Below are 115343 nucleotides of genomic sequence, written 5' to 3'. Positions count from 1 at the left end.
TGATACTGAGGTATACTCCAACACCGGCGGACAGTCCTCCAAGGCTACACCTACCGGAGCAGTTGCTCAGTTCGCTGCAGGCGGTAAGGAGACCAAGAAGAAGGACCTTGCTTCCATCGCTATGTCCTACGGCTACGTATATGTAGCGCAGATCGCTATGGGCGCTGATTACAACCAGGCGGTTAAGGCAATCAGCGAGGCTGAGGCTTATGACGGACCTTCTCTGATCATTGCTTACGCTCCGTGTATCAACCACGGTATCCGCAAGGGTATGGGCAAGGTAATGACCGAGGAAGAGCTTGCGGTTAAGTCCGGATACTGGCATCTGTTCCGTTACAACCCGGCACTGCTTGGAACAGATAAGCCTGCATTTACTCTGGATTCCAAGGCTCCGCAGGCAGATATCTATCAGGACTTCCTGGATGGTGAGGTACGTTACAATTCTCTGAAGCGTGCGAACCCGGCGAAGGCTGAGAGACTGCAGAGCAAACAGAAAGAGGAGTCTGCTGAGAGATATACATACCTCAACAAGCTCATCAAGCTGTACGGACCGGCAGAGCAGTAAAATTTTGATAAAATAAATGCAGGACCCGGCTATGCCGCGGCCCTGCTCCCGGATCCCAGATCCGGTCGGATATATAGAGTTCAAACGTGTAATACGCCCGGCGCAGAGAAATCTGCCCCGGGTTTCTTTTTTTGTATAATTTCCAGATGCTCCGCATATCATTAGTTGAAGCGGAAAAAGACCACATCCGCTCACACTCATTGGGTTTCATGCTCCTTTCTGCAGGATCCTTCACCAATTATATAATTGAGCAGGGAAAAGGTCTCGATCACAGTATCTTTTTCTTAATCGGTCAGGACAGACAAAGCGAAGAATTTACGGGTCAAACCTTTAACAATTTCGGTTCGTTGCGCGTGGATTTACAATATGATATAGTATATTACAGCGTCAAAAGCGATGACTCACGTCGCAGAGTGCATAAGTACGCGCTTTGCATGCGTGGTTTGCGGTGACAAAAATCCCGGTCCCGAGGGGGACGTTACTATATTTATTCATCATTCAGGCACAGGAAAGCTGTGCGGTAAGGAACTGACATGGCAATAATTGATAAGAGTTTTATGTTGAAAAAAATCGAGAAGAATGAGAGCATCTATGTCCTGTATTCGGCACTTACGCATTGCCCTTTTGTGGAGTGTGATCCGGAGACATTCGATGATCAGATCTATATTTTTACCACGAAGGAAATGACGCAGACCTTTGCGCATCCATACACCCTGGACAAATATCTGCTGCAGGCAGTGAAGGTTGAACGGGGGATGATTCTTCCGTTCCTGAGGACACTTTATCTGTACGGCATCAATGCCGTGATGTATCAGGAGGAGGGCGCGCCGATCCGGATTCAGCTCACGGATCTGGTGGAGAAACCGGATATTGATGCGCTGCGGAATGATAAGATTCCGAGGGCGAATCCGGAACTTCAGCTGACGGCACTGTATTTCATGCAGGAGCTTACCAGACCGGTTGAACGTAATCAGGAGGAGAAGAAGCATCTGCACGACCTTGAAGAGGAGATGGCGCACAATCTGTTTCGTTCCCGGTTTATCATCTCGTTTGATGTCAGCGAGATTGAGGGAAAATGGGACCCGAAGGACAAGAACCAGAAGGTGAAGGTTCCGCTTGTCAAAACGAAGGCGGGGAAGACCTTCCAGCCGGTTTACACGGATTTCGGCGAGGTGCAGAAGTTCAATCAGAGAAACAAGGGCGTGAAGCTTGAACTGACACCGATCACCTATGACCGGATTCATAATTTCCTGGTAAAGGAATCCGAGGGATTTGTCTTTAACCCGGCCGGTTTTAACCTTGTACTCACTGCGGACCAGCTGAGACAGATGGCGGAGCGCTATGGGGAAAACAACGACCGGTGACAGACGCATGGTCACGGAGATCGGACAAGGCGTTTGTTTTCAGCCGGTCACGGAGATCGGACAGCAGGAGGCGTTTGTTTGCATCCGGTCACGGAGAGTGGGCAGCGGGAGATTTGCTTCCATCCGGTTCCGGAGGAAAAATTATAGAAATGAGAAGTCAGGAGAGTGAAGCTGCGTATGACAGATAAGTATGAATTAATCAGTGAAGAATATATCAAAGACGTGCACGCTGAGGGAAAGCTTCTCCGTCACCGGAAGAGCGGCGCCAGGATTGCGCTCCTTTCCAACGATGATGAGAATAAGGTGTTCAACATCGCCTTCCGGACTCCGCCGAAAAATTCGACGGGAGTCGCGCACATTATTGAACATACCGTATTATGCGGATCCAGAAAGTTTCCTCTGAAGGATCCTTTTGTAGAACTGGTAAAGGGATCTCTGAATACATTCCTGAATGCCCTCACGTATCCGGACAAGACGATGTTTCCGGTAGCCAGCTGTAATGACACGGATTTTCAAAATCTGATGGATGTATATCTGGATGCTGTGTTCTTTCCGAATATTTATAAGAACGAGAAGATTTTCCGTCAGGAGGGCTGGCATTATCAGCTCGAGAACAGAGAGGATCCTCTGACCTACAACGGCGTCGTTTACAACGAGATGAAGGGCGTCTTTTCATCGGCGGATGAGGTGCTTGACCGTGCCGTCTTCAATGCTCTGTTTCCGGATACTCCCTATGGCGTGGAATCCGGCGGAGATCCGGAGGTAATTCCGGATCTGACGTATGAGGAGTTTCTGGATTTCCACAGAAAGTATTATCACCCTTCCAACTGCTATATTTATCTTTATGGAAACATGGACATGGAGGAGAAGCTGGAGTGGCTGGACCGGGAGTATCTGAGCCTTTTTGATCGTATACCAGTTGAGTCGGAGATTCCGATGCAGAAACCGTTCTCTGAGGTAAAGGATGTCACGATGAGTTACCCGATTCTGGACAGTGAGCCTGAGAGGGACAATACGTATCTGTCTGTCAACACGGTGGTCGGGGATTATTCGGATGTTACGCTTAATATTGCTTTCTCGGTTCTGGAGTATGTACTTCTGGACGCACCGGGAGCTCCGGTCAAGCAGGCACTGCTGGACGCGGGAATCGGAAGAGATGTGGAAGGTGCCTACAACGACGGAATTCTTCAGCCGTTCTTTTCCGTGATTGCGAAGAACGCAAATGCGGAGGATAAGGACAGATTTCTGTCTGTCGTGCATGACACGCTGGAGAAGCTGGCGGAGGAGGGGCTGGACACACTCGCTATTGCCTCGGGAATCAATTATTTCGAGTTCCGTTTCCGGGAGGCAGATTATGCGCAGTTCCCGAAGGGCCTGATCTACGGTATGGATCTTTTTGACAGCTGGCTCTATGACGAGGGGAAGCCTTTTGAATACCTGAAAGAGCTGGATGCTTTTGAAGAACTCAAGAAACGAAATGGCACGGGCTATTTTGAGAATCTGATTCGCAGGTATCTCCTGTCAAACAATCATGCCGCGGTTGTGACGCTGAAGCCGGAGAAAGGTCTGGCTGCCCGCAGAGAGAAGGCTGCGGCGGAGAAGCTCGCAGCATATAAGGCATCGCTCTCAGATGAGGAGCTGGATGCGATGGTTGCCGGGACGAAGGCGTTAAAGGAATATCAGGAATCAGAGGATTCCGAGGAGGCTTTGAATTCGCTTCCGATGCTTTCCAGAAAGGATATCGACCGGAAGACACCGCTTCATCCGGACACGGAACAAATTCGTGTCAACGACACCACATATCTGAGACATCATTATTTTACAAACGGAATCGCTTATCTGACGCTGCTGTTTGATACCGCGAAGATTCCGGATGAACTGGTTCCTTATCTCGGAATTTTGAAGAATATGCTCGGAGTCGTGGATACGGAGCACTATACCTACGGCAGGCTGTTCCATGAAATCAACGCAAGGACCGGTGGAATCAACTTCGGTCTGCAGGTTCTTCCGACGGAGAAGGGGCTGGATGATTCCAAGGGCTATCGCATGTTCGGGGTAAAGGCAAAATATCTCTACCGTGAGAAAGATTTTGTCTTCGAGATGATTCAGGAGATCCTGAAGACGTCGAAATTTAATGACAAAAAGAGACTTCATGAGATTCTTGCAAGTACAAGAGCAGGAATGGAGCAGGCAATCCCTGCCGCGGGTCATACTTCCGCGGCGAAGCGGGCACTGTCCTATCAGTCTCTTCTTTCCGCATGGACAGAGAAAACAACGGGAATTGACCAGCTCCGTCTGGTAAAGGATCTGGATGAGCATTTTGAAGAGAAAGCGGATAACCTGATCGAAAACCTTCAGAAGCTCATGAAGATCGTATTCCGTCCTGAGAATCTGACGGTCAGCGTGACAGCTGAGGAAGAGGGATTTGACGGTATAGAAGAGGAAATTCTGTCGCTTGAGGAGAATCTCTGCACAGATCCCTTCGAGGAGGGAAGCTTTGACTGGAAGCCGGAGCAGAAGAATGAAGGATTCAAGACCTCCGGACAGGTGCAGTTCGTTGCCCAGGCAGGCAATTACCGGAAAGACGGATATGAATATACCGGAGCCTTCCGGATTCTTCGAATGATTCTGAATTACGATTATCTGTGGATGAATCTGAGGGTACTCGGCGGAGCTTACGGCTGCATGAGCAGCTTCAAACGTTCCGGCGACAGTTATCTGGTATCGTACAGGGACCCTCATCTGAAGAACACACTGGACGTATATGCCGGTCTGCCGGAGTATCTCAGAAAGTTTGACGCGGATGAAAAGGCTATGACGAAATACATCATCGGTACAATCAGTGAGATGGATACACCGATGACAGCTTCTTCCAGGGGAAGCTTCGCGCTGAACTGCTGGTTCGCGGGTCTGACAGAGAAGGATTTTCAGCAGGAAAGAGATGAGGTTCTGGACGCGGAAGCGGAGAATATCCGGGCACTCGCGGATCCGGTCGCATCGGTTCTTGCCGCGCGCAATATCTGTGTGATCGGAAGTGAAAGCTCCGTGGATAAACACGCAGACCTCTTCAGGAAGATTGAAAGCCTTACCTGAGACAGGACGGGGAGAAAAGGTATGGAAGCAGGAATGGGGACTGGAACCGGGGAGATCAAATCGGGATTTGTCGCATTAATTGGAAGACCGAATGTGGGAAAATCTACGCTGATGAATCATCTGATCGGACAGAAGATTGCGATTACTTCACGAAAGCCGCAGACAACCCGGAACCGGATTCAGACAATCTACAACAGCAAGCGCGGGCAGATTGTATTTCTCGACACGCCGGGAATTCACAAGGCGAAGAACAAGCTGGGGGAATACATGGTTTACGCGGCGGAGAGTTCCCTGAAGGACGTGGACGCTGTGATGTGGCTCATTGAACCCGGCGATTACATCGGCGCTGCGGAACAGCACATAGCAAAGATGCTTGACCGCTCCGGTCTTCCGATTATCCTTGTTATCAACAAGATTGACAAGGTCAAAAAGGATATCGTACAGAGCACGATGGAAGCATACCGGAATATTACCCGGTTCGAGGACATTGTCTGTGTGTCTGCGCTTCACAGCAGAAATCTGGAGGCGCTGATCGACAGCCTGTTCCGGGTACTCCCTTACGGGCCGCGTTTCTTTTCGGAGGAAACCATTACGGATCAGCCGATGCGGCAGATCGCCTCGGAGATGATCCGCGAGAAGGCACTCCGGTCTCTGGGAGAGGAGATACCGCACGGGATCGCTGTGGTCATCGACAAGATGCGGGAGCGTCCGGATGGTTCGATTACAGATATTGAGGCAACGATCATCTGCGAGAGAGAATCCCACAAGGGTATCATTATTGGAAAAAACGGCGCCATGCTGAAAAAGATTGGAACCGAGGCACGGAAAGAAATCGAGACGATGCTCGGCGGCAAGGTTAATCTGAAGCTCTGGGTCAAGGTGCGGAAGGACTGGAGAGAAAGCGATATTCTCGTCAAAAATTACGGCTACGACAAGAAGGAACTCAGAGAGTAGGCTGCGACGCCCATTGAAATTTTAGCCTCTCGTTAGATGTGAACAGATTTAGTATTCTGAGCTGAGAGATATGAACGAACAGATCAATGTGTCGGGAATGGTTTTGTCGGCGATGCCGATCGGTGAAAACGATAAAAGGCTTGTGATTTTGACGAGAGAGCTTGGCAGAATCAGCTGTTTTGCGAGAGGCGCCCGCCGGCCGGGAAGCACGCTCATGGCACTGTCCAATCCCTTTGCCTTCGGAAGCTTCACGCTGATCGAAGGAAGAAATTCCTACAGCCTGATTTCCGCTTCGATCCGGGAATACTTCACCGAGCTGGCCTTTGAACAGCCGGGAGTCTATTACGGGTATTACTTCTTGGATTTTGCGGATTACTACGGCCGGGAGGGCATCGACGGTACTGACATGCTGAATCTTCTGTATCTGACCATGAAGGCGATCCTGAATCCGCACCTGGACAACCGGCTGGTAAGACGGATCTTTGAGATCCGGATCATGACGATAAATGGTGAATATGCGCCGGATCCTGCTCTGATGAGTCCGTCCGCGCTGTATGTAGTCCGCTATGTCATGAGCGCTCCTCTGACAAAGCTGTATACCTTTGAGGTGAAGCCGGAGGTGCTGAAGGAACTGGAAAATGCGCTGAACCGCCAGACAGACCGGATTCTCGACCGTCCGCTGAGGAGCAGGAGAGTATTGAATGAAATGATCCGGACCTGACCGGTCCCGGCATATTGAAGCCGGAGCAGGGATATTCGGGGGCGGTGATTGCGAGGCGGAACCTTGGGGCTCAGTACTGCAAAGCCGGAGCAGGGAATACGGCACAGGGGTCGAAGTGGTAAACGGGAGTATGTTCCCACCTCACAAAAGAAGAATAGCTGAAAGAACCTGTGAAAGATTTCGGGATACCCGGGACTTTTCACAGGTTTTTTTACGCGAGCGTCGCGATAGCGAGATAAAACTCGCGCAGCGTGTTTTATCTCGTTACGCGGCATTGTTTTCTGAAGGGCTTTTTCCGCAATATGTCTGTGAACTTCACAGGAACCAGATGTATGATTGCGAGGGATTCGTACCGATTTGTTGTGATTATGTTGCAAAAGAAGACCCTTTTTTTGTCAAACCTGGTTCTACTCAAAACGTTTCGCTTTTGCTATAATGAGGGACAGCAAGACACAGGGGTGCCGGATGTAAGGAAAATCTCGAGATAAATAAGATAAACATCGGGTAATTTTATCACGCGCGTGTAAGGAGGGTTTTTTATGACGTATTATGGGGCATTGGACTTCGGAGCATCCAGCGGACGCATGATGCTCGGATGGATCGAGGACGGAAAGTTTCAGCTGCAGGAGGTTCACCGTTTTGAGAATGGCATGGTAAAGAAGGATGGGGAACTCTGCTGGGAATTTGACCGGATTTTCCGTGAAGTCAAGATTGCACTGAAGAAGTGTAAAGAGATCGGAAAGATGCCAAGCTACGTGGGTGTGGATACCTGGGGCGTTGATTTTGTCCTTTTGGACAAGGATGACAACGTTGTGGGCAACACGGTCGGATACCGCGACCACCGGACAGACGGCATGGATGACGAGGTATATAAGATCATCTCGCTTGAGGATCTGTATGCCCGCACCGGTATTCAGAAGGCGATTTTCAATACGATTTATCAGCTCATGGCGGTGAAGACGAAGCATCCGGAGTACCTGGATAAGGCGGAGACGCTCCTGTATGTGCCCGACTATTTCCATTTCCTTCTTACCGGACAGAAGGTGAATGAGTACACGGAGGCTACCACGGGACAGCTGATCAACGCGGCTTCCTGTGAGTACGACTGGGAGCTGATTGACAGGCTCGGATATCCGCGCCGGATCTTCCAGAAACTTGTGATGCCCGGCACAAAGCTGGGACATATCCGTCCGGAGCTCGCGGAGGAGATCGGTTACGACTTCGAGGTCGTTGTGCCCTGTACGCATGACACGGGTTCTGCGGTTCTCTCAGTGCCGGCAAATGACGATGATTTTGTGTACATCAGCTCCGGAACCTGGTCGCTTATGGGCGTGGAGCGCAAAACCGCCGATACCTCGGCAAAGAGCTGTGCACTGAACTTTACAAACGAGGGCGGCTATGATCACAGATTCCGTTATCTGAAGAACATCATGGGTCTGTGGATGATCAATTCGGCTCGGCATGAGGTGAATGACAAATACAGTTTCCCGCAGATTGTAGAGATGGCGGAGGCGGAGAAGGACTTTCCGTCGCGGGTGGACGCGAATGACGAGAGATTCCTTTCCCCGGACAGCATGATCGGCGAGATCAAGAAAGCCTGTGAGGAGAGCGGACAGAAGGTACCGGAGAATTTCGGACAGCTCGCGACGCTGATCTATACATCTCTCGCGGAGTGCTACGCGAAGACGGAGAGGGAGCTGGAGGAAGCGAACGGCCGAAGCTACTCGAGAATTCATATTGTCGGAGGAGGCTGCAATGTTGACTATCTGAACCGTCTGACCGCAAAGGCAACCGGCAAAGAGGTACATGCAGGTCCGAATGAAGGAACCGCTATCGGCAATATCACGGCGCAGATGCTCGCGACCGGAGTTTTCCATTCGGTAGAGGAAGCACGCGAGAACATCCACGAGTCCTTCGGCATCAAGGTATACAGCCCGGAGGGAGAACTGATTTCCGGCTGAATTTCAGCGGTATGCCGCAGTACCGGTTCTGAATTGCGCCACAGCCGCCGGCCGCATAGCACATCACCGGGAAATGACCGGTGATAATAAATGACACATGGTAATTAATGATTCACGATGATCGAAGACTCACGGCAAGAATCGATCCGTGAAAATAGAATATTTGTAATGACGAATGAATGGGAGGAACAGAGATGACAACCGTAAAGGAACGCTACGAGATTGCGAAGGAACAGTATGCGGCGCTTGGAATTGACACAGACGCTGCCATTGAGAAGCTGAAGGATATTCCGGTTTCCCTGCATTGCTGGCAGGGAGATGATGTCCACGGCTTCGATTCAGACGGTCAGCTGACCGGAGGAATCCAGACGACCGGCAACTATCCGGGAATCGCCAGAACACCGGAGGAGCTGATGGCTGATATTGAAGAGGTGATCAGGCTTGTTCCCGGTAAGGTAAAGCTGAATCTTCACGCCAGCTACGCAATTTTTGAAAAGGGTCAGAAGGTGGACCGCGACAAGATCGAGCCGAAGCATTTCCAGAAATGGGTGGACTTCGCAAAGAAGCATCATATGGGAATTGACTTCAATCCGACCTTCTTCTCTCATCCGTGTGCCGGCGCGGACGGAATGAACCTGTCCAGCGCGGATGAGGATGTCCGCAAGTTCTGGATTGAGCACGGAAAAGCATGCATTCGGATCGCAAACTATTTCGCGGAGCAGACCGGTGAGGTGTGTGTGATGAATATCTGGACCGGAGACGGACTGAAGGATGTTCCCGCAGACCGGATGGGCCCGAGAATGCGGTACAAGGATTCCGTTGACCAGATCCTTTCTGAGCCGTACGATTTCAACAAGGTAAAGCCGTGCCTGGAGTCCAAGGTGTTCGGAATCGGAGTTGAGTCATTCACTTCCGGATCCTCTGAGTTTGCGCTGACCTATGCCGCATTCAATAAGGACAAGCTGATTCCGCTGATGGATAACGGCCATTATCATCCGACGGAGGTTGTATCCGATAAGATTCCGGCGCTTCTCACCTTCTTCCCGGAGATTGCTCTGCATATCACCCGCCCGGTTCGCTGGGATTCGGATCACGTCGTTCTCTTTGATGATGAGCCGAAGGAGATGGCGAAGGAGATCGTACGCAATGACGCGCTGGATCGTGTGCATATGGCACTCGACTATTTTGATGCTTCGATCAACCGTGTATCCGCATGGGCAGTCGGCTTCCGTACCTGGCAGAAGTGCCTGCTGAATGCGCTGTGCCTGCCGAATGAGCATCTGAAGGAACTTCAGAACGCGGGCAACTTCACACAGCTGATGATCGACCAGGAGGCGGACAAGATGCTTCCGTTCGGCGATATCTGGGCATACTACAACGAGGTATGCGGCGCCCCGCAGGAGGGTAAGGAGTACTCCGCCGAGGTCGCAAGATACTGGGATGAGGTTCAGAGCAAACGCGGCTGAAAAGCAGGCGAAGCAAGGAAATGCATGTCTATGCACGGCACTGTTGTTCGGACATGACAAAAGATGTAAAATTGAGCGAGAAATCCGGCCATAGAGCCGGATAAATGATAAAATCATGAAAAGGACTTCCAATCATTGTGAGTGGAGGTCCTTTTTTTAGCGGATGAAACCCGGCAGAACGGATTATTTATCGAGTGTATGGGATAAGGATTCTTCTGATTCATCAGAAATTTACGGTTGAAATTATTATACATGATCTGCTATTTCTTCCCATGCAATTGCAGGAGTGAAAAAGAAAAACACAGGACGAAGAGCAAGGTGGACGATTATAAATTCCAGCTCGTTTAAACTATGAGAAATTTGTTGACGCGTTAATAGGCGGCTTTTTTGAAACTATTTCTGCTCTCTTTTCATCTAATATATGAATGGACATTCAGGAAGACCGAAAGGAAAGAGGAACGTTCAACGCCGGAAAAGAGGCCCTTGGAAACGGCGATATGATTTCGGGAAGACATATATTCTAAAGGAGCTTTCATTTGGAACAACTGGTTAGAAGAGCAATAAATGGAGATACAGATGCGTTTCTTGAACTGATGGATCAGAATACGCAGATCATGTATAAGACAGCCTGGTCGGTTCTGCGGAATAATGAGGATGCATCGGATGCGGTCGCGGAGACCATTCTGACGTGCTTCGAAAAAATATACACGCTGAAGAATCCGGCGGTTTTTCGTACCTGGATGATTCGAATCCTCCTGAATCATTGTTACGCGATTATCCGGGATCAGGCCCACTACGACAGAAGTGGAGAAATTCCCGAGAAAACAGAAATGCAGAACTGGGAGGAAAATGAAGGGGATTCGTTTAGGGAACTGATACAGGGAGTCGATGAGAAATATGGGATGATTCTTACACTTTATTATGCGGATGAACTGACGATTCGTGAAATTGCGGAAGTACTCAGGCTGAACGAGAATACCGTGAAGACGCGGCTTGTAAGAGGTAGAGCGGCGGGGCTGTGCATGCAGTCCCGCTGTTTTCGGATGCGTGAGTGGTTTTGCCAGTGCATTTATCCGGCCTTTCCGGTCTTGACAGGATGCTGTTTTTCCTTCAAAATGAGCATCGTTCGCTTGCAAAATCATTATGAGGAGCCCGGGAGCCGAAGAGCCCGGGACTTCTGATATCGAGAGAAGAATACGTTCTAGAGATTGAGGTGCTGACTCGAAATTGAGGTGCTTAATCGTTATCCTTAAGAGAAGGAAGATAGGAATTTCATATGAGATTATTACTGATCAGACATGGTGACCCGGATTATGTACATGATACGCTGACGGAAAAGGGAGACCGGGAGGCGGAACTTCTGGCCGATCTTCTTGCCGGAGAAGAGATTGATGATATTTATATGTCCCCCATGGGCAGGGCACAGAAAACTGCCTCATATACTCTGGAAAAGCTTGGGGAAAATGGAAAAACAATGGAATGGCTGCATGAATTTGAGTGCAGGATGGATATCAACCATTCGGATGTACTCAGGAAAGCATATCCGGACGCGCGAAAACTGGAAGACGGGACTCTTGCGCGTGGAATTCCGTGGGACATGCTTCCTTCGTCGCTGATGCAGGATCCGGCTTATCTGGATCCCGAAAAATGGAGGGAGACTCTTGTGGCGCAGAACAGCAATATGACGGAGGTCTACGACTGGGTGACCGGGGAGCTGGATCGTCTGCTTGAAGGATACGGATACCGGAGAGAAAACGGCTGCTACCATGTGAGCAAAGAATCGAGAAAGACCGTGGCGCTATTCTGCCACTTCGGGGTCAGCTGCGTACTGCTGTCACATCTGTGGAACTGTTCGCCGTTCATTCCCTGGCACTTCCTTTGCATGCAGCCTTCATCTGTGACGGAGCTCGTGACGGAGGAAAGAGAATCCTGTACGGCGATCTTCCGCGCGCTGAGGATCGGAGATATCTCACACCTGAAGGCGGGTCACGAGGAGCCCTCTTTCATGGGACGCTTTTGTGAGGTTTATTCGGACATGTCGCAGAGACATTGAAGATGCCGGCGGCACGGAAACTGCAGCGGGTCACAATGCTTTTAAAGGGTGAATGGCAAACGGACTGTTAATTCCTTACCCGTCAGTCATGAATAATCATGAATGTGTGAACCGCAAATGCGAAAAGTTTCAATCAGACAGATGCGAAACGTTTCATTCGGACAGATGCGAAACGTTTCATTCGGGTCTTGACAATCGGAACGATCTGTCATATGATAATTGACGTGTATAAATTCTATATCAGCTTTTCAGGTGAGACCTCAGAAGGGGTCTGAGAGGGAACCAGGTGAAAGGCCTGGACGATCCGGTCACTGTATACGGGGAGCGAGATGCAAATGCCATTGTATGTCCGCACATATGAGAAGGCGCATGAAACGTTGATCCGTGAGTCAGGAAACCTGCCTGAGAGGTTATAGGTTAAAGCTTCCGAGCAAAGCTTTCATTTTATGAAGATATGGAATGTCTGAACGAGTAATCACTCCGCCAGAGACCTTGAGCAGGATTTATGCATGGTTTTACGGCAGGGTGAGATTCTTCAGAGCACGCCAATGTTTTATCGTACCATTTCCTCCGCAACAGATGGCTGACGATTTTCCGCAGAACAGAAGCTGTTCTGGAGTTCCCGCCCCTCTTGTGACAGACAAGACAGAGATGAGATAACAGATTCCGGCCGAGACCTCGTTTCGGAGCTTTTGCCTCCTGCAGCAGAGAAAACTGAGGATACCGGGTTGAGATGACAATACGCCTTTGCAAGGGCGTTTTTTTTGTGCGTTTATGGGCGGTCAGGATCCGCTTGACAAAAGAAAACTTCCTTATTATGATTAACGTTAAATATGAAAAGACTGTGACGAAGAGGAGTACGCACAACGGCACCGACAGAGAGGACTTCAGCTGCTGAGAGAGGTCCGGGTTTTCCCTGTGCGGAAGGTAGCTTCTGAGTCGGAATCCTGAGGACGCGGAAAAGCATTCCGTCATGTCGCCAGGGATTCCCGCCTGATCCCCGTTAACGGATAGAATGAGGCATATATGATTCTGCTTTCGCGGATACATATGTGAAGCAAGGTGGTACCGCGATATGATCGCCCTTTGCACGATGTGTGCAGGGGGCTTTTATTTTTTCGCTTTTCCAAAAGGCAGAGGAGGATTTTTTTCATGAGTAAGGAACTTGCCAAAACCTACGATCCGAAGGGCATTGAGGACCGTATTTACCAGAACTGGATGGACAAGGGATATTTTCACGCAAAGGTGAACCCGGACAAAAAGCCGTTTACCATTGTTATGCCGCCGCCAAATGTAACCGGTCAGCTGCACATGGGACATGCACTGGACAATACGATGCAGGACATCCTGATCCGGTACAAGAGAATGCAGGGATATGAGGCACTCTGGCAGCCGGGTACCGACCACGCGGCCATTGCGACCGAGGTAAAGGTCACAAATATGCTGAAGGATAAGGGCATTGACAAGCGCGAGATCGGCCGCGAGGAATTCCTGAAATACTGCTGGCAGTGGAAGGATAACTATGGAAGTCGGATCATGAAACAGCTGCGTAAGCTCGGATCCTCCGCTGACTGGGAGAGAGAACGCTTTACGATGGATGAGGGCTGCTCAAAAGCGGTTGAGGAGGTTTTCTGTCGCCTTTATGAGAAGGGCTGGATCTATAAGGGAAGCCGTATCATTAACTGGTGTCCGAAGTGTCAGACCTCTCTGTCAGACGCAGAAGTAGAACATGTGGATCAGGACGGATTCTTCTGGCACATCAATTATCCGATCGTGGGTGAAGAGGGAAGATTTGTCGAGATCGCGACGACACGTCCGGAGACGCTTCTGGGCGATACCGCGGTTGCCGTAAATCCGGATGATGAGAGATATAAGGATCTGGTCGGCAAGATGCTGAAGCTGCCGCTGACCGACCGCGAGATACCGGTCATTGCGGATGAATACGTGGATAAGGAATTCGGAACCGGCTGTGTAAAGATCACTCCCGCTCATGATCCGAATGACTTCGAGGTAGGAAAACGTCACAATCTCGAGGAAATCAACATTCTGAATGATGATGCAACCATGAATGAGAAGTGCGGAAAATATGCGGGTATGGACCGTTATGTGGCGAGAAAGGCAATTGTAAAGGATCTGGAGGACCTGGGACTTCTGGTCAAGGTCGTTCCGCACACGCATTCTGTAGGTACTCATGACAGGTGCCATACAACTGTCGAGCCGATGGTCAAGCCACAGTGGTTTGTCCGGATGAAGGAGATGGGACAGGCTGCGCTGGATGCGCTGAACAGCGGCGATCTGCAGTTCGTTCCGGAGAGCTATGGCAAGACCTATACACACTGGCTGGAGAACATCAAGGACTGGTGTATCTCCCGGCAGCTGTGGTGGGGACACAGAATTCCGGCCTATTACTGCGAGGACTGCGGAGAAATGGTTGTACAGCGCGGCGGAGCGCCTGCAAAATGCCCGAAGTGCGGAGGAACGCATTTCCGTCAGGAGGAGGATACGCTGGATACCTGGTTCTCGTCCGCGCTCTGGCCGTTCTCTACGCTTGGCTGGCCGGACAAGACGCCGGAGCTGGAGTACTTCTATCCGACAGATGTGCTGGTGACCGGGTATGACATCATCTTCTTCTGGGTTATCCGGATGGTGTTTTCCGCAATTGAGCAGACCGGGAAGGTTCCCTTCCACCATGTGCTGATTCACGGTCTTGTCCGTGATTCTCAGGGAAGAAAAATGAGCAAGTCCCTTGGAAACGGCATTGATCCCATCGAGGTGATTGACAAGTACGGCGCGGACGCGCTGCGTCTGACGCTCATGACCGGAAATGCTCCGGGTAATGACATGCGTTTCTACTGGGAGAAGGTTGAGGCGAGCCGGAACTTCGCAAACAAGGTATGGAATGCTTCGAGATTTATTATGATGAATCTCGGCGATACGGAGGTTCCGAAGGAAATGGATCCTGCAAGGCTGGATTACGCTTCCCGGTGGATTCTCTCGAAGGCGAATACCCTCGCGAAGGATGTCACGGAGAACATGGACAAGTATGAGCTTGGAATTGCGGTTCAGAAGGTCTATGATTTTATCTGGGAGGAGTTCTGCGACTGGTACATTGAGATGTCCAAGCCGGTGCTCTACAGTGAGAACGAAGACGAGAAGCTTCCGGTTCTCTGGACGCTGAAGACTGTTCTTTCGGAGGCGCTTAAGCTTCTGCATCCGTTCATGCCGTTCATTACAGAGGAGATCTACTGTACATTGAATCCGGATGAGGAATCGGTGATGATCTCTCCGTGGCCGGTCTATAGGGAAGAATACCATTTTGAAGAAGAATCAGCTGTCGAGCTAATGAAGGAAGCAGTGCGCAGAATTCGTGACGTGCGCAGCTCTCATAACGTGCCGCCGAGCAAGAAGGCAAATGTCTTCATTGTTTCCGGTGAGGAGGATGTGCTGAAGAAGTTCAGAGAGGCAGAGTCGTTCTTCGGAACACTTGCTCATGCGGAGAGCGTTTCTCTTCAGAAGACGAAGGAGAATATCGATGACGATGCCTTTTCAGCAATCATACCGGGCGCGGTGATTTACATCCCGTTTGCGGATCTGATCGATATCGACAAGGAGAGAGAGCGTCTGACGAAGGAAAGAGAACGTCTGACGAAGGAAATTGCCCGCTCGAACGGAATGCTTGGAAACGAAAAATTCCTTCAGAAGGCTCCTGAGAAGAAGGTGCAGGAGGAGCGGGATAAGCTTGAAAATTACAGACAGATGATGGCTCAGGTGGAAGAGCGTCTGGCTCAGCTGGAGAAGAACTGAGAGCAGACGCAGCTGGAGAAAAAGAAAGATGAAGAGAATCGTGTTCGGACAGAAGGATAACTGCGACGGGAATGACACAGAATGTTTGAACGGAAGGAAGAAGAGGGCGGACCTGGAATACTGGGTCCGTCTGATGAACCGTTTCTCGGTGCCGTTCCAGGCATTGTGGTGCTGCATCCTGTATTTTATCATGGAGCTGATCTCCAGGCGTTCGTTTATTGGCGCGTGGAAATACATGACAGACAGTCCTCTTGTCTTTCTGTACAACGCGTTTCTGATCTTTACGACGATGTCGGTGGCATTTCTGTTCCGCAGGCGCGTCTGGGTGCGGGTATTTGTGTCCGGTTTCTGGTTTGTACTGAGTCTGGCGAACGGAATTATTCTGTCAAATCGTGTCACACCTTTTACGGGACAGGATTTGAAGCTCCTCGCAGACGCGAAGAAGGTCGTGACGGAGTATATTCCGCCGGTCCTGTTCGGCCTGATGATGGCCGGACTGGCGGCAGGGATTTTCTTCCTGATCCGCTATTTCTTTAAGGCACCGAAATACCAGGGAAAACGCAGCTGGTTTGTGGATGTTGTCATCGTCGGCGCAAGCATTGCCCTTTTTGCGGGTGCTACCGAGTTGGGTATCCACACAAGAATCCTTTCCAGTTATTTCGGAAACCTTGCCATGTCGTATCAGAACTATGGATTTCCATACTGCTTCTCGGTCACTGTTTTTGATACCGGAATGAGCCGGCCGAACGGATATTCCGAGAAGCTGATCAGCTATATCGAGAAGGATGAGGATGAAAAGCTTCCCGATTCTGATACGAAGGGAGCGGCGGACACCAATCTCGTTTTTCTTCAGCTGGAGTCTTTTTTTGATCCGGAGACTGTGACAGGTCTGAAGATTTCTGAGGACCCGATCCCATATTTCCATAAGCTGCAGAAGAAATACTCTTCCGGTATGCTGAAGGTGCCGGTCGTTGGTGCCGGAACTGTAAACACAGAATTTGAGGCGATCACCGGCATGAGCCTGTCTTATTTTGGGGCCGGTGAGTATCCCTACAAGACGGTTTTGAAAAAGGAAACCGTAGAGAGCATTCCCTTCGATCTCAAGAGAGTCGGATACAGTACGCATGCCATTCATAATAATGAGGCGACCTTCTACGGGAGAAACACGGTTTATCCGAATCTCGGCTTTGACACCTTCACCTCCGAAGAATACATGCCGGATATCACCGACGTGACGGAAACCGGATGGGTCAAGGACCATATTCTGACGGCGGAAATCATGAAGGCGCTGAAGTCGACGGAAGGAGCGGACTATGTATACACCGTATCCGTGCAGGGACACGGGGATTATCCGACAGAGCCCGTGATCAGTGATCCGGAAATCACTGTGACCGGAGCGGAGAAGAAAGAGCAGAACGATTATTCGTGGGAATATTACTGTGAGCAGATTCATGAGATGGATCAGTTCGTCCATGAGCTTACGGATGCGCTTCAGAATTTTGATGAGCCGGTTGTTCTGGTGATGTACGGAGATCATCTGCCGACGATGGGACTGAAGGAAAGTGATGTGAAGGGATGGAATCTATACCGTACACCCTATATCATCTGGGATAACATGGGGCTGAAGAAGAAAGACAAGAATCTGGCCGCCTATCAGATCGGAGCCGAGGTTCTGAAGAGGCTCGGGCTGTACGACGGGACGCTGGTCAGATACCATGAGTCGGAGCGGGGAGACCGGTTCTACCAGAGCAATCTGGAGGTTATGCAGTATGATATGCTATATGGCGAGCAGTACGTCTATAACGGAACGAGTCCGTTCGCGCCGACCGACATGAAGATGGGCACCGAGCCGATTCAAGTGGAGCGGATCGTGAAATCTGGAACCGATGAGGAACCGCTTTATTACGTTTATGGGCAGAACTTTACGGCGGCCAGCAGACTGGCGGTGAATGGTGAGATGGTGAAGGATACGGTCTGTGTCAGCAACAGTCTGCTTCTTGCGCAGGGACTTGAGCTGAAGGGCACGGATGAGATCAGTGTGGTTCAGAAGAGTGATACCTCGAACGAGATTCTGTCGGAAACGGATGAAAAACCGCTCGCATTATACCTTGAAAAGGGAGAGGCAACCAAAAATTGACATACAATGAAACAGTAGATTATATTGAAAGCATCCCGAAATTTACCACCAAGACGTCTCTTGATCACACACGACGCATTCTGGACAGGCTCGGACACCCGGAAGAGGTAATGAAGATTATACACGTGGCCGGGACAAACGGTAAGGGCAGTGTGTGCGCCTACCTGAATTCAATGCTGATGGAGGGCGGGTACAAGGTCGGACTTTTTACGTCTCCGCATCTGATCCGGATCAATGAGAGATACCAGATCAACGGAGAAACGGTGAGTGATGATCTGTTTACAGAGGCTTTTGACAAAGTGATGGCAGCGGTGAAGCTGACCATGGCGGAGGGGGATACTCATCCGACCTACTTTGAGACCTTATTCCTGATGGGCCTTATAATTTTCCGGGAAAAACAGGTAGATTATACGATCCTTGAGGTCGGAATGGGAGGCAGGCTGGATGCGACAAATGTGATCCGGCATCCCCTCGCATCCATCATTACATCGATCAGCCTGGACCACACGGAGTATCTCGGGGATACAATCCCGGAGATCGCTTTTGAGAAGGCGGGGATTATCAAGGAGGGCGCACCGGTAATCTTTGACGGACATGATGGGGAAGCCTCCGAAGTGATCCGGAAGCGAGCAGAGGAACTTGGAGCGCCCTGCTATGAGCTGACACCTGCCATGTACCATGTGGTGCGTACGACGAAGGAAGGGGTCACTTTTGACTTTACGCCGGATGGCACTGCTGCCGTCCGTCTCCGGATTCCGCAGATTGCGGAGTATCAGATGATGAATGCTTCTCTCGCATTTTTCACGATGAAACTTCTGGAGAAGATACATGGGATACCGGAGGTAAAACTGGCGGCAGGCCTTTCGCGGATGAAATGGCCCTGCAGGATGGAGACGGTGCTTCCGGATGTCATCATCGACGGCGCACACAATGCGGACGGAATTGCCGAATTTGTCAGAACGGTGGAACATTTTCATAAGGATCAGGAGATTACACTGCTGTTTTCCTGTGTCCGGGACAAGAGATACCAGGACATGATCCGGGAACTGGTGGAGAGAATTCACCCTGACCGCGTCATTACGACCCGGATCTCCGGCAGCCGTGAAGTTTCCGAGGATGAGCTCGCAGAGCTGTTTCGGGATGACGGAGCGGTGGCGGTCTTCTCGGAACCTTCACCAGAGAGGGCTTTTGATCTGGCCCTTGCCCTGAAGGAGGATGGCATGCTGTTCTGCGTCGGTTCGCTGTATCTGGCGGGAGAACTGAAGGCTTATCTGAACGCCGCGAAGCGAAACTGAGGGTTTATCTGAACGCCGCGAAGCGAAACTGAGGGTTTATCTGAACACCCCGAGGCGAAAATGAGGGTTTGTCTGAACGAAACGGAAGGTTTATCTGAACGCCTCGAAGTGCAATGGAAGGTTTATCTGAATAGGACGAAGCAAAACAGGAGAAAACGCCGGAGTTCACACACGAAAGGAGCAGGTTCTGTATGCTGGATTATGACGAGGAACTGAAAAAGTTTAAGCCGAGTCTTGATGTGGAGAATGTTGAGAATGCGATAAAAAATCAGGATCTGACAGACATTGTCGATCTTCTCAGAGAACTGGAACTCAACCAGAAGAATTCTTCAAAGACAGAAAAGGAGTCATGAATGGTTTTCGGCCAAGATATAGCGGAGCAGCTGTCGAGAAGCTATTACAACCAGGGACTTGATATGGCCCAGATCCGTGACCTTTCCGGCGCGGTTGATAAGCTTCGTATCAGCCTGCAGTTTAATAAGAATAATATCCAGGCAAGAAATCTTCTCGGACTGGTATATTATGAGACAGGGGAGGCGGTTTCCGCCCTGAGTGAATGGGTCATCAGCGCCAATCTCCGACCTGCAGGAAACGATGCTGCTTACTTTATTCAGAATCTGCGGTCGGATCCGAAGCACCTGGAACAGCTGAATCAGACAATTCGTCAGTACAATGAGGCGCTGAGATCCTGCCGGGAGGGAAATGATGATATCGCGGCGGTTGAGCTTCGAAAAATTGTCAGCCGCAATCCGAAGCTCGTCAGCGCTTATCTCCTTCTGGCACTGATTGAGATCAAGGATGGAAAGTATTCTCACGCGCGAAGGATGCTGAAGCGGGTGCTTCGCATTGACAGGGTCAATCCGTCCGCGCTTCGTTACCTCAGGGAGATTGATGAGGCAACGGGCACAACGACGACAATGGACATTCGGACCCGCGACAGAAGAAGAGGCAGAAAGAAGAATGAGAATCCGGACGAGGATCTGCAGCAGAACGCCGCGGTCAGGCAGGCTGCATTTCGTGAGAGGCCGGCGTATCTGACACTGGTAAATGTACTGTTTGGTGTTCTGATTGGCATCGCGGGAGCGGCTTTTGTGGTCGGTCCGGCTGTCCGGAAGAGCCTCAGCGAGTCGACGAACTCCAGGATCACGGAATATACAACGACGATCGCCGCACAGCAGAGCAAAATCAATGATCTTCAGCAGCAGGTTGATGATTCAACCAGCTCGGTGAGTTCAGCGAAGGATCAGGTCGCCGATCTTCAGTCGACGGAGCAGTCCTATGACAATCTGCTTCAGGCTTATGTGGATTATCAGAACGGGGATTACGAGTCTGCCGGAGACGCTTTCGCAAAGGTGGACAATTCACTGCTTTCAACAGAGGCGAGTGAGATCTATGACTCAATTAAGTCTGATCTTCAGAGCCAGGCATACAGCTCCTATGTGACGCAGGGGCAGACTGCTTTTTATCAGGAAAACTGGAAAGATGCGGTTTCGTATTTTGAGAAGGCACTGGCACTGACCGATTCCTCGGATGCTGCCGATAACTACGAGGTAATGAATCTCCTTGCACAGGCCTACGCGAAAAACGGGGACACGGACAAGGCAATCGCTGAATATCAGGCGATCATCGACGCGAATCCGGACACGCGGAGGGCGGAATACGCGGAGTATGCCATTACCGAGCTTGGCGGAACCTATACAACATCCGGGTCCGGCACTGGAGAGGGCGGAGCGGATGCGAATACAGCAGGCACAGCAGAGGATACTGCCGGCACCGCCGGGGCGGCAGATACGGCAGGGACGCAGAACAACGGATACGCCGACTCGGATGGTGACGGTATACCGGATGATGAGGGAACAGCCGGAACCGGTACCGGAGCAGGCGGCGGAACAGCCGGAACCGGTACTGGAACAGGCGGTGAAACAGCCGGAACAGGTACAGGAGCAGATGTGGGAACAGCAGGAGCAGCCAACGGGCTCAATCAGTCAGCCGGCTGGGGAGGCTGAAGGGAGAATACGAACACACATGAATAATAAAGCGATAGTTGAAATCCAGAGGATTGTCGGCGCAGATAACGCATTCCGCGAGGAACCGATGTCACGGCATACGACCTTCCGGATCGGCGGCCCGGCGGATTTGATGGTCTGTCCGACGTCGGGCGAGGCGGTGGCAGAAACCGTCAGATTCTGCCGGGGTCAGGAGATTCCATGGTTTATCATCGGCAACGGAAGCAATCTTCTGGTCAGTGATGAGGGATACCGGGGAGTGATCATCCGGATTGATCAGAATCTGCAGCACGTTCACACAGAGGGAAGCATAATCCACGCGGAAGCGGGAATCCTTTTGTCCAGACTTGCGGCAGAGGCGAGAGATCACTCGCTTTCCGGGCTGGAATTTGCATCCGGCATACCGGGAACGCTCGGGGGAGCCTGCACGATGAATGCGGGGGCCTACGGGGGAGAGATGAAGAATGTTCTGAAATCTGTGACCGTTCTTGATGAGAATCTGGAGGTTCGCGTTGTAACGGTCGGGGATCTGGATCTCGGTTACCGTCACAGCAGGATCATGGACCGGAGATGGATCGTTCTGGAGGCGGAGGTCTCGCTCGCAAAGGGCGACAGAGACAGAATCATCGCAAGGATGAACGATCTTCGGGATGCGCGCGTTACGAAACAGCCGCTGGAGTATCCGAGTGCCGGCAGCACCTTCAAAAGGCCGGAGGGATATTATGCCGGAAAACTGATCATGGACGCGGGATTGTGCGGTTTCCGTGTAGGAGGCGCACAGGTTTCGGAGAAGCACTGCGGTTTTGTGATCAATCGTGATCATGCGACGGCAGAGGATGTGAGAGAATTGATTGGTCAGGTTCAGAAGCGCGTCTGGGATAAATTTCAGGTGCACCTGGAGCCGGAGGTTCGTTTCCTGGGATTCCGGGGCTGAGAACAGGGTGATTTTTTCTCAGGCTCGTTTCAGTTAAGAGCAAAATTCCGTTTTTTGTGGAAAATGAGCTTTTGGTCAGAGGGAAAACCGTACTTTCATGGATAATGAGTCCTGGGTTAGTGTATCAGATCTGGACAATGGCAGATCAGAAAGGATGCAGGCAGATGGATGAACTGGAACTTGTTTTTGTAACCGGCATGTCAGGAGCGGGGAAGTCCACCGCTCTGAAAATGCTCGAGGATATGGGATATTTCTGTGTTGATAATCTTCCCGTCTTTCTGATCGGAAAAATGATCGAGCTTACCGTTGACGGAGAAGAGGGCAGGATTCATAAGGTAGCGATGGGAGTCGATATCCGAAGCGGAAGCCTGACGGAGGTTCGCGATGTGCTGCGCGGGCTCCGGGAGAAGGGAATTCGCTACAAGATTCTGTTCCTGGATGCAGATGACAGTACATTGATCAAGCGCTATAAGGAGACGAGGCGAAGCCATCCTCTCGCGAAGGGAGGCAGGGTCGAGACCGGGATCGCCAGGGAAAGGGAGCAGCTGGAAGAACTGAAAAAGGCGGCAGATTATATTCTGGACACGAGTCAGCTTCTCACGAGAGAGCTGAGATCAGAACTGGAGAAGATTTTTGTTGAGGATGAAGATTTCAAGAGTCTCATGGTTACGATCCTGTCCTTTGGATTCAAGTACGGAATCCCGGCCGATTCAGATCTCGTCTTTGATGTAAGGTTTTTGCCGAATCCATACTATGTTCCGGAGTTGAAGCATCTGACCGGAAAGGATCGCGAGGTTCATGATTTTGTCATGAAATACGATGTGTCCAGACAGTTCATCGCAAAGCTGGTGGACATGGTACAGTTTCTTATCCCGAATTACATCGAGGAGGGGAAGACGCAGCTTGTAATCGCCGTGGGATGCACCGGCGGCAAGCATCGTTCGGTTACCCTTGCCGAGGAATTGTATCACCGCCTGGGCCACTCCGGTGAGTACGGGCTTCGAATTGAGCACCGCGACATCGATAAGGATGCCGCGAGAAGGAAATCATGAGATTATGTCGTTTTCCGGAGAGGTAAAAAAAGAGCTTATCGGACAGGCGGGTCCGGCAAGACATTGTCAGATTGCCGAGCTTGCGGCGATTCTGATTTTCTGCGCGACGGTCAGGACGACACAGGAGGATGATTATCAGATTGTTTTCCGCACGGAGCACATGGATGTCGCAGATAAATATCTGTCGCTGCTGAAGAAAATCTTCCGCATCCGTCCGGAGCTTGTCAGAGTGGAAGATAAGAGGAGAAAAAAGACGGATCTGTACCAGATCATCGTGGAAGACAGGGAGACCGCCATTCGTATTCTGCAGGCGGTGCGTTTTCTGGATGAGAGGGGACGCATCTCCGACAGTGTGCCGATCAGCAGGCAGATCATTCTTCAGAGAACGTGCTGCAAGCGGGCATTTATCCGGGGAGCCTTTCTGGCCGGTGGCTCGATCAGCGATCCGAACACCTCTTATCACCTGGAAATCGTATGTACCACGGAGGAGCAGGCCGAGGGAGTGCGGGATATCCTGGAGATGCTGGAGGTTGACGCAAGGGTTGTTCAGCGGAAAAAATACAGGGTTGTCTATGTAAAGGACAGCCAGCAGATTTCTGATTTGCTCGGCATGATGGGCGCGAGCGCTTCTCTGCTTGAGTTTGAGAATATCCGGATTGTGCGCGGAGTGCGGGGAAATGTGAACCGTCAGGTCAACTGTGAGACAGCAAATATCCACAAGACGGCCACGGCATCGGCAAAGCAGATAGCGGATATCCGGCTGATCGAGGAGCGGATCGGTCTGTCCAATTTACCGGAAGCACTTGACGAAATGGCTAACATTAGGTTACAATATCCGACAGCGACTTTATCTGAGCTTGGAAAGCATCTCAGCTCTCCGGTGGGTAAGTCAGGGGTCAACCACAGATTAAGGAAGATCAGTATCATTGCTGAGGACCTGAGGGAGAAACAAGGAGGCAATTTTCAGGATGATTAAAGATAATGTTACAATTCAGATTTCCAACGGACTTGAGACCAGGCCGATCGCTATGCTGGTTCAGGTGGCAAGTCAGTATGAGAGCAGCATTTATCTTGAGAGCGGTACAAAGAAGGTAAATGCGAAAAGCATCATGGGAATGATGACATTGGGACTGGATAACGGTGAGAATGTGATTGTAACCGCTGACGGCGCAGATGAGCAGGAAGCAATTCAGAACATCCGCAGCTATCTCACACAGGACAAGTGAAACGGATTTATTTACACGGGCGGGGCGGCCGCCTCTGAAAATGTGAAGATATGTAGACAGCAAAAGAGCTTCTGATCTGAACTCAGATCAGAAGCTCTTTTGCCGTCCCTTTATCTCATTGTCAAAGCTGTGAAAGCCTGTACAGCGCATTTGACGAAATCAGGGAAGTGCCGTGCTCCCGCAGAAAAGCTTCGCCGGCTTCATCCACTGTGCTGCATGTGCCGTATTCACTCAGAATGTTGCAGGTCCGGTAAAAATCCACCGGAGACATCCCGGACTGATGCAGGATCAGCTCGTAATTGTTCTGCTCCGCCTCGGTCTTGTAGAGCGAATTTGATCCTCTGTAGAAATTGTGAACCGCTTTGGACGCTGAAATGACGTCGTCCAGGCTCCGGAACTGGAATACCTGTATGAGCTTTTTTGGAAGCATATCATTCAGCTTTGAGCGTCTGGAGTCCGCGGTTTCTGTGGCAGGAGAAGCGTCTGTTTTGTTCCCTGCAGCATCTTTGGCTGCAACGGATTTTCCGGTGTCACCGGTGTCCTTCCTTCTCGCCTCGAACAGCCGGTCAAAGAGTTCCGCAAGGGTGGCCGCATCGCCCCCTGTCGAATCAGAGAAAAGGCCGTCACCCAGGGAGGCAGTCGGCTGGGTAAATTTTGAAAATCTGGTATCCAGTTCCTCCGGGTCTTCCACCTTTGTAATTATCAGAGTCAGACTTTCGGAAGAGGTGGGGATCGCTTCGATCATCAGAGGAGAGTTCCCGGAATCGAAACCGACTTCATAGTGTGCCTCTCTCATCATGTCCTGAAAGAGTTTGCGCGATTTGTCGGAACCGTATGCGAGCTCGCTCAGCCGGATATTTCGGCTGGAAAGATCTTCGCTCGTCAAAATACAGCGTATTTTATTATCGCTAATTTTTTCGATTTTCATCTCATCACTTCCTTTCAGCCACAGTATATACCACACTCTGAAAAATTGTAAAGTGGTTCGGATATTTCTGCTTGTGCAATATACCTGCATTATGTATAATATACATACATGAAATACATCGGCGGCGTGAGGAAAAGAGGTGATCCTTATGTACCGGTCTGTTATGTAGTTCGTCAGAGCTTATGCGGATATTTCTGGTTGTAATCTGAAATGTCTTTCTTCTATATTTCTTATTCTTCCATATTTTCTGTTCTTCCAATACTGCCTCCCGGCAGAGGTCTGTTCTTATCCGGAAGAATCCCATTTTTCATTCAATATAGGTTTTATCACGGAAGAATCCCTTTTTTTTAGCAGTTTATCACTTAAAGTTTCTTTCCTTCCAGTGATGGATTGCTGGAGCCGGAACGCGGAATCCCGGCAGATTCCGCTGATTCCGGGATCTCTGAGAGTACCGTTCCCGGTGATTTCATGCGTGGGAAGGAAAGATCTGTACTGATGGCAGTGGGGCAATGTGGTTGTTGTGCCGCAGGCGGGGTGCGCCAATGTGTATAAAGCCAGCTGCTCCGTTGCTTCGCAACTCACGCAGCTGCCACATGTATTCGCATTCTCGCGTTGCTTCGCACCGCTCCATGCTCATACATGTTAGCGTCGATCAAGCATGCAGTTTTCTGTGCATGCTTCGCATGCCCAAAACTGCCCGCTTGACGACGGCTTTATACGTATAAGCTACGGATTGCTCCGTGCTTCGCACTCTCGCAATCCTACAGGTATTCGGATTTCGCGCGTTCGCGCTTCATCCTCATACCTGTTGCCTTCGAAATCGCATCCAGTCTCTTACACACGCTTCGCGCGTGACGATCCTGTCTGCGTTTTCGAAAAGCTTATACAGTAATATTTCGACGTTTTTTGGGAGGGGGAATCAGAATGTATCATGAAGGAGTAATGATGAATTCATCGGAGTCGGAGCTCTTCCAGTGGGAGGAGAAGGGGTGGAAGCTTTATCTGGACAATCATCCCAGTAACCCGATCCTGATTGAAAATGCGAGGGCAAATGCCGTTCATGAAGGGGGATGTTACATGCCGGATTTTTATTATGATCCGGTGACTGGAGAGAAAATGCTCAATTATAATCTGATTCACAACGAATCAGGAAGAATGACAGATAACTGATACAGAATGGCGCAGATGGCAGTTCGGCAATTTGAATGGCCGTGATGCGTCAGATTATCATAAGAGCCTCACCGGCTGCGTTTCTGACGATGAGAGATACCCGACCGTATCCGCGCATCCGGAGGGGGCTCTTTTTTACGCGAACAGTGAGCCGCAGCCGAATGCGAAGTATTCGTGTGCGGCGAGCGTCGCGATAGCGAGATAAAACTCGCGCAGCGTGTTTTATCTCGTTTGACGCTTACGAAGAGCAGTTTCCTGTTTTTTTTTACCTATTTTTTGCCGAGAACGCCCCGATCCGACCTTAGTTGGTCGGGGATGAATCGGCCCTTTTTCTTTTCTTGGCATACTTACCGGACCACACATACTTTCGTTTGTGATGTTCCGTTCCCTGGTCACGGATATACGCTTCAAGCGTCTCATTGGAAACACCGCCTGTTGTTGATACGAAATAACTGGACGACCAGAAAGCATCCTTCCAGAGGTATCGTTTCACCTGTTCGGGGTATTCCGCTTTGAAAAACTTGGACAGCTGCGTTTTCAGTGTTGCTATGACTACAGCCGGTGCTTTTGCCGGTGGAACGCTGAACAGAATATGCAGGTGGTCGGGCTCTCCTTTCATTTCAATCACCTTCCCGTCATACAGCTTGAGAAGATACGCAACCCTTTCTTTTGCAGCCGCGCGCATCTCTTCCGTCATAACAGGTCTCCTGTATTTTGTAACCAGTACAACATGGTAGGTCATACTGTAAACCGAATGTGCGCCCTTTGTATATTCCATGGTCTTTGAACCTCCGAAATAAATGTAATGTTGCGCTTTATATTTTTCACACTGCATGCTATAATACTAACATAAATAAGCATTTGAATCAATCTTATGTGAGGATAAAACATGAAGGTTACGATCAACGGGCCAAGGTATTATAAAGAAGAATTAGCGTCAGGCGCATTTGATCTCTGTATCCAATCGATCTGTTGCTATAACGATTTCAAGATCCAAATGTATAATGCAATATACGCCAATCGATATCTCCCGGGATCCAAGGGAGATATCCTTGGATTGAAAAAGATAACCTACAGCGCATGGATGAAGGAGTACGGCATCAATGATTATTATTCCACTTCTCTCTATGCGGAAGTCACCGGTCTCTTATCCTCACAAAGAGAATTCCGGAAGTGGTATCTCGCAAGGATCAAAGATGATCTGGCTGCCCGGAAGAGAAAGATCATCTCCCTGACGGAAAGCCTGACAAAACTGCGGGCGATCAAACAAACGATTGTGTCATATGTTAGGACCGGGAAATTCAAACGGCCCTATAAGGGCTGTATGTTGAAAATCAGCGGGCAGACGGCTTTTCCCGGTGGAAGACACGTCTACGCTCTGGAAGAATATGAACGTCTCGTCGAACAGCGGATCCGCAATACCAATGCGCGGCTGCACAACGTACAGGCAGCTTTCCGACGCAGGGAGTGTAAGTTGGAAAAACTTGGCAAGTCCAACCCGGATCGTATTTTGTTCGGATCCATGGCATTTTATAAAACCAAGGATACCGTCGGATGCGACGACACATGGCGCAGAGAGTTCCATCGAAGAAGATATCGAACCATGCAGGCAACCGGAAGGCATACCAGCCGTTATGGGAATTATCTGGTCCATCCGGATGAAACGGGAAACCTGCACTGGGATCTTCCGAAAGGGATGGGAACGGTTGTTTTTCCAAAGTTTCACCTTGCGCGGTATGAGGCGGAATGGCGCGCGTGTTTCCAGTGCAGCAAAGACCTTCGTCAGGCCGTCAGCTATCGGATGAAACGGATGACAGATGGAAACGGCCGGGAATATTTAATCGTATCCGCCAACTTTGATCTCCCGGATCATGAAGCGTCGGCGGATCTGTCCGAGGGATGCATCTCCTGTGACCTGAATGTGGATCATCTGGCATGGGTGGAAGTGGATCCTTCCGGTAAACTGCTTCGTTATGGGAAAATCCCATTTGACCTGGAACATAAGTCATCGACGCAACGCGATCAGATCATAGGCGACGTAGTCTCCCGGGTGGCAGTATTCAACAAGGAAACCGGCAGACCGCTGGTATTTGAGAATCTGGATCTTACCACAAAACGGGCTTCCATGAAATACAGCGTAAAAAGATCCAACTTCCTCGTTTCGTCCTTTGCTTATCAAAAGTTTCGCTTTCATCTGGATTCACAGGGAAGCCGCAAAGGTTTTTCTGTCCTGTACGTAGATCCGGCCTATACGAGCTTCTGGGGAAAGCTGCTGTTCATGCGAAAGTACGGAATCTCCGTCCATACCGCCGCGGCTTACTGCATCGGACTCCGTGCTCTGGAAAGACTGGACGAGCTTATCATCCCTGATGTGTACGGACACCTTCTCGACAGCAAAAAGCAGACCGGCCCTTATTATGCTGCAGAAAAAGACGTGGCGTTGTATAAGAAGCTGTCCGGAATCCGGACACATGCTTTCTACCTGGATCTTCCGGACCTTGGCACTGTCACAAAATTAAAAGACTGGCTGCGGCAGAACGATAAAAGCTGTCCTGCCTGGTACACAGCCGCTTTGTAATCATAAACGGTATTGTTTCGAGAAAACCGGTATCTGCCGTTTTCTATCGTAGTAATCATTAACATCCCGCAAGGGATCACGCCGTATAGCGGTACCCCGACATTTGGCCTCGGCAGTTGTATGTCACTCTCTGGTGCGGGGACGGACGCTTCTATGCGGACTTCGAAAGCATGTCCCATTAGATTCGGGAGGCTTCGGTTTCTTTGTTTCGAAAAGAGCATGCATATACCTCGTAGCTGGTAAAACCGAGGGTTCTTATGGGGAAGCCGCAAGGCTGACCCATCGGAATCCCCAACTGACTTCGGTCAGTTGGGGTAGTTCAAGGAAGGTGCTCTCCTTGCCATGCCTCATTTAACATGTTAAAATAAGTCCGATTGTGACAGAGCGGATTTCGGCCGCAGCGCCTGAGCAGGCGGGCATGGATGAATGAGCAGCAGGGTCCTTTCGCCTGGCACGGAAATATATTGTAAAAAAAGACGTCCGTTTGAGGCGCAAGAGGTCTGTTATGTCGAATTCGCGAAAGAGAAGCAGGAGGGGAAAGCGTTCTGTTCTCCCTGCTGTTATTTTTGGTATCATTGTAGTATTGATTATCGGAACTGCGGCATTTATCTATAACCGGCATTCCTTTACCTATGATCAGATGGATCTGGATTCCTACTTTGGTCTTACATCCGGGAAGGAGGCGGCACTGGTTGTGGATGACGCCGTTCTGGAGACCAAGGGGCTGGTAAAGAACAATCAGGTGTATGTAGATTATGATACCGTGGAGAACTATCTGAATCCGGGATTTTTCTGGGAAAGCGGCAGCGGAAAGCTTCTGCTCACTCTTCCGGACGGCACAAAAACCTGGACGCCTGATGACGGGAGCAATGCGGTTCTGAAGGACGGAGACACCGTGTATATCTCTGCGGACTGTATCGGGGAGAATTCGGATATCGATCTTGAAGTGTATCAGGATCCGTGGAGAGTCGTTGCAAGAACCAAATGGACGAACCTTACGGCAGAGACGGTGACAAAAGATGATGTGATCCGCTTCCGCGGCGGTCCGAAGAGCGATGTTCTGACCAGCGTGAAGGAAGGCGACGTCGTTGTTCTGACTGGGAATGCGGATGAATGGTGTCAGGTGTCCACGAGTGACGGATTTATCGGATATATTCTGAAGTCGGAGCTGAAGACAGCTCCTGAGGGTACGATCAAGCATACCACGGACTCCCGCTTCATCTTTGACCATAAGTTCGCGGATCAGAAGATTAATCTCGCCTGGCAGTATTGCAGTGAGAATGATGATGGAACGGGCTCTTTCACCGAGCTGACCAAGGATGCGGAGGGATTGAATACGATTTCTCCGACGTGGTTCAGCTTTTCCGATGACAAGGGGAAGCTGACTTCCTACGCCAATGCGGAATATGTGAACATGGCGCATAACGCAGGACTTGAGGTATGGGGATGTCTGCAGGACGTGGGCGGAAGCAAGGCCGACATCGGCACCATACTGATGGACGGTGACAGCCGTTCTCTCGTGATCACTCAGCTGATTCAGGCTGCGGAGGACACGGGAATGGACGGAATCAATGTCGATATTGAAACGGTTACTGCAGAGAACACGCCGCAGTATCTGCAGTTTCTTCGGGAACTCTCCGTTGCCGCTCATGCGAAAGATCTGATTGTCTCCGTAGATAATTATGTTCCGGTATATACAGCATATCTGAATCGTGCCGAACAGGCGAAAACCGTGGATTATCTTGTTATCATGGGATACGACGAGCACACGGCGGGATCCGACGAGGCGGGGTCGGTTGCCTCGCTCTCCTTTGTAAAGCAGGGCATTGAGGATACGCTTGCGGAGGTTCCTGCCGACCAGGTGATCAACGCGATTCCGTTTTACACGAGGGGCTGGACAACGGTGTCCGGGGAGGCACCTTCGAGTGAGGCTCTTGGTATGGACGAGGCGGACGAGTGGGTGAAGTCTCTCGGTATCCAGACAAGATGGGATTCGGAAAGCGGTCAGAACACGGGAAGTGTCACCGTGGGTGATGAGACCTACAGCATCTGGCTGGAGGATGAAAAATCCATCGAAGAGAAGATGAAACTGATCCGCAAGGCGGATCTTGCTGGTGTTGCGGAATGGAGGCTCGGCTACGAGCGATCCGATGTCTGGAAAATCATCAGCAGTTATCTGAAGGACAGCGAGTGAGCAGAGCATCGCGGACGGGCAGGGAGAAAAGTCGGAATGGAATCCGAGATTTAAAATCCGGGGATGCTGTGCTATACTTTACTTACGCTTACGGTGAGCCGGGCGCTCATCGCTTTATGGCGGGCATTGCGAAGACGAGATAAAACCCGTGAAGCGCGTTTTATCTCGTTTCGATTACGGGAGTATACGATCAAAGGGGGTAACCGCTATGGCCGAAAATGAAGAATTGTTCAAGACTACCGCATTTGGAGGGTACGACAAGGACGATGTGCTGGCTGAGCTTCAGCGATTAAAGGATAATGCCTATCAGGAAAAGAGCAAAATAATCCGGGATCTCGCGGATGCGAAGAAAGCCCTTGCAGCGAAGGATAACGAGATCAGCGAGAAGGACGCAAAGATTGCGGAGCTTCAGGAGACACTGGAGGCGCGGGATCAGGAGATCCTCAAGATGGAGAAAACCATCCGCGAGAAGTATCAGTCGTATGTCGATAATTATGAGACAATCGGAAGCCTGATCTATGAGGCAAAGATCCGCGCAAAGCAGATTGACCGTGAGACTGAGGCTGAGAAGCAGAGAAGAATCTCAGAGGCGGAGACGGAAGCAAGGAAAATTCGTGACGAAGCGCAAGTAGAGGCACAGAAAACCCTTGCGGGTGTGCAGAAGGAAGTCGATGAGATCAACCGTGAGGGAAAACAGAAGTATGAGGCTGTCCAGGAAGAGCTTGCAAATGTTGTCGAGATCTTCAACCGCGTGCAGAAGCAGTTCATGAATTCCTACAAGACGATTCAGGATATTGTGAACGAAAGCCCGGAGATAGGGGAGAACTGTGACCTGCCGCTTCGCGAAGATGATTATTAAAGGATGGAAGTGAACCGATCCATGCAGACTGGAAAAGCAAAAATTGTCAGGATGACGGAAGATAACCTGGATATGGATGCCCTTCGTGAGGCGGGAAGAATTCTGAGATCAGGAGGCCTTGTCGCGTTTCCGACGGAGACGGTTTACGGACTTGGAGGAAATGCCCTGGATCCTGAGGCTTCCCGAAAGATCTATGCCGCAAAGGGGAGACCATCGGACAATCCGCTGATTGTACACATCGCTGATCTGGAGCATCTTTTTCCACTGATCCGTGAGTTCCCGGAGGGAGCGAGGAGACTGGCAGAGAGATACTGGCCGGGACCGCTGACCATGATTTTTCAGAAGACCGATCTGGTTCCCTATGAGACAACGGGAGGGCTGGATACGGTGGCAGTCCGTTTTCCGGACAATGCCATTGCAAGGGAGATGATCCGTCAGGGAGGCGGATATGTTGCCGCGCCGAGCGCAAACACCTCCGGAAGACCGAGCCCGACACTCGCCAGTCATGTGGAGGAGGATCTCGGCAGCAAGATCGATATGATCATTGACGGAGGCCAGGTGAATATCGGGCTGGAGTCTACGATTGTGGATTTCAGTGAGGGACATCCGGTCATTTTGCGTCCGGGTTTTCTGAATCAGGAGATGTTGGAGAAGGTGATCGGAGAGGTCACAGTTGATCCTGGTATTATGTCCGAGAATATTCATGTGCGGCCGAAGGCACCGGGCATGCGGTACAAGCATTATGCGCCGAAGGCAGATCTTGCGATCGTAGAGGGACAGCCGGAGGCTGTTTTTTCAAAAATCCGGGAGCTGACCGAAAAGAGACTTTCGGAGGGCTTTCGTGTCGGTATCATCTGCACAGAGGAGAGCCGGGACAGGTACACAGAAGGAGATATCCGTTGTATTGGAAGCAGGGCAGACGACAGGACGATTGCGCACCATCTATATGAGATTCTGCGGGACTTCGATGCTGACGGGGTTGACTATATCTATACAGAATCCTTTGAGACACCGAGAATGGGTCAGGCAATCATGAACCGTCTGATCAAGGCGGCCGGCCATGAAGTGATTCAGGCATGAGAGGTGCCTGACCGGGTTTTCAGAAAGAGGCAGATACAGATCAGCACATGTGTGCTGCAGAGAAGGAGGACAAAATGATAGCACTTGGATGTGACCATGGAGGTTATCGGCTGATGCAGGAGGTCAAGACTCATCTTGATGCAAAGGGAATCGCATACAAGGATTTTGGCTGCTTCAGTGAAGAATCTGTCGATTACCCGGATTATGCCCACAAGGTCGGGCACGCTGTTCAGGATGGAAGCTGCGAGAAGGGAATCCTGATCTGCGGTACCGGAATCGGCATCTCGATCACTGCAAATAAGATGAAGGGAATCCGCTGCGCACTCTGCACGAACGAGTTTATGGCGAGGGCAACGCGGGAGCATAACGATGCAAATATCCTTGCGATGGGCGGAAGAGTCACGGGACCCGGAGTTGCGTGCGGAATTGTAGACGCGTTCCTCGACACACCGTTCTCGGAGGGGGAGAGACATATCCGAAGGATCCGTAAGATTGAAGAGGAACAGTAACGAGGCGAAAATCGGATTGCCGGAAGAGAGCCCGCTGCATGTTGCAGAGGCACAACTCGTGGAAACAGTAATGCAAAGGACCGGGATGCCGGAAGGAAGCGGTAATTCGCCGGAGAATGCTGCACCTGTGTCCGGACGGAGACAGATCGTTTGTGAGGAACCTGTGTCTTGCAGTTATATGAGTGGAAAGGAAGAAAAATGGGAAAAGTAATTATTATGGATCATCCGCTGATCAAGCATAAAATCGGAATCATCCGCGAGGAAAGTACGGGAACCAAGGAATTTCGCGAGATTATCTCCGAGATTGCCATGCTGGAGTGCTATGAGTCAACACGCAGTATTCCTCTTGAGGACGTAGAGATTCAGACACCGATCACAAAAACAACCGTTCAGAGACTGGCCGGCAAGAAGCTGGCCATCGTACCGATTCTTCGTGCGGGTCTGGGAATGGTTTCCGGTATCCAGACGCTGATCCCCGCCGCAAAGGTCGGACACATCGGCATGTACAGAGATCCGGAATCCCTTCAGCCGGTGGAGTATTACTGCAAGCTCCCCTCCGACATTGAAGAACGTGAGGTTTTTGTGGTAGATCCGATGCTGGCGACCGGAGGCTCTGCCTGTGACGCGATTCGCCAGCTGAAAAAGCATGGATGCCAGAAAATTCATTTTCTCTGTATCATTGCGGCACCGCAGGGACTGGAGCGCCTGAAGAAGGAACATCCGGATGTATCCATCGTGGTAGGCGCGCTGGACGATCATCTGAATGAACAAGGATACATTGTGCCCGGACTCGGCGATGCGGGAGACAGAATTTTCGGAACAAAGTAAAGCGCCGACATGTTGTGAACGGGGATACACACGGTATAAGCTGCGGATTGCCCATGCTTCGTACACTTGCGATCCTACAGGCGATCTGTCTGCGTTTTCGAAGGGCTTATACACAGAATGCTGGAGGAACGATGTCAGATAAGAGAAAAGACTATATTTCCTGGGATGAGTATTTTATGGCAGTTGCCAAGCTGGCAGGCATGCGTTCCAAGGATCCGAATTCTCAGGTGGGATGCTGTATCGTGAGCCAGGACAACAAGATTCTTTCCATCGGCTATAATGGATTTCCAAGAGGCTGCTCCGATGATGCCTTTCCGTGGGCCAGAAGCAACGAGGATCCGCTGAAGACAAAGTATGTCTACGTGACGCACAGCGAGCTGAACGCGATCCTGAATTACCGGGGCGGAAGTCTCGAAGGGGCAAAGCTGTATGTCTCGCTTTTCCCGTGTAATGAATGTGCGAAGGCAATTATCCAGGCGGGAATCCGGAAGGTTATCTATGATGACGACAAGTATGACAAAACACCTTCCGTCATTGCATCGAAAATGATGTTTCAGGCAGCTGGAGTAGAGTTTGAAAAATATAACTCCTCGGGCAGGATACTCACAATCCGTGTCTGAGAAAAAACAGAATGTCAACACATACAGGTCAGGGTTCAATATTCAGGATAAGGACAAGTGCATCGGCTTTAAAAACCAGACAGGAGGAGACAGGAAATGGTCCGTAAAGAGAACGTTACTTATGTAGATGGCCTTGCAGGAGGAAGAGGAAGAGCAAAGGTTTCCCATATTGTGTCCAGGGAGGAACTTATGGGGCATGGAAGGATGTACGCAAAGGTTACACTTCCGCCAGGCGCAAGCGTAGGCTGGCATCAGCATGTACATGACACGGAGCCTTACTATATTCTGAAGGGCCACGGTGATTTTATTGATAATGACCACAGGATTTATCATGTGTCAGCCGGAGACGTCTGCGTGATTGAGGTCGGACAGTATCACAGCATGGAGAACAATTCGGACGATGATCTGGAGTTCATGGCATTGATCTACAATGAAGCCGGGTATCTGAACGACTGACAGGAACAGATACGTGGTCAGTGCGGCGAAGGACATCTGACACGTGACATATGGCGAGGGACACATGCCATACTACATACTAAGCAGTGACAAGTCCCTGACATTTTAGCCATACTAAGCAGTGACAAGTCCCTGATGTTTATTAATAGAAGCATTACAAAGGATAAAGCTGCGCTCTTGCGCGGTATTATATGCCGACAGGCAGCAGGCTGGAGCAGACAGGGAACTGTGACGGCCTGTTTTTTTTACGCGAACAGTGAGCCGCAGCCGAATGCGAAGTGTTGGATTTTCTGATAGGTCATTCCTTTCGGAGGATTGTTCAAATATTTTTTGCGATGAATTGCCATAAGAATTAACCCGAAAATAATTTGCCATTAGCGCCGCGCTCAATTCACCGCGCAACAGCAAAAGGAGCATTCACCGCATTCAACGCGTGACAGCAAAAGTAGTTGACAAAAAAATAATGCAGTGCTATCTTATGAAACATAGGCGTTAGCACTCTGCAATTCAGAGTGCTGACAAACCGGCAAGGGGAACGATCCTGCCGGAGATCAATCCTCAGAAGGAAGAAAGGAGCCAAGGAGTGGGAGAAGATTTGGATGAACGAAAAAAGACGATTCTAAAGGCTATTATCCAGACATACCTGGAGACGGGAGAGCCTGTCGGATCACGGACAATTTCCAAATACACAGACCTGAATCTAAGCTCCGCGACCATCCGAAATGAGATGTCGGATCTGGAGGAAATGGGGTATATTATTCAGCCGCATACTTCGTCCGGACGGATTCCCTCCGATAAGGGATATCGGCTTTATGTAAACGAGCTGATACAGAAAACAAATCAGGATGCCGAAGCACAGACGCTGATGATTCAGAAAACGGATCGTATGGAAAAGGTACTGAAGCAGGTCGTGGATGTGCTGGCACAGAACACCAATTATGCGACAATGATTGCGGGACCGTCGTATCATCAGAACTCATTGAAGTTCATTCAGTTGTCCCGGATCAATGAGAAACAGCTTCTTGCGGTAGTGGTTGCACAGGGGAATCTGGTCAAAAACCAGATGATTGACCTCAAGGAATCTATTGATGAAGACGATATTCTGAAACTGAATCTGCTTCTGAACAACGAGCTGAACGGAAAGACAATCGGCGAGATCAATCTGGACATGATCACTCGGATGAAGCAGCAGGCAGGCATTCATAGCGAAGTCATCAGCAGTGTGATCGATGCAGTGGCAGAGACCATACAGCCGGGAGAGGAGGACATGCCGATCTATCTGAGCGGTGCGACAAATATTTTCGACTATCCGGAACTTGCGGATTCGAAAAAAGCCAAGGAGCTGATGACCGCGTTCGGAGATAAGAAGGAACTGGCTGAGATGATCCGCGAGACGGCTCCGGGCGAGGAAGCCTCGAACGGGATCACCGCCTATATCGGGAACGAATCCCCGATTCAGGGCATGAAGGACTGCTCCGTTGTCACCGCAAACTACAATCTTGGAAACGGGATGAAGGGAACGGTCGCTATTGTAGGCCCTCGGAGAATGGATTATAAGAAAGTAGTAGAAAATCTGAAGCAGCTGAAATCACAGATGAATGCTCTCTTCGGAAACGGAGACGCCAAGCTCGAGACCTCGTCCGATCATGACATTATCGATGACAGCACAGAGTCCTAGCAGACCGGGATCCGGGAGTACACGAAGAAGTGATTAATCCATGCGGAGATTCACATTAGATTTAGAAGCAATAAAACAGAAAGGCGGGACAGACATGGCAGACGTGAATAACAGCAGGCGGGGCGCCGACGGGGCAGACCCGGAAGCAGAGAGAAAAAAAGCCATGAAGAAGGATAATCATATGAACGAAGAAAATGCAAAAGATACAGAGAAACGTACAGCAGAAGCAGATACGATGAAGGAAGAGAAGACAGAAAAGGAAGACGGAGTTCGTAACGGAAAAGCCGCGGATCAGACCAAAGAGAAGGCAAGGCAGAATGAAGCCGGGAAATCTGATCCCAAAGAGAAGCAGGATGAGGCGAAAAGCGCCGGCTCTGTGGAAAATGGTGATAATGCGAAAGGATCCGGTTCCGGGAAAAAGATAAAAAAGGACAAGAAGGATGAGAAGATTGAAGAACTCACCGACAGACTGCAGCGTCAGATGGCTGAGTTCGACAATTTCCGCAAGCGCACGGAGAGAGAAAAATCCGAGATGTTCGATATGGGCGCGAGAGATGTTATCGAGAAGATCCTTCCGGTTGTCGATAATTTTGAAAGAGGACTTGCCGGAGCGGATGAGTCGGATTCGTTCGTTCAGGGGATGAACAAGATTTACAAGCAGATGACGAAGATCCTGACAGATATGGGCGTTGAGACCATCGAGGCGGAGGGCGCCGAGTTTGATCCGAATCTTCATAATGCGGTGATGCATGAGGACAACCCGGATGTCGGTGAAAACATCATCACACAGGAGCTTCAGAAGGGATATAAGTACAAGGATGTTGTGGTTCGTCACAGTATGGTGAAGGTGGCCAACTGACATTACAGAAAAACAGATCCGATCAGGAGGAAAATAGAATGGGAAAAATTATCGGTATTGACCTTGGTACTACAAACAGCTGTGTAGCCGTTATGGAAGGTGGAAAACCCACCGTTATCGCGAATGCGGAAGGAAGCCGTACGACCCCGTCCGTTGTCGCGTTCACAAAGACAGGAGAGCGTCTGGTAGGTGAGCCGGCAAAGCGTCAGGCAGTTACAAACGCGGATCACACAATTTCATCGATCAAGCGTCACATGGGCTCCGATTACAGAGTTACCATTGACGGCAAGAGCTATACTCCGCAGGAGATCTCCGCAATGATTCTGCAGAAGCTGAAGAGTGACGCGGAAGGCTATCTGGGAGAAAAGGTCACAGAGGCTGTCATCACCTGCCCGGCATATTTCAATGACGCACAGCGTCAGGCAACAAAGGACGCCGGCAAGATTGCCGGACTTGATGTAAAGCGTATCATCAACGAGCCGACAGCGGCAGCGCTGGCTTACGGCCTGGACAATGAGAAAGAGCAGAAGGTTATGGTATACGATCTCGGCGGCGGCACCTTCGATGTGTCCATCATCGAGATCGGCGACGGCGTCATCGAGGTACTGGCTACCGCCGGCAATAACCATCTGGGCGGCGACGACTTTGATAAGAGAGTTGCCGATTATATCGTAAGTGAATTCAAGAAGCAGGAAGGCATCGACCTCTCCGGCGACAGGATGGCGATGCAGAGAATCCGTGAGGCGGCAGAGAAGGCAAAGATCGAGCTTTCCAGCGCGACCACCACGAACATCAACCTTCCGTTCATCACCGCTACGGCGGACGGCGCAAAGCATCTGGATCTCAACCTGACAAAGGCAAAATTCGACGAGCTGACCGCAGATCTTGTGGAAGCGACCGCGGAGCCGGTAAGAACCGCTCTGAACGACGCGGGACTTACCGCATCTGACCTTGCGAAGGTTCTTCTGGTCGGCGGTTCCACACGTATCCCGGCGGTACAGGACAAGGTAAGACAGCTGACCGGACATGAGCCGAGCAAGAACCTGAACCCGGATGAGTGCGTGGCAATCGGCGCATCGATTCAGGGAGGCAAGCTGGCCGGAGATGCTGGAGCCGGAGACGTGCTTCTGCTCGATGTCACACCGCTGACCCTTTCCATTGAGACCATGGGAGGAATCGCGACACCGCTGATTCCGAGAAACACGACAATTCCGACGAAGAAGAGCCAGATCTTCTCCACGGCAGCGGACAATCAGACCGCAGTGGATATCAACGTTGTACAGGGTGAGCGTAAGTTCGCCAGAGACAACAAGTCTCTCGGACAGTTCCGTCTGGACGGAATTCCGCCGGCAATGCGCGGCGTTCCGCAGATCGAGGTAACCTTCGATATCGACGCGAATGGCATTGTAAATGTATCCGCCAAGGATCTTGGAACTGGCAAGGAGCAGCACATCACGATCACTTCCGGATCGAGCATGAGCGACGCGGAGATCGACAAGGCAGTCAAAGAGGCAGCGCAGTACGAGGCTGAGGACAAGAAGAGAAAGGAAGCCGTAGATACGAAGAATGAAGCGGATTCGACGGTATTCCAGGTAGAGAAGGCTCTGAAGGAAGTCGGCGACAAGGTGCCGGCGGATCAGAAGAGCGGCGTTGAGGCAGACCTGAACGCACTGAAGGACCTGCTCGCGAAGGCTCCGGCAGACGGAAGTCTGACCGACGCGCAGGTAACGGACATCAAGGCGGCGAAGGAGAAACTGATGAATTCTTCACAGGCTCTGTTCACGAAGATGTACGAGAACATGCAGCAGAATCAGGGCGGCCCGAATCCGGGCGCAGGCCCGCAGGGCGGCGCTCAGGGCGGAAGCAGCGCAGGCAATAACGGCGGCGACGATGTCGTAGACGCTGACTACAAGGAAGTCTGATTCAGATTACAGGAGACAGCGATGTTCCGGTCACGGGTTTCGATCCGTTCGGCCGGAACTCGTTCTCTGATTTTTAGAAACAGAAGCAGATTGTGAGGAAAATCAATGGCTGAAAAGAGAGACTATTACGAGGTCCTGGGGGTCGACAGGAATGCGGATGAGGAGACCATCAAGCGGGCGTATCGTAAGCTTGCAAAAAAATATCATCCGGACATGAATCCCGGAGATAAGGATGCGGCCGAGAAATTTGCGGAAGCCAGTGAAGCGTATTCCGTTCTGAGTGATCCGGACAAGAGAAGACAGTATGATCAGTTCGGCCATGCTGCCTTTGAGAATGGCGGCGCCGGTGGCGCCGGCGGTTTCGGAGGCTTTGACTTCAATGACATTTTCGGATCCGGTGGATTCGGCGACATTTTCGGCGATATTTTCGGCGGCGGCGGAAGAAGCAGCGCGAACAATGGCCCCAGAAGAGGCGCATCTCTGAGAGCCATTGTGCACATTTCATTCGAGGAGGCTGTATTCGGCTGCAAGAAGGAAATTGAGCTGACGCTGAAGGATACCTGCAAGACGTGCGGCGGTTCAGGGGCAAGACCCGGAACTTCACCGGAGACCTGTCCCCATTGTCACGGAACCGGTCAGATCAGGCAGACCCAGCAGAGCATGTTCGGTATGATTCAGAATATCCAGACCTGTCCGCATTGCGGAGGAACCGGAAAGATCATCCGTGATAAATGTCCCGACTGTCATGGAAGTGGGTTTACTTCCTCCAGAAAGAAAATTCAGGTCGATATTCCGGCCGGAATTGATGACGGACAGAGCATCCGCATCCGCGACAAGGGAGAACCAGGCGTAAACGGAGGCCCGAGAGGGGATCTGCTTGTGCAGGTAGCGGTTGCTTCACATCCGATTTTTCAGCGTGACGGTGTGGATATCTATTCATCAGCACCGGTCAGCTTTGCGCAGGCTGCACTTGGTGGGGATATCCGGCTGAATACGGTGGACGGCGATGTGGTGTATACGGTGAAGCCGGGAACTCAGACGGGGACGAGAATCCGGCTGAGAGGAAAGGGTGTTCCATCGATCCACAACAAAAATGTGCGGGGCGATCAATATGTGACATTGATTGTGCAGACCCCCACAAATCTTTCAAAAGAGGCAAAGGAGCTTCTGAGAGAATTTGATGCCGAAAGCGGTAATTCTCTGGGAAGCGAAGAAGAGCCGAAGAAGAAAAAGGTAAGATTCGGGCGGAAAAAAGAGTAACGCCCATACGATAATCGTGCCACAAACGGTAATAGTGAAGAGCGGATTTCCGGTGTATACAGCCGGATGATCAGGAGGCTGTCGCATTGGTCTGAGCAGGGCCGGTACGGCAGCCTCCTTGCAGTCCGGGAGGAGGTATTTCTCTGTTCATTCTCATTTCAAAACCGCTCTTTCAGGAAAATCGCTCTTTCAGGAAATATTCCTTTTCAAGAAGTGAAAATACGGTTATACTTCAAGAGACGAAAAAGACCGTGCGGTATCTATACCCCGACATCGGGTCCATACAAACCGCATTGCCGGTGAGAAAGTATTTTTCTTTGGCGGCTTCTTTTTGTTTGCCATGGATCCGTACACGGTGTATGTCCTGAGAGGAAACGGTTGATCTATCGGGAATTGTTTTTATACTGCGCATCCGGGCAATCCGGTAAGCATGTCGATGAATGAGAGGATTTACAGAGATGAAATGGAAGAAATACCGTTTAAAGACAATCGAAGACGCGGAGGATATAGTCATTGCAACGCTCTATGACTGTGGCATTGAAGGCGCTGAGATTGAAGACAAGAAGCCGCTTACCAGAGAAGAAAAGGAGCAGATGTTTGTGGATATTCTGCCTGATCTGCCCGACGATGACGGCATCGCGTATCTGAATTTTTATCTGGACCCGGAAGAGACGGACACAGAGGCTGTCCTTCAAAAAGCAAGGAAAGCTTTGGATGAACTTCGTTCTTATACCGATATCGGGGAAGGAACGATCGAGGAATCGGAGACGGAAGATAAGGACTGGATTAACAACTGGAAGCAGTATTTCAAACAGTTTTATGTGGACGATATCCTGATCATTCCATCCTGGGAGCAGGTGAAGGAAGAGGACAGGGACAAGATGATCCTTCACATCGATCCCGGCACCGCGTTTGGAACCGGAATGCATGAGACAACGCAGCTGTGTATTCGTCAGCTCCGGAAATACGTGAAGCCGGGGATGGAGATGCTGGATGTGGGAACGGGAAGTGGAATTCTCGGAATTGTCGCAGTCAAGTTTGGCGCAGGACATGTGCTTGGAACCGACCTGGATCCCTGCGCAGTGCCTGCGGTCGAGGATAACCGGAAGGCAAACGATATACCGGACGGCGCCTTTGACATGATCATCGGCAACATGATCGATGACCAGGAAACACAGGACAGAGCGGGATATGAGAAGTATGATATCGTTACGGCGAATATTCTGGCGGATATCCTGGTTCCGATGACTCCGGCGGTTGTGCCGGCGATGAAGAAGGGCGGCATTTACATCACCTCGGGAATTCTTGAGGATCAGGCCTACAAGGTTCTGGATGCCTGCAGGGCGGCGGGGCTTGAAATTGTGGAGCAGACGCAGCAGGGTGAGTGGGTATCGATTACCGCGAGAAAGCCGGATTAAGGCAGGGACGGAGATATGTACAGATTTTTTGCGGACCGGTCACAGATTGAAGACGGTCTGGTCAATATTACGGGAGAGGATGTACAGCATATTCGTAATGTGCTGCGGATGCGTCCGGGTGAAACGGTTCTGATCTCCTGCCAGGATGAGTGGGAGTATACCTGCGAGGTGGTTTCTCTGTCGGAGAAAGAAGTGGTCTGCAGGATCCTGGACGCGCAGCTGCCCGGAAAAGAACTCCCGTCGAGGATTTTCCTGTTTCAATGTCTTCCCAAAGGTGATAAAATGGAGACCGTTGTTCAGAAGGCGGTCGAACTGGGAGCATATTCGGTGATTCCGGTCTCGTCCAGGCGGTGTATCATGAAGCTGGATGGGAAGAGGGCAACGCAGAAGGTGGCCCGGTGGAACAAGATTGCGGAAAGTGCTGCCAAGCAGTCAAAACGTCTCATCATCCCCGAGGTTCATGATATCATGACGTTCGGGGAGGCTCTGGAATTTTCCCGAAGCCTTGATGTCCGGCTGATGCCCTATGAAATGGAGGGCGGAATGGAGAAGACGCGGTCGGTTCTGTCCGGCATACGGCCGGGACAGTCGGTGGGCGTCCTGATTGGCCCGGAAGGCGGGTTCGATGAGCGGGAAGCTGAGGATGCGAGAAAGAACGGGTTTACGACCATTACGCTCGGCAAGAGAATTCTCAGAACGGAGACTGCAGGAATGACCATGCTGTCGATCCTGATGTATCTTCTGGAAAGAGACTGACGGGGGCTTATACAGTTTGCGGCACGATGTAACGTATGGTGGTTTACTGAGATAAACGAACAATTATTTGTCTAAGCCGCGGTATAAAGTGACAATGATTATATAGAAAGAACGGTAACATGGAAGCATATCTTGACAATTCGGCAACAACCCGCTGTTATGAGGAGGTTGCGGATATCGTGAGAAAAACGATGCTGGAGGATTACGGCAATCCTTCCTCCATGCATCAGAAAGGCGTTGATGCGGAAAAATATATCCGAAAAAGCGCGGAAATTCTGTCCGGAATTCTGAAGGTAAAGCCGGGCGAGATCTATTTTACATCCGGCGGCACGGAGTCGGATAACTGGGCGCTGTTCGGGACGGCACTCGCGAACAGGCGCAGAGGCAGACGGATTATCACTACAGCGATTGAGCATTCGGCGATTGCGGCTCCGGCAGCGGCACTGGAGGCTATGGGCTATGAGATTGTCAAGCTTCCGGTTGGCAGAGACGGCGTTCTGGATCTTCATGATCTGGAGGAGGCGATGACGGAGGATACGATACTGGTGTCCGTCATGATGGTGAATAATGAGATCGGGTCCGTGGAGCCCGTGGCGGAAATCGGCGAAATGCTGCGCAGCCGGTATCCGGGTACTTTTTTCCATGTAGACGCGATACAGTCCTTCGGAAAGTATCCGATCTTTCCAAAGCGAATGAAGATAGATATGCTTTCCGTCAGCGGACACAAAATCCATGGGCCCAAGGGATCCGGATTTCTGTTCATAGATCAGCGGGTGAAGATAAATCCTCTGATCTATGGAGGCGGGCAGCAGAATGGAATGCGTTCCGGAACGGACAATGTTCCGGGAATCGCGGGACTGGGTACCGCCGCGGAGAAAATCTGTGCATCGCTCAGGGAAAACGCGGAGCATATGTACAGTCTGAAGGAACATCTGGCAGAGGGTGTTGCGGATCTCGGAAAGATCCATATCAACGGGCCGTCAGATCTCCGGCAGGGTGCTCCGCATATTCTGAATATTTCATTCGAGGGAATACGCAGTGAGGTGCTTCTGCATACCCTGGAATCCAGAGGTATCAGCGTTTCTGCGGGGAGTGCATGCTCCAGTCACAGGCGGGGAGGAAGCGCAACCATGGAGGCAATTCATGCACCGAGAGAAATCATGGAGTCTTCGGTGCGGTTCAGCTTCTGTGAACTGACGACGATGGAGGAGATTGATTACACCATTGGGGTACTGCATGAAGTGGTGCCGCAGCTCCGGAGATTCACCAGAAAATAAGATGTGGAGACGAGGATTCGTCATAAATTGACCGGTGGGGATGCGAATCAGAAGATTCACTGTGAGATGATACGCGATGCGTGTTTAGGGAGAGCGGGCAGCAGCGCGTGTGCAGGAAGGCAAAAAGGAAAGAAAATTTATGTATCAGGCATTTTTGATCAAATACGCGGAGATCGGTATTAAGGGAAAGAACAGGCATCTCTTTGAGGACGCGCTTGTGCACCATATTGTCAGAGCGCTGAAGAGAGTAGACGGAACCTTTGATGTCACCAGAGAAATGGGAAGAATCTACGTCCGTGCTGATGGTGGCTTCGACTATGAGGGCGCGATAGAAGCACTGAAGACGGTGTTCGGGATCGCGGGTATCAGCCCGGTTCTGATCATCGAGAATATGGATTACGACAACGTCAAGGCACAGGTTGCGGAGTTTGTGAGAACCGTCTATCCGGAGGGAACACCGAGAACATTCAAGGTAGTTGCCAGAAGGCCGAACAAGAAATATCCTCATGATTCCATGGAACTCAATGCAGATCTGGGTGAGGCGGTGCTTCTCGGCTGCCCGTGGATGAAGGTTGATGTACACAATCCGGATGTAGTGCTTTCCGTAGAAGTGCGTCAGAGTATTTATGTCTACTCCGAGACAATACCCGGGCCGGGAGGAATGCCCGTAGGTTCGAACGGAAGCGCGGAGCTTCTGTTATCGGGAGGAATTGATTCTCCGGTTGCGGGATATATGATCGCAAAGCGCGGAGTAAAGATCGATGCGGTGTATTTCCATGCGCCGCCGTACACCAGTGAGCGGGCAAAGCAGAAGGTCGTTGATCTGGCAAAGCTTGTGGCGAGATATGCCGGACAGATCCGGCTTCACATTGTGAATTTCACGGATATCCAGATGGCAATCTATGAAAAATGTCCGCACGAGGAGCTCACGATTATCATGAGAAGATACATGATGCGGATCGCGGAAATTTTTGCCGGACAGGACGGTGCGCTGGGACTGATCACGGGAGAGAGTATTGGTCAGGTTGCCAGTCAGACGGCGCAGAGTCTTCTGTGTACCAATGCCGTGTGTACGCTTCCCGTTTACCGTCCGCTGATTGGCTTTGACAAGCAGGAGATCGTGGATCGGGCACAGCAGATCGGGACCTTTGATACTTCGATCCTTCCCTACGAGGATTGCTGCACAATCTTTGTCGCAAAGCATCCCGTGACCCATCCGATTCTGAAGGTCATCGAGCGCTCGGAACATAAGCTGGATGATGTAATCGAACCGCTCATGAAAGAAGCGGTTGAGACGACGGAGACGATTGTGGTGAATGGAGAGGAATAAGGAGCGGTGCTTCGCACCGCTTCATGCTCATACCTGTTGCCTTCGAAATCGCATACAGTCTCTTACGCGCGCTTCGCGTGCGACGTTCCTGTCTGCGTTTTCGAAGAGCTGTTCAAACTATGATACTGTATAAGTCCCCGCGTCACTTCGCTGCTTCGCAGCTTCCGTGACGCTAACAGGCATTCGCATTCTCGCGGTGCTTCGCACCGCTCCATGCTCATACCTGTTGTCGTCGCTAATGTTCTTGCCCACTGGTGAGCAAGCTCCCCGTGGGCCAAGAACATATTGTATCACAAAGTGTATAAGCTACGGATTGCTCCGTGCTTCGCACTCTCGCAATCCTACAGGTATTCGCACTTCTGTGCCGCTTGCGCGTCACTTCGTGCTCATACCTGTTGCCTTCGAAATCGCATACAGTCTCTTACGCGCGCTTCGCGTGCGACGATCCTGTCTGCGTTTTCGAAGAGCTTATACACGAAAAAAGATGCAGGGGAGCGCGATTGCGCTTCCTGCATCTTCCGATGTTCCCGTCATTTCCGATATATGCCGGATGAAGTGGGCAGAGGATTACTGCTCGATCAGATACGGTTTGAGAACCTCCATGACAGACTCAAGCTCGGAGCCTTCCGTGTGGATGTTCAGATCAATCGGTTTGGAAAGATCAAGGCTGAAGATACCCATGATGGACTTCGCGTCGATGACGTATCTGCCGGACACAAGATCAAAGTCAAAGTCAAACTTTGAAATGGCGTTTACAAAGTTCTTTACTTTATCGATTGAATTTAATGAAATCTGTACCGTTTGCATTTAATATCCTCCCTTATTATATCGAAATTGCAGTAGTTTTCTTAAGCATTTGCTTAAATAATCTTAATGGTAAACAGGAGAAAAGTCAAGGTGTCAAGAGGAAAAAAGGCGGCTCTTCATAATCTGGGGTGCAAGGTAAATGCCTACGAGCTGGAGGCGATGCAGCAGATGCTGGAGAAGGCCGGATATGATATCGTGCCCTTTGAACCCGGCGCGGATGTATATGTGATCAATACATGTACCGTGACCAATATTGCGGACCGGAAATCGAGGCAGATGCTGCATAAGGCGAAGAAAATGAATCCGGAAGCAATCGTGGTGGCCGTGGGATGTTACGCACAGGTCAGAGGGGAGGAACTTGAGAAGGATCCTGCCATTGATCTCGTCATTGGAAGCAACCGCAAAGAAGATTTGATTCGTGAACTGGAGCAGTTCAGAAGCAGCGGCGAAAAGCAGCTGGATACCAGCGACTGGTCCGTGGACAGGATGTATGAGAACCTTCAGATCGACCGCACGGAGGAGCATACCAGAGCCTTTATCAAAGTGCAGGACGGCTGCAATCAGTTTTGCAGCTACTGCATCATCCCCTATGCCAGAGGCCGTGTGCGGAGCCGCAAGATTCCGGATGTGCGGGAAGAGGTTGTGAGGCTTGCGGCTTCCGGGGTGCGGGAGATCGTGGTCACGGGAATTCATCTGTGCTCCTATGGAAGGGATATGGGAGAAGGAGAGGATCTGGTTGCGCTTCTGCGTGCTATTCACGATGTCAGCGGAATTGAAAGAATCCGTCTGGGATCCCTTGAACCCGGTTCGATGAGCGAGAATGTAATCCGAAGCCTGAGCGGGCTGCGCAAGGTTTGTCCGCATTTCCACCTTTCCCTTCAGAGTGGATGCGCCAGGACGCTTCGGGACATGAACCGTCATTACACCCCGGAACAGTTCATGGAAGTAGTCCGGCTTCTGAGAAAGTATTACGAGCATCCCGCGATTACGACGGATATTATTACCGGTTTCCCCGGGGAGACAGAGGAGGATTTTGAGGAATCCCGCAGATTTGTGTCAGAGGTACATTTTTTTGAGACACATATTTTCCCATACTCCCGCCGAGAGGGCACCAGGGCGGCCGCAATGAAGGAACAGAACACGGAGGCGGTCAAAAAGCAGAGAGGGGCCGTGCTTCGGGAGACAGACATCCGGCGCAGAAAGGAATTTCTGAATTATTATATTGGAATGCCCGTGGAGGTTCTGTTTGAAGAGCAGGTCGAGCTGGATGGCAGGAAATACTGGACAGGTCATGGAAGAGAGTATCAGAAGATACTGCTCGCCGATACCAGAGATCTCACGAATCAGATGATGGTGGTTACACCGCAGGCGCTTGTGTCAGAGGAGTACCTGCTTGCGGTGTGAGCAGGATCTGCTGCGAACTTTTACGGCGGACTTTCCGGAATCAGGAAAGATGTGCTGCCGGGTTGCCAATCCGGGACATCTGGTTTATAATGAATCATTACGAGTGTTCGGACGCGTGCGGGAGGTGTGAAGCTTATACAGCTTGTGACGCCGGATGCAGTTGGGCGGTTCTTTGCAGAAATAAGTAAGGATGTGAATAAGAATGACAGATTTAGGCAACACACAATTTTTCAGAGTAAATACAGAGAATGAGATTTCCGTGAAAAAGGTTCTGGATCTTGTATATCACGCAATGGAGGAGAAGGGATACAACCCCGTGAATCAGATCGTCGGCTATATCATGTCAGGCGATCCGACCTACATCACCAGTCATAATGGTGCCAGAAGCATGATTATGAAAGTAGAGCGCGATGAGCTGGTCGAGGAACTTCTTAAGGAGTACATCCGGAATGAGTCCTGGAAAGAGACCAGATAATGCGGATCCTGGGACTGGATTACGGGTCTGTAACGGTAGGCGTGGCAGTCAGTGACCCGCTCGGTCTGACAGCTCAGGCAGTGGAGACGATTGTCCGTCACAGAGAGAGCAAGCTTCGGCAGACGCTCGCCAGGATCGGAGAAATCTGCAGAGAATATCAGGTGGAGAAGATTGTGGTCGGACTTCCGCTGAATATGAATGACGAACCCGGAGAGCGTGCTGAGAAGGCAACGAAATTTGGTGAGCTTGTGCACCGGAAAACCGGACTTCCGGTGATCATGTGGGACGAAAGGCTTACGACCGTGGCGGCGGATGAGATCCTTGACGAGATGAACGTCCGGGGCAGGCACAACCGTAAGGCGGTGATCGATCAGATCGCTGCCGGCATCATTCTGCAGGAATGGCTCGACAACTGCGGCGGAGAGGAAACAACGGAAACAGATAGAGGATAAGCATCGGATTTCTATGGAAAAAATTTTATTTGAAACGGAAGACGGAGAAAAGCAGGAGTTTTTCGTCGAGGAAGAAACGCGGGTAGGCGGCGTGGATTATCTTCTCGTGACCGATTCTGACGGCGAGGAGGCAAACGCCTATATTATGAAGGATCTCTCGGAAGACGGCGAGGCGGAAGCACGGTATGTGATGGTCGAAGATGATGTGGAGTACGAGGCGGTGGCACGCATTTTCGAGCAGATGATGGACGACGTGTCTTTTGAGTGAATAAAAAATGAACGGAGGTATAATTTGAAAGGAAAAGAAAATACGAGTAAGCTGAAGATCATTCCGCTGGGCGGTCTGGAAGAAATCGGCATGAACATCACTGCATTCGAGTACGAGGACAGCATTGTGGTGGTGGACTGCGGTCTGGCCTTCCCCGATGACGATATGCTCGGAATTGATCTGGTTATTCCGGATATTACTTATTTAAAGCAGAATATCCGCAAGGTGAAGGGGTTTGTGATCACCCACGGTCATGAGGATCACATCGGTGCACTTCCATATGTGCTGCGTGAGATTAACGTTCCGATTTACGCGACCAAGCTCACGATCGGTCTGATCAGCCACAAGCTTGAAGAGCACAACATGCTCAAGAGTACGAAGATGAAGACGATCCGTTTCGGACAGTCGATCAATCTCGGACATTTCCGGATTGAATTCATCAAGACGAATCACAGTATTCAGGACGCGGCGGCGCTTGCGATCTATTCCCCCGCCGGGACGATCGTGCATACCGGCGATTTCAAGGTGGATTATACACCGGTCTTTGGTGATGCGATTGATCTGCAGCGTTTTGCCGAGATCGGAAAGAAGGGCGTTCTTGCGCTGATGTGCGACAGCACAAACGCGGAGCGGCCCGGTTATACGATGTCGGAGCGCACGGTCGGCAGAACCTTTGATCAGATTTTTTCCGAACATCGGAATCAGCGTCTGATCATTGCCACATTCGCCTCAAATGTTGACCGTGTGCAGCAGATCATCAATTCCGCCTGCAAATTCGGCCGCAAGGTCGTTGTAGAAGGCAGAAGCATGGTGAATATCATCTCCATCGCACAGGAACTCGGATATCTGAATGTGCCGCAGAATACGCTCATCGATATCAATCAGATGAGAAATTATCCGGACAGTCAGATGGTGCTTGTCACCACCGGAAGCCAGGGAGAGTCTATGGCAGCCCTGTCGAGAATGGCGGCGGACATCCACAAGAAGGTGACAATTAAGCCCGGCGATCTGATTGTATTCTCCTCTCATCCGATTCCCGGAAATGAGAAGGCGGTCTCCAATGTCATCAATGAGCTGTATGAAAAAGGCGCGGAGGTTATTTTCCAGGATGTTCATGTATCGGGACATGCCTGCCAGGAGGACATCAAGCTGATTTACTCCCTGGTTAAGCCGAAGTACGCAATTCCGGTCCACGGCGAGTACCGCCATTTGATAGCGCAGAAGAATCTGGCACTTCAGCTGGGCATTCCGAAGGAAAATATCTTCGTCATGAAAACCGGAGATGTGCTTGAGCTGGATCAGAAGTCAGCCAGGGTGACCGGTAAGGTTGAGACGGGCGAGATTATGGTTGACGGACTCGGAGTCGGTGATGTCGGAAATATTGTCCTTCGGGACAGACAGCATCTGTCCGAGGATGGTATTCTGATTGTCGTTCTCACCCTTGAGAAATACGGCAGACAGCTTCTTGCCGGTCCGGACATTGTGTCCAGAGGCTTTGTCTATGTAAGGGAGTCTGAGGATCTGATGGATGAAGCAAGACTGATCGTTGAGGACGCTCTGAACGACTGCCTGGAACATCACATCACCGACTGGGGAAAGCTGAAGTCGGCAATCAAGGATTCACTGGGAAGTTTTGTATGGAAGCGTACGCAGCGCAATCCGATGATACTGCCGATCATTATGGAGGCATAAGATGGACAGCGTGAAGGAGAAGGCGGAGGAGCTCATTCAGGCTCTGGAACAGAGTGAGGACTTTATCAGGTACCGGAATCTTGAGAACCAGCTGAAGGAGATGCCTGAGCTCAGGCAGAAAATCAACGAGTACAGGCGTAAGGTCTACGAGATGCAGACCTCAGGCAGAGATCTCTATGACGAGACGGATTATGTGCTTAACGAGTATTCGCCGCTCCTGCGCAATGAGATTGCAGCGGATTATCTGGATGCTGAGAGCGCTGTCTGCAGAATGGTTCAGCGTGTCATAAACGCGATTAACCGGGAAGTCCATGTAGAAGTCCCCATGTGAACCGGACGGCGATTCAGGAAGGTAAGGAGTTTTTAATGGCAGCAGGGAAAAGGGAAGAGAAGGATGACAGCCTGGGATATCGTCTTGCACTGGGTGGAATAAAGGGTGTTGTCAGGATTCTTGTCATCATCGCGTTGATCATGATTCTGGTCTATCTGGGGAAACAGGCTTATTCGCTCGGCTATGAAATCTTTGATGAGAAGGCTGTGGATTCCGGAGACGGCCGGGCGGTTACCGTAACGATTACAGATGATATGTCGGTGCGGCAGATCGGCAAGCTTCTGATTTCCAACGGGCTTCTGAATGAGAGCGCAAACGCATTTGTGGTTCAGGAATTGATTTCCGGTTATCACGGGGAGATCCTGCCCGGAACATACACTCTTCGAACGTCCATGACTGCGGATGATATGTTCCCGGTCCTTGCGCAGGAGGAGGACTCTGACACTCCGGATAATGTTTCGGCTGACAGCGTGGAATCCACATCAGCGCAATAACGGTGTATATCTGTGTCATAGGCGGTCCATGATGGGCGCCGGGGACAGAAGGTGCATCGGCGCATAACGCGGCAGTCCGGCATAGAGACACCGGAGCTGAGCATTGCTGTCATGATGGTATGACAGCTGCCGGATGATACATACAGGCAGACTGAAGACTGTTTCGCGCCGGACGGGCGTGCGGTTTATCGGTATAAGACAGGGCTGCTGCACGAAAGACGCTCGGAAACAGCGAAAAGTTCGTGCGGCGGCCCTTTTGTGGGAGGTGACAGAATGATTGTAGATGAACGGATGATAACCTTCATCAATTCTCTGGATCATGGGCTTACCCCTTTTCTGGAAGAACTCCGGGAGACGGCGGCAGAGGATAATGTTCCGATTATCCGCCGGGAGATGCAGAGCTTCCTGAAAGTATTTCTCCGGATTCAGCGGCCTCAGAGGATCCTTGAGGTCGGCACTGCGATCGGTTTCTCTACGATCCTGATGGCCGCCTGCGGGCCGGAATCCAGCAGGATCACAACGATTGAGAACTATGAGAAGAGGATCCCTGTCGCGCGCGAGAATTTTCGAAAATCGGGATATGAGGACCGGATTACTCTTCTGGAGGGAGATGCGGCAGATGTCCTTAAGACGCTTGCGGGGCCGTATGATTTCATTTTCATGGATGCGGCTAAGGGACAGTATATTCATTTCCTCCCGGAAGTGCTCCGGCTGATGCGTCCGGGAAGCGTTCTGATTTCGGATAACGTTCTCCAGGAGGGAGATATTATCGAGTCTCATTATATTGTGGAGAGGAGAAAGCGAACGATTTATAAGCGGATGAGAGATTATCTCCGGGCTCTGAAAGATGACAGGTGTCTGGAGACGAGTATCGTCCCGCTCGGAGATGGTATCTCCATCTCCGTCATGAAGCAGCCGGAGGAAATTTAAACTGACACGGCGGCGGATTTCGCCTGACAGGTCCGCACGGGAGATTTTTCTCTTGCGGACAGGGCCGGTGTCATAGATCAAAGACAGGAGAGATTATTTATGCTTGCAAACGGAAAGCCGGAGCTTCTGATCCCGGCGAGCTGTCTCGAGGTGCTGAAGGTAGCGGTTGCTTTTGGCGCGGATGCGGTTTATATCGGCGGAGATGTCTATGGGCTTCGGGCCAAGGCAAAAAATTTCAATCACGAGGATATGGCGGAAGGAATCCGTTACGCGCACAGCCACGGAGTTCGTGTACATGTGACGGTGAATATTCTGGCACACAACGATGATCTGGAGGGAGTCCGTCTGTATCTGCGCGAGCTCAACGAGCTTCAGCCGGATGCGCTGATTATCGCAGACCCGGGTATTTTCGATATCGCGGGAGAAGAGTGCCCCGGGATAGAGCGGCATATCAGCACACAGGCAAACAATACCAACTGGGCATCTGCCAGGTTCTGGTACCGGCAGGGGGCAAAACGAGTGGTAACTGCCCGTGAACTGTCCCTGGAGGAGATCCGCGAGATGCGCAGACAGATTCCGAAGGACATGGAGATTGAGACCTTCATTCACGGAGCAATGTGCATATCGTATTCGGGAAGATGCCTTCTGTCGAATTATTTTACGGGCAGAGACGCGAACAGAGGAGCATGTACCCATCCTTGCCGGTGGAAATATGCGGTCATGGAGGAGAGCCGGCCGGGAGAGTATCTTCCGATCGAGGAAAATGAGCGCGGCACGTACATTTTCAATTCAAAGGATCTGTGTATGATTGAACATATTCCGGATCTGATGACTGCCGGTATTGACAGCTTCAAGATCGAGGGAAGAATGAAAACAGCCCTCTATGTCGCGACAGTTGCCCGCACCTATCGCAAGGCAATCGACGACTATGCCAGGGATCCCGCGCTCTATGAGAAAAATCTCCCCTGGTATCAGGAGCAGATCGCGGACTGCACGTTCCGCAGGTTCACGACCGGCTTCTTCTACGGAAAGCCGTCCGAAGAGGACCAGATCTATGACAGCAACACCTATATCACAAACTACACGTATCTGGGTGTCGTATCCACGACGGATGAAAATGGATATGCTGTGATCGGACAGAAGAACAAATTCCGGACCGGAGACAGGATTGAGATTATGAAGCCGGACGGCCGGAATGTAGAGGTGACTGTTCGGGCAATTTATAACGAAAACGGCGAGTCCATGGACTCGGCGCCGCATCCGCAGCAGGAACTGCACGTAGACCTCGGGCAGAAAGCGGATGTCAACGATATCCTTCGCATGAAGAAAGAGGCAGAGTGATCTGCTGCATGTGAACAGCAAATGCCGTGTTCCGGCATTGCTGTTCACGGGATCAGAAAAAGCTCGGATCTTCCGACCGCGACGGATGGCAACGACATGTGTTCCGGCATTGGTGTTCACAGAATCAGGACAAAGCCTTACTGCGGAAAGCCCGTAACGGGATACAGAACATGGAACCATAAACTGCGGAGCGGACAATATTGTTCGTTCCCGAGTTAATGACATTATTGTCCGCTCCCAAGTTAATGATTTACAGCAGGCGGGTTTTGTGCTATTTATATATATATATAACAATTCTTTCTGACGGATCTTGCCCGTCGTCATCGGTTCTGTGATCGAACCCTTGTGATTGAGTCCTTTCCTATTATTTTCTCTTGTTTTATCTTTGATTCTCGGATTCTTCGATCCTTCTTTGACTATTCTTCGATTTTTATCCTGCTTCTGAAAAAAGAACACTTACATCACTTCATTCTATTCCATTTTTATTTTAATTAAACAGTGTTGCCCGGTATCTGTAATACCGTTCGTTTTGTCGCAAACGGGGGGGCGATTTTACCGGGCTTCGTATTTATCTTGCAGGTCCGATTCGTCCGGTTGCTGCATTTTTCGGCAATGCCTGCCAGATACAGGCCTGCGGAGAGGAGGAATTTGTATGTTTTGCAGCATAGTATCATCTGCAATTTCCGGTGTGGAGGCAGTTCCCGTGACAGTAGAGGCGGATGTGAGCGAGGGGATGCCTTATTTCGCGATTGTTGGCAGCGTCTCTTCCCAGGTCAGAGAGGCACAGGAACGGGTTCGGACTGCGTTCCGCAACATCGGTATAGTGCTTGCTCCGAAGAGGATAACGATCAATCTGGCGCCGGGAGACATCAGAAAAGACGGGACCAGGTTTGATCTGCCGATTGCCGCCGCGGTTCTGGAGGCATTGGGATATATTGAGAAGGGAGCGTTCCGAAAGGCGATGGTGCTCGGGGAACTTCATCTGGACGGGACAATTGAGAAAATACCAGGAGTTCTGCCCAGTGTGATCGCCGCAAAGGAAAACGGATGTGAGCTGTGTATCGTTCCGACAGAAAATGCCGCGGAGGGTAGTGCTGTAGATGGTATCCGGATTGTAGGCGTGAGAAACATTTCGGAACTGATTGCCTTCAGTCATGGAAGAGCTCCGTCATCGTTTCCGGGAAATCGTGTTCCGGAAGACGAGGAATACACGATTGATTTCAGTGATATTCACGGACAGAAGACGGTCAAGCGCGCTGCCCTGATCGCAGCGGCGGGTTTTCATAACCTGTTTCTGTCAGGGCCGCCCGGATCCGGGAAATCCATGACGGCGGAGCGGATACCTACCATTCTTCCGCCGCTGTCAGAGGAGGAAAGCCTGGAGGTTTCCAAGATCTACAGTGTGGTCGGTCTGATGCCGCGCGGGGTCTCGATGATTCGCAGAAGACCGTTTCGGGCACCGCATCACACGATTACGCCGACTGCGCTTTGCGGTGGAGGATTTTACCCGCATCCCGGCGAGGTAACACTTGCTCACCGAGGAGTCCTGTTTCTGGATGAGATTCCGGAGATGATGCCTGCCACACTGGAGATGCTGCGGCAGCCGCTTGAGAGCCGCGAGATCACGATCTCCAGGCTGGGAGGCACCTGTGTATATCCGGCGTCCTTTCTGCTCGTTGCAGCGGCGAATCCATGCCCCTGCGGGTATTTCCCGGATATGAACCGCTGCATTTGTACCCACAGAGATGTCCTGGATTATCAGAAAAAACTGAGCAAGGCGTTCATGGACCGCATCGATTTGAAATGTGATGTGCAGGCTGTCAGTTACGAGTCGCTTACGGAAAAGGGAGATTTCGAGGTTTCCTCTTCAAGTATGAGGAAAAAGGTGATGCGTGCGATCGAAATTCAGAAGGAACGTTATCGGGGAACGGGAGTGACGTTTAACAGTGAACTGACGGCGTCCTCTATCGCAAAACACTGTGAGATGACAGATGAGGCGGAATTGACAGTACGACTGGCCTTTGACAAACTGGGCCTTTCGGCAAGAGGGTATCATCATGTCATCAAGGTGGCGCGGACAATCGCGGATCTCGAGGGAACCGACCGGATCAATGATGCTCATATCAGCGAGGCAATCTGCCTGCGATGCAGTGACAGCTTTTCTTCCGCCTCAGCGTATCAGATGCCGGGCATGAGGGTGCCGTCGAAACGGCAGAGAGGAGGATGAGGATGGTATCGGGCGGTGAGAAAATGGTGAGCCAGCCGGATGACGAGAAAATGATAAGCCAGCCGGATGACGAAAAAATGACAAGGCAGCCGGATGACGAGAAAATGATGAGCCAGCCGGATCACGGGAAAATGGCGACACAGTCAAGTCGGGGGAACGTGCAAACGCAGTCAGATCAGAAGAATACGAACGCCAGATTCCGCAGGGAGCAGAACCCGGAGATTCTGGGACAGATCAGATATGTGGCGCGTGAGGATCAGGAGTATCCGGAGCAGCTGCGTAATTATCCGAGGATGCCGTCAGGCCTGTATCTTGTCGGAAATTTTCCGGATCCCGGAAAGAAGACGGTCGCGATTGTGGGGGCGAGGATGTGCAGCCCGTACGGCAGGGCAGAGGCAATCCGTTTTGGTGAAGAGCTTGCTGCGGAAGGTGTACAGATTATCAGCGGCATGGCATATGGCGTGGATTCGTGGGCGCTGCATGGCGCTCTGCAGGCGGGAGGACAAGGGTTTGCGGTACTGGGCTGCGGTGTAGATGTGTGTTATCCGAAGGAAAGCTACCATATATATAGAAGGATTATCCGTGAGGGTGGAGGCATTATGTCCGAGTTTGAGCCGGGTGATGGTCCTGCAGCCTGGCATTTCCCGATTCGCAACCGGATTATCAGTGCGCTCGCCGATGTGGTTCTTGTCGTAGAAGCAAAGCTTCGCAGTGGCTCGTTGATTACTGCGGATTATGCGCTTTCTCAGGGGAAAACCATATACGCGGTTCCGGGGAGGAACCTGGATGAGCTGAGCCGTGGCTGTAACCGCCTGATCGCCCAGGGCGCCGGCATTGCATGGGACCCGGAGGTCATACTGGAGGAACTGGGGATTGCGGGCAGCAGAAGGTCACGTGAAGAGAAGAATACAGGCAGAAATGAAGAAGAGAGAGTTGAAAAGAAAGGCAGACAGGAAAATGGAAAGAAAGAGGGGATGACAGGGGGGAAGAAAGAGGAAGAGAAGAAAGGAAAGGAAAATGGTGTCGGGCGGAGAGAAGGAGGAACGGCAGAAGAAAAAGCACCGCGCAGGCTGTCAAAGAAGTACGAGGATGCAGAGGATTTTCAAAAGGTATTCGGCAAGCTTTCCTATGATCCTCAGAGCCTGGATACGCTGCAGGAGAGAACCGGCATGGAGCTCTCGCAGCTGACAAGAGTACTGGTGCAGCTGACCTTTTCCGGATATGTGCATGAGGCTCCGGCGGGGTATTACAGCAGAAGCTGAATTTTTCAGCGGGCGACACGGAGCTGTCCGCAGCATATTTACGCGAACAGTGAGCCGCAGCCGAATGCGAAGTATTCGTGTGCGGCGAGCATCGCGATAGCGAGATAAAACTCGCGCAGCGTGTTTTATCTCGTTCAGCCTGCGGCTGGCATAGTTCGTTCGTTTTGACAGCGATTTGCAAGGCATGAAAGGCACATGAAAGATAACTCGGGCTTATAGAAAGACACCTGGAAGATAACTCGGGCTTGCACGGTCAAATTATTTGCGTTATAGTGCTAATCGTAGCGCTCATAAAGCGCCGGTAATGCTTATGGAGGTGTTTACGTGCCAAATTATCTTGTGATTGTAGAGTCACCGACGAAAGTTAAGACTGTCAAAAAATTTCTCGGGAAGAATTATAATGTCCTGGCGTCGAACGGTCATGTCAGGGATTTGCCGAAAAGCAGTCTTGGCATTGACGTGGAGCATGACTTTGAACCGAAATATATTACGATCCGGGGCAAGGGAGAACTGGTTGCCTCCCTCCGCAAGGCGGCGGATAAGGCAGATAAAGTCTACCTCGCGACAGACCCTGACCGTGAGGGAGAAGCGATCTCTTGGCATCTGTCAAAGGCCCTTCGGCTGGATCCGAAGAAGATGCGCCGGATTACCTTTAATGAAATAACGAAAACGGCGGTCAAATCCTCTTTAAAGAATGCCAGGGATATCGACATGAATCTCGTGGATGAGCAGCAGGCGAGGCGGTGCCTTGACCGTATGGTAGGATATGAGATCAGTCCGCTGCTCTGGAAGAAAATCAAGCGGGGACTGTCTGCCGGCCGTGTGCAGTCTGTCGCGCTGCGGATCATAGCAGACCGTGAGGAGGAGATCAATGCATTTATCCCGAAGGAGTATTGGACGCTGGATGCGGATTTCAAGGTCAGCGGAGAGAAGAAACCTCTGACTGCTCATTTTTATGGAGACCAGCAGGGAAAGATTGAGATATCCTCTGAGGAACAGCTTCAGGGAATTCTGGATAGTCTGAAGGATGCGGATTATCATGTCAGTGAGCTGAAGACCTCTGAGAGAAGCCGGAAGGCACCGCTGCCCTTTACGACGAGTACGCTTCAGCAGGAAGCCTCAAAGACCTTGAACATGTCCACTTACAAGACGATGCAGATTGCCCAGCAGCTGTACGAGGGAATCGATCTGAAAAAGGGCGGTACGGTGGGATTGATTTCGTATCTGCGTACCGATTCCACCCGTATCTCGACAGAAGCGGATCAGGCGGCGAGAGAATATATCCGGGAGCAGTACGGGGAACAGTTCCTGTCGGACGGAAGCACGACGGAGAACAAGAACAAGCACGCACAGGATGCGCACGAGGCAATACGACCGACGGATATCACGAGGACGCCATCGTCTGTGAAGGAGTTCCTTTCCAGGGATCAGTTCCGTCTCTATCAGCTGATCTGGCGGAGATTTGCGGCAAGCCGGATGGCTTCTGCCCGTTACGAGACGAACACGGTGAAAATAAACGGTGGAAAGTATGTATTTCACGCGTCCTCGTCAAGGATTAAATTCGCCGGATTCATGACGGTGTACACACAGGACGATGACAAAAAGCTTGAGAATGATCATCTGAGCGGAATTACGAAGGAGAGCACGCTCTCTCTGATCAATTTCGACAGGGAACAGCATTTTACGCAGCCCCCGGCTCACTATACCGAGGCTTCTCTCGTCAAGACGCTGGAGGAGCTTGGAATCGGACGGCCGAGTACCTACGCTCCCACCATCACAACAATCATTGCACGCCATTATGTGACACGTGAGAAGAAGAACCTTTACATCACAGAGCTGGGAACAGCGGTAAATGATCTGATGAAGGAGGCGTTTCCGGGCATCGTGAATGTGGATTTTACCGCCAACATGGAACAGCTCCTGGACGCAATCGGAGATGGCACGATTGAGTGGAAAACGGTTGTGCGCAACTTCTGGCCGGATCTGGATGCCGCTGTGCAGAAGGCTGATAAAGAACTGGAGAAGGTGAAGATTGAGGATGAAGTAACCGATGTCATCTGCGAGAACTGCGGACGGCACATGGTGATCAAATATGGCCCGCACGGTAAGTTCCTTGCCTGCCCTGGTTTTCCTGAATGCCGCAATACAAAACCGTATCTGGAGAAGATCGGTGTGAAGTGCCCGAAATGCGGCGGAGAGGTTCTCCTGAAGAAGACCAGAAAGGGCCGGATCTATTACGGATGCGAGCATAATCCGGACTGCGACTTCATGACATGGCAGAAGCCATCGAATATCCGCTGCCCGAAATGTGGCGGCTATATGCTCGAAAAGGGAAGCCGGCTTGTGTGCGCAGACAAGGAATGCGGATACGTCATGCCGAGGCCAAAGCAGGAGGATCCGGATACCGCGAAGGCGGCGTCGGGAAAGCCTGAGGAGGCTGTGTCTGCTGCGGCAAGCCTTTGAAATGACGGAGTCAGAATGACTGATCTGTAAGGATTGAGTGGAACTGACTGAGCCGGAAGGAAAGCAAACGAAGGATATAGCGGTGAAACACCGATTTTAGTGAATGATTAAGTGATTCTGTCCTCCTGTGACTGGATTCTGACGCGGATTGTCAGATATCTTTGCAGAGAGGACAGTTTTTTTCGCCTGTTTTCGTAATCTTTTTTATGAGAATTTTTGCCGACACAGGATGCGGAATCGAAGTTTCGATGAATAAATATATATATTTCAAGGGAATGCCTTGGTGTTTTAGTACATGTTTCGTAATTTTCCGAAAAGCATTCTTGTGAATCTATACAAAAATGGTCGAACATTTCGACAAAATATATGAGTTGTTATTGATTTCAGAAAAAAGCTGTGCTACTATTCTTCTAGTTGAATAGTAGATTCTATTTATATGTTCAATTCTTTTTTGGTTTTATCCCGACGAAACAACATCTGCTGAATGATTTGTGTCTGTATTATATATGTTGTCGATATTGGTATGGAAACTTCTCATCGTACGAAAGGAGATTGTAATGAGCGTACAGCTGCTTGACAAAACAAGAAAGATCAACAAACTGCTTCACAACAACAATTCAACGAAGGTTGTCTTCAATGACATCTGCGATGTGCTGGTGGACTGCCTCCAGTCTAATATTCTCGTCATCAGCCGGAAGGGAAAGGTCCTCGGAGTGTCAACCTGCAGCGGCGTTGATGAGATCAGCGAGCTGATCACAGATGAGGTTGGAACGCACGTGGATCCTTTATTGAATGACCGTTTTCTGAATGTCCTTTCTACGCAGGAAAATGTCAATCTGAATACCCTCGGCTTCGAGGGCGAGAAGTACGAGAACTATACCGCAATTATTAATCCGATTGAGATTGCCGGTGAGAGACTCGGAACGGTCTTCATGTACCGGTATAAACCGCAGTATGATATCGATGACATCATTGTCAGTGAGTATGGGACTACAGTCGTCGGGCTCGAGATGATGCGTTCTGTAAATGAGGAAAATGTAGAGGAGAATCGCAAGATCCAGGTGGTGAAATCTGCGTTCAGCACACTGTCCTTCTCTGAACTGGAGGCGATTATCCATATCTTTGATGAACTCGATGGCACAGAGGGAATCCTTGTCGCAAGCAAAATCGCGGACCGCGTCGGAATCACACGATCTGTTATTGTCAACGCGCTTCGTAAATTTGAGAGCGCCGGCGTCATTGAATCAAGATCAAGCGGAATGAAAGGCACCTACATCAAGGTGCTGAACGATTATATATTCGACGAACTGGCTGAGATTAAAGAAAAGAGAACGCAGGAAAACGCCAAAAAGGCCAAGGCCTGATTGATTCGTCTGCCGGAGAGACGGAAGTCTGCATACGGCGTGAAGAGGCGGGACATATTCGGGAATAGCAGCTGGAAATGGACTTTACTAGATATAATCGGACGGAACAGGAACTCTCACGAAACAGGCCTCATTACATAATGAAAGAATACACGAAAAATACCGCGGCATACAGAGCCGCGGTATTTTTCGTGCAAGAATGATTTTGGTGAGGAAACAAACCGGGTTCTGTTTCGCTGAGATCAGGAAGCAGACCGGATCCTGTTTCGCTAAGATCAGGAAGCAGACCGGATCCTGTTTCGCTGAAATCGGGAAGCAGACCGGATCGTTTTTTGTTGAAATCGGATTTGAAATAAAAAACAGTAAATTAGTGAGAAAATAGGAGAAATATGAAGAAATAACGAGCAATAACGAGATACAGTGTTATAAAACCGATTTGCGAAATAGAGCTTTTGAAACTATTATTAATATCGTTGAGTAGCACTCAAAGGTAATGAGTGCTAATAAACATAAGAATTAGTGAAAGATTGAAATCCATATAAGGAGGCTGAAGATTATGAAGTTAGTTCCACTTGGTGACAGAGTTGTACTGAAACAGGTTGAAGCAGAGGAGAAGACAAAATCCGGTATTATTCTTACATCTGCAGCGCAGGAGAAGCCGCAGGAGGCAACTGTAATTGCGGTAGGACCAGGAACCGATAAAGTAAAGATGGAAGTAAAGCCGGGCGACAAGGTTATTTTTGCTCAGTATGCAGGAACTCATTTTAAGGCTGACGGCGAGGAATATATCGTATCAAAGCAGGAAGATATTCTCGCGATTATTGAGGATTAATACGGAAACCGATTATCAGGAATACTGAAGTCTGAGACGACAGCCGGTTATCGGATGACTGACGACGGATACGAAAATCGGCTGTGAAACAGATAATTATGTGGAATTATACTTGAATCAGTGTCTGCCGGAAACGGGTAATTAAAAAATCCCGGACAGACAGATAGAGAACAGGAATATACAGGAGGAATGTACAATGGCTAAGGAAATTAAATACGGCGCAGATGCCAGAACCGCTCTTCAGGCTGGCGTAGATAAGCTTGCAAATACAGTTAAGGTGACTCTGGGACCGAAGGGACGTAATGTTGTTCTGGATAAATCCTATGGCGCACCGACCATTACAAATGATGGCGTTACGATCGCTAAGGAAATCGAGCTTGAGGATGGCTTTGAAAACATGGGCGCTCAGCTTATTCGTGAGGTTGCATCCAAGACAAATGATGTTGCCGGCGATGGCACCACAACCGCTACCGTACTTGCGCAGGCAATGGTAAATGAGGGAATGAAGAACCTGGCTGCAGGTGCTAACCCGATCGTTCTCAGAAAAGGCATGAAGAAGGCTACAGACAAGACGGTAGACCTGATCAAGGAGATGAGCGAGAAGGTTACCAGCAAAAAGCAGATTGCGAGAGTAGCCGCTGTTTCATCCGGAGATGAAGCCGTTGGCAATATGGTTGCAGATGCGATGGAGTCCGTAACAAATGATGGCGTCATCACCATCGAGGAATCCAAGACAATGCAGACAGAGCTTGACCTTGTAAAAGGTATGCAGTTTGACAGAGGATATGTTTCCGCATATCTTGCAACGGACATGGAGAAAATGGAGGCAGATCTGGACAGCCCGTATATCCTGATCACAGACAAGAAGATCGGCAACATTCAGGATATCCTTCCGCTTCTTGAGAAAATCGTTCAGTCCAGCGCAAGCCTTCTGATCATCGCTGAGGATGTTGAGGGCGAGGCGCTGTCCACATTGATTGTCAACAAGCTCCGCGGAACCTTCAAGGTATGTGCGGTGAAGGCACCGGGCTATGGCGACAGAAGAAAAGAGATGCTTCAGGATATCGCAATCCTGACCGGCGGACAGGTTATCTCCTCTGACCTCGGCATCGAGCTCAAGGATGCTACCATGGATATGCTCGGAAAGGCAAAAACTGTTCAGGTTAAGAAGGAAACCACAACCATCGTCGACGGCGCCGGCGACAAGGAAGCAATCAAGAACCGTATTGCTCAGATTAAGGCTCAGATTGCCGAGACAAAATCTGATTTCGACCGCGAGAAGCTTCAGGAGAGGCTTGCAAAGCTGGCTGGCGGCGTAGCGGTTATTCGTGTCGGTGCTGCTACTGAGACTGAGATGAAGGAAGCAAAGCTCCGCATGGAGGATGCTCTGAACGCTACAAGAGCAGCTGTGGAAGAGGGCGTTATCGCCGGAGGCGGTTCTGCTTATGTACACGCATCCAAGGAACTGGCAAAGTTTGTTGATACCCTTGAGGGCGATGAGAAGACAGGCGCAAAGATTGTCATGAAGGCACTTGAAGCACCTCTGGCAACAATTGCTGCAAACGCAGGACTTGAGGGCGCAGTGATCATCGACAAGGTAAGAGAGTCCAAGGTAGGCGTTGGATTTGATGCTTACAATGAAGAGTATGTAGATATGATCGAGGCAGGTATCCTGGATCCGGCTAAGGTTACTAGAAGCGCTCTGCAGAACGCTACATCCGTTGCATCGTCTCTGCTTACTACTGAGGCTGCTGTATCTACAATTAAAGAGCCGGCTCCGGCTGCTCCGGCAGGCGGAAATCCGGGAATGGGCATGATGTAATCCTGTCCACCGGAATCTGAATAACGGGATGATATAAATGAAAAATGCCGCCGCACGTTTCGCGTAAACGAAAGTGCGGCGGTTTTTTTACGCGAACAGTGAGCCGCAGCCGAATGCGAAGTATTCGTGTGCGGCGAGCGTCGCGATAGCGAGATAAAACTCGCGCAGCGTGTTTTATCTCGCTATGACGAGGGGGAAAATCACCCCCTCGTGTTCGATCGGGTTATTGGCTTTTTTTCGCGTTATTTCTGCGTATTCTTCAGATAGTTATTGACCATCATGGCAATTTTAAAGGTCATCGCCTCATCAAAACGACGGATATCGAGGCCGGTCGTTTTCTGGAGTTTTTCAATGCGGTACACAAGGGTGTTGCGGTGGATATAGAGCTGACGCGCAGTCTCCGAGATGTTAAGGTTATTGTCAAAGAACTGCCGGATTGTTGTCAGGGTTTCTTCATCAAGCTCTGCAAAAACATCATGATCAAAGGTTTCGCGAAGAAACAGCTCGCAGAGGGAGTGAGGAAGCTGGAAGATCAGCCGTCCGATGCCGAGATTGCCGTAGGAGATCACATGAAGATCCGGGTAGAAGATTCGTCCCACATCGATAGCAAGCTGTGCCTCCTTATAGGACTGCGACAGGTGATCGAGGAGGTTGGTGGGAAGGCCGTAGGCAACCCTTACCTGAATCATCGCCTCGGCGTTCAGCATGTCAGAAAGCGTATGTGCGGTCTTTGCGGCGTCATCCGGACCTGTGATTTCGGAAACGACTGCTATATGGGTGGCATCGACAATGGTCAGGAATTCGTTGCCGGTGGAGGCGTACATGGCCTTCAGCGTCTGGAGGGCAAGATCCGTGTCCTTCTCGCTTGTCTCAGTCAGATATACAATCCGGTTCACATCTTCGCGGATTTTCAGCTTTTTTGCCTCGGAATGAATATCAGGGGCAAGCAGATTATCAAGAAGAACATTCTGTATGAAGTGATTTCTATCCATCCGCTCATGTGAAAAAGAAAGAAGATTCTGTAATTCGCTGACCGCGATTCTGCCGGTGATTTCCGGGCTCTGCCCTCCCGCCGCAGCAAGATAGTACACGGGCATATCATCGTCATAGACCTTCAGGTAGGTGGTGCCGCCGATTGTCATGCTGTCTGCGGCTGAACGGATCAGTTCACGGACGGAAGTGTCCTCCTCTTCACCGGAAGCTGTATCTCCGGTGATTCTGCTTCCGTTTTTGCCATAAAGTGTGAGTTCGGTTCCGGTAATATCTTGAAGCTGCTGTATGGCTTTGCTTAAAATTCTACTGTTAATCATAAAGACCCCTTCTCGTGAAATGCAATCCTTTGAGATTCAATTTAAGTGATTCTATTTAAAATTTTATTGAAGATTCTATTATCCGTTCTATTCTCAGATTCGCTTGGATTTTATTATGACGATTTATCAAATCCTGTTCATTGCCTCCGGTTTCGCACAGAGCTTCAGAGACCGGAAGACTTCTGTATACTGTTTATTTTAGAATAATAACTTTTTCGAATCAAGTAGATGAACGGTATGTCAGACAGAAAAAATCCCTGCAGCTGCAAAAGAAAGCACTCCGCAGAGGTGAATCTGCGGAGTGCTCTTGTGTCAGATATTCTGATCAGTAATATGGAATCAATGAACGATGGCAAGTTCGGTCTCTTTGTCGAATACATGAAGCTTTTCCATGTCGATCGCAAATTTAACCTCAGAACCTGTTCTCGCCGGTGTCTTCGGATTTACACGAGCCGTCATAGCTGTGTTGTCATAATCGAAGTACAGGAATACTTCCGCGCCGAGAAGCTCATATACGTTGATCTTTGCGGAGAATACTTCACCCGGATTCTTTGCGATGACTTCCGGATCGTCAGACAGATGCTCAGGACGGATACCTGCAACAACGGTCTTTCCTACGTAGCCTTTCTCCTTGAGGACTTTGCCCTTCTTCTCCGGAAGAGTAAATCTCTGACCTGCGAAATTCAGCTGGATAGTTCCGGCCTTCTCCTCGACAACTGCATCAAGGAAGTTCATCTGCGGAGAACCGATGAATCCGGCAACAAAGAGATTGCAAGGCTCATCGTAGAGAACCTGAGGAGTATCAACCTGCTGAACGACGCCTTCCTTCATAACAACGATTCTGGTACCAAGGGTCATAGCCTCGGTCTGGTCATGGGTTACATAGATGATGGTTGCGCCCAGTCTGTCGTGCAGCTTTGCAATCTCGGTTCTCATCTGAACACGGAGCTTTGCATCCAGGTTGGAGAGCGGCTCATCCATCAGGAAGACACGGGGATTACGAACGATAGCACGTCCCATGGCTACACGCTGTCTCTGACCACCGGACAGAGCCTTCGGCTTACGGTCCAGCAGATGCTCCAGATCAAGGATCTTGGCTGCGTCTCTGACCTTCTTGTCGATCTCATCCTTCGGAACCTTACGAAGCTTAAGTCCGAAAGCCATGTTGTCGTAAACGGTCATATGCGGATAGAGAGCATAGTTCTGGAAAACCATGGCGATATCGCGGTCCTTCGGATCTACATCGTTCATGACCTTGTCGCCGATTTTCAATGTGCCGGAGGTGATGTCCTCAAGGCCGGCGATCATACGAAGGGTAGTGGATTTTCCGCATCCAGAAGGTCCTACAAAAATGATGAATTCCTTATCTGCGATATCAAGATTGAAATCCTTAACAGCTTCAAAGCCGTTGGGATACTTTTTTCCGATGTGCTCCAGACTCAAACTAGACATTGTCCTGTCCTCCTTAAATAAAATGAATCTCTGAATTTCTGATAATAAGGATTGCTGTTCTGCGGTGCGCGGCTGCTGTTCAGAGAAAACTCTGCGAGACGTCTGTCGCTGTCCGGAGAGACAACAAAATGTGAACGGTTTTTATTTACGATCAGTAGTATACGTGAAAGGCTTTTTTTTTGCTACGGTATTGTCAACAATTATTTGGGGCAGGTTTCGTCGTATTGGGTATTGAATTGACGGAACCTTCGTCAGAGTGACGAGAATACATGCACTTTCTTGTGCAATTTATCAATAAGGACCGATGACGCTAGAAATTATGAAGGATGGGGAAATCAGAATCCGCAGATGTCAGGGGATATGGTATAATAAAAAACATCTGTGTATCAGAAACTTGAGATACGAAATATTACGAAAACTTAACGAATTTGAAACATATTCATCCGATTTTTAGATAGTATTTCCGATATAATTATTGTTTGGGTAAACGTGAAGGGGAAGGAGAACGACGAGGTTATGAATTTACGCGGAAACGGGAGATTCCGTTCCAGACGTTTTGTGATTGCGGCAGTCATTGCCATCGGCGTTCCAGCCGCGATTATTGCGGCTGCAGTCGGCGGCGGACGCAGTAAGAAAACCGCAGAGATCAAAGAGGGAGTGGCGTTTCTGAAAGCGCAGGAAAGCAAGGACCCGAAAACGGTGGAGCAGATTCTGACCGAGCAGAAGAAGGCGAAAATGCAGGCGGAACGTGCCGAGATGCAGAAGAAGCTGGAGGATGGAACCATCGATGTGTGGAGTCTGTTCGGAGATTCTGTGATTATGGGGGATTCCAGAGCGGTCGGCTTCTACACCTTTGAGTTTCTTCCCCAGTCCCGCGTTCTGGCGGATGCCGGAAATACCATTGCCAATATTAAAGATCATGAGGATGAGCTGGTGCAGCTGAACCCGGCGAATCTGTTCCTCTGCTATGGCCTGAATGATATTTCTATCGGACTCTGGAGCACAAAGGAAGACTATGTAAAGGATTACGCTTCGATACTGGATGAGCTGCATAAGAAGCTGCCGAATACGTCCATTTTTGTCAATTCCATCATTCCGGCACAGCAGCCCGCAATTGATTCTACCCCAGCGTGGGGTAATATTCCGGAATGGAGTGACGCAGTCCACCAGATGGTAAAGGAAAAAGGATTCGGCTGGGTTGATGTCGATGGTCTGGTGAGTGAGCATCAGGATTTGTATGATCCGGATTCGATTCATGTCCAGCGGGATTTTTATCCGCTGTGGGCGACACAGATGATGCTGAGTGTCTATGATGAGCAGCAGGCGCAGGGAGACGGATCGGAGGATGTGGTATCTTCCTCGGATGACGATGCAGCGGTTTCGTCAGAGAGTATCGTCTCTGCGTCTTCAGAGAATGTAGCTTCTTCTTCGGGAAAAAGCAGCAGTACTTCTTCGTGAAGCCGGAAAAACAGCCTGGCAGAACGTAGACGGTTGTGGTGCAGGTAGTTCTGGTTCTTACAGCCCTGATCTCGGCTCAGCTGACTTTACAAAATGCATTCAGACAAGAAATTCCGATATGGGATTCATATAAGGGATTCAGTATAGAAGATAAGGGATTCAGTATAGGTATGAAGACAAAAAGTATAAGGCTGACAGCTCTGGAAATTGTCAAATGGATTCTTGTGGTATTGATCGTTGTATTTCTGGTTCACAGCTTTACGGGAAACCGGATCAGCAAGGCTGATTTTGATACGGTGTGGGATGCGGTGACAGCGGATGCGGATATGTCTAAGATGCAGGAGGGATCCAACCAGATGATCCGCCGGCTGTACGGACTTGATCCGGCCCGGTTTGACGGCATACGGCTTTATTATCCAAAGACAAACATGGGAGCGGAGGAAATTCTCCTGGTCAGGCTGAAGGATACGGGCGATCAGGAAATGGTGAGGAGTGCTATGGAGTCCAGAAAAAAGACACAGATGAACAATTTTAACGGCTACGGAACGTATCAATATGCCATGCTTGAGAAAAGCATCATTTCTATCCGGGGAAATTATGCACTGTTTGTTTCTGCGGATAAGGCGGGAGAGATCGGGCAGGAATTTGAGAACGCTCTGTAAGGGGGAGACCGTGATATGACATTCAGCACACTAAGTTTTATTTTCTTATTCCTGCCGGTTTCGCTTCTTGTATATCATCTGATACCGGCAGAGAAAAGTATCTGGCGCAAGGCAGCGCTTCTGATTTTCAGCGTTCTGTTTTATGTGTGGGGAGATGCTCCGAGCGTTTTGGTTCTCGTGATATCGGTGCTGTTCAATTATATCTCTGGACAGCAGATCCGAATGCTGTCCGCGGATGCAGGGAACGGGCTGCGGCGTAAGGTGACTGTCATTGTCGCGGTAGTTGTGGATGTCGCGGTACTGGGCATTTTCAAGTACAGCAGGCTTGCTCTTCCCGTGGGAATGTCTTTCTATACTTTTTCTGCGCTCTCGTATGTTTTCGACATTTATTACGGAAGGGTAGAGGATGACGGGAACATCCTGAATGAGATGCTTTATATCCTGTTCTTCCCTAAGCTCATCTCCGGTCCGATTATGCAGTACAAGGATTTCCGGGAACAGCTTGTGCAGAAAACGGCAAAAAACAGATATTTTACATCCGGTATGCATCTGTTTATCATCGGCCTGTTTAAGAAGGTGCTGATTGCGGACAATCTGAGCACCGCTTTTCATCAGATCAGCAGCCTGAGTCAGATGGCCGGCCTGACGGCATGGCTGGGCATGATTTTCTATTCTCTGGAGCTTTACTTTGACTTCAGCGGATATTCCGATATGGCGATCGGCCTTGCAGGGATGTTCGGCTTTCGGATAGAGAAGAACTTCAATTATCCATATCTGTCAGACGGAGTGACGGATTTCTGGAGAAGATGGCATATATCGCTTGGCGCCTGGTTTCGCGATTACGTCTATATTCCGATGGGAGGAAACCGCTGTTCCCGTGAGAAACAGTTCCGCAATCTCGCGGTTGTCTGGATTCTGACCGGACTCTGGCATGGAAATACTCTGAATTTCCTCTTCTGGGGTATTTACCACGGCTTCTTTGTCATTCTGGAAAAATTTGCGATCGGCCAGAAACGGCTTCTGATCCCGAAGTGGCTTCGAATTCTTCTGACCGATCTGATTGCCTTCGTTGGGTGGATTTTTTTCTTCACTCCGTCGATCGGAGGGGCGTTCCACTATCTCGGACAGATGTTCGGAGCGGACGGGCTCGGTTTTGCAAATGGAGCCAGTGCCTATTACCTGACGAGCAATCTGGTTCTGCTGATCATTGCGTTGATCTGCTGCGGCCCGCTTCTGACAAGGCTTCATGACACTCTGGTATACAGGGGCAGAAAGAACATGATCTATCTGTCGGCTGCGCTTCATGTGGTGCTGCTGATTTTCTGCGTGGCAAATATGGTCGGGGCCACATATTCTACATTCCTGTATTTCAGGTTCTGAAAGGTGAAGATAATGACGGATTACAGTGATAATAACAATAAGAAAGGTAACTCGTCGCCGATCTATCCGGATGATCTGCCGCTGCGTATGAAGACCAGGCCGGACAGTTCGAAACGAACTTCCGGAAGAGCGGAGGAGGAAAGAAGCAGGATGTCAGCCGGAGCGGCGGAGAGACAAGGAAACGCGGCAGGCGGCGGAAGAAGCAGGACGTCAGCCGGAGCGGCGGAGAGGCGCGGAAACGCGGCAGGCGGCAGAGGAAGCAGGGCATCAGCCGGAGCATCGGAGAGGCGCGGAAACGTGGCAGACGGCGGAAGAAGCAGGACGTCAGCCGGAGCGGCGGAGAGGCGCGGAAATGCGGCAGACGGCGGAAGAAGCAGGACGTCAGCCGGAGCGGCGGAGAGGCGCGGAAACGCGGCTGGCGGCAGGAAAAGCAGATATCGCGAGGCACTAAGGAAAGTTCCCGGTCTTGTGCCGAAGAAACCAAAATTGCGGAAAGGGAAGAAAAAAGCATATTTCTACGATCTGCTCACCCGGATTTTTCTCGGAGCCGTCGCGGTTATTTTTGTCGTGAATCTCATTGTGCCGAGCAGAGAGTTTTCACCGGACGAGAACAGAAACCTTGCCCAGCTGCCGAAAATTTCGGCGGCATCCCTCGCTAACGGCGATTTCTTCCGTGATTTCAACAGCTATGAATCGGATCAATTTGTCGGCCGGGATATATGGATGAATATCCGTTCTCTGGGTACGATGATTCTGGGAAACCGGGAATCTGAGAATGTGTATTTCGGAAAAGACGGATATCTTCTGTCGAAGCCGGTCGTGCCGGACCAGAAAACAGTTAACGCGACAGAAAATGCCATCAATGATTTTTCCGGAAGACACAGTGATCTGAACATGAACCTTCTGATGATTCCGGATGCGGCAAGCATACTCACGGACAAGCTTCCCCGGAATGCTCCGGCAGAGGATCAGATCTCAGATATCCGCGGATTTGAGAATAGCCTGGACAGCAAAATACAGAGCATTGACGCCATCGGTGTGATGCAGAAGAATAAGGATCAGAAGATCTACTACAAGACAGACCATCACTGGACCAGCCTGGGTGCTTATGAAGTCTTTCTGGGCGCCGCAAATCAGCTCGGGATTGACACACCGATCACAGATAACACGATTTACACGGTGTCGGATTCCTTCCAGGGCACTCTGGCGTCGAGAAGCGGGCGTCACATTTCGCGGGATTCAATTGAAATCTATCAGCCCGACGGAACAGATGTGGAGTATTACGTGACCTATCCTGACACGGGCGAGAAGAGCACATCCATGTTTATGAGTGACAAGCTGAAGGAAAAGGATCAGTATCAGGTGTTCTTCGGCGGAAATCATCCTGTGGTGGAGATTCGGACGACCGCCAACAATGGAAGAAATCTGCTGGTATTCAAGGACTCCTATGCGAACAGCTTCATGCAGTTTCTGTATCCGTATTTTCAGAGCATTATCATGGTGGACCCGAGATATTATTACGACGATATCGAGACTGCCATTACCTCTTACGGAATCACAGATGTGCTGTTCCTCTACAGCGCAGACACTCTGCTGGCGGACACAAATCTTGCGGACACCTTAAATGCTTCTTCTGTATCTGACAGTGGAGCGGAAAACGGGGGCAGTGGAACGGAAAGTGTGAACAGTTCCTCCGTGTCTTCATCCTCCTCTGAGACAGTCGGCAGCTCTTCCGCGGATCGTTTGCTGACCAGTACTTCTTCCAGCGAGGGAGACAATTCCGGTTCTGAAAATACCGTCAGTGCTTCTTCATCACAGAATACAGGGAGTGCTCCGGGCGCAGCCGGGTGAATCCATGCTGACATTTATTTACGCGAACAGTGAGCCGCAGGCGAATGCGAAGTATTCGTGTGCGGCGAGCGTCGCGATAGCGAGATAAAACTCGCGCAGCGTGTTTTATCTCGTTTACGTGAACAGTGAGCCGCAGGCGAATGCGAAGTATTCGTGTGCGGCGAGCGTCGCGATAGCGGGATAAAACTCGCGCAGCGTGTTTTATCTCGCTTCAAAAAATGCTATGATAATGGCATCTGAGAATTCCAAAGTGACAGGAGAAAAGGTATGAGTGATTTATTTAAGGAAAAACTGATTTCCGTACAGCCAACCATGAAGAACCGGTTCATTAAGGTTTTCTTTGTGTTGCTTACGATCCTGATGTTCGTTTCCGGAATTATGGTGCATCCTGCGTTTCTGCTTGCGGGATTTGGTATGATTCTGCTCGATATCTGGCTGATTCCCAGACAGAGCGTAGAATATGAGTACTCCTATGTAAACGGAGTGCTGGATATTGACAGGATTTTTTCCAAACAGTCGAGGAAGAAGGGCGCTTCCTATGACTTGAGTGAAGCAGAGGTTATCGCTCCGGTGGGGTCGGATCATCTCTCCGGTTTTAAAAATGTGAAGGTGGTTGATTATACATCGGGTACGCCGGAGGACGAGAAAAATGCCTGGGCGTTTGTGATCTCCTCAAAGCAGGAAAGACAGAAGGTTCTTATATCGCCGAGTGAAGACATGCTTAAGGATATGCGGATGCGGGCTCCGAGCCGTTTCTTCACAAATTGAGCGAACAGGCTGCTTGCCCGGACCGGGACAGGTCCGGCGTGGCAGCCTTTTTGGCAGCCTTTTTTATCCGCACAAGGCATTGACTTTCAGTGTGCGGTTTGCTAAACTTTTTTCAAATTATTCAGAACATGTGCAGACGGCAGACATATGATTGCGATTTTCTCATGCATATCTAAGATTTCGTTTCGTCACAGACTTCTGCTCTTTGCAGGGCTCTGATCTGTATAGCTATTTTATTCACATTAACAGTCAGATAGAAGAAAGGAAGAACGTTTATGGGACAGATTATCGGAGAGGGTATTACATTTGATGATGTGCTTTTAGTACCGCAGTATTCGACGGTTACACCGAATATGGTGGATTTGAGCACATATCTGACAAAGAAGATCAAATTGAATATCCCGATGATGAGCGCAGGTATGGATACGGTTACCGAGCATCGCATGGCGATTGCGATGGCCAGACAGGGCGGTATCGGAATCATCCATAAGAACATGACAATCGAACAGCAGGCAGACGAGGTCGATAAGGTAAAACGTTCGGAAAACGGTGTCATTACAGATCCCTTCTATCTTTCCCCGGAGGATACGCTGGCGGATGCCAACGCGCTTATGGCGAAGTACCGCATCTCGGGTGTGCCGATCACGGTCGGCAAGAAGCTTGTCGGAATTATTACAAACCGTGACCTTCTGTTTGAAACTGATTTCAGCAAGAAGATCAAGGAATCGATGACTTCAGAAAATCTGATTACGGCAAAAGAGGGTGTTACGCTTGAAGAGGCGAAGAGTCTTCTGGCCAAGGCACGGAAGGAAAAACTCCCGATCGTCGATGATGAGGGAAATCTGAAGGGCCTGATCACAATCAAGGATATCGAGAAGCAGATTAAATATCCGAATGCCGCAAAGGATGCATACGGACGTCTTCTGTGCGGAGCTGCCATCGGCATTACCGATGATGTCCTGGAGCGGGTGGATGCGCTGGTCAAGGCACATGTGGACTGCGTGGTTATCGACTCCGCACATGGCCATTCCGCGAATATCTTCAAATGTCTGCGGATGGTTAAGAGCGCATATCCGGATCTTCAGGTTATCGCGGGAAATGTTGCGACAGCGGAGGCCACACATGATCTGATCGAAGCTGGCGCGGACTGCGTCAAGGTAGGAATCGGACCTGGTTCGATCTGTACCACCCGTGTCGTGGCAGGCATCGGTGTTCCGCAGGTTACTGCGATCATGAACTGCTATGAAGAGGCAAAGAAAACCGGCACACCGATCATCGCGGACGGCGGTATCCAGTTCTCCGGAGATATTGTGAAGGCGATTGCTGCCGGTGGTAATGTCTGCATGATGGGAAGTATGTTCGCCGGATGTGACGAGGCTCCGGGCGAATTTGAGCTGTTCCAGGGAAGAAAGTACAAGGTATACCGCGGCATGGGATCCATGGGAGCGATGTCTCAGGCACACGGCAGCGCTGATCGTTATTTCCAGGCGGGCGCGAAGAAGCTCGTGCCGGAAGGCGTAGAGGGCCGTGTGGCATACAGGGGTTCTGTGGAGGATACGATTTTCCAGATGATCGGAGGCCTTCGCTCGGGTATGGGCTACTGCGGAGCGGCAGATATTCCGACACTGCAGAAAACCGGAAAGTTCATCAAGATTTCTTCCGCGGCACTCAAGGAGTCGCATCCTCATGACATTCATATCACAAAGGAGGCTCCGAACTACAGCATCGATAACTGATTCTGAAAGTGAACGGGCCAAATGCACAGCGATCTGTGTCCGTCGTTACGGGCGTGGACGTCTGTGATCATCTGGTCCGGATGGATAATGGACAGCAGAATGGCGCAGAAATGTGGTTCTGCTGTTTTTTTATACAAAGGATCAGTGTTTCAGGAAAATAGAATTCAAGGGAGGCCTATATGAAAGCAGACAGCAGGAAGATGCTCGACAGATTATGTCTGGCAATGATCGATTATGACCGGAGGGATCCAATGCGGATTCAGCATCTGATCAAGGTGCATGCTTTCTCGGCGATAATCGGGCGAGGCGAAGGTCTCGATGAGAAGACGCAGCTGATCCTCGAGGCTGCCGCTTATGTTCATGATATCGGAATTCACAGGGCAGAGATCCTGTGTGGCAAGAGCGATGGAAAACTGCAGGAGAAGTACGGACCGGCCGAAGCAAAGCCTATTCTGGAAAAGATCGGGTTTGAAAAGGATGAGATTGACAGGATCTGCTATCTGATCGGTCATCATCACACCTATAAAGACATTGACGGAATGGATTACCAGATTCTGGTCGAGGCAGATTTTCTGGTGAATCTGTACGAAGATCATTCTTCCATTACGGGAATCCAGAGCGCATACAGCAAAATATTCCGGACGGAATGTGGCAAGAAGATCTTTCGGGAGATGTATCTGGATGCGGGAGATCCGGAATACGAGAAATGGCTTCAGTCGAAGGAACAGGCGGCAGACGCGGAATAAGTAATGAAAAGACCCATATCCGGACGATATCGTCGAAGGATATGGGCTTTTTTTACGCGAGCGTCGCGATAGCGAGATAAAACTCGCGCAGCGTGTTTTATCTCGTTGTCAGAGCAGAGAATAACCGAAGCTGTTGACGAGAGCGTCGATCGGAACCTTCTTTTTGCAGAGCGGACATTCACTGGTCTTGTAGGATTCGTATTCGGGAACGTCGGACGCATGGAAGGCTGCCGCGACCTTGATTCCCTTGACCTCATCCACTGCGCTGAAGATGGCACATGCGCCGCTGACGGTTGCGCCGTAATAGCGGACACTCTCGAGAATCGTTGCCAGCGAACGGCCTGTTGTGATGGAGCCCAGGAGAAGCAGCACGTGCTTGCCGCGGAGCGCAATCTGCATGTTGTCGCGGAAAATGATCTGTCCTGATGCGATGTATTCGGGGGAGACAACATAGATGGTCTTGTGTGCGTTGATAGAGAGAATTCCGGATTTTGTAAGCTCTTCCGCGAGGTATGTGCCGATAACCTCCATGCCATCCATGCAGATGATTGTATCAACCTGCGTATCAACGGAGTAGTGCATGGCAAGAAGAGATGCGACGTTGTGCGCCTCGCTGCAGCGGGTCTTCATGGTTGTGATATCGAAGAAACAGTTGATATGGGAGTGTGAGGTCGCAAAATGACCCCGGATCACCTTCAAGGATACATTCGAATTCATAACCGCCGGTATTTTGACATAGTTTTTGTCCATATTGTGCTCCTTTCCTCTTACAGCCGCCGGATATCAGCTTTCTGTATTCTGCGAATCTTTCTCTATAAGCTGAGGATTCATATAACGATTATACCATAGATAATGCTAAAGTTGCACAAAAAATACAGAAAAAACGCAGGATTAATGTTAAATATGCCTTCCCGTCTGCGGATATTACGGAAAAAGGGACTGATATATACGGGAATCCGGATCGAGACCACGGAGGGGACAACGAGAATATTCGAAAAAGAAAAAGGGACTGCCATATGAGCGGCAGTCCCCATTGGATGAATCTGCTATTTATTTGTAGTGATTCATTTATTTTTATTCTGCTTCTTGACATCTTCCATCATGAGGGCGCGTACCTTCAGCGGCAGTCCGAAGAGATTGATAAATCCGCTTGCATCACTGTGATCATAAAGATCTCCGGTGGTGAAGGAAGCCAGGGAGGAGTTGTAGAGGCTGTACGGAGAAGTCGTTCCGTTGCGGATGATGTTGCCCTTGTAGAGCTTAAGCTTTACTTCGCCGGTTACGACATTCTGGGTAGACTCGACAAATGCGCTGATGGCTTCGCGAAGAGGAGTAAACCATTTTCCTTCGTAAACAATCTGTGCCAGCTGGCTTCCGAGTTTTTTCTTTGTCTCCATGGTTTCGCGGTCAAGCACGAGTTCCTCAAGCTGATCGTGCGCGGCCATGAGGATTGTTCCGCCCGGGGTTTCATAGACGCCGCGGGATTTCATTCCAACGACACGGTTCTCCACGATATCGATGATGCCGATTCCATTTGCGCCGCCAAGCTTGTTCAGTTCTTCGATGATCTCGGCTACTTTCATTTCCTTGCCGTTCAGCGTCTTCGGGACACCCTTTTCAAAGGTAAGGGTAAGGTCGGTGACCTTGTCCGGTGCTTTTTCGGGGGTGACACTCAGGACCAGAAGTTTATCATAGTTTGGTGCCTGTGAAGGATCTTCCAGCTCGAGACCTTCGTGACTGATATGCCACAGATTCCGGTCACGGCTGTAGCCCTTGCCCATGGAGAAAGGAAGGTCGATGCCGTGGTCCTTGCAGTACTGGATTTCATCTTCACGGGACTGCATGGTCCATACGTCGGTCATACGCCAGGGGGCGATGATCTTAATGGTGGGATCAAGGGCTTTGATGCCGAGCTCAAAACGGATCTGATCATTACCCTTTCCGGTTGCTCCATGGCAGATGGCGGTTGCGCCTTCCTTGTGCGCTACTTCAACAAGCTTTTTCGCGATCAGCGGGCGTGCCATAGAGGTACCGAGAAGATAGCTGTGCTCATAGACCGCACCTGCCTTGACACAGGGCATGATGTAATCCTCAGCAAATTCGTCGATGACATCGATGATGTAGAGCTTGGAAGCTCCGGAGCTCAGCGCTCTTTCGTTCAGATTGTCATCGGTCAGCTCTTCTTCCTGTCCGCAGTTGATGCAGCAGCAGATGATCTCATATCCGAAGTTCTCCTTCAGCCAGGGAATCAGCGCTGTGGTATCCAGACCGCCGGAATATGCAAGAACAACCTTTTCACTCATGGGAAATTTCCTCCTTTATATATATCAAATATGAAATTACCGATTTTATCGGATGCAGCCGGTATGCCGGTTGTACAGAAGCGGAAGGGCTTGTACATGGACCGGAACACGGAACATTCTCATTATACCGGGTCGCCGGGGACGGAACAAGCATTTCCGGTGAATTGAAGCGGATTTTGGGCAGCTTCGCACCGCTTCACGCTCATACCTGTTGTCTTCGAAATCGCATACAGTCTCTTACGCGCGCTTCGCGACAGGCGAACTGTTTGCGTTTCGAAGTGTGTCGTGTATAAGTCCCCGCGTCACTTCGCTGCTTCGCAGCTTTCGTGCCGCTAACAGGCATTCGCATTCTCGCGTTGCTTCGCAACGCTCCATGCTCATACCTGTTGTCGTCGCTAATGTTCTTGCTCACTGGTGAGCAAGCTCCCCGTGAGCCAAGAACATTGCGACTGGACTTATACACGAATATACATCACTTGTGTATGATATGCAAGAGCTAAATGCATTAAGTTGAAATAATATGCATAAAATTAAAATTTAATGCATAATTATGCACAATTCACTCTTTACATATCCGAAAAAGAAGTTTATTCTTAACAGAGAATCGACGAGGAGGAGGTTTTATATGAAGATCGGACATGATGGTGTGACAGCAGCTATGGGATTTAAGGCTGCGGGCGGACACACTGGCATTAAAAAGGGAAATACAAAGGATATGGCGATGATTTACAGTATTGTGCCCTGTGTTGTTGCGGGTACTTTTACGACGAATCTTGTCAAGGCGGCTCCGGTGAAATGGGATCAGCATGTGGTGCATGACAGCAAGAGCGCGCAGGCGGTTGTGATCAACAGCGGAATCGCAAATGCGGCTACGGGTGCACAGGGCTATGAGGCCTGTCGGAAAACGGCTGAGGCAGCATCAAGAGAGCTTGATATTCCTGTGGACTCGGTGCTGATCGGTTCGACCGGAGTGATCGGAGCGCAGATCCCGGTAGATGTCATTGAAAAGGGAATCCATCTTCTTGCTCCGATGCTGGACAATTCCCGGGAAGCGGCTTCTATTGCGGCACAGTCCATTATGACCACGGATACGCATCCGAAGGAGGTATCGGTGCAGATCGAACTGGGCGGAAAAACAGTGACCATCGGTGGAATGTGCAAGGGCGCAGGCATGATTCATCCAAATATGTGCACGATGCTTTCTTTTCTCACCACGGATGCGGTGATTTCCGGGACGATGCTTCAGGAAGCGCTGTCAACGGTGGTGAAGGATACTTACAATATGATTTCGGTTGATGGAGACACCTCCACGAACGACACCTGCGTGATCATGGCGAACGGTCTTGCCGGGAATCCGGATATTACCTCCCGTGGAGAGGATTATGATAAATTCGTCGAGGCGCTTTTTGCGGTGAACCGTGAACTTGCGAAGATGATTGCGGGCGACGGAGAGGGAGCAACCAGACTTTTCGAAGTAAAGGTTGTGCACGCAAAGACGAAGGATCAGGCTGTAACATTGGCGAAATCGATTGTTACATCAAACCTTACGAAGGCGGCGATCTACGGAAGAGATGCAAACTGGGGCAGAATCCTCTGCGCAATGGGATATTCGGGTGCAAAATTTGATCCGGAGAATGTGGATCTTTATTTTGAAAGCAAAGCCGGTAGGATTAAAATCGTAGAGAACAGCGTTTCGACGGGCTACAGCGAGGATGAGGCGACAAAGATTCTCTCTGAGGATGCGGTAACGTGTATTGCAGACGTCAAGATGGGAAACGAGGAGGCGACAGCCTGGGGCTGTGACCTCACCTATGATTATATTAAGATCAACGCAGATTACAGATCCTGATTTCTGCATGGCTCCGGAGGTGAAAGATGGTTAATCAGAAATACTTAGACAAGGCGGAGGTTCTCATCGAGGCACTCCCCTATATTCAGAGATTCAACCGCAAGATTATAGTGGTAAAATACGGCGGAAGCGCGATGATCGACGATGAGCTGAAGAAGAATGTCATCAAGGATGTGGTTCTGCTGAAGCTGGTCGGATTCAAACCGATTATCGTTCATGGCGGCGGAAAGGAAATTTCAAGGTGGGTCGGAAAGGTCGGCATGCAGCCGAGGTTTGTCAATGGACTGCGTGTGACAGATGAGGATACCATGGAGATCGCCGAAATGGTTCTGAACAAGGTGAATAAGGAACTGGTGAGCATGGTTGAGAGCCTTGGCGTAAAGGCTGTAGGAATCAGTGGAAAGGACGGAGGACTTCTTCAGGTTGACAAGAAGTATTCCGACGGTGAGGATATCGGCTACGTGGGCGATATTCGCAAGGTGGATCCGAAGGTCCTGAACGATCTTCTGGAAAAGGACTTTCTTCCGATCGTCTGTCCGGTTGGCGCCGACGACGAGTATCATTCCTATAATATTAATGCCGATGATGCTGCCAGCGCAATTGCGGAAGCGGTGAAGGCGGAGAAGCTGGCGTTCCTCAGTGATATTGAGGGCGTATATTATGACAAGGATGACCCGTCTACACTCATCTCTCTTCTCACGATCGATGAAGCAAAGAGCCTGATGGAGAGCGGCCATGTGGCGGGAGGAATGATCCCGAAGCTTCAGAACTGTATCAATGCCATCAATAACGGAGTAAACCGGGTGCATATTCTGGATGGAAGAATTCCGCACTGTCTGCTTCTGGAAATCTTTACAAACAAGGGTATCGGCACCGCAATTCTGAGAAATGAAGAGGAAAAATTTAATCATGAAGACTGAAGAAATCATGCAGGAAACCGATCAATATGTTCTTCACACGTACAACCGTTTTCCGGTAGTATTCGAAAGAGGTGAGGGGGTTCATCTCTATGACACGGATGGAAAAAAATATCTGGATTTTGCGGCAGGCATCGCTGTTTTCGGCCTCGGATACGGAAACCGGGAATACAATGACGCACTGAAGGATCAGATCGACCATATCATACATACCTCCAATCTGTACTACAATGTTCCGATGGCGGAAGCGGCGAGAAAAGTGGCGCAGTCCTGCGGCATGAGCAAGGTGTTTTTCACAAACTCCGGAACAGAGGCAATCGAGGGCGCGATCAAAGCCGCAAGAAAGTATGCATGGCTCAGGGACGGGAGTTCGGATCATGAAATCATTGCCATGGAGCATTCCTTCCATGGCAGAAGCCTTGGCGCACTCTCCGTCACCGGAAATACCTCCTATCAGGAACCGTTCAAGCCGCTGATCGGCGGAATCCGTTTTGCCAGATTCAATGACCTCAAGAGCGTTGAAGAGTGCATCAACGGCAAGACCTGTGCGGTTATCATGGAAACTGTGCAGGGGGAGGGAGGCATATATCCGGCCGAAAAGGAGTTCCTTGAGGGAGTCCGGAAGCTTTGCGATGAGCATGATATTTTGCTGATTCTGGATGAGATTCAATGCGGAATGGGTCGTACCGGCAATCTCTGGGCATGGCAGGAATTCGGCGTACAGCCGGATATCATGACCTGTGCCAAGGCACTTGGCTGCGGCGTTCCCGTCGGCTGCTTTGTGCTGAACGAGAAGGCGGCATCACGGTCTCTGGTACCGGGCGACCATGGCAGCACTTACGGAGGAAATCCTCTTGCGACGCGTGCGGTCAGCACGGTATTTGACCTGTTCGAGAAAAATCACATTGTCGAACATGTGAGAAAGCTGACTCCATACCTGGAGCAGCAGCTTGACGCACTTGTAGACAGATATGATTTTCTCTCGGCGCGCCGCGGCAGGGGATTTATGCAGGGGCTTGTTGTGACAGGAAGACCGGTGGGTGAAATCGTCGGAAACGCCTTGAAGAACGGGCTTGTGGTTATCTCAGCGGGATCAGATGTGATCCGCCTGGTTCCCCCGCTCATCATCGAGAGGGAAGATATTGATGAAATGATTCGGAGACTGGAAGCTTCGTTTTAAAACGCTTCTGAATCTTTCGCGAAAGTCTTCTTCTGAGTCTTTACTCTTGTAATTGTTACAAAAATTCGCTACAATATTTATGGTCGGGTATCTCTTTATCGGAAACATTCAGGAAATGACGATGATCGGAGAGATACAAATGATAAATACAATCAGAAAGCGGATCCGCAATGCTTCCGTTCTGCTTTTTATCGCGTTTACAGCCGCGGCTCTTCTATCAGGCTGTGGAGAGGATGAGGGCATCTATCGATACGGGTCTGCTGTTCTTGAATCTTCAAATGGCCGGTTAGATGGCTTATCTTCGCGGGAGGATGGTTCAGACAGATCATCCGCTACGGAAGAGAAAACATCCGGCAAAGCACTTTCTGCAGGAGAAACGGATGACGGTTCCGGCAAAGCACTTTCTGCAGGAGAAACGGATGACGGTTCCGGCAAAGCGCCTGTTGCAGGAGAAGCGGAAGATGTTTCCGGCGAGGCACGTGCGGCAGGAGTGGGGAATAGCACATCGGAAATGTGTTATGTCTATGTCTGCGGAGCCGTGAATGCGCCTGGTGTCTATGAACTTCCGACTGGAAGCCGGGTGTACGAGGCGATTGCGATGGCCGGCGGAATGACCGGAGAAGCAGACGGACGAAGCCTGAATCAGGCGGCACAGGTCGCTGACGGACAGCAGATCACCGTGTATACGAAAGAAGAGGCAGAGAAACTTCCGAAGAACGGCAGCGGTGCCGGAACGGCAGAACAGAGCGCAGGTTCGGGAGAGGATCTGTCTGCAGGCGGAACCGGGAAGGCAAAGGTCAATATCAACACGGCCGGCAGGGAAGAACTGATGACATTACATGGAATCGGTGCTGCGCGGGCAGACGCGATCCTGGCGTACCGCGAAAAACACGGGAGCTTTTCCAGAATCGAGGACATCATGAATGTCGAGGGAATCAAGGAAAAGGCTTTTGCGAAGATTCGGGACGATATTGTGGTATGAAAATGTACATTTAGAGGCAGGGGTCTGGAGATGGCAAATAAGGTTCTGGTAGTTGACGATGAAAAGCTTATCGTAAAGGGTATCCGGTTTTCGCTGGAACAGGACGGGTATGAGGTGTCCTGCGCCTACGATGGAGAGGAGGCACTCAATCTGGCGAAGGAGAATGATTATGACATCATACTTCTGGATCTGATGCTTCCGAAAATGAGCGGCCTTGAGGTCTGTCAGCAGATCCGGGAGTTTTCCAATGTTCCGATTATCATGCTCACCGCGAAGGGTGAGGATATGGACAAGATCATGGGATTGGAATACGGAGCCGATGATTACATCACGAAGCCGTTTAATATTCTTGAGGTTAAGGCCAGAATCAAGGCAATCCTCCGGAGAACGAGAAAAACGGAAAAGACCGAGGAGAAGACAAAGATCATTCAGGCAGGGGATCTGCGGCTGGACATTGACAGCCGCCGGGTCTTTATCGGAGACCGCGAGGTCAATCTGACCGCGAAGGAATTCGATGTACTGCAGCTTCTTGCTTTTAATCCGAACAAGGTTTACAGCCGTGATAATCTTCTGAATATCGTGTGGGGATATGAGTATCCGGGTGATGTCAGGACGGTGGACGTCCATATCCGGCGGCTTCGCGAGAAGATTGAGGACAATCCATCCGAACCCCGGTACGTTCACACGAAGTGGGGGGTCGGCTATTATTTTCAGGCATAAAATTCAAGGGCAGACCTGCTTTCCACGGGCAGGCGGCAGAAGTAAAGTTCCCACCGTTGGCAGAGGTTAACGGTGGGACTTTCTGTCAGAGCGCGGCTTCCGTATGGAAGATGCGGCGCGGCTTTGCTATAATAGCATTCAGCAGTTATTGGAGGAGAAACGAATGACTGGAAGGAAACGAATCTTTAACAACCGACCGCTCAGGATCATCATGGCAATTCTGATCGCTGTGATGGTTATACTTTTTATCCGTTATATGGCATCTCCCTCTGGCAGAAACAGCTCTCCGGAGAACAGAGAGGCGGTACAGAGCACATCGGCGTCGGTATCTGTCGGATCAGAGGACGCAGTGGCATCTTCTGAGAGCAGTCAGGGCATCCTTCAGGCGGTTGCTGCGGACTCTTCTGATTCCACTGCCGGAGTCGGAACAGCGGGATCCGGAGAAATGGTGCAGACATCTTCTGCTGCATCATCCGCTTCTTTGCCTTCCGTTGGTAATTCTGACAGGAATTCTTCCGGAGAGAGTGCGGAGTCATCGTCTTCTTCCTCGGACAGCGGGACGGACGATTCTGCCGTAAAGGGAGATACTGCAGTGCTATCCGACGGGAACGGCAATACGGTGACGGTTACCTACGACAGCGGAGTTGCGTGGTACGACGAGAATCAGAATGTATATTCTCCGCTGGGATCCGGGAACTGGATGGATGAATCGGGGAATATTTATACGGAGGAAGACAGCTCGAATACTTCCGGAAACACAGCGGGAGGCGGAAACGGGATTAATCTTGTGCAGAACAGAGGTTGATATATGGAGAAAGAACATAAAGCAGGGGAATGGTATCGGCTGGATAATGCGGCAAAGCTGATACCGTCGACCATGGTCGGCGCGGATACCAGGGTTTTCCGGCTCGTCTGTGAGCTGAAGGAAGAGGTGAATCCGGAGATCCTTCAGAAGGCGCTGGAAGAAACCATGAGGGAATTTCCGTATATGAACTGCTGCCTGCGGAAGGGGATCTTCTGGTATTATATGGATCAGCTTCCGGGATGTGAAAAAGTACGGGAAGAAGATATACCGGCGCTGAAGGCACTTTATATTCCCGGGAAGAAAAATTTTTTGTACCGGGTGAGCTATTTTCACAGAAGAATCAATGTCGAGATTTTTCATGTCCTTTCCGACGGAACCGGGGGATACATGTTTATTGAGTCACTTGTGACCAATTACCTGATTTTGAGGCATGGTCTTGACCGGTCTCTTTCCCGGTCAGATCAGGGATCGGTGATGGAGAAACAGCTTGACGCTTTCAGCAAGTATTATGAAAAGGGTGAACGGAAGAAGAGAAACTATCTGCGTGAGATGTTTCCGGTGAAGGCCTACCAGATCAGGGGTATTCAGGACGCAAATCTGGAAGAACATCTTCTGGAGGGAACAGTCTCTGTCAGAGAGATTCTCAGGGTTGCGCATGAGAACCATGCGACCGTCGGTATTCTGACCACTGCCCTCTGGATTGAGGCTATTCTGAAGGAGATGAAGCATTCGGAGTATAATCGTCCGATCGTGGTCAGCGTACCGGTCAATCTTCGTCAGTTTTTCCCGTCAGAGACGAGCCGGAACTTTTTCGGCGTCATCCAGGTGGTTTACTATGCGGGCGATTATGATGGTACCCTGAAGAGCATTATGGATCCGGTCAGCAGAGAATTTTCAGAACAGCTGACGGAGGAGAACGTCCGGAAGACCATGAATTCTTATTCTGCGCTGGAACATAATCTTGCGGTACGCGTGATTCCTCTGTTTATCAAAAATGTGGCACTGCAGGGAATCGCATATCGGATGAATACAGGAGTTACAACCTCAGTTTCAAACGTAGGTGTTGTGAGACTTCCCGCAGAAATGTCTCCGTATGTTGAGAAATTCTCGAGTTTTATGTCCTGCAAGACGGTATTTCTGTGCGTCAGCACATATGAGGACCAGATGGTATTCGGTGTTGTCTCCAGCTTTGAGAGACATCCGGTTGCCATGAATTTTTTCCGCAGGCTGGTACAGCTTGGGGTTCCGGTTGAAATCGCGAGTAATGACTGTGACGAGGGGGTGTGAGGAATGCAGGAATGCGGCAGATGCCACGTGAAGATCAGGGGAAACAAGCGCTGCTGTCCGCTCTGCGGAGGACCGCTTTCGGGGGAACCGGAAAATCCGGCTTTTCCGTCGCTTCCGAAGAGAAAATTCAGCCGTCTCAGTGCGGTGAAACTTGCAGCCTTCCTTTTGATTGTGTTCCTGATCTCGGACGGGGCAATGATTTATATAATGGGAGGTGTTCCGTCATGGATTCCGCTCTCGGTACTGAGTGCGGTGGTAGGCTTTATGGATATCTGCGTGACTATGTACTACAGGAACAATGCGCTGAAAACCATGCAGGTGCAGGTGATTATCGGTATTTTTCTGAGTCTTGTGATCGATGCGGTAACGGGGTGGCATAAGTGGTCGATCCACTGGGTCATGCCGGTCGCCTTCGTCGGTGTTATGGTGACTACAATACTGATCGGTATGGGGCTGAAAATGGCACTGCAGGAATTTGTACTCTATCTTCTGATGGATACGGTGCTTTCACAGCTGCAGTGGATTTTTCTGCTGAAACATATAAATTGTTTTCAGATACCTGCGGTAATCAGCAGTTCGGCCTGTATCCTGATGTTCCTCGGGATTCTGATTTTCCGCTGGAAGGATTTCACATCGGCGTCATCCAGATACTTTAACATCTGACCGGATATCAGGAGAAGACGTCAGGACCTGGAGTTTTTTATGAAAAAAAAGATAAAGCATTTTGCTTTTTACAGAAGTATCCGGTTTTATATCATGATACTTCTTTTTATCATGGGCATTGTGCCCTCCATTATCGTGGAAAGCGTTATCGTACAGAGCTATGAGAACCGCGCGGTGAGCCAGAGAACCGTGATGGTCAAAAATCAATGCGAAATACTGGTGGATCAGCTTTTTAACCGGAATTATCTGTCCGATACCAGTGATGATGTGATTAACGGGGAGTTTAATATGCTCACCGGTATCTACGGGGGACGAATCCTCGTTATCAACCGCGACAGCAGAATCGTCATGGATACCTTTAATATTGACAACGGGAAATATTCTCTGTCACAGGAGGTTACGGACTGCCTGAACGGAAAGGAAACCAGTCATTACGACAAGGCAAACAAGTACATTGAGCTGACGTTCCGAATCAAGGATCCGGACAAGAAGAGCAGAGACGCAGAGACGGCCGGAGTCCTGCTGGTCAGTGTATCAACCACGGAGATCAGCATCAGCAAGGGAATTCTGGAGGAACGGGGTACGATGATTCTCGCAATTATCACGGTCGTTATCCTGATTCTCGGCTATATTCTTTCGGGAATGCTTGTCAAGCCTCTGCAGAAAATCACCCGATCGATTGAGGGAATTACGGACGGGTATCAGGACGAGAGCATTTCCGTCAATGATTATCGCGAGACAAAACTGATCACTGACGCCTTTAACCGGATGCTGGCGAGGGTGAAGACGGTGGATGACAGCCGTGAGGAATTCGTGTCGAATGTGTCGCATGAGCTGAAGACGCCGCTTACTTCGATGAAGGTGCTGGCGGATGTTCTGAATCAGAACCCGGATGCTCCCATTGAGGAGTACCGCGATTTCATGAAGGACATCTCGGCGGAGATAGACCGGGAGAACTCCATCATCACGGATCTTCTGGCGCTTGTGAAAATGGACAAGAAATCCGCAGACCTGAATATTACGGATGTGAATATCAATGACGAGCTGGAGCAGATTATAAAACGGCTGAAACCAATCGCCGATAAGGCTCATGTGGAACTGATTCTTGACAGCTTCCGTCCGATAACAGCCCAGGTGGATGAGACCAAAATCTCTCTGGCATTTACAAACATTATCGAAAATGCCATTAAATACAATAAGCCGGAGGGCGGATGGGTGAGAGTTTCCTTGAATGCGGATCGGAAATATTGTTATACGACGATCGTGGATAACGGAATCGGAATACCGGAGGAATCCCTGAACAATATTTTCGAGCGTTTCTATCGCGTGGACAAGAGCCATTCCCGTGAGATCGGAGGAACGGGTCTGGGACTTGCGATCACAAAGAAGGTTATCGTCATGCATCGCGGAGCAATCCGTGTCAAGAGCAAGCTTGGAGAGGGAACCACTTTTTCCATACGGATTCCGCTGGTTCACATCGTTTAAAGGAGGCAATGGACGAATGAAGAAGATTCTCAGCTGCCTGATGATTCTCAGCCTTATCGCCTCTCTGGCGGGCTGCGGATCGACGGTCAGCAGTTCATCGGGCGTTCAGCCCAGCGCTTCTGCTCAGAAGACGTATCTTTATTATCTGAATCAGGACGAGGACCGGATCAACTGGGTGGAATATCACTTCAATGAACCGGATACAGAAGGACAGGTTGTTGAGATGATTGCCCTGCAGGCACAGAAGCCGGAAAATAAGGGGGATGTTCTCCTTCTGCCGGACGGAGTGAAGATTCAGAATTATAAGCTCAGTGATCAGGTACTCACGCTTGACCTGGGCGCGGGCTTTCAGGACCAGGCGCAGACGAGGAAAGTGCTTTGCATAGGCGGCCTCGTGCGGAGCTTTGCCCAGATTGACGGTGTCGACAAAATCCTGTTTACCGTGGACGGCAAAGATCTTACGGACAGCAGCGGCAATGCGGTTGGCGCTTTGACGGATGACAGTTTTGTGGATAATGCCGGAAAGAATATCAATGCCTACCAGGAGATGGAAATGACGCTGTATTTTACGGATCAGACCGGGTCGAAGCTGCTTCCGGAAACGAGGAAGGTCTATTACAGCAGTAATGAGCCGGTGGAAAAGGCTGTTGTGGAAGAGCTGATTCAGGGCCCTTCTGAGGAGGGACACTACCCGGTATTCTCCACGGACACGCAGGTGCTCAGTGTTATTTCGCAGGCGGGAATCTGCTACGTGAATTTTGATGACAGTGTTCAGAATTCGATTCTGAGTATCAGTGAGGAGATTCCCATCTATGCTATTGTGAATTCACTGGCGGAGACCTGTAATACCAAGAAGGTTCAGTTCTCGATCGACGGCGAAAGTGACACCGTCTTTCGCAACAGCATGGATCTGAGTGTGCAGTATACCAGAAACCAGGATCTGATTTCTTCGTGACGGCAGGACCGGAAGATTTTACCGATATGAAGTGACCGCCCGGGTGGCGGCCACTTCATAGAGAAACAGGACCCTGCGGTTTTGTGAGAATTGCACATTGCGTATTTTCAGGCAGAGTGTTATGGTTTATTTATGTTAACGCATCGGCTGTTCTGATTTCCTCTTCTTTTTTCATTTGCTCAGTTTCTTTTGTTTTTTCTTACAAGTTTCTTTGATTCTGTCATAGACCCGCTTCCTCTGATCTTTCTCTTAACAGTTTTATTTACGCGAACTTTTTATTTTCACACCTCTTTTATTCTCGTGGCCCTTTGTTTTCACAGTTTTTCTGACCGTTTTTCGGTTTCGTTGTTTTTCCACAGCTTCTTGCTTTCATTGTTTTTTCCACAGCTTTGATATTTCCACAACTATTGCTTTATCACGTCTGTATCATGACAAGATGATCGAATCAGGGGGATGGAGTGTTGAAATACCGGCCTGTTTGTATTGCCTGTGTTGCGCTGATTCTGGGGATTCTGTTCTGTCGGTTTGCGGGAATCCCCGTTTTCGGACGTCCGAAGATTCCAGAGAGCGCGCGAAGAGTTCTGGAGTCTGGAACGACTGCCAGCTGCGCTGGAGAGATTGTCGGTCGGAGCTGGAAGAAAAAGTCTGTTCAGTATATTGTGAAGGATTGCGAAGCTGAGTTTCTGGACGATGACAATCAGGTCTGCAGCATCCGGATTGGTTATCTGAAGGTCACGGTGCTGCCGGAAAAGGATTTTACGGACGATGATGAAGCGGCCGGTACAGGTCTTTTAACCGCAGAAGGATTGAAGCAGCGCGGAATTGCGCAGTTTCCGGTCGGGAGCAGGGCGATATTCCGGGGAAAACTCTCGGAAATCAAAGGGCCTTCGAATCCGGGAGAATTTGACAGCAGGAGATATTATGCGTGCAGAAAGATTTTCTATGAAATGCTGAACGAGAAAGCCATGGTGACAGACCCGGGCGGAGGCTTACGGGAGCATCTTGCATCGTTCCGGGAAAGAGTTAGCGCCCGGCAGGCGAAACTGATGCATCCGAAACAGGCCGGGGTTTTGTCGGCTATGCTGCTTGGAGACCGCTCAATGCTGAGCGAAGAGAGCAAAGAACGGTACAGGTACGGAGGAGTCATGCACGTTCTGGCAATTTCCGGACTGCATATCTCAGTGCTTGGGATGATATTTTATGAGCTGCTGTTCCGGGTTCTTCTTCTCTGTATGCCGTTCCATATCCGGGCAGGGCAGGCCATTGCCGCCGTCGGAGCAGCGGCGGTGACAGGAATTTACTGCGTGTTTGCGGGCTCCCCGGTCTCTGCTGTCCGTGCGATGATCATGTTCGGACTTGCCCTGGGGGCAAAAATTCTGCGAAGGTCTTATGATGTGCTGTGCGCGGTCGGGATCTCGGCCATTCTTCTACTGTTAACAAGGCCGGGATATCTTTTCGATGCCGGATTCCAGCTTTCCTATGCGGCGGTTGGAGGCGCAGCCGTTTTTTACCCAGCATTGCTTGGGCTGGTACCGAAGAATTATTGGCACAGAGGAAGCCGGATCAAGAAAATTTTTGAAAAAATTCTCGAGGCATTTCTGATGTGGGTGGCAGTCATGCTGTGCACGATCCCGGTTGCCGCTTACGCATTTTCAGAGATTCCGGTGCTGCCATTCGCAACATTGCTGATTGTTCCGGCGATGGGAGCGGTACTGATCCTCGGTATTGTCGGGAGTGCCATGGGTATGTTATGTCCTTCGGCCGGGTGGCTTCTGCTGATTCCGGTCGATCTTTCACTTCAGGTGTTTGAGAGAATTGCGTTGTTTGTGAAAACCATCCCGGGCTCGGTATGGACGGTCGGGAAACCGGATTGGTGGCAACTTATGGCCTATGGATTCTGCCTTCTTCTGGTATGGATTTGCCTCAGACACGGTATGGGAAGGCGCGCGGCGCTGGTGGTGGCTGCGGCGGTGCTGGTTCTTTCTCTGAAATGGAGTCCGGCGTTGTCAATTGCTATGCTGGATGTCGGACAGGGAGACAGTCTCGTCATCTCCCAGGGACTCGGAATGTGGAAGCCGGGCGGGGATTCGGTGTACCTCGTCGACGGAGGAAGCAGCAGTGTGAAGCAGCCGGGGAAGTACCGGATCATTCCGTATCTGAAATCTCGAGGGGTTACAAGGATCCGGGGAATTTTTGTTAGTCACGGAGACCAGGATCACCTGAACGGGATCGAGGAGCTTCTGGAAGAGATTGTCGGTCAACGGGTACGCATCCGGGTGGACGTACTTTATCTGACAGCGCAGATGCAGGAGGACGCTGCAGGGAGACGCCTTATAAAGCTGTGCAGGACGGCAGGGATCCGGGTCGCGCTTCTGAAAAAAGGAGATATACTTGAGGATAGAAAATTACGGATCCGGGTAATGCATCCGGATGCGGAGCCGGGAGCTGTGCAGGAGACCGGAGGTGCAGATGGAAGCGCTGCAGATGCGTCATCGGGGACCGCAGGCGGCGGATCAGATGGCACCGCCGGAGGAAGAAACGAGGACAGCATGGTTCTGCTTCTGTCTTTCGGAGATTTCGATGCACTCCTGACGGGAGATCTGGAAGGGGAAGGAGAGCGTATAGTTCTGGAGGAGACCGGACCCGTGGAGTATCTAAAGGTCGCGCATCACGGCTCACGCAATTCTACCTCTGCTGCGTTTCTCCGTAAGGCGTCACCTGTTGTCTGCATGATTTCCGCCCCGGAAAAGAGCCGGTACGGTCATCCTGCGGGAGAGACGCTGACAAGGATTCGCGAGGCAGGAGCGGAATATTATGTGACGAGAGATTGTGGCGCCATCTGTCTGGAAACGAAGGGAAGAGGAAGTTTCCGGATCAGAACTTTCCGGAGAAAAGGGAAGAAACTTCCGGATCAGAGCAACTCGGGGAGAGAAGGGGAAGTTCGTTGATCAGAACTTTCCGGAGAGAAGCGGATATGGTAAGATGAGACAGTGAGCAGAAAATCCCGGGAAAGGGAGGTCGCAGAAGGTTGAAGACAATTCGGGAAGATATCAAAGGCGGCAATTTCAAAAGGGTTTATCTTTTGTACGGGGAAGAAGCATATCTGAGAAACCAGTACAGGGATCTTCTGATCCGGGCGCTTGTTCCGGAGGGGGATACCATGAACTTTACCAGATACACCGGTAAGGACGTGGATGAGCAGGAGATTGTGTCGCAGGCAGAAACACTGCCTTTTTTTGCGGACCGACGGGTTATTCTCGTCGAAAACAGTGGATTTTTCCGCCGGAAGACCGAGAGACTGGATGACTACATGGATCATCTGCCGGACTACCTTGTGATGATATTTGTGGAGGACGAGGTTGACAAGAGAAATCGTCTCTACAAGCAGATTCAGAAAAAGGGGCATGTGGCGGAGTTTGCGGCGCAGACAGAGGAGACCCTTACCCGGTGGGTGCTGACACGCATGACCAGAGAGGGGAAGAAAATCACCAGGAAGGATATGAGCCACTTTCTAGATATGACAGGAACAGACATGGCAAATATCAGCAGTGAGCTTGAAAAACTGCTCTGCTATACCATGGGCAGGGAGGTCATCACAAATCAGGACATTGACGCGGTCTGCGCTCCCCAGATCACAAACCAGATTTTTGACATGATACGTGCAGTTACGGAACATCAGCAGAAAAAGGCGCTGGATTATTACTATGATCTTCTGGCACTCAAGGAAGCGCCGATGCGGATTTTGTATCTCCTGGCGAGACAGTATAATCAGCTCCTGCAGGTGAAGACACTGGCGGCAGACGGAATGCCGAACCGGGAGATTGCACCAAAAGTTGGCATGCCGCCGTTTGCAGTCAGCCGCACGCTCGGACTGTGCCGGAATTATTCAATTCTACAGCTGGAATCTATTGTAAGGGAATTTGTGCAGGTTGAGGAAGAGGTGAAGACGGGGCGGCTGGATGACAAGCTGAGTGTGGAGATGATGATTGTGAAATGGAGTCGGTGAAAACTACAGGTATGAGCGTTTGAAATTGCATACAGTCTCTTACGCGCGCTTCGCGGAAGGCGGCCTGTGTCTGCGTTTTCGAAGAGCTGCTCAATAATAATATTGTATAAGCTACGGATTGCTCCGTGCTTCGCACTCTCGCAATCCTACAGGTATTCGGATTTCGCGCGTTCGCGCTTCATCCTCATACCTGTTGCCTTCGAAATCGCATACAGTCTCTTACACACGCTTCGCGCGTGACGATCCTGTCTGCGTTTTCGAAGAGCTTATACAATAAAAAACACGAGGCGACGACTCCTCGTGTTTGCTCGTTTATTGATTTATTGAATAGAGTTTACAGCTTTGCTTAAGCGGGAAACTTTTCTGGATGCGTTGTTCTTGTGAAGAACGCCCTTTGTCTCGGCTTTGTCGATGACAGATGTTGCATTCAGCAGAGCAGCCTGTGCAGCTTCCTTGTCATTCGCAGCAACTGCAGCCTCTACCTTTTTCATAGATGTTTTTACTGCAGACTTGATGGCCTGATTTCTCTCGGCCTTTGTTTTGTTAACGAGAATTCTCTTCTTCGCGGATTTGATGTTAGCCAAACTGTACACCTCCTTTTATTTTATATTTATGGGATGTTCTTTATAGGATGACACTTTTCCACTTCCGAACATGCTTACTCATATTATTCTATTTCATATGGGTTTGTCAACTGAAATTTTCAAAAAACGTGAATCTGTAATTATCAAAAAACGTGAATCTAAAATTATCAAAAACGTGAATCTTTTGACCATCTTTAGACCATCGCCTGACGGCTGCTGACCATTTTTTGCCGTCAGCGGGCTTTTTTTCGAAGATTTTCACGTTTCCTGCACCTTGCGGCCCCAGACAAAGTCGAGTATAATCTCACTGTATATCTGTCGGAGTCTGTCTGAATGCGGGGAAAGCGAAAAGAAGAAAGACCCGGTGACGGATTCCGGAGGGAGAATCTGCAGATGTCTATATGATACATAATCTCAAAAACCGGAGGTAGTACCTTGTCATTAATAGATCAGAGCAAAATCAGAAATTTTTGCATTATCGCGCATATTGATCACGGAAAATCAACACTGGCTGACCGGATCATCGAGAAGACAGGCCTTCTCACCAGCCGCGAGATGCAGAATCAGGTTCTTGACAATATGGATCTGGAGCGGGAACGCGGAATTACCATAAAAGCACAGGCATGCCGTACGGTCTACCGGGCGAAAGACGGTGAAGAGTATATCCTGAATATGATCGATACCCCCGGCCACGTGGACTTTAATTATGAAGTTTCTAGAAGCCTTGCTGCCTGTGATGGTGCTGTTCTTGTGGTGGACGCAACACAGGGAGTGGAGGCACAGACGGTGGGAAATGTATATCTTGCCATGGAGCATGATCTGGAAATTTTCCCGGTGCTGAACAAAATCGATCTTCCGAGTGCACATCCGGAGGAGGTAAAAAGCGAGATCGAGGACGTCATTGGCCTGGACGCAGAGGATGCGCCCGAGATTTCGGCGAAGACAGGTCAGAACGTTGAGGATGTGCTGGAAGCGATCGTGCACAAGATCCCGGCTCCGGAAGGAGACGTGAAGGCGCCCTTGAAGGCACTGATCTTTGACTCCATCTATGATTCCTATAAGGGAGTGATCATCTCCGTCAGGCTTCGGGAGGGCACGGTGAAGCCGGGAGACCGGATCCGGATGATGGCGACCGGGGCGGAAGAAGAGGTGGTTGAAGTCGGTTATTTTGGCGCAGGGCAGATGATTCCGTGTGATGTTCTTGAGGCCGGTATGGTGGGCTATATCACTGCGAGCATCAAGAACATCAAGGATACCCGCGTTGGAGATACTGTGACAAATGCGGACCGTCCCTGCGCAGAGCGGCTTCCCGGTTACAAAAAGGTACAGTCCATGGTATACTGCGGTATCTACCCTGCAGATTCAGCGAAGTACCCGGAGCTTCGGGACGCATTGGAAAAACTGCAGCTCAATGATGCCTCTCTGTATTATGAGCCGGAGACCTCAGCGGCGCTGGGCTTCGGGTTCCGCTGTGGCTTTCTCGGTCTGCTCCATCTGGAGATCATTCAGGAGCGGCTGGAGAGAGAATATAATCTGGATTTGGTCACAACGGCGCCGGGAGTTGTATATAAGATTCACAAGACGAGCGGAGAAGTCGTGGAATTGACGAACCCATCCAATCTTCCGGATCCTTCAGAGATCGAATACATGGAGGAGCCGATGGTAAAGGCAGAGATCATGGTAACCACCGAGTTTGTCGGTCCGATCATGCAGCTCTGTCAGGAGCGCAGGGGCGAATACCAGGGTATGGAGTATATCGAGACGACCCGTGCGCTTCTAACCTATCATATCCCACTCAATGAGATCATCTATGATTTCTTCGATGCTCTGAAATCGAGATCCAGAGGGTATGCGTCTCTGGATTATGAGATCATTGGGTATCAGAGAAGTGAGCTGGTGAGACTTGATATTCTGGTCAATAAAGAGCCGGTAGATGCCCTGTCATTCATCGTATTTGCAGATTCCGCCTATGACCGGGGCAGAAAGATGTGCGAGAAACTGAAGCAGGAGATTCCGCGGCAGCTTTTCGACATTCCGATTCAGGCTGCTGTTGGCTCGAAGGTGATTGCGAGAGAGACGGTAAAGGCTCTCCGCAAGGATGTACTTGCAAAATGCTATGGCGGAGATATCTCCCGCAAGAAGAAGCTCCTGGAGAAACAGAAGGAAGGAAAGAAGAAGATGCGTCAGATCGGAAACGTTGAAATCCCGAAGGACGCCTTCCTCAATGTTCTGAAGCTTGATGAGAACTAAAGCCGGCATGGAATTATATATCCACATCCCATTCTGCGCGAAAAAATGTGGATACTGCGATTTCCTCAGTTTTCCCGCTGAGTGCGGAACACAAGACAGATATGTGGAGGCATTGCTGCGCGAGATCCGGAGTTTTTCCGGTATAAGGCAGAGTGTTTCTTCTATATATATCGGGGGTGGAACCCCTTCTCTTCTTCCCGCAGAGATGATTGCGGAGATCATGCAGGCGGTCAGAGAGACCTTTCATCTGGAACCAGACGCGGAAATTTCGATGGAAGCCAATCCTGGAACCGTGCAGCCGGAAAGCCTGTCCGTTTATCGAAGAGCGGGAATCAACCGGCTGAGCTTCGGGTGTCAGTCCACCGACGACGGGGAATTGAAGCGCCTCGGCAGAATCCACACGTTCCAGGCGTTTCGGGAGAGCTTCGCGTACGCGAGGGAGGCGGGATTTTCCAATCTGAATGTCGACCTGATGTCGGGACTCCCGGGGCAGACAGAGGAATCCTGGGAGAAATCACTCCGGCGGATCGCAGAAGCAGGTCCGGAGCACATATCTGCTTACAGCCTGATCATCGAGGAGGGAACACCTTTTTACGAAAAATATCACGAGGTCTCCGGGATGATTGCCGAAGGAGATACGGAGACTCATGTAAGAGAACGCGAAGAAGGACAGTATCATCTGAGTTCTGAGGAAATGCTCCCCGGTGAGGAGACAGAGAGGCGGATGTATGATCGGACAGAGGAGATCCTTGCCGGCTATGGATTCCGCCGGTATGAAATCTCCAACTATGCAAGAATCGGGAGGGAATGCCGCCACAATGTGGGATACTGGACCGGGATTCCGTATCTCGGACTTGGGCTGGGAGCGTCCTCCTATACAGGGGGACTGCGATTCCGGAACACGGATGATATCGGAACGTATCTGCAGATGTACGCCGGACCGGAGAACGACGGAAGAGGAAAGATGTTGTTTGGCGGAGAGCGTTTATCTGTGGAGAAAATAGAGAACATTCTGTCGGAAACCGGACGGGAAGAACCGGAATTTCTTGGAAAAGAAGACCTGATGGCGGAATTTATGATTCTGGGGCTCAGAATGACGTCCGGCATCAGCAAAGAGGAGTTCAGATGCCGCTTCGGAGAGGATGTAATGGAGGTATACGGCAGTACAATCCGCAAGTATGAGGATGCAGGCCTTCTGCGGGAGGAGGGAGGAAATCTGTTCCTTACCCGCCGGGGGCTTTCCCTGTCAAATACGGTCATGGCGGATTTCCTGTAGGTTCAGGGGCGTACGAAGCAACGCGAGAGTGCTCATACCTGTTTGCAGCACGGAAGATGCGAAGCAGCTTCCGTGACGCTGGAACATATGCACATTGCGGTGGTCCCGCAGGCGGACGCCAGGATATGTATAAAGCCGGGCCGGCATAAGAGTTAGGAGTTTAAAATTGACAGAAAAGAATCATTTTATCAGGATCAGAGGTGCTTCGGAGAACAATCTGAAGAATTTGAATATAGATATCCCAAGAGACAAGCTTGTAGTGCTGACCGGGCTATCCGGATCGGGAAAGAGCTCTCTGGCGTTTGACACCATTTATGCGGAGGGACAGAGACGGTACATGGAGAGTCTCTCCTCCTACGCGAGGCAGTTCCTCGGACAGATGGAGAAGCCGAAGGTGGAGAGCATCGAGGGCCTGCCGCCCGCCATTTCCATCGATCAGAAATCAACCAACCGGAATCCGCGATCCACAGTGGGAACGGTCACGGAAATCTATGATTATTTCCGACTTCTGTATGCAAGAGTCGGTATTCCGCACTGTCCGAACTGCGGACGTGAGATCAGCAGACAGACCGTGGATCAGATGGTCGGCCAGATCATGGAGCTGCCGGAGAAATCCAGAATCCAGCTGCTTGCGCCTGTGGTAAGAGGACGGAAGGGACGTCATGAGAAGGTTCTGGAGCAGGCAAGAAAATCCGGCTACGTCCGCGTGGTCATAGATGGAAACCAGTATGACCTGTCGGAGGACATCGCTCTCGACAAAAATCTGAAACATAACATTGAAATTGTGGTGGACCGCCTTATTGTCCGGCCGGGAATCGAAAAGCGGCTGACGGATTCGGTGGAAAACGTGCTGAAACTTTCCGGTGGACTTCTCGTAGTCGATACAATGGACGGGCATACCCGGAATTTCAGCGAGAGCTTCTCTTGTCCGTACTGCGGGATCAGTGTGGACGAGATCGAGCCGAGGAGCTTTTCCTTCAATAATCCATTCGGCGCCTGTCCGGAGTGCTCCGGCCTCGGCTATCGGATGGAGTTCGCGGAATCACTGATGATTCCGGATCCGTCGAGATCCATCGACGAGGGAGTTTTTGCGGTTCCGGGATGGCAGTCGAGCACACAGAAGGGAAGCTTTACGCGGTGCATGCTGGAGGCACTGGCGGAGGAATATCATTTTTCTCTGTCCACGCCGTTTAAGGATTACCCGAAAAAAATCCACGATATTCTGATTCATGGAACCAAGGGCCATTCTGTACAGGTGCATTATAAAGGGCAGCGGGGAGAAGGTGTCTACGATGTTGCCTTTGAGGGGCTGATCAAGAATGTGGAGCGCCGTTATCGGGAGACTGCTTCGGAGTCTTCGCGTCAGGAATATGAGAACTTTATGAATATATCTCCGTGTCCGGCATGTCACGGGCAGAGGCTGAAGCCGTCTTCGCTGGCAGTCACCGTTGCGGACAAGAATATCTACGAGGTGACCAACCTGTCGATTGAGAGCCTTCTGAAATTTCTGGACGATATCCGTTTAAGTGATCATCAGATGCTGATCGGAAGACAGATCCTGAAAGAAATCCGGAACCGTGTGAGCTTTCTCCACGAAGTCGGACTGGATTATCTGACGCTGGCGAGAGCCACCGGATCGCTTTCCGGCGGTGAGGCGCAGCGTATCCGGCTTGCCACCCAGATCGGATCGGGACTTGTCGGAGTGGCTTACATACTGGACGAACCGAGCATCGGCCTTCATCAGAGAGACAATGGAAAGCTTCTCGGGACTCTGATGCATCTCCGGGATCTTGGAAATTCCGTTATCGTTGTCGAGCACGATGAAGAAACGATGCGGGCGGCTGACTGTGTGGTGGATATCGGTCCGGGCGCGGGCAGCCACGGCGGCGAGCTGGTCGCCATGGGAACCGCGGAGGACATCATGAAGTGTCCGGAATCCATCACGGGGCAGTATCTGTCGGGAAAGCGTAAGATTCCGGTTCCCGATGTAAGAAGGAAGCCAAAGGAATGGCTGATTGTCAGGGGCGCCGAGGAACACAATCTCAAGAACATCGACGTAAAATTCCCGCTCGGTGTGATGACCTGTGTGACCGGTGTTTCGGGCTCCGGCAAGAGCTCTCTTGTCAACGAGATTCTCTACAAGCATCTGCAGAGGGAGCTGAACCATGCTCTTGTGATTCCGGGAAAGCACAGCGGAATTGAAGGAATGGAGCATCTGGACAAGGTGATCAATATCGATCAGTCCCCGATCGGGCGTACGCCGAGGTCGAATCCGGCGACGTACACAGGTGTATTCGACATGATCCGTGATCTGTTCGCCGCGACACCGGATGCGAAGGCACGCGGCTACAAGAAGGGACGTTTCAGCTTCAATGTCAAGGGAGGAAGATGCGAGGCCTGTTCCGGAGACGGAATTGTGAAGATTGAGATGCATTTTCTTCCGGATGTCTACGTCCCCTGCGAGGTGTGCGGCGGAAAGCGCTACAACCGGGAGACACTGGAGGTCAGATACAAGGGGAAAAATATCTTTGAGATTCTGGATATGACCGTTGAGGAGGCGCTTCCCTTTTTTGAGAAGGTTCCGTCAATCTATCGCAAGATCAGGACGCTGTATGATGTGGGCCTGTCCTACGTGAAGCTCGGGCAGCCTTCTACAGAACTGTCGGGCGGTGAAGCGCAGAGAATCAAGCTGGCGGCTGAGCTCTCCAAGAGAAGCACGGGAAGAACCTGCTATATTCTGGACGAGCCGACTACCGGTCTTCATTTTGAAGACGTGCACAAGCTGGTGGATATTCTCCAGAGATTCACAGAAGATGGCAATACGGTTATCGTCATTGAACACAACCTTGATGTCATTAAAACTGCCGACTATATCATCGATATGGGCCCGGAGGGCGGAGACAAGGGCGGAACGGTGATCGCCAGTGGTACGCCGGAGGAGGTCGCGAAGGTGCCGGAATCCTATACCGGTCAGTATCTCAGAGAATATCTGAAGTGACGAAGGTTGATACGCGTCACTTTGTGCTCATACCTGCTGCCTTCGAAATCGCAACCAGTCTCTTACACACGCTTCGCGGCAGGCGGCCTGTCTGCGTTTTCGAAGAGCTGTTCAGTTATGATATTGTATAAGCTGCGGATTGCTCCGTGCTTCGCACTCTCGCAATCCGATAAGATAGAAAGGAACATTATTATATGCCGGTTACTGACATTGGAATTGATCTAGGAACGGCGTCAATTATTGTATATGTCAAGGGGAAGGGAATCTTCTGCCAGGAGCCATCCGTTGTGGCCTATGACAGAGACGCGAACAAGATTCTGGCATTCGGGACCGAGGCGGCGCAGTGTATCGGACGAATGCCGGGCAATATTGTCGGGATACGTCCGCTGAAGGATGGCGTGATCTCGGATTTTGTCGTTACCGAACGGATGCTGCGGTATTTCATCCGAAAATCCATGGGAAACTGGAATATTCTGAAGCCGAGAATCTGTATCTGTGTGCCGAGCGGCGTTTCGGATATCGAGAGAAGAGCGGTGGAGGAAGCTTCGTACCGCGCGGGCGCAAGGGACGCTGTGATTGTCCGGGAACCGATCGTCGCCGCGATGGGCGCCGGTGTGGATATCATGCGCGCGAGCGGCAGTATGATTGTGAATATCGGAGGCGGTATCAGCGAAATCGCTGTCCTGTCTCTTGGAGGGATTGTAATTTCTCAGTCCATCCGGACGGCGGGAGAAGCATTTGACGAGGCAATCTGTCAGTATATTCATGATATCTACGGATTGATCATCGGAAGCCAGACTGCAGAGGATATCAAGATTCAGATCGGATCCGCAGATCCGGACCGGAGCCTGAGACAGGTCTCTGTGACGGGACGCGATGTGGATGCGGGATTTCCGCGGACAGTCAGCATTACCTCGGATCAGGTAAGAGAAGCCGTCTCTCCGGCGGTGCGCCGGATTATAGAGACAATCCGTGTAGTGATGGAGAAAACACCCCCGGATCTTGCGGCAGATATAGCGAAACGGGGGATTGTTCTGACCGGAGGAGGCGCGATGCTGGACGGACTGGAAGGAGAAATCGAGAAGGCAACCGGAATCCGGACCCTTCTGGCGGATAATCCGCAGCAGGCAGTCGCTGTCGGTACCGGATTGTATATTCGTGCAATGTCGGATTTTGAAAAGCAGAAGAGCTTCCGCTGAGGAAGCCGGCTGCGTTCCGGTAAGGCCGGACATTTGGAGATGAGCATGTCGGAAAAAATAGAAGGATATGTGGAGCATATCATCTATCGAAATGAGGATAATGGTTATACCGTTCTGAATCTGTCCGCGCTGGACGAGGATGTGACCTGTGTCGGCAGCTTCTCCTCGGTCAACGAGGGAGAGTATATCGAGGCGGAGGGAGAGTATAGTGTTCATCCAAGCTACGGAAAGCAATTCCGGGCAGAGAATGTCCATGTTACAATTCCGAGAGACAGTGTAGCCTTGGAGAGGTATCTGGGAAGCGGAGCCATCAAGGGCGTAGGAGCAGCGCTGGCCTCACGCATTTTGAAGCGGTTTGGTGATGACACCCTGCGGATGCTGGAGGAGGAGCCGGAGCGGCTGGCCGAGGTAAAGGGGATCAGTGACCGGAAAGCCCGGGAGATCGGAGAGCAGGTTGAGGCAAAATCACAGATGCAGAACGCTATGATTTTTCTCTCCCAGTACGGGATCTCCCTTTCTCTCGCCATCCGGATTTATAACCGTTACCAGGACAGGCTGTATACGGTGATGCGTGAGAACCCTTATCAGATGGCAGATGATATTGACGGGGTTGGATTTCGGATCGCCGATGAGATTGCTTCCAGGGCTGGAATCCGGCCGGATTCAGAATACCGGATCCGGAGCGGAATCCTGTACGCGCTCAATCAGGCTGGCGCACAGGGCCATATTTACCTTCCGAAGGAGATCCTGGTGCAGAGAGCCGGAGAACTTCTGGGAACAGATCCCGGTGACATCGACCGGTATCTGATGGACCTTGCTCTCGACAAAAAAATAAAAGCGCTGGTCTTTGAGGATGAGAATGGTGATTCTCACGCGAGGATTTACGCGGAGAGATCGTATCTGACCGAGTTGAACTGCGCAAGAATGCTTCAGGATCTGAATCTTCATATCCGTGAGGACGAAGAGGCGGTAAATGAGAGGATCCGAAGGATCGAGAAGTCCGACCGGATTGTTCTTGACGATCTTCAGCGCAAGGCAGTTGCGGCAGCGGCCACGAACGGTATTTTTGTATTGACGGGAGGGCCTGGAACCGGAAAAACAACAACGATCAATACGATGATCCGGTATTTTGAATCGGAGCATCTGAGTATCGCGCTGGCAGCACCGACCGGACGCGCGGCGAAGCGGATGACGGAGGCGACCGGTTATGAGGCGTCTACGATACACCGGCTGCTTGAGATTTCAGGCGCGGCTGATGAAGAATCGATGAATGTACGCTTTGAACGGAATGCTGAAAATCCGCTGGAGCAGGACGTGATTATCATTGATGAGATGTCGATGGTTGATATTTTTCTGATGCATTCACTTCTTTCAGCGATTGTCCCGGGAACACGGCTGATTCTGGTGGGTGACCAGAACCAGCTTCCGAGCGTCGGACCGGGCAGTGTGCTCAGGGACATCATACGGTCCGGATGCTTTCCGGTTGTTATGCTTACCAGGATTTTCCGGCAGGCGCAGGAAAGCGATATCGTGGTCAATGCACACCGGATCCATGCCGGGCTTCCCGTTCGCACGGATAATCGGAGCAGGGATTTCTTTTTCCTTGAACGGGAGGATGTGCGGGTGGTACAGAGAGTTGTGCTCGCTCTGGTGCAGGAAAAGCTCCCTAAGTATGTAAAGGCGGATTCTTCGGAGATACAAGTCCTGACACCGACACGAAAGGGAGCGCTTGGCGTCGAGAGTCTCAACCGGATTCTGCAGACTTATCTGAACCCGCCGTCTCCTGCCAAGCAGGAGAGAGAAACCTCCCGGGGAATTTTCCGGGAGGGAGACAAGGTCATGCAGATCCGGAACGATTATCAGCTGGAATGGCAGCTGAGGGGAAAATACGGAATCGTCGCGCAGCGGGGCCTCGGGGTGTTCAACGGTGATATGGGCATCATCCGGAGAATTGATGCGCCGAACGAGCTGCTTACGGTTGAATATGAAGAGGGAAAGACTGTGGATTATACCTTCCGTCAGCTGGATGAACTGGAGCTGGCATATGCTACGACGGTTCACAAAGCACAGGGAAGCGAATACCCTGCCGTAGTCATTCCTCTTCTCGGAGTTCCGCATATGCTGCAGACACGGAACCTCCTCTATACTGCTGTGACAAGGGCCAGAAAATGTGTGGTTCTGACAGGAAGCCGACAGGTGTTCCAGGCGATGATTGAAAATGCAACCGAGGAAAACCGCTACACGTCATTGGCGGAACGGATCATCGAGCTGAAACGGCAGGAGATCTGAGGTGGATTTCCGGTGGCAGGGACGGGCGGCAGGATGGTCAAGCCTGCGGCATCGGACGCTATGAATGCGTTTCACCATAAGGCATCGGAACCCAGATGTACTACGTGGAAAGCAAGGATTGCGCAGCATATGAGAATTGTTTCACCGGAAGTTTCACCGGAAGGCAGCGGAGCACAGATGTTATACGCGGCGGAAATCGGCGCGGACAGGAGGGAGAGTCTTGCGAAAAAGTCCGGACAGGATATTGGAAGATGGATTCCTGCAGAGTAAGCAGGTCATACGGCGGGACGGAATGCTGCGCGCGCGGAAAATTGCCGGATTGCTTTATCCGCGCCGCTGTCCGTTTTGCGATCGTCTGCTGTCTGCCGGAGAACCATATCTGTGCCGGAAATGCGCGGGCATTCTGAACTTTATCACAGGACCGGTCTGCATGAAGTGCGGAAGACCGCTGGAGTCTGATACCGCGGAATACTGTGATAATTGCCGGAGAAGAGAGCATCGCTTTATTCAGGGCTTTGCACCCTTTACGTATCGGGGGATGGTGCAGGATTCGATCACCCGTTTTAAGTACGGAAACCGGGCAGAATATGCCGGGTTTTATGCGACCGCGATCTGGAAACACGGCGGCATACATCTGAAAGAGTGGAAGCCGGAGCTGATTCTTCCTGTTCCGATCCATCTGGACAGGTACCGGAAACGGGGATACAATCAAGCGGAAGAGGTTGGCCGGCATCTTTCGGAGAAACTGGGAATTCCCTGTGCGACGAATGAAATATACCGGAGAAAAAACACCCGGCCGCAGAAAGGGCTTACTCCTTCGATGAGAAGAAAAAACCTTTCAGGTGCGTTTGCGGCGAGGGATGGTGTAAGCCTGCCGGAGAGGGTGCTTCTGGTTGACGACATCTATACCACAGGGGCAACGCTGGATGCGCTTGCGGAGACGGCAGCGGAAGCCGGGGCATGCAGGATATGGTTTGCCTGCGTATCCATAGCGCCGGGTCAAAGTGTATGACTGATTCAGACGGGCTGTAGGGGAAAGCAGGCGCCAGAACACACACTTTCAATGGCTCCGGAAGTATGATAAAATAAACTGATGTTTTTTTATACCGTTATGCCCCGAAAGCGGGGCGCCCAATTTTGTAGTAAAAGGACAGGAAAATGATTGACAAGAAAAGACTGTACCTGATGATCGGTCTGGCGAGATTTGAGAAGAAACACGCGGACGGGTCTTTCCGGATAAGCCGGTATTATCAGAGAGATTATACGGCTTTTGCGCTGATCCGAAATCTGCTGCTGAGCACCATTGCGTATATTCTGCTGCTCGGCGTACTGATGCTGGCCAATATGGATACCTTCTTTTCCCGGCTGAATGCCGCGGATATCCGGCCTGTTGTTGCGGTGCTGATTGTGAGCTACGTTATTTTCGTAGGTATCTATTCTGTCATTGCGTATATACTGGCGCGGATCCGTTATGTTCGGATGCAGAGCGACATGGAAGAATATGAGCGCGCACTCGCAAGGCTGGGACGCATGTACCGGCGGGGATATCACGAGGAAAGCGGCGAAGGGGAAAAGCAGGAGGAAGAGGAAGAATGAACGAGTTGCTTGAATTAAGAGAGAGACTGATCCGTTTTTATACGGATTATGACGTATATATACGTCCGCTTTTCCGGTTTGCGCTGGCGGTGATCACGTTTATTACTCTGAATGACAAGATCGGTTATATGAGTCAGTTAAACAATCTGCTCGTGATCATCATTTTGTCTGTCATCTGCGCGATCCTTCCGATTAACGGGATCGTCTTTATCGGTACCGTGCTGATTGTCGCGAACAGCTTTGGGCTGAATGTCGGAGTCGGCGCATTCGCGGTTGTTCTGTATCTGCTGATGCTGCTTCTGTACTTCCGCTTTGTTCCGAAGGATGCGCTGGCGATTATTCTTACGCCGGTGGCGGGAGCTCTGCACATGCCGATGACGGTTCCTGTTGTGCTGGGGCTTATGAGGGGTCCGGTGTCGGCAATCACGCTGATCTTCAGTGTGCTCTCCTGGTCCTTTGTAAACGGTCTTCCGGATACCGTCGAAGCGGTCGCGAATACAAAAGGTGCCAGTATGATTGACATTGTTCAGGCAATACCCGGCGCGATGATGAATTCGAAGACGATTCTCATGCTTGTGACATTCGTAGTGGTATTTTTGATTGTTACCTGTATCCGGGAGCTGGTCAGCAGCCATGCGTGGGAGATCAGCATCATTGTCAGCGCGATTATATATATCGGTCTGATGATTGCCGGTGCCAGCATTCTGAATGTGAAGATAAATCTTGTGATGACTGTGATCGAAACCGCGCTCTCAGTTGCCGTCGCATTTATCTTTGAGTTTTTCTGCTATAATGCGGACTATTCTCACACGGAGTTCCTTCAGTTTGAGGACGACAACAACTATTATTATGTAAAGGTGACTCCAAAGCGCAGACCGAGATATAATCTCGAAGAGGAAGAGGACGAAACGGAAGAGGTGGAGGCAGACGCGGATGAGAAGCGTTTTGTCACCCGGGAGAACAATATCTATGAGAAGAAATTTGAGGGAATCAATCTTCAGTCCAGACTGGAGGAATCCCTGAAGTCTCTGAATACAAACCAAAACGGCCGGGAAAATGGCCTTGACGGTTCTTCATCTGCTGCTGCCCGGCACACAGACAATGATGAGAAGATGAGAACCATAAACCTTACCATAGACAGTGAGGGCCGTCAGACACGTACAGATGCTCATAAGGACAGCAATTCGGGCATTGGGGGAGAGACGATCCGACTGGATCCGGTTTTTCCTGAGAGCGGGGATGAAGCAAAAACCGGAGATGAAGCAAATGCCCGGGATGAGGATATGGGCCAGACCAGGATCATCAGAAAGTAAACGGATGTGCCATATTGGTGTACAAGTCCAAACGCTGGTTTCTGCCACGGACTGTACAGGCTGAGGATTGCTTCTTGCGTTATACGGCTTAAGTCAGAGTAGAAGGAGAAACATATGAATGCTTTTCTGAGCAGGTTTCAGTATTACATCCTTTCATGGCTGAAGCCGCCAAAGACAATTCAGGTCATTGATATTATCCAGATTCTGCTTCTGGCTTTTCTGATCTACCGGCTGATCATCTGGATGAGGAACACCCGTGCGTACACTCTGCTGAAGGGAATTCTGTTTATCGGAGCGTTTGTCATTGTCGCGAACATTCTGCATATGGAAGTGATCGTCTGGCTTCTCGGCAATCTGAGCGTTGTCGCTTTTACGGCAATCGTCATCATCTTTCAGCCGGAGCTTCGAAAAGTGCTTGAGCAGATGGGACACAGCAACGTACTGCGCTCCTTTTTTTCCATCAGCAAAACCGGTGAGGACAATAAGCGATTCAGTAACCACACGATAAACGAGCTGGTCAGGGCCTGCTTTGAAATGGGTGATGTGAAGACAGGCGCCCTGATCGTTATCGAGAAGGAGACGCTGCTGGATGAGTATATCAGCACCGGTATTCGTCTGGACGCTATTGTATCCGGTCAGCTGTTGATTAATATTTTCGAACATAACACCCCGCTTCATGACGGCGCGGTTATTATTCAGAATGACCGGATTGCGGCAGCTACCTGCTATCTGCCGCTCTCTGACAATATGGAGCTGAGCAAAAAACTCGGTACCAGACACCGCGCCGGTGTCGGTATCAGCGAGATCACAGATTCTCTGACGATCATTGTGTCGGAGGAGACCGGGAGCGTATCCTACGCCATGAATGGACGGCTTCACACGGCGATTTCTCCGAGCCAGCTGCGAGAGGTTCTGCAGGATGTCCAGGTGCTGTACAATGATAAAATCCGCATACTGAAAGGGGGACGCAGAAACCGTGATACGAAGAATCCTAGCTAGTCTGCGTTCCAATATCGGATACAAGCTGCTGGCATTACTGATAGCGATTGTCATCTGGTACTCGGTAGTGGACATCAATGATCCTGTGGAGACAGAGTCTTACAGTGTTCACATTACGGTGGCGAATGAATCGTACATCTCAAACGGAAAACAGATCTACATGATCGAGGATCAGTACAAGACAGTTACCGTATACGTGAAGGGAAACCGGTCGGAGCTGAAGAAAATCTCCGCGGACAATATCACTGTTACAGCCGATCTGACGCAGATTGTTGATCTAGACCGCGATCCTGTCATGGTTCCATTATCGGTCACGGTTCCCGGTATATCGGCTTCAAATGTGACACTGTCCAGAACAGCAATACCGATTACGATTGAAGATGTCGCGAGCAAGGAATTCGCTGTGAGTGTGGACACAGGAAGTTCGGTTCCGGGATCCAGCTACGAGGTGGGAATCGCGACTCCGAATCCGGAGAAAATAGTGATTAACGGACCGGAATCCATCATCAATGAGATTGACAGCGTGGTCGCCAAGATCGATGTCACAGGCATGACGCAGGACGGAAACCGAAAGGCAGAGCTCGAAATTATGGACAAGAACGGCGAAGTGCTGTCGCAGGAGACAGTTCAGGATGATTTGACGTTCGATGGCGGTGTGCCGGATGTTTCGGTATATGTAGATTTGTGGAAGAAGCAATCCGGTGTCGGGATGAAGGTTGAGTACTCCGGAGAACCGGCCGAGGGATATAACGTAACGGCTGTGAGCACGACACCGGAGACAATTACCGTGGTTGGAACAGACGACGCACTGAGCCAGCTTGCGGCAAACGGGAATATTATCACGATTCCGGAGGGTTATGTGTCTGTCTCAGACGCCTCCTCGGATGTTACAGCGGAAGTTGAACTCAGTGACGTGCTTCCGGACGGTCTGCGGCTGGCATCGAGCACGGCAGGGACGGTCACGGTAACCGTTACGATCCTTTCGGATGAAACCAAGGAATTCAAGCTGGATGTGGATGATATAGCTACAAACAACCTGGATCCGGATCTGACGATCTCCTATGACCAGACCAGCATACAGGTGCGGCTGAACGGAGCGGGATCCGTGATCGATGATCTGAAGACGGCAGACATCAAGGCTTCCATCGACCTCAAGGGCAAGGACACGGGCGATTATACCGTAAATGTATCGTTTGCGCTTCCAACGGGAGTATCGCTGGATGATGCGGTTTCGATACCGGTACACCTGAAGGAAAAGGCGACAGCAAGCTCCTCGTCCGGGAGTGATAAAGGCGGAACCAATTCGTAGCTTATACCGTGTCATAACTGAACAGCTCTTCGAAAACGCAGACAGGCCGCCTGCCGCGAAGCGTGTGTAAGAGACTGTATGCGATTTCGAAGGCAACAGGTATGAGCATGAAGTGACGCGCAAGCGGCACGGAAGTGCGAATATGCGTGAGCAGTGAGTGCATGAGAAAAGCAACCCGAAAATGCCCGGCAGACATGTGCAGCAGGAAACGGAAATGGTCAGCAGAACAATGGTGATAAAAGGAAAAAACGGGCTGCATCTTAGACCCGCCGGCAGGATCAGCGAGACGGCGCTCCGTTTTCAATCCGAGATTCTTCTAGAATACAACGGGGGTCTTTCCACAGCAAATGCCAGAAGTGTACTCAGTCTGCTTGCGGCAGGTCTGCAGGATGGAGACGAGGTTGTGCTTTGCTGCAAAGGCTGCGATGAGAAAGAAGCCCTGGATGAGGTCGCGAAGGTATTTTCGGAGGAAACGGAGGCTGTTCCTCTCCGGGAGAGGTAAAGGTGCCTGCCGATGGCACGGTATGCTGCCGGGCGTTGGCATGAGAAACGGATATAAGAGGATAATGGAAGGTGACAAGAATGCCCCGGAAAGCCATATGGAAACGGCTGCCGGGGCATTCTCTGCACATGCGGCGGGTTTTATCTGTGCCGATATGGCATAAAGTGGAGGGCAGACCATGTAAATAAGCTATGCTGATGCGACACGCAGATGATTGCCTCACACATATTTCCTACATCAGTAGGGCTGTCCGGTATGTGTTCGCTGCGCAGAGGATTACCGCAGTTTAGATTGCTGTTTTCACATATTTTACACAAATAACGGGTAAAATACGTATATCAATGGGCTTTCACGCTATACTGGCGTTGAGAACGGAGGAGCTTGCTTATGAGTGATATACACAAAGACAGAAATTCCGTTTCGTCATCGGAAGAGAATACTGGAACACCGGAATCGTCACCGAGCGAAGACATCGGAGCGCCGGATGTGTCATCGGGAGAAGACAGTGGAGCATCAGGTGCGTCATCGGGAGAAGACAGTGGAGCATCAGGTGCGTCATCGGGAGAAGACAGTGGAACACCAGATTCGTCTCAAAAGGAAAAGAGCGGAAATCGGGATGCAGAAGCGAAGACGACCTACAGCTGGGTGAATCCGAAACTCCGGCAGGGTGGATCGGAGCAGACAGGAAATAATCCCTGGTCCGGCGGAAGTGATGGGAATTACTGGAGATACAGTGACCATACCGGAAACGGAGAAGGACAGGGAGAACAGCATAGAGGGGAAGAAGATGCCGATGCTCATCAGGAGGAGGGCAGGAGAGATCCCTGGTCCGGCCGGGGCAGAAATGACTATTCTGATTATTCGGCTGGCAGCAGTCGAAGGGACCGGAAAGGACGGAAAAATCTTGACCAGGATCACCGGGTGAAACGACCGCGACGCAGTGGCAGACATTGGGCAACCGTGGCAGCCATGGCAGTGGTGTTCGGCCTGATCGCGGGGCTGGTTGCCTACGGCGTTAATTATGTCGGAAACCGGATCCACCCTGTCTATTCATCGGCATCGGCAGGAGAAAACACAGATACCCCGAACCATTCCGGCAAGGATGCTTCGGATGAGACGGAAAAGGTCACGGCTTCTTCCGGGACAGCGCTTACGCCGGATATTGCGTCTACAGGCAAGGATCAGGAGATGACGGTCGCAGAGGTCGCATCGGCCGCTATGCCGTCGCTGGTGACGATTTCTACCATGTCCGTAGAAGAAATGCAGAGCTTTTTCGGAGGCACACAGAAATATCAGGTTCAGGGAGCCGGAACTGGCGTTATTATCGGAGAAAATGATTCAGAGCTTCTGATCGCTACAAATAATCATGTGATAGAAGGCGCGACGCAGGTATCCGTGGGATTTGTGGATGAGTCGGTTATTTCCGCACAGATCAAGGGATTTGACGAGGATCATGATCTTGCAGTGGTTGCGGTAAAACTCTCGGATATCTCGGATGATACAATGGGTCAGATCCGTGTGGCAACCGTCGGGGATTCTGATAAACTTGTTCTGGGTCAGCAGGTGGTGGCTATCGGAAATGCGCTCGGATACGGCCAGTCGGTGACAAGCGGATATGTCAGTGCGCTTAACCGGTCGCTTCAGCTGTCTGATGGCACAAATACATTTAATTCAGACGGTCTGATTCAGACAGATGCCGCCATCAACTCCGGAAATTCAGGAGGGGCGCTCCTGAATATGAAGGGAGAGCTGGTCGGCATCAATGAAGCAAAGCGAAGTGGTAATGGCTCACAGGCTTCTGTCGATAATGTGGGCTTTGCAATTCCCATGGCAAAGGCGGAACCGATTCTGGAGGATCTCATGAATGAGAATACCAGAACACGGCTGGATGACGATGAGAGGGGGTATCTGGGAATCACATGCGCAGATGTCACGAGCGAGTACTCACAGATCTATAACATGCCGGAGGGCGTCTGTGTTACCTCTGTGGTATCCGGAGGACCTGCGGATCAGGCGGGAATCCGGAAGGGCGATGTGATTACCAAATTTGACGGCAAGAGTGTTGCTTCATATTCCAAATTGGAAAACCGTCTGAAGTATTATTCTTCGGGTGAAGAAGTTCCGGTTGTGATACAGCGCGCGAGCGGGAGCTCCTACAAGGAACAGACGGTGAAGGTGACGCTGGGAACAAGTGATGCGATCAGCAGCATTCAGAATCCGGATTCGCAGGACCAGGGACAGGATAACAATTCTTCGGGTATGCCGGGAACAGAGCCGGGCGGAAACGGCAACAGCGGAGATATCTTTGGACAAATTTTCGGATACTGAGAGGATAATTATGATTGACGATAAGGATATTATTGACGGAGATTTTCGGGAAGTGCCGGATTCCGGGGAGAAGAATGCGGACGAAGGGGATGCGGCTGATAAGGACCAGAACGAAAAAACTCCGGACGAGGTAAATGGGGACGGAAAAAATTCATCCGTTTCTGCCGGAACATGGAAGACGCGGGAAGAGGATACGGACGATGAAGAAAAGCGTCACAGCGGGCATTACTGCATGATGTGTCATCGTCCGGAAAGCAGCACGGGGAAGCAGATCGAACTGCCCGGCGGGATGTACATCTGTACGGACTGCATGCAGAAGGGATTCGAGGCAATACAGAATCCCGGAATGAATGAGATGCTGAGCAAACTTCCGCCTAACGTCGGCATGATCGATTTGTCCGGACTTGGTTTCGGCATGCCTGCCCGCGACCATAAAAAGAAGGAAAAACAGAAGACTCCAAGAAAGAAGCTCACAATGCAGGATGTGCCGAGACCGCATATCATCAAGGCAAAACTGGACGAATATGTCATCGGTCAGGAGCATGCGAAGAAGGTGATGTCTGTTGCAGTGTATAACCACTACAAGAGAATTCTTCAGACTCCGGAGCAGATGAAAGACGGGACAGAGATCGAGAAATCAAACATGCTGATGATCGGTCCGACCGGGTCCGGAAAGACGTATCTGGTTCAGACGCTGGCAAAACTGCTGGATGTGCCCCTGGCCATTACGGATGCCACGAGTCTGACAGAGGCCGGATATATCGGAGATGATATCGAAAGCGTTGTGTCGAAGCTTCTCGCGGCGGCAGACAATGATGTGGACCGCGCTGAGCACGGCATCATTTTCATCGATGAGATCGACAAAATTGCCAAAAAGAAAAATACCAGTCAGAGAGATGTGAGCGGCGAGGCAGTTCAGCAGGGCCTTCTGAAGCTTCTTGAGGGAAGTGAGGTAGAGGTTCCGGTAGGGGCCACAAGCAAGAACGCCATGGTTCCTCTTGAGACGGTGAACACGAAGAACATTCTCTTTATCTGCGGCGGCGCCTTTCCGGACCTCGAGGATGTGATACGGGAGCGTCTGAACCGCACATCGTCCATGGGATTCCAGGCAGAACTGAAGGACCGGTACCAAGAGGACCCCGATATTCTGCAGAAGGTAACGAATGAAGATCTCCGGGCCTTCGGAATGATTCCGGAGTTCCTCGGAAGGCTTCCGATTATTTTTTCTCTCGAGAGCCTCACCGAGGATATGCTCGTTAAGATTCTTCGCGAGCCCAGAAACGCGATATTGAAGCAATATGAGAAGCTTCTTGCGCTTGACGGGGTGAAGCTTGTCTTTGACGACGGTGCGCTGCATTCCATTGCAAAAAAGGCCCTTGATAAAGATACAGGTGCCCGTGCGCTTCGGGCAATTATAGAGGATTTTATGCTGGATATCATGTATGAGATTCCAAAGGATGACAATATCAGTGAGGTTGTAGTGACAAAGGAATATGTAGAGCATACCGGCGGACCGAAGATCATCCTGAGGGGACAGGATCTGTCCGGAAGCCCGATTCCTTCCTGAATGAATATGAAGGAAAAGAGGTTTTCTCGAAGGCGGAAGTTCAATGAACAAAGCTGTTCAGCTTCAGGACTACTGTGCGGCTTGTATTTTAGCAATCGGCAGGCATTCATTGTGAAAAAATGTATTTTTCAGGATACAATTGACAAATTTTTGTCGAAATCCACAGTTTTAACGAATGTTGGTGACATTAAGGCAGGAATCATGTAAAATGATTTCCGTAGAAGATTACGCAGTTATATTTGATCACACAGATATCGGAGAAGCTGTTTATCGTTCCGCTCTGCTGAAGACGCGGAAGATGCGGGAAACACGGGAATGACTTCCAGATACCGGGTGATTCATGAGTATTTCTGTAAAAGGAGGAAGCAATTCAATGGCTAACGTAGATTTAACAAAGTACGGCATTACCGGAACAACAGAAATCGTATACAATCCATCCTATGAGAAGCTGTTTGAGGAGGAGACAAAGCCGGAACTCACCGGATATGACAGAGGTCAGGTTACAGAGCTCGGCGCGGTTAATGTTATGACCGGTATCTACACCGGACGTTCTCCTAAAGATAAATTCATCGTTATGGATGAGAACTCGAAGGACACCGTATGGTGGACATCCGACGAGTACAAGAATGACAATCATCCGGCTTCTCTTGAGGCATGGAAGGCGGTTAAGGAAATCGCGAAGAAGGAGCTCTCCAACAAGAAGCTCTATGTCGTTGATGGTTTCTGCGGCGCAAATAAGGACACCAGAATGGCTGTCCGTTTCATCATGGAAGTTGCATGGCAGGCACATTTCGTAAGAAATATGTTCATCAAGCCGAATGCCGAGGAAGAGGCAAACTTTGAGCCGGATTTCGTTGTCTACAACGCATCCAAGGCAAAAGTTGAGAATTACAAAGAGCTTGGCCTGAACTCCGAGACAGCCGTTGTCTTCAACGTAACCTCCAAGGAGCAGGTTATTATCAATACCTGGTACGGCGGAGAGATGAAGAAGGGTATGTTCTCTATGATGAACTACTTCATGCCGCTGAGGGGCATCGCATCCATGCACTGCTCCGCAAACACAGATCTGAACGGCAAGAACACAGCTGTATTCTTCGGCCTGTCCGGAACCGGCAAGACCACACTTTCCACTGATCCGAAGCGTCTGCTGATCGGTGATGATGAGCACGGCTGGGACGACAACGGAGTATTCAACTATGAGGGCGGATGCTACGCAAAGGTTATCAACCTGGACAAGGATTCTGAGCCGGATATCTATAACGCAATCAGAAGAGATGCTCTTCTTGAGAACGTAACGGTAGACAAGAACGGAAAGATTGATTTCACGGACAAGAGCGTCACAGAGAACACCCGTGTGTCCTATCCGATCGATCACATTGAGAAGATTGTAAAGCCGATCTCTCACGGCCCGGCAGCACAGAATGTCATCTTCCTTTCTGCCGATGCATTCGGAGTTCTTCCGCCGGTATCTATTCTGACACCGGAACAGACAAAATATTATTTCCTGTCCGGATTCACTGCAAAGCTTGCAGGAACCGAGCGTGGAATCACTGAGCCGACACCGACCTTCTCTGCGTGCTTCGGACAGGCATTCCTTGAGCTGCATCCGACCAAATATGCAGAGGAACTGGTCAAGAGAATGGAGCAGAGCGGAGCAAAGGCTTATCTCGTGAATACCGGATGGAACGGAACCGGAAAACGTATCTCTATCAAGGATACCCGTGGTATCATCGATGCCATCCTGAACGGGGATGTTCTGAAGGCACCGACAAAGAAGATCCCGTACTTCGATTTTGAGGTACCGACAGAGCTTCCGGGTGTTGACAGCAGCATTCTTGATCCTCGCGATACCTATGCTTCTGCATCTGATTGGGATGAGAAGGCAAAGGATCTTGCAGCAAGATTCATCAAGAACTTTGCAAAATATGAGGGCAATGAAGCGGGTAAGGCTCTGGTTTCCGCAGGTCCGCAGCTCTGATAGACAATCGGAATTTTACTGTATAGCCTAATAAGTTGTGGGGCCAAGCCCCATTAAAAAAGCGCAAAAAACCCCTATCCAATCTAAACGTGCTTTTATGGGGTAAAATATCAAATGCTATGC

Annotated in this window: 94 protein-coding genes, 1 riboswitch and 1 other annotated feature (1 of these 96 running past the window's edge); of the genes, 86 read left to right on the top strand and 8 right to left on the bottom strand. The window is 50.5% G+C overall.

The window, feature by feature from the left end:
• The 19 genes from nifJ to ACTQ3A_RS04040 form a co-directional block, all read left to right on the top strand.
• A protein-coding gene (nifJ, locus tag ACTQ3A_RS04130) for a pyruvate:ferredoxin (flavodoxin) oxidoreductase (RefSeq protein WP_441494126.1) crosses the window boundary here: on the top strand, nt 1-565 show its end. The gene continues 2981 nt to the left of window position 1, outside the view; the window shows 565 of its 3546 coding nt (coding positions 2982-3546); the start codon falls outside the window, past its left edge; its stop codon occupies nt 563-565.
• A gap of 533 nt (nt 566-1098) precedes the next feature.
• Nucleotides 1099-1929, top strand: a complete 831-nt coding sequence (locus tag ACTQ3A_RS04125) for an SseB family protein (protein WP_441494125.1) — start codon at nt 1099-1101, stop codon at nt 1927-1929.
• Nucleotides 1907-2098, top strand: coding sequence for a hypothetical protein (locus ACTQ3A_RS04120; protein ID WP_441494124.1), 192 nt, complete (start codon nt 1907-1909; stop codon nt 2096-2098). Before ACTQ3A_RS04125 ends, ACTQ3A_RS04120 begins: the two co-directional genes overlap by 23 nt.
• An 8-nt stretch (nt 2099-2106) precedes the next feature.
• Entirely contained in the window at nt 2107-5022 is a 2916-nt protein-coding gene (locus ACTQ3A_RS04115) for an insulinase family protein (protein WP_441494123.1), read from the top strand.
• Nucleotides 5023-5043: 21 nt separating this feature from the next.
• Nucleotides 5044-5976, top strand: coding sequence for a GTPase Era (gene era / locus ACTQ3A_RS04110; protein ID WP_441494122.1), 933 nt, complete (start codon nt 5044-5046; stop codon nt 5974-5976).
• Between the two features lie 70 nt (nt 5977-6046).
• Entirely contained in the window at nt 6047-6697 is a 651-nt protein-coding gene (gene recO, locus ACTQ3A_RS04105) for a DNA repair protein RecO (protein ID WP_441474991.1), read from the top strand.
• Nucleotides 6698-7236: 539 nt separating this feature from the next.
• Complete coding sequence (rhaB, locus tag ACTQ3A_RS04100) at nt 7237-8658, top strand: rhamnulokinase (protein WP_441099920.1); 1422 nt, start codon at nt 7237-7239, stop codon at nt 8656-8658.
• 194 nt (nt 8659-8852) lie between these two features.
• Entirely contained in the window at nt 8853-10124 is a 1272-nt protein-coding gene (locus ACTQ3A_RS04095; RefSeq protein ID WP_441494121.1) for an L-rhamnose isomerase, read from the top strand.
• A gap of 536 nt (nt 10125-10660) precedes the next feature.
• Nucleotides 10661-11305 (top strand): sigma-70 family RNA polymerase sigma factor, encoded by a 645-nt coding sequence (locus ACTQ3A_RS04090; RefSeq protein WP_441494120.1) that lies wholly within the window; start codon nt 10661-10663, stop codon nt 11303-11305.
• Between the two features lie 95 nt (nt 11306-11400).
• The gene (locus ACTQ3A_RS04085) at nt 11401-12177 is read left to right on the top strand and encodes a histidine phosphatase family protein (RefSeq protein ID WP_441099911.1); all 777 of its coding nucleotides are present in this window, start codon (nt 11401-11403) and stop codon (nt 12175-12177) included.
• Between the two features lie 233 nt (nt 12178-12410).
• A riboswitch (cobalamin riboswitch) is annotated at nt 12411-12597 on the top strand.
• Between the two features lie 415 nt (nt 12598-13012).
• Nucleotides 13013-13267, top strand: a binding site (T-box leader).
• 62 nt (nt 13268-13329) lie between these two features.
• Nucleotides 13330-15981, top strand: a complete 2652-nt coding sequence (locus tag ACTQ3A_RS04080; RefSeq protein WP_441494119.1) for a valine--tRNA ligase — start codon at nt 13330-13332, stop codon at nt 15979-15981.
• 28 nt (nt 15982-16009) lie between these two features.
• Nucleotides 16010-18118, top strand: coding sequence for an LTA synthase family protein (locus tag ACTQ3A_RS04075; protein ID WP_441494118.1), 2109 nt, complete (start codon nt 16010-16012; stop codon nt 18116-18118).
• Entirely contained in the window at nt 18115-19413 is a 1299-nt protein-coding gene (locus ACTQ3A_RS04070; protein WP_441494117.1) for a bifunctional folylpolyglutamate synthase/dihydrofolate synthase, read from the top strand. Before ACTQ3A_RS04075 ends, ACTQ3A_RS04070 begins: the two co-directional genes overlap by 4 nt.
• A gap of 191 nt (nt 19414-19604) precedes the next feature.
• Entirely contained in the window at nt 19605-19766 is a 162-nt protein-coding gene (locus ACTQ3A_RS04065; RefSeq protein ID WP_441099903.1) for a hypothetical protein, read from the top strand.
• Complete coding sequence (locus ACTQ3A_RS04060; protein WP_441494116.1) at nt 19767-21419, top strand: tetratricopeptide repeat protein; 1653 nt, start codon at nt 19767-19769, stop codon at nt 21417-21419.
• Between the two features lie 19 nt (nt 21420-21438).
• A complete protein-coding gene (murB, locus tag ACTQ3A_RS04055) occupies nt 21439-22353 on the top strand; it encodes a UDP-N-acetylmuramate dehydrogenase (RefSeq protein ID WP_441494115.1) in 915 nt (304 codons plus the stop codon).
• A 173-nt stretch (nt 22354-22526) separates the two neighbouring features.
• The gene (gene rapZ, locus ACTQ3A_RS04050) at nt 22527-23405 is read left to right on the top strand and encodes an RNase adapter RapZ (RefSeq protein ID WP_441099952.1); all 879 of its coding nucleotides are present in this window, start codon (nt 22527-22529) and stop codon (nt 23403-23405) included.
• Nucleotides 23406-23409: 4 nt separating this feature from the next.
• Nucleotides 23410-24381 carry a DNA-binding protein WhiA gene (whiA, locus tag ACTQ3A_RS04045; RefSeq protein ID WP_441494114.1) on the top strand — a complete coding sequence of 324 codons (972 nt, stop codon included), beginning with the start codon at nt 23410-23412 and terminating at the stop codon, nt 24379-24381.
• Nucleotides 24374-24631 (top strand): HPr family phosphocarrier protein, encoded by a 258-nt coding sequence (locus tag ACTQ3A_RS04040; protein WP_441099898.1) that lies wholly within the window; start codon nt 24374-24376, stop codon nt 24629-24631. The genes whiA and ACTQ3A_RS04040 overlap by 8 nt, the downstream gene beginning before the upstream one ends.
• A gap of 121 nt (nt 24632-24752) precedes the next feature.
• Here the strand turns inward: ACTQ3A_RS04040 and ACTQ3A_RS04035 are convergent, their stop codons facing one another.
• Complete coding sequence (locus ACTQ3A_RS04035; protein ID WP_441475003.1) at nt 24753-25559, bottom strand: adaptor protein MecA; 807 nt, start codon at nt 25557-25559, stop codon at nt 24753-24755.
• 924 nt (nt 25560-26483) lie between these two features.
• Between ACTQ3A_RS04035 and ACTQ3A_RS04030 the strand changes: the two genes are divergently transcribed.
• Both ACTQ3A_RS04030 and ACTQ3A_RS04025 read left to right on the top strand, forming a co-directional pair.
• A complete protein-coding gene (locus ACTQ3A_RS04030) occupies nt 26484-26729 on the top strand; it encodes a hypothetical protein (protein ID WP_441494113.1) in 246 nt (81 codons plus the stop codon).
• Between the two features lie 31 nt (nt 26730-26760).
• A complete protein-coding gene (locus tag ACTQ3A_RS04025; protein WP_441494112.1) occupies nt 26761-26934 on the top strand; it encodes a hypothetical protein in 174 nt (57 codons plus the stop codon).
• Between the two features lie 96 nt (nt 26935-27030).
• Here the strand turns inward: ACTQ3A_RS04025 and tnpA are convergent, their stop codons facing one another.
• Complete coding sequence (tnpA, locus tag ACTQ3A_RS04020; protein WP_441494111.1) at nt 27031-27507, bottom strand: IS200/IS605 family transposase; 477 nt, start codon at nt 27505-27507, stop codon at nt 27031-27033.
• Between the two features lie 279 nt (nt 27508-27786).
• Here tnpA and ACTQ3A_RS04015 point away from each other — a divergent pair, with 279 nt between their 5' ends.
• The 16 genes from ACTQ3A_RS04015 (at nt 27787) to thiI (ending at nt 46353) form a co-directional block, all read left to right on the top strand.
• Nucleotides 27787-29307, top strand: a complete 1521-nt coding sequence (locus tag ACTQ3A_RS04015) for a hypothetical protein (protein ID WP_441494110.1) — start codon at nt 27787-27789, stop codon at nt 29305-29307.
• 505 nt (nt 29308-29812) lie between these two features.
• Nucleotides 29813-31501, top strand: coding sequence for a glycosyl hydrolase family 18 protein (locus ACTQ3A_RS04010; protein ID WP_441494109.1), 1689 nt, complete (start codon nt 29813-29815; stop codon nt 31499-31501).
• 208 nt (nt 31502-31709) lie between these two features.
• Entirely contained in the window at nt 31710-32360 is a 651-nt protein-coding gene (locus ACTQ3A_RS04005) for a hypothetical protein (RefSeq protein WP_441099892.1), read from the top strand.
• Nucleotides 32361-32411: 51 nt separating this feature from the next.
• Nucleotides 32412-33440, top strand: coding sequence for an L-threonylcarbamoyladenylate synthase (locus ACTQ3A_RS04000; RefSeq protein ID WP_441495248.1), 1029 nt, complete (start codon nt 32412-32414; stop codon nt 33438-33440).
• A 74-nt stretch (nt 33441-33514) separates the two neighbouring features.
• Nucleotides 33515-33949, top strand: coding sequence for a ribose 5-phosphate isomerase B (gene rpiB, locus ACTQ3A_RS03995; RefSeq protein WP_441494107.1), 435 nt, complete (start codon nt 33515-33517; stop codon nt 33947-33949).
• A gap of 198 nt (nt 33950-34147) precedes the next feature.
• The gene (gene upp, locus ACTQ3A_RS03990) at nt 34148-34777 is read left to right on the top strand and encodes a uracil phosphoribosyltransferase (protein ID WP_441099887.1); all 630 of its coding nucleotides are present in this window, start codon (nt 34148-34150) and stop codon (nt 34775-34777) included.
• 131 nt (nt 34778-34908) lie between these two features.
• Nucleotides 34909-35397, top strand: a complete 489-nt coding sequence (locus ACTQ3A_RS03985) for a deoxycytidylate deaminase (protein WP_441099885.1) — start codon at nt 34909-34911, stop codon at nt 35395-35397.
• 96 nt (nt 35398-35493) lie between these two features.
• Nucleotides 35494-35853, top strand: coding sequence for a cupin domain-containing protein (locus tag ACTQ3A_RS03980; protein ID WP_441099883.1), 360 nt, complete (start codon nt 35494-35496; stop codon nt 35851-35853).
• A 583-nt stretch (nt 35854-36436) separates the two neighbouring features.
• Nucleotides 36437-37531 carry a heat-inducible transcriptional repressor HrcA gene (gene hrcA / locus ACTQ3A_RS03975; RefSeq protein ID WP_441099881.1) on the top strand — a complete coding sequence of 365 codons (1095 nt, stop codon included), beginning with the start codon at nt 36437-36439 and terminating at the stop codon, nt 37529-37531.
• 181 nt (nt 37532-37712) lie between these two features.
• A complete protein-coding gene (grpE, locus tag ACTQ3A_RS03970; RefSeq protein ID WP_441494145.1) occupies nt 37713-38390 on the top strand; it encodes a nucleotide exchange factor GrpE in 678 nt (225 codons plus the stop codon).
• A 38-nt stretch (nt 38391-38428) separates the two neighbouring features.
• The gene (dnaK, locus tag ACTQ3A_RS03965; protein WP_441494106.1) at nt 38429-40312 is read left to right on the top strand and encodes a molecular chaperone DnaK; all 1884 of its coding nucleotides are present in this window, start codon (nt 38429-38431) and stop codon (nt 40310-40312) included.
• Between the two features lie 105 nt (nt 40313-40417).
• Complete coding sequence (gene dnaJ, locus ACTQ3A_RS03960) at nt 40418-41572, top strand: molecular chaperone DnaJ (RefSeq protein WP_441494105.1); 1155 nt, start codon at nt 40418-40420, stop codon at nt 41570-41572.
• Between the two features lie 458 nt (nt 41573-42030).
• Nucleotides 42031-42990, top strand: a complete 960-nt coding sequence (gene prmA / locus ACTQ3A_RS03955; RefSeq protein WP_441494104.1) for a 50S ribosomal protein L11 methyltransferase — start codon at nt 42031-42033, stop codon at nt 42988-42990.
• A gap of 15 nt (nt 42991-43005) precedes the next feature.
• On the top strand, nt 43006-43746 hold the full coding sequence (locus ACTQ3A_RS03950; RefSeq protein ID WP_441494103.1) for a 16S rRNA (uracil(1498)-N(3))-methyltransferase: 741 nt from the start codon (nt 43006-43008) through the stop codon (nt 43744-43746).
• A gap of 119 nt (nt 43747-43865) precedes the next feature.
• The gene (locus ACTQ3A_RS03945) at nt 43866-45023 is read left to right on the top strand and encodes a cysteine desulfurase family protein (RefSeq protein WP_441494102.1); all 1158 of its coding nucleotides are present in this window, start codon (nt 43866-43868) and stop codon (nt 45021-45023) included.
• Between the two features lie 139 nt (nt 45024-45162).
• Entirely contained in the window at nt 45163-46353 is a 1191-nt protein-coding gene (thiI, locus tag ACTQ3A_RS03940; protein ID WP_441099869.1) for a tRNA uracil 4-sulfurtransferase ThiI, read from the top strand.
• A gap of 567 nt (nt 46354-46920) precedes the next feature.
• On the opposite strand, the gene ACTQ3A_RS03935 is transcribed toward thiI, so the two are convergent.
• Complete coding sequence (locus ACTQ3A_RS03935; RefSeq protein WP_441099867.1) at nt 46921-47160, bottom strand: HPr family phosphocarrier protein; 240 nt, start codon at nt 47158-47160, stop codon at nt 46921-46923.
• 66 nt (nt 47161-47226) lie between these two features.
• Here ACTQ3A_RS03935 and mtaB point away from each other — a divergent pair, with 66 nt between their 5' ends.
• The 15 genes from mtaB (at nt 47227) to groL (ending at nt 64517) form a co-directional block, all read left to right on the top strand.
• Nucleotides 47227-48564, top strand: coding sequence for a tRNA (N(6)-L-threonylcarbamoyladenosine(37)-C(2))-methylthiotransferase MtaB (gene mtaB, locus ACTQ3A_RS03930; RefSeq protein WP_441494101.1), 1338 nt, complete (start codon nt 47227-47229; stop codon nt 48562-48564).
• Between the two features lie 202 nt (nt 48565-48766).
• Nucleotides 48767-49039, top strand: a complete 273-nt coding sequence (locus ACTQ3A_RS03925) for an IreB family regulatory phosphoprotein (protein ID WP_441099863.1) — start codon at nt 48767-48769, stop codon at nt 49037-49039.
• Nucleotides 49039-49491, top strand: coding sequence for a Holliday junction resolvase RuvX (gene ruvX / locus ACTQ3A_RS03920; RefSeq protein ID WP_441494100.1), 453 nt, complete (start codon nt 49039-49041; stop codon nt 49489-49491). The genes ACTQ3A_RS03925 and ruvX overlap by 1 nt, the downstream gene beginning before the upstream one ends.
• A 13-nt stretch (nt 49492-49504) precedes the next feature.
• On the top strand, nt 49505-49759 hold the full coding sequence (locus tag ACTQ3A_RS03915) for a DUF1292 domain-containing protein (RefSeq protein ID WP_441099859.1): 255 nt from the start codon (nt 49505-49507) through the stop codon (nt 49757-49759).
• Between the two features lie 24 nt (nt 49760-49783).
• Complete coding sequence (locus tag ACTQ3A_RS03910) at nt 49784-51451, top strand: ribonuclease J (RefSeq protein WP_441099858.1); 1668 nt, start codon at nt 49784-49786, stop codon at nt 51449-51451.
• A gap of 1 nt (nt 51452) precedes the next feature.
• The gene (locus ACTQ3A_RS03905) at nt 51453-51782 is read left to right on the top strand and encodes a YlbF family regulator (RefSeq protein WP_441099856.1); all 330 of its coding nucleotides are present in this window, start codon (nt 51453-51455) and stop codon (nt 51780-51782) included.
• A gap of 35 nt (nt 51783-51817) precedes the next feature.
• Nucleotides 51818-52276: an endolytic transglycosylase MltG gene (locus ACTQ3A_RS03900; protein WP_441099855.1), complete on the top strand. Its 459-nt coding sequence runs from the start codon at nt 51818-51820 to the stop codon at nt 52274-52276.
• A gap of 273 nt (nt 52277-52549) precedes the next feature.
• Complete coding sequence (locus ACTQ3A_RS03895; protein ID WP_441475025.1) at nt 52550-53206, top strand: O-methyltransferase; 657 nt, start codon at nt 52550-52552, stop codon at nt 53204-53206.
• Nucleotides 53207-53305: 99 nt separating this feature from the next.
• Nucleotides 53306-54547 carry a peptidase U32 family protein gene (locus ACTQ3A_RS03890; RefSeq protein ID WP_441494099.1) on the top strand — a complete coding sequence of 414 codons (1242 nt, stop codon included), beginning with the start codon at nt 53306-53308 and terminating at the stop codon, nt 54545-54547.
• Nucleotides 54548-55199: 652 nt separating this feature from the next.
• The gene (locus ACTQ3A_RS03885; protein ID WP_441494098.1) at nt 55200-56774 is read left to right on the top strand and encodes a YifB family Mg chelatase-like AAA ATPase; all 1575 of its coding nucleotides are present in this window, start codon (nt 55200-55202) and stop codon (nt 56772-56774) included.
• Nucleotides 56771-58036 (top strand): DNA-processing protein DprA, encoded by a 1266-nt coding sequence (dprA, locus tag ACTQ3A_RS03880; RefSeq protein ID WP_441495247.1) that lies wholly within the window; start codon nt 56771-56773, stop codon nt 58034-58036. Before ACTQ3A_RS03885 ends, dprA begins: the two co-directional genes overlap by 4 nt.
• Nucleotides 58037-58360: 324 nt before the next feature.
• Complete coding sequence (gene topA, locus ACTQ3A_RS03875; RefSeq protein WP_441494096.1) at nt 58361-60499, top strand: type I DNA topoisomerase; 2139 nt, start codon at nt 58361-58363, stop codon at nt 60497-60499.
• Nucleotides 60500-61056: 557 nt separating this feature from the next.
• On the top strand, nt 61057-61863 hold the full coding sequence (gene codY / locus ACTQ3A_RS03870; RefSeq protein ID WP_441099845.1) for a GTP-sensing pleiotropic transcriptional regulator CodY: 807 nt from the start codon (nt 61057-61059) through the stop codon (nt 61861-61863).
• A gap of 556 nt (nt 61864-62419) precedes the next feature.
• On the top strand, nt 62420-62695 hold the full coding sequence (locus ACTQ3A_RS03865; RefSeq protein ID WP_441099844.1) for a co-chaperone GroES: 276 nt from the start codon (nt 62420-62422) through the stop codon (nt 62693-62695).
• A gap of 196 nt (nt 62696-62891) precedes the next feature.
• Entirely contained in the window at nt 62892-64517 is a 1626-nt protein-coding gene (gene groL, locus ACTQ3A_RS03860) for a chaperonin GroEL (RefSeq protein ID WP_441099843.1), read from the top strand.
• Nucleotides 64518-64759: 242 nt separating this feature from the next.
• Here groL and ACTQ3A_RS03855 read toward each other — a convergent pair whose 3' ends face one another.
• Both ACTQ3A_RS03855 and ACTQ3A_RS03850 read right to left on the bottom strand, forming a co-directional pair.
• On the bottom strand, nt 64760-65827 hold the full coding sequence (locus ACTQ3A_RS03855) for a PucR family transcriptional regulator (protein ID WP_441494095.1): 1068 nt from the start codon (nt 65825-65827) through the stop codon (nt 64760-64762).
• A gap of 339 nt (nt 65828-66166) precedes the next feature.
• Nucleotides 66167-67279 (bottom strand): ABC transporter ATP-binding protein, encoded by a 1113-nt coding sequence (locus tag ACTQ3A_RS03850; RefSeq protein ID WP_441099840.1) that lies wholly within the window; start codon nt 67277-67279, stop codon nt 66167-66169.
• A gap of 516 nt (nt 67280-67795) precedes the next feature.
• Between ACTQ3A_RS03850 and ACTQ3A_RS03845 the strand changes: the two genes are divergently transcribed.
• The 7 genes from ACTQ3A_RS03845 to ACTQ3A_RS03815 all read left to right on the top strand — a co-directional run bounded on the left by ACTQ3A_RS03845 (nt 67796) and on the right by ACTQ3A_RS03815 (nt 75880).
• On the top strand, nt 67796-68737 hold the full coding sequence (locus tag ACTQ3A_RS03845) for a GDSL-type esterase/lipase family protein (protein ID WP_441495246.1): 942 nt from the start codon (nt 67796-67798) through the stop codon (nt 68735-68737).
• Nucleotides 68738-68907: 170 nt separating this feature from the next.
• Nucleotides 68908-69399, top strand: a complete 492-nt coding sequence (locus tag ACTQ3A_RS03840) for a DUF4358 domain-containing protein (protein WP_441099838.1) — start codon at nt 68908-68910, stop codon at nt 69397-69399.
• A 15-nt stretch (nt 69400-69414) separates the two neighbouring features.
• Nucleotides 69415-70779: an MBOAT family O-acyltransferase gene (locus ACTQ3A_RS03835; protein ID WP_441494093.1), complete on the top strand. Its 1365-nt coding sequence runs from the start codon at nt 69415-69417 to the stop codon at nt 70777-70779.
• 12 nt (nt 70780-70791) lie between these two features.
• Nucleotides 70792-72630 (top strand): DHHW family protein, encoded by a 1839-nt coding sequence (locus tag ACTQ3A_RS03830; protein ID WP_441494092.1) that lies wholly within the window; start codon nt 70792-70794, stop codon nt 72628-72630.
• A 267-nt stretch (nt 72631-72897) separates the two neighbouring features.
• On the top strand, nt 72898-73398 hold the full coding sequence (locus tag ACTQ3A_RS03825) for a DUF6106 family protein (protein WP_441494091.1): 501 nt from the start codon (nt 72898-72900) through the stop codon (nt 73396-73398).
• Nucleotides 73399-73673: 275 nt separating this feature from the next.
• Nucleotides 73674-75134 (top strand): IMP dehydrogenase, encoded by a 1461-nt coding sequence (gene guaB, locus ACTQ3A_RS03820; RefSeq protein WP_441099832.1) that lies wholly within the window; start codon nt 73674-73676, stop codon nt 75132-75134.
• A gap of 179 nt (nt 75135-75313) precedes the next feature.
• Nucleotides 75314-75880 carry an HD domain-containing protein gene (locus ACTQ3A_RS03815; RefSeq protein WP_441494090.1) on the top strand — a complete coding sequence of 189 codons (567 nt, stop codon included), beginning with the start codon at nt 75314-75316 and terminating at the stop codon, nt 75878-75880.
• Nucleotides 75881-75988: 108 nt separating this feature from the next.
• Here the strand turns inward: ACTQ3A_RS03815 and ACTQ3A_RS03810 are convergent, their stop codons facing one another.
• Nucleotides 75989-76630, bottom strand: coding sequence for an orotate phosphoribosyltransferase (locus tag ACTQ3A_RS03810; RefSeq protein ID WP_441099830.1), 642 nt, complete (start codon nt 76628-76630; stop codon nt 75989-75991).
• A 314-nt stretch (nt 76631-76944) separates the two neighbouring features.
• The gene (locus tag ACTQ3A_RS03805; RefSeq protein WP_441475948.1) at nt 76945-78183 is read right to left on the bottom strand and encodes an argininosuccinate synthase; all 1239 of its coding nucleotides are present in this window, start codon (nt 78181-78183) and stop codon (nt 76945-76947) included.
• A gap of 625 nt (nt 78184-78808) precedes the next feature.
• On the opposite strand from ACTQ3A_RS03805, the gene argJ reads away from it, so the two are divergent.
• From argJ to holA, 12 genes are all read left to right on the top strand, one after another.
• Entirely contained in the window at nt 78809-80032 is a 1224-nt protein-coding gene (argJ, locus tag ACTQ3A_RS03800; RefSeq protein ID WP_441494089.1) for a bifunctional glutamate N-acetyltransferase/amino-acid acetyltransferase ArgJ, read from the top strand.
• A gap of 26 nt (nt 80033-80058) precedes the next feature.
• Nucleotides 80059-80952, top strand: coding sequence for an acetylglutamate kinase (gene argB / locus ACTQ3A_RS03795; protein WP_441494088.1), 894 nt, complete (start codon nt 80059-80061; stop codon nt 80950-80952).
• Nucleotides 80942-82129, top strand: coding sequence for an aspartate aminotransferase family protein (locus ACTQ3A_RS03790; RefSeq protein WP_441099824.1), 1188 nt, complete (start codon nt 80942-80944; stop codon nt 82127-82129). Before argB ends, ACTQ3A_RS03790 begins: the two co-directional genes overlap by 11 nt.
• Nucleotides 82130-82268: 139 nt before the next feature.
• Complete coding sequence (locus tag ACTQ3A_RS03785; RefSeq protein ID WP_441494087.1) at nt 82269-83111, top strand: helix-hairpin-helix domain-containing protein; 843 nt, start codon at nt 82269-82271, stop codon at nt 83109-83111.
• A gap of 30 nt (nt 83112-83141) precedes the next feature.
• Nucleotides 83142-83831, top strand: a complete 690-nt coding sequence (locus ACTQ3A_RS03780) for a response regulator transcription factor (protein ID WP_441099822.1) — start codon at nt 83142-83144, stop codon at nt 83829-83831.
• Nucleotides 83832-83994: 163 nt separating this feature from the next.
• The gene (locus ACTQ3A_RS03775) at nt 83995-84636 is read left to right on the top strand and encodes a hypothetical protein (protein WP_441099821.1); all 642 of its coding nucleotides are present in this window, start codon (nt 83995-83997) and stop codon (nt 84634-84636) included.
• A gap of 3 nt (nt 84637-84639) precedes the next feature.
• On the top strand, nt 84640-85923 hold the full coding sequence (locus ACTQ3A_RS03770) for a hypothetical protein (protein ID WP_441494086.1): 1284 nt from the start codon (nt 84640-84642) through the stop codon (nt 85921-85923).
• A gap of 27 nt (nt 85924-85950) precedes the next feature.
• The gene (locus ACTQ3A_RS03765) at nt 85951-86586 is read left to right on the top strand and encodes a DUF6320 domain-containing protein (protein ID WP_441099819.1); all 636 of its coding nucleotides are present in this window, start codon (nt 85951-85953) and stop codon (nt 86584-86586) included.
• A 39-nt stretch (nt 86587-86625) separates the two neighbouring features.
• Complete coding sequence (locus ACTQ3A_RS03760) at nt 86626-88071, top strand: sensor histidine kinase (RefSeq protein ID WP_441494085.1); 1446 nt, start codon at nt 86626-86628, stop codon at nt 88069-88071.
• A 16-nt stretch (nt 88072-88087) separates the two neighbouring features.
• Nucleotides 88088-89026 (top strand): GerMN domain-containing protein, encoded by a 939-nt coding sequence (locus ACTQ3A_RS03755; RefSeq protein ID WP_441099817.1) that lies wholly within the window; start codon nt 88088-88090, stop codon nt 89024-89026.
• 461 nt (nt 89027-89487) lie between these two features.
• On the top strand, nt 89488-91974 hold the full coding sequence (locus ACTQ3A_RS03750; RefSeq protein ID WP_441495245.1) for a ComEC/Rec2 family competence protein: 2487 nt from the start codon (nt 89488-89490) through the stop codon (nt 91972-91974).
• An 80-nt stretch (nt 91975-92054) separates the two neighbouring features.
• Nucleotides 92055-93032 (top strand): DNA polymerase III subunit delta, encoded by a 978-nt coding sequence (gene holA, locus ACTQ3A_RS03745; protein WP_441494083.1) that lies wholly within the window; start codon nt 92055-92057, stop codon nt 93030-93032.
• Nucleotides 93033-93352: 320 nt separating this feature from the next.
• On the opposite strand, the gene rpsT is transcribed toward holA, so the two are convergent.
• Entirely contained in the window at nt 93353-93616 is a 264-nt protein-coding gene (gene rpsT / locus ACTQ3A_RS03740; RefSeq protein ID WP_441475937.1) for a 30S ribosomal protein S20, read from the bottom strand.
• Between the two features lie 435 nt (nt 93617-94051).
• On the opposite strand from rpsT, the gene lepA reads away from it, so the two are divergent.
• The 15 genes from lepA to pckA all read left to right on the top strand — a co-directional run bounded on the left by lepA (nt 94052) and on the right by pckA (nt 115220).
• The gene (lepA, locus tag ACTQ3A_RS03735; RefSeq protein WP_441487611.1) at nt 94052-95866 is read left to right on the top strand and encodes a translation elongation factor 4; all 1815 of its coding nucleotides are present in this window, start codon (nt 94052-94054) and stop codon (nt 95864-95866) included.
• A gap of 7 nt (nt 95867-95873) precedes the next feature.
• A complete protein-coding gene (gene hemW / locus ACTQ3A_RS03730) occupies nt 95874-97142 on the top strand; it encodes a radical SAM family heme chaperone HemW (protein WP_441494082.1) in 1269 nt (422 codons plus the stop codon).
• Between the two features lie 166 nt (nt 97143-97308).
• Complete coding sequence (gene uvrA, locus ACTQ3A_RS03725; RefSeq protein ID WP_441494081.1) at nt 97309-100140, top strand: excinuclease ABC subunit UvrA; 2832 nt, start codon at nt 97309-97311, stop codon at nt 100138-100140.
• A 194-nt stretch (nt 100141-100334) separates the two neighbouring features.
• Nucleotides 100335-101339 (top strand): rod shape-determining protein, encoded by a 1005-nt coding sequence (locus ACTQ3A_RS03720; RefSeq protein WP_441099808.1) that lies wholly within the window; start codon nt 100335-100337, stop codon nt 101337-101339.
• A gap of 45 nt (nt 101340-101384) precedes the next feature.
• On the top strand, nt 101385-103628 hold the full coding sequence (gene recD2, locus ACTQ3A_RS03715) for an SF1B family DNA helicase RecD2 (RefSeq protein WP_441494080.1): 2244 nt from the start codon (nt 101385-101387) through the stop codon (nt 103626-103628).
• Between the two features lie 12 nt (nt 103629-103640).
• A complete protein-coding gene (locus tag ACTQ3A_RS03710; protein ID WP_441494079.1) occupies nt 103641-103898 on the top strand; it encodes a hypothetical protein in 258 nt (85 codons plus the stop codon).
• Nucleotides 103849-104640, top strand: a complete 792-nt coding sequence (locus tag ACTQ3A_RS03705; RefSeq protein ID WP_441494078.1) for a ComF family protein — start codon at nt 103849-103851, stop codon at nt 104638-104640. Before ACTQ3A_RS03710 ends, ACTQ3A_RS03705 begins: the two co-directional genes overlap by 50 nt.
• 146 nt (nt 104641-104786) lie before the next feature.
• Nucleotides 104787-105224 carry a hypothetical protein gene (locus ACTQ3A_RS03700; RefSeq protein ID WP_441099804.1) on the top strand — a complete coding sequence of 146 codons (438 nt, stop codon included), beginning with the start codon at nt 104787-104789 and terminating at the stop codon, nt 105222-105224.
• The gene (locus ACTQ3A_RS03695; RefSeq protein ID WP_441494077.1) at nt 105221-106537 is read left to right on the top strand and encodes a hypothetical protein; all 1317 of its coding nucleotides are present in this window, start codon (nt 105221-105223) and stop codon (nt 106535-106537) included. Before ACTQ3A_RS03700 ends, ACTQ3A_RS03695 begins: the two co-directional genes overlap by 4 nt.
• Nucleotides 106538-106651: 114 nt before the next feature.
• Nucleotides 106652-107536, top strand: coding sequence for a diadenylate cyclase CdaA (gene cdaA, locus ACTQ3A_RS03690; RefSeq protein ID WP_441099801.1), 885 nt, complete (start codon nt 106652-106654; stop codon nt 107534-107536).
• Nucleotides 107514-108845, top strand: a complete 1332-nt coding sequence (locus tag ACTQ3A_RS03685; protein WP_441099800.1) for a CdaR family protein — start codon at nt 107514-107516, stop codon at nt 108843-108845. The genes cdaA and ACTQ3A_RS03685 overlap by 23 nt, the downstream gene beginning before the upstream one ends.
• Nucleotides 108846-109059: 214 nt before the next feature.
• The gene (locus tag ACTQ3A_RS03680) at nt 109060-109347 is read left to right on the top strand and encodes an HPr family phosphocarrier protein (protein ID WP_441099799.1); all 288 of its coding nucleotides are present in this window, start codon (nt 109060-109062) and stop codon (nt 109345-109347) included.
• 387 nt (nt 109348-109734) lie between these two features.
• Nucleotides 109735-111675 (top strand): trypsin-like peptidase domain-containing protein, encoded by a 1941-nt coding sequence (locus ACTQ3A_RS03675; protein WP_441494076.1) that lies wholly within the window; start codon nt 109735-109737, stop codon nt 111673-111675.
• A 10-nt stretch (nt 111676-111685) separates the two neighbouring features.
• Complete coding sequence (gene clpX, locus ACTQ3A_RS03670; protein ID WP_441099796.1) at nt 111686-113242, top strand: ATP-dependent Clp protease ATP-binding subunit ClpX; 1557 nt, start codon at nt 111686-111688, stop codon at nt 113240-113242.
• A gap of 373 nt (nt 113243-113615) precedes the next feature.
• On the top strand, nt 113616-115220 hold the full coding sequence (gene pckA, locus ACTQ3A_RS03665; protein WP_441494075.1) for a phosphoenolpyruvate carboxykinase (ATP): 1605 nt from the start codon (nt 113616-113618) through the stop codon (nt 115218-115220).
• Nucleotides 115221-115343: the final 123 nt, after the last annotated feature.

Origin of the sequence: Bilifractor sp. LCP21S3_F8 (genome assembly GCF_052117805.1) — a bacterium.
GTDB lineage: Bacteria > Bacillota > Clostridia > Lachnospirales > Lachnospiraceae > Bilifractor.
This window is presented reverse-complemented; position numbering and strand designations above follow the sequence as displayed.

What these genes read in the sequence shown, in the direction of transcription:
- ACTQ3A_RS04125 (WP_441494125.1), top strand. Translation starts at nt 1,099, where the DNA reads ATGGCAATAATTGATAAGAGTTTTATGTTGAAAAAAATCGAGAAGAAT.
- ACTQ3A_RS04120 (WP_441494124.1), top strand. Translation starts at nt 1,907, where the DNA reads ATGGGGAAAACAACGACCGGTGACAGACGCATGGTCACGGAGATCGGA.
- ACTQ3A_RS04115 (WP_441494123.1), top strand. Translation starts at nt 2,107, where the DNA reads ATGACAGATAAGTATGAATTAATCAGTGAAGAATATATCAAAGACGTG.
- era (WP_441494122.1), top strand. Translation starts at nt 5,044, where the DNA reads ATGGAAGCAGGAATGGGGACTGGAACCGGGGAGATCAAATCGGGATTT.
- recO (WP_441474991.1), top strand. Translation starts at nt 6,047, where the DNA reads ATGAACGAACAGATCAATGTGTCGGGAATGGTTTTGTCGGCGATGCCG.
- rhaB (WP_441099920.1), top strand. Translation starts at nt 7,237, where the DNA reads ATGACGTATTATGGGGCATTGGACTTCGGAGCATCCAGCGGACGCATG.
- ACTQ3A_RS04095 (WP_441494121.1), top strand. Translation starts at nt 8,853, where the DNA reads ATGACAACCGTAAAGGAACGCTACGAGATTGCGAAGGAACAGTATGCG.
- ACTQ3A_RS04085 (WP_441099911.1), top strand. Translation starts at nt 11,401, where the DNA reads ATGAGATTATTACTGATCAGACATGGTGACCCGGATTATGTACATGAT.
- ACTQ3A_RS04080 (WP_441494119.1), top strand. Translation starts at nt 13,330, where the DNA reads ATGAGTAAGGAACTTGCCAAAACCTACGATCCGAAGGGCATTGAGGAC.
- ACTQ3A_RS04075 (WP_441494118.1), top strand. Translation starts at nt 16,010, where the DNA reads ATGAAGAGAATCGTGTTCGGACAGAAGGATAACTGCGACGGGAATGAC.
- ACTQ3A_RS04065 (WP_441099903.1), top strand. Translation starts at nt 19,605, where the DNA reads ATGCTGGATTATGACGAGGAACTGAAAAAGTTTAAGCCGAGTCTTGAT.
- ACTQ3A_RS04060 (WP_441494116.1), top strand. Translation starts at nt 19,767, where the DNA reads ATGGTTTTCGGCCAAGATATAGCGGAGCAGCTGTCGAGAAGCTATTAC.
- murB (WP_441494115.1), top strand. Translation starts at nt 21,439, where the DNA reads ATGAATAATAAAGCGATAGTTGAAATCCAGAGGATTGTCGGCGCAGAT.
- whiA (WP_441494114.1), top strand. Translation starts at nt 23,410, where the DNA reads ATGTCGTTTTCCGGAGAGGTAAAAAAAGAGCTTATCGGACAGGCGGGT.
- ACTQ3A_RS04040 (WP_441099898.1), top strand. Translation starts at nt 24,374, where the DNA reads ATGATTAAAGATAATGTTACAATTCAGATTTCCAACGGACTTGAGACC.
- ACTQ3A_RS04035 (WP_441475003.1), bottom strand. Translation starts at nt 25,559, where the DNA reads ATGAAAATCGAAAAAATTAGCGATAATAAAATACGCTGTATTTTGACG.
- ACTQ3A_RS04030 (WP_441494113.1), top strand. Translation starts at nt 26,484, where the DNA reads ATGTATCATGAAGGAGTAATGATGAATTCATCGGAGTCGGAGCTCTTC.
- tnpA (WP_441494111.1), bottom strand. Translation starts at nt 27,507, where the DNA reads ATGGAATATACAAAGGGCGCACATTCGGTTTACAGTATGACCTACCAT.
- ACTQ3A_RS04010 (WP_441494109.1), top strand. Translation starts at nt 29,813, where the DNA reads ATGTCGAATTCGCGAAAGAGAAGCAGGAGGGGAAAGCGTTCTGTTCTC.
- ACTQ3A_RS04005 (WP_441099892.1), top strand. Translation starts at nt 31,710, where the DNA reads ATGGCCGAAAATGAAGAATTGTTCAAGACTACCGCATTTGGAGGGTAC.
- ACTQ3A_RS04000 (WP_441495248.1), top strand. Translation starts at nt 32,412, where the DNA reads ATGACGGAAGATAACCTGGATATGGATGCCCTTCGTGAGGCGGGAAGA.
- rpiB (WP_441494107.1), top strand. Translation starts at nt 33,515, where the DNA reads ATGATAGCACTTGGATGTGACCATGGAGGTTATCGGCTGATGCAGGAG.
- upp (WP_441099887.1), top strand. Translation starts at nt 34,148, where the DNA reads ATGGGAAAAGTAATTATTATGGATCATCCGCTGATCAAGCATAAAATC.
- ACTQ3A_RS03985 (WP_441099885.1), top strand. Translation starts at nt 34,909, where the DNA reads ATGTCAGATAAGAGAAAAGACTATATTTCCTGGGATGAGTATTTTATG.
- ACTQ3A_RS03980 (WP_441099883.1), top strand. Translation starts at nt 35,494, where the DNA reads ATGGTCCGTAAAGAGAACGTTACTTATGTAGATGGCCTTGCAGGAGGA.
- grpE (WP_441494145.1), top strand. Translation starts at nt 37,713, where the DNA reads ATGAACGAAGAAAATGCAAAAGATACAGAGAAACGTACAGCAGAAGCA.
- dnaK (WP_441494106.1), top strand. Translation starts at nt 38,429, where the DNA reads ATGGGAAAAATTATCGGTATTGACCTTGGTACTACAAACAGCTGTGTA.
- dnaJ (WP_441494105.1), top strand. Translation starts at nt 40,418, where the DNA reads ATGGCTGAAAAGAGAGACTATTACGAGGTCCTGGGGGTCGACAGGAAT.
- prmA (WP_441494104.1), top strand. Translation starts at nt 42,031, where the DNA reads ATGAAATGGAAGAAATACCGTTTAAAGACAATCGAAGACGCGGAGGAT.
- ACTQ3A_RS03950 (WP_441494103.1), top strand. Translation starts at nt 43,006, where the DNA reads ATGTACAGATTTTTTGCGGACCGGTCACAGATTGAAGACGGTCTGGTC.
- ACTQ3A_RS03945 (WP_441494102.1), top strand. Translation starts at nt 43,866, where the DNA reads ATGGAAGCATATCTTGACAATTCGGCAACAACCCGCTGTTATGAGGAG.
- thiI (WP_441099869.1), top strand. Translation starts at nt 45,163, where the DNA reads ATGTATCAGGCATTTTTGATCAAATACGCGGAGATCGGTATTAAGGGA.
- ACTQ3A_RS03935 (WP_441099867.1), bottom strand. Translation starts at nt 47,160, where the DNA reads ATGCAAACGGTACAGATTTCATTAAATTCAATCGATAAAGTAAAGAAC.
- mtaB (WP_441494101.1), top strand. Translation starts at nt 47,227, where the DNA reads ATGGTAAACAGGAGAAAAGTCAAGGTGTCAAGAGGAAAAAAGGCGGCT.
- ACTQ3A_RS03925 (WP_441099863.1), top strand. Translation starts at nt 48,767, where the DNA reads ATGACAGATTTAGGCAACACACAATTTTTCAGAGTAAATACAGAGAAT.
- ruvX (WP_441494100.1), top strand. Translation starts at nt 49,039, where the DNA reads ATGCGGATCCTGGGACTGGATTACGGGTCTGTAACGGTAGGCGTGGCA.
- ACTQ3A_RS03915 (WP_441099859.1), top strand. Translation starts at nt 49,505, where the DNA reads ATGGAAAAAATTTTATTTGAAACGGAAGACGGAGAAAAGCAGGAGTTT.
- ACTQ3A_RS03905 (WP_441099856.1), top strand. Translation starts at nt 51,453, where the DNA reads ATGGACAGCGTGAAGGAGAAGGCGGAGGAGCTCATTCAGGCTCTGGAA.
- ACTQ3A_RS03900 (WP_441099855.1), top strand. Translation starts at nt 51,818, where the DNA reads ATGGCAGCAGGGAAAAGGGAAGAGAAGGATGACAGCCTGGGATATCGT.
- ACTQ3A_RS03895 (WP_441475025.1), top strand. Translation starts at nt 52,550, where the DNA reads ATGATTGTAGATGAACGGATGATAACCTTCATCAATTCTCTGGATCAT.
- ACTQ3A_RS03890 (WP_441494099.1), top strand. Translation starts at nt 53,306, where the DNA reads ATGCTTGCAAACGGAAAGCCGGAGCTTCTGATCCCGGCGAGCTGTCTC.
- ACTQ3A_RS03885 (WP_441494098.1), top strand. Translation starts at nt 55,200, where the DNA reads ATGTTTTGCAGCATAGTATCATCTGCAATTTCCGGTGTGGAGGCAGTT.
- dprA (WP_441495247.1), top strand. Translation starts at nt 56,771, where the DNA reads ATGAGGATGGTATCGGGCGGTGAGAAAATGGTGAGCCAGCCGGATGAC.
- codY (WP_441099845.1), top strand. Translation starts at nt 61,057, where the DNA reads ATGAGCGTACAGCTGCTTGACAAAACAAGAAAGATCAACAAACTGCTT.
- ACTQ3A_RS03865 (WP_441099844.1), top strand. Translation starts at nt 62,420, where the DNA reads ATGAAGTTAGTTCCACTTGGTGACAGAGTTGTACTGAAACAGGTTGAA.
- groL (WP_441099843.1), top strand. Translation starts at nt 62,892, where the DNA reads ATGGCTAAGGAAATTAAATACGGCGCAGATGCCAGAACCGCTCTTCAG.
- ACTQ3A_RS03855 (WP_441494095.1), bottom strand. Translation starts at nt 65,827, where the DNA reads ATGATTAACAGTAGAATTTTAAGCAAAGCCATACAGCAGCTTCAAGAT.
- ACTQ3A_RS03850 (WP_441099840.1), bottom strand. Translation starts at nt 67,279, where the DNA reads ATGTCTAGTTTGAGTCTGGAGCACATCGGAAAAAAGTATCCCAACGGC.
- ACTQ3A_RS03845 (WP_441495246.1), top strand. Translation starts at nt 67,796, where the DNA reads ATGAATTTACGCGGAAACGGGAGATTCCGTTCCAGACGTTTTGTGATT.
- ACTQ3A_RS03840 (WP_441099838.1), top strand. Translation starts at nt 68,908, where the DNA reads ATGAAGACAAAAAGTATAAGGCTGACAGCTCTGGAAATTGTCAAATGG.
- ACTQ3A_RS03835 (WP_441494093.1), top strand. Translation starts at nt 69,415, where the DNA reads ATGACATTCAGCACACTAAGTTTTATTTTCTTATTCCTGCCGGTTTCG.
- ACTQ3A_RS03830 (WP_441494092.1), top strand. Translation starts at nt 70,792, where the DNA reads ATGACGGATTACAGTGATAATAACAATAAGAAAGGTAACTCGTCGCCG.
- ACTQ3A_RS03825 (WP_441494091.1), top strand. Translation starts at nt 72,898, where the DNA reads ATGAGTGATTTATTTAAGGAAAAACTGATTTCCGTACAGCCAACCATG.
- guaB (WP_441099832.1), top strand. Translation starts at nt 73,674, where the DNA reads ATGGGACAGATTATCGGAGAGGGTATTACATTTGATGATGTGCTTTTA.
- ACTQ3A_RS03815 (WP_441494090.1), top strand. Translation starts at nt 75,314, where the DNA reads ATGAAAGCAGACAGCAGGAAGATGCTCGACAGATTATGTCTGGCAATG.
- ACTQ3A_RS03810 (WP_441099830.1), bottom strand. Translation starts at nt 76,630, where the DNA reads ATGGACAAAAACTATGTCAAAATACCGGCGGTTATGAATTCGAATGTA.
- ACTQ3A_RS03805 (WP_441475948.1), bottom strand. Translation starts at nt 78,183, where the DNA reads ATGAGTGAAAAGGTTGTTCTTGCATATTCCGGCGGTCTGGATACCACA.
- argJ (WP_441494089.1), top strand. Translation starts at nt 78,809, where the DNA reads ATGAAGATCGGACATGATGGTGTGACAGCAGCTATGGGATTTAAGGCT.
- argB (WP_441494088.1), top strand. Translation starts at nt 80,059, where the DNA reads ATGGTTAATCAGAAATACTTAGACAAGGCGGAGGTTCTCATCGAGGCA.
- ACTQ3A_RS03790 (WP_441099824.1), top strand. Translation starts at nt 80,942, where the DNA reads ATGAAGACTGAAGAAATCATGCAGGAAACCGATCAATATGTTCTTCAC.
- ACTQ3A_RS03785 (WP_441494087.1), top strand. Translation starts at nt 82,269, where the DNA reads ATGATAAATACAATCAGAAAGCGGATCCGCAATGCTTCCGTTCTGCTT.
- ACTQ3A_RS03780 (WP_441099822.1), top strand. Translation starts at nt 83,142, where the DNA reads ATGGCAAATAAGGTTCTGGTAGTTGACGATGAAAAGCTTATCGTAAAG.
- ACTQ3A_RS03775 (WP_441099821.1), top strand. Translation starts at nt 83,995, where the DNA reads ATGACTGGAAGGAAACGAATCTTTAACAACCGACCGCTCAGGATCATC.
- ACTQ3A_RS03770 (WP_441494086.1), top strand. Translation starts at nt 84,640, where the DNA reads ATGGAGAAAGAACATAAAGCAGGGGAATGGTATCGGCTGGATAATGCG.
- ACTQ3A_RS03760 (WP_441494085.1), top strand. Translation starts at nt 86,626, where the DNA reads ATGAAAAAAAAGATAAAGCATTTTGCTTTTTACAGAAGTATCCGGTTT.
- ACTQ3A_RS03755 (WP_441099817.1), top strand. Translation starts at nt 88,088, where the DNA reads ATGAAGAAGATTCTCAGCTGCCTGATGATTCTCAGCCTTATCGCCTCT.
- hemW (WP_441494082.1), top strand. Translation starts at nt 95,874, where the DNA reads ATGGAATTATATATCCACATCCCATTCTGCGCGAAAAAATGTGGATAC.
- ACTQ3A_RS03720 (WP_441099808.1), top strand. Translation starts at nt 100,335, where the DNA reads ATGCCGGTTACTGACATTGGAATTGATCTAGGAACGGCGTCAATTATT.
- recD2 (WP_441494080.1), top strand. Translation starts at nt 101,385, where the DNA reads ATGTCGGAAAAAATAGAAGGATATGTGGAGCATATCATCTATCGAAAT.
- ACTQ3A_RS03700 (WP_441099804.1), top strand. Translation starts at nt 104,787, where the DNA reads ATGATTGACAAGAAAAGACTGTACCTGATGATCGGTCTGGCGAGATTT.
- ACTQ3A_RS03695 (WP_441494077.1), top strand. Translation starts at nt 105,221, where the DNA reads ATGAACGAGTTGCTTGAATTAAGAGAGAGACTGATCCGTTTTTATACG.
- cdaA (WP_441099801.1), top strand. Translation starts at nt 106,652, where the DNA reads ATGAATGCTTTTCTGAGCAGGTTTCAGTATTACATCCTTTCATGGCTG.
- ACTQ3A_RS03680 (WP_441099799.1), top strand. Translation starts at nt 109,060, where the DNA reads ATGGTCAGCAGAACAATGGTGATAAAAGGAAAAAACGGGCTGCATCTT.
- ACTQ3A_RS03675 (WP_441494076.1), top strand. Translation starts at nt 109,735, where the DNA reads ATGAGTGATATACACAAAGACAGAAATTCCGTTTCGTCATCGGAAGAG.
- clpX (WP_441099796.1), top strand. Translation starts at nt 111,686, where the DNA reads ATGATTGACGATAAGGATATTATTGACGGAGATTTTCGGGAAGTGCCG.
- pckA (WP_441494075.1), top strand. Translation starts at nt 113,616, where the DNA reads ATGGCTAACGTAGATTTAACAAAGTACGGCATTACCGGAACAACAGAA.